The 110,040-nt window shown below is 69.2% G+C and carries 115 protein-coding genes, 2 tRNA genes and 3 pseudogenes (2 of these 120 only partly in view); 59 read left to right on the top strand and 61 right to left on the bottom strand.

Going from position 1 to position 110,040, the window contains the following annotated elements:
* Both LI336_RS01680 and LI336_RS01675 read left to right on the top strand, forming a co-directional pair.
* Positions 1-910: the 3' end of a hypothetical protein gene (locus tag LI336_RS01680; RefSeq protein ID WP_227130886.1), read on the top strand. Its footprint begins 1,292 nt before the window's first position; the window shows 910 of its 2,202 coding nt (coding positions 1,293-2,202); its start codon lies off the left edge, out of view; the stop codon is at positions 908-910.
* Positions 911-990: 80 nt separating this feature from the next.
* Positions 991-2,109, top strand: coding sequence for a hypothetical protein (locus LI336_RS01675; protein ID WP_227130885.1), 1,119 nt, complete (start codon positions 991-993; stop codon positions 2,107-2,109).
* 87 nt (positions 2,110-2,196) lie between these two features.
* On the opposite strand, the gene sucD is transcribed toward LI336_RS01675, so the two are convergent.
* Together sucD and sucC are read right to left on the bottom strand one after the other, a co-directional pair.
* Positions 2,197-3,066 (bottom strand): succinate--CoA ligase subunit alpha, encoded by an 870-nt coding sequence (gene sucD, locus LI336_RS01670; protein WP_227130884.1) that lies wholly within the window; start codon positions 3,064-3,066, stop codon positions 2,197-2,199.
* Positions 3,063-4,217 carry an ADP-forming succinate--CoA ligase subunit beta gene (gene sucC / locus LI336_RS01665; RefSeq protein WP_227131427.1) on the bottom strand — a complete coding sequence of 385 codons (1,155 nt, stop codon included), beginning with the start codon at positions 4,215-4,217 and terminating at the stop codon, positions 3,063-3,065. The genes sucD and sucC overlap by 4 nt, the downstream gene beginning before the upstream one ends.
* Before the next feature lie 233 nt (positions 4,218-4,450).
* On the opposite strand from sucC, the gene LI336_RS01660 reads away from it, so the two are divergent.
* Both LI336_RS01660 and LI336_RS01655 read left to right on the top strand, forming a co-directional pair.
* Positions 4,451-6,508: a histidine kinase N-terminal 7TM domain-containing protein gene (locus LI336_RS01660; RefSeq protein ID WP_227130883.1), complete on the top strand. Its 2,058-nt coding sequence runs from the start codon at positions 4,451-4,453 to the stop codon at positions 6,506-6,508.
* A 217-nt stretch (positions 6,509-6,725) separates the two neighbouring features.
* Positions 6,726-7,310, top strand: a complete 585-nt coding sequence (locus LI336_RS01655; RefSeq protein ID WP_438267258.1) for a DUF7344 domain-containing protein — start codon at positions 6,726-6,728, stop codon at positions 7,308-7,310.
* A 43-nt stretch (positions 7,311-7,353) separates the two neighbouring features.
* On the opposite strand, the gene LI336_RS01650 is transcribed toward LI336_RS01655, so the two are convergent.
* Entirely contained in the window at positions 7,354-7,884 is a 531-nt protein-coding gene (locus tag LI336_RS01650) for a 50S ribosomal protein L16 (protein ID WP_227130881.1), read from the bottom strand.
* A gap of 103 nt (positions 7,885-7,987) precedes the next feature.
* A complete protein-coding gene (locus LI336_RS01645; RefSeq protein WP_227130880.1) occupies positions 7,988-8,962 on the bottom strand; it encodes an ABC transporter permease in 975 nt (324 codons plus the stop codon).
* Between the two features lie 167 nt (positions 8,963-9,129).
* On the opposite strand from LI336_RS01645, the gene LI336_RS01640 reads away from it, so the two are divergent.
* Complete coding sequence (locus tag LI336_RS01640; protein WP_227130879.1) at positions 9,130-10,422, top strand: ABC transporter permease; 1,293 nt, start codon at positions 9,130-9,132, stop codon at positions 10,420-10,422.
* Between the two features lie 42 nt (positions 10,423-10,464).
* Here the strand turns inward: LI336_RS01640 and arcD are convergent, their stop codons facing one another.
* Together arcD and LI336_RS01630 are read right to left on the bottom strand one after the other, a co-directional pair.
* Positions 10,465-11,943, bottom strand: a complete 1,479-nt coding sequence (gene arcD, locus LI336_RS01635; protein ID WP_227130878.1) for an arginine/ornithine antiporter ArcD — start codon at positions 11,941-11,943, stop codon at positions 10,465-10,467.
* 334 nt (positions 11,944-12,277) lie between these two features.
* Positions 12,278-12,352 (bottom strand) — tRNA-Glu (locus LI336_RS01630).
* Positions 12,353-12,461: 109 nt separating this feature from the next.
* On the opposite strand from LI336_RS01630, the gene LI336_RS01625 reads away from it, so the two are divergent.
* The 4 genes from LI336_RS01625 to LI336_RS01610 all read left to right on the top strand — a co-directional run bounded on the left by LI336_RS01625 (position 12,462) and on the right by LI336_RS01610 (position 16,861).
* Positions 12,462-13,760, top strand: coding sequence for a M20 family metallopeptidase (locus tag LI336_RS01625; RefSeq protein WP_227130877.1), 1,299 nt, complete (start codon positions 12,462-12,464; stop codon positions 13,758-13,760).
* A 107-nt stretch (positions 13,761-13,867) separates the two neighbouring features.
* Complete coding sequence (locus tag LI336_RS01620; RefSeq protein ID WP_227130876.1) at positions 13,868-14,608, top strand: fumarylacetoacetate hydrolase family protein; 741 nt, start codon at positions 13,868-13,870, stop codon at positions 14,606-14,608.
* A gap of 88 nt (positions 14,609-14,696) precedes the next feature.
* Positions 14,697-15,233 (top strand): twin-arginine translocation signal domain-containing protein, encoded by a 537-nt coding sequence (locus LI336_RS01615; protein WP_227130875.1) that lies wholly within the window; start codon positions 14,697-14,699, stop codon positions 15,231-15,233.
* A complete protein-coding gene (locus LI336_RS01610; RefSeq protein ID WP_227130874.1) occupies positions 15,230-16,861 on the top strand; it encodes a GMC family oxidoreductase in 1,632 nt (543 codons plus the stop codon). Before LI336_RS01615 ends, LI336_RS01610 begins: the two co-directional genes overlap by 4 nt.
* 9 nt (positions 16,862-16,870) lie before the next feature.
* Here LI336_RS01610 and LI336_RS01605 read toward each other — a convergent pair whose 3' ends face one another.
* Together LI336_RS01605 and LI336_RS01600 are read right to left on the bottom strand one after the other, a co-directional pair.
* Positions 16,871-17,755 (bottom strand): mechanosensitive ion channel family protein, encoded by an 885-nt coding sequence (locus LI336_RS01605; RefSeq protein WP_227130873.1) that lies wholly within the window; start codon positions 17,753-17,755, stop codon positions 16,871-16,873.
* Positions 17,749-18,855, bottom strand: coding sequence for a hypothetical protein (locus LI336_RS01600; RefSeq protein WP_227130872.1), 1,107 nt, complete (start codon positions 18,853-18,855; stop codon positions 17,749-17,751). Before LI336_RS01600 ends, LI336_RS01605 begins: the two co-directional genes overlap by 7 nt.
* A 308-nt stretch (positions 18,856-19,163) precedes the next feature.
* Here LI336_RS01600 and hflX (LI336_RS01595) point away from each other — a divergent pair, with 308 nt between their 5' ends.
* The 4 genes from hflX (LI336_RS01595) (at position 19,164) to LI336_RS01580 (ending at position 23,091) form a co-directional block, all read left to right on the top strand.
* Complete coding sequence (gene hflX, locus LI336_RS01595; protein WP_227130871.1) at positions 19,164-20,462, top strand: GTPase HflX; 1,299 nt, start codon at positions 19,164-19,166, stop codon at positions 20,460-20,462.
* Positions 20,463-20,760: 298 nt separating this feature from the next.
* Positions 20,761-21,879: a histidinol-phosphate transaminase gene (gene hisC / locus LI336_RS01590; RefSeq protein WP_227130870.1), complete on the top strand. Its 1,119-nt coding sequence runs from the start codon at positions 20,761-20,763 to the stop codon at positions 21,877-21,879.
* On the top strand, positions 21,876-22,457 hold the full coding sequence (locus tag LI336_RS01585; protein ID WP_227130869.1) for an adenylate kinase family protein: 582 nt from the start codon (positions 21,876-21,878) through the stop codon (positions 22,455-22,457). The genes hisC and LI336_RS01585 overlap by 4 nt, the downstream gene beginning before the upstream one ends.
* Positions 22,458-22,470: 13 nt before the next feature.
* The gene (locus tag LI336_RS01580; RefSeq protein ID WP_227130868.1) at positions 22,471-23,091 is read left to right on the top strand and encodes a CDP-alcohol phosphatidyltransferase family protein; all 621 of its coding nucleotides are present in this window, start codon (positions 22,471-22,473) and stop codon (positions 23,089-23,091) included.
* Positions 23,092-23,145: 54 nt separating this feature from the next.
* Here the strand turns inward: LI336_RS01580 and LI336_RS20545 are convergent.
* Positions 23,146-23,205, bottom strand: a pseudogene (locus tag LI336_RS20545) (DUF8138 family protein); the annotation flags it as partial.
* On the opposite strand from LI336_RS20545, the gene LI336_RS01575 reads away from it, so the two are divergent.
* From LI336_RS01575 to LI336_RS01565, 3 genes are all read left to right on the top strand, one after another.
* Positions 23,189-23,674, top strand: coding sequence for a multiprotein bridging factor aMBF1 (locus LI336_RS01575; RefSeq protein WP_497007368.1), 486 nt, complete (start codon positions 23,189-23,191; stop codon positions 23,672-23,674). The pseudogene LI336_RS20545 and the gene LI336_RS01575 sit on opposite strands and share 17 nt — an antisense overlap.
* A 94-nt stretch (positions 23,675-23,768) precedes the next feature.
* Entirely contained in the window at positions 23,769-24,728 is a 960-nt protein-coding gene (locus LI336_RS01570) for a cell division protein CdpA domain-containing protein (protein WP_227130866.1), read from the top strand.
* Positions 24,729-24,829: 101 nt separating this feature from the next.
* A complete protein-coding gene (locus LI336_RS01565; RefSeq protein WP_227130865.1) occupies positions 24,830-25,855 on the top strand; it encodes a disk-shape morphogenesis protein volactin in 1,026 nt (341 codons plus the stop codon).
* A 341-nt stretch (positions 25,856-26,196) separates the two neighbouring features.
* Here the strand turns inward: LI336_RS01565 and LI336_RS01560 are convergent, their stop codons facing one another.
* Positions 26,197-26,904: a TFIIB-type zinc ribbon-containing protein gene (locus tag LI336_RS01560; RefSeq protein ID WP_227130864.1), complete on the bottom strand. Its 708-nt coding sequence runs from the start codon at positions 26,902-26,904 to the stop codon at positions 26,197-26,199.
* Between the two features lie 137 nt (positions 26,905-27,041).
* Between LI336_RS01560 and LI336_RS01555 the strand changes: the two genes are divergently transcribed.
* Positions 27,042-27,446 carry a DUF7961 family protein gene (locus tag LI336_RS01555; RefSeq protein WP_227130863.1) on the top strand — a complete coding sequence of 135 codons (405 nt, stop codon included), beginning with the start codon at positions 27,042-27,044 and terminating at the stop codon, positions 27,444-27,446.
* 7 nt (positions 27,447-27,453) lie between these two features.
* Positions 27,454-28,089, top strand: coding sequence for an METTL5 family protein (locus LI336_RS01550; RefSeq protein ID WP_227130862.1), 636 nt, complete (start codon positions 27,454-27,456; stop codon positions 28,087-28,089).
* A 33-nt stretch (positions 28,090-28,122) separates the two neighbouring features.
* Here LI336_RS01550 and LI336_RS01545 read toward each other — a convergent pair whose 3' ends face one another.
* The gene (locus LI336_RS01545; RefSeq protein ID WP_227130861.1) at positions 28,123-29,802 is read right to left on the bottom strand and encodes a rhomboid family intramembrane serine protease; all 1,680 of its coding nucleotides are present in this window, start codon (positions 29,800-29,802) and stop codon (positions 28,123-28,125) included.
* Between the two features lie 157 nt (positions 29,803-29,959).
* On the bottom strand, positions 29,960-30,793 hold the full coding sequence (locus LI336_RS01540) for an MBL fold metallo-hydrolase (RefSeq protein ID WP_227130860.1): 834 nt from the start codon (positions 30,791-30,793) through the stop codon (positions 29,960-29,962).
* Between the two features lie 337 nt (positions 30,794-31,130).
* Between LI336_RS01540 and LI336_RS01535 the strand changes: the two genes are divergently transcribed.
* The 4 genes from LI336_RS01535 to LI336_RS01520 all read left to right on the top strand — a co-directional run bounded on the left by LI336_RS01535 (position 31,131) and on the right by LI336_RS01520 (position 36,652).
* Entirely contained in the window at positions 31,131-32,993 is a 1,863-nt protein-coding gene (locus LI336_RS01535) for a midas domain-containing protein (protein ID WP_227130859.1), read from the top strand.
* Positions 32,994-33,091: 98 nt separating this feature from the next.
* Entirely contained in the window at positions 33,092-33,997 is a 906-nt protein-coding gene (locus LI336_RS01530) for a phosphoribosyltransferase HisG-related protein (RefSeq protein ID WP_227130858.1), read from the top strand.
* A 1,156-nt stretch (positions 33,998-35,153) separates the two neighbouring features.
* Positions 35,154-35,585 (top strand): DUF5805 domain-containing protein, encoded by a 432-nt coding sequence (locus LI336_RS01525; RefSeq protein WP_227130857.1) that lies wholly within the window; start codon positions 35,154-35,156, stop codon positions 35,583-35,585.
* Positions 35,582-36,652: a tyrosine-type recombinase/integrase gene (locus tag LI336_RS01520; protein WP_227130856.1), complete on the top strand. Its 1,071-nt coding sequence runs from the start codon at positions 35,582-35,584 to the stop codon at positions 36,650-36,652. Before LI336_RS01525 ends, LI336_RS01520 begins: the two co-directional genes overlap by 4 nt.
* 206 nt (positions 36,653-36,858) lie before the next feature.
* Here the strand turns inward: LI336_RS01520 and LI336_RS01515 are convergent, their stop codons facing one another.
* From LI336_RS01515 to btuC, 4 genes and pseudogenes are all read right to left on the bottom strand, one after another.
* Positions 36,859-37,824 (bottom strand): DUF7537 family lipoprotein, encoded by a 966-nt coding sequence (locus LI336_RS01515; RefSeq protein ID WP_227130855.1) that lies wholly within the window; start codon positions 37,822-37,824, stop codon positions 36,859-36,861.
* 106 nt (positions 37,825-37,930) lie between these two features.
* Positions 37,931-38,446 (bottom strand): hypothetical protein, encoded by a 516-nt coding sequence (locus LI336_RS20540; RefSeq protein ID WP_497007367.1) that lies wholly within the window; start codon positions 38,444-38,446, stop codon positions 37,931-37,933.
* A 12-nt stretch (positions 38,447-38,458) separates the two neighbouring features.
* A pseudogene (locus LI336_RS20535) lies at positions 38,459-39,205 on the bottom strand (heme ABC transporter ATP-binding protein); the annotation flags it as partial.
* Positions 39,206-39,251: 46 nt separating this feature from the next.
* Positions 39,252-40,346: a vitamin B12 ABC transporter permease BtuC gene (btuC, locus tag LI336_RS01505; protein ID WP_227130853.1), complete on the bottom strand. Its 1,095-nt coding sequence runs from the start codon at positions 40,344-40,346 to the stop codon at positions 39,252-39,254.
* 60 nt (positions 40,347-40,406) lie between these two features.
* Here btuC and LI336_RS01500 point away from each other — a divergent pair, with 60 nt between their 5' ends.
* The 4 genes from LI336_RS01500 (at position 40,407) to LI336_RS01485 (ending at position 43,395) form a co-directional block, all read left to right on the top strand.
* Positions 40,407-41,645 (top strand): PGF-CTERM-anchored ABC transporter substrate-binding protein, encoded by a 1,239-nt coding sequence (locus LI336_RS01500; protein WP_227130852.1) that lies wholly within the window; start codon positions 40,407-40,409, stop codon positions 41,643-41,645.
* 84 nt (positions 41,646-41,729) lie between these two features.
* Positions 41,730-42,011, top strand: a complete 282-nt coding sequence (gene srp19, locus LI336_RS01495) for a signal recognition particle subunit SRP19 (RefSeq protein WP_227130851.1) — start codon at positions 41,730-41,732, stop codon at positions 42,009-42,011.
* Positions 42,012-42,072: 61 nt separating this feature from the next.
* Positions 42,073-42,297 carry an H/ACA ribonucleoprotein complex subunit GAR1 gene (locus tag LI336_RS01490; RefSeq protein ID WP_227130850.1) on the top strand — a complete coding sequence of 75 codons (225 nt, stop codon included), beginning with the start codon at positions 42,073-42,075 and terminating at the stop codon, positions 42,295-42,297.
* Positions 42,298-42,363: 66 nt separating this feature from the next.
* The gene (locus LI336_RS01485; protein WP_227130849.1) at positions 42,364-43,395 is read left to right on the top strand and encodes a presenilin family intramembrane aspartyl protease PSH; all 1,032 of its coding nucleotides are present in this window, start codon (positions 42,364-42,366) and stop codon (positions 43,393-43,395) included.
* A 178-nt stretch (positions 43,396-43,573) separates the two neighbouring features.
* Here LI336_RS01485 and LI336_RS01480 read toward each other — a convergent pair whose 3' ends face one another.
* Both LI336_RS01480 and LI336_RS01475 read right to left on the bottom strand, forming a co-directional pair.
* Positions 43,574-44,575 carry an ornithine cyclodeaminase family protein gene (locus tag LI336_RS01480; RefSeq protein ID WP_227130848.1) on the bottom strand — a complete coding sequence of 334 codons (1,002 nt, stop codon included), beginning with the start codon at positions 44,573-44,575 and terminating at the stop codon, positions 43,574-43,576.
* 87 nt (positions 44,576-44,662) lie between these two features.
* Positions 44,663-44,911, bottom strand: a complete 249-nt coding sequence (locus LI336_RS01475; protein WP_227130847.1) for a DUF8015 family protein — start codon at positions 44,909-44,911, stop codon at positions 44,663-44,665.
* Positions 44,912-45,175: 264 nt separating this feature from the next.
* Here LI336_RS01475 and LI336_RS01470 point away from each other — a divergent pair, with 264 nt between their 5' ends.
* Positions 45,176-46,495: an MFS transporter gene (locus LI336_RS01470; RefSeq protein ID WP_227130846.1), complete on the top strand. Its 1,320-nt coding sequence runs from the start codon at positions 45,176-45,178 to the stop codon at positions 46,493-46,495.
* A 51-nt stretch (positions 46,496-46,546) separates the two neighbouring features.
* Here the strand turns inward: LI336_RS01470 and LI336_RS01465 are convergent, their stop codons facing one another.
* Complete coding sequence (locus tag LI336_RS01465; RefSeq protein ID WP_227130845.1) at positions 46,547-46,975, bottom strand: DUF3054 domain-containing protein; 429 nt, start codon at positions 46,973-46,975, stop codon at positions 46,547-46,549.
* Positions 46,976-47,065: 90 nt separating this feature from the next.
* On the opposite strand from LI336_RS01465, the gene LI336_RS01460 reads away from it, so the two are divergent.
* Both LI336_RS01460 and LI336_RS01455 read left to right on the top strand, forming a co-directional pair.
* Positions 47,066-47,320 (top strand): hypothetical protein, encoded by a 255-nt coding sequence (locus tag LI336_RS01460; protein WP_227130844.1) that lies wholly within the window; start codon positions 47,066-47,068, stop codon positions 47,318-47,320.
* Between the two features lie 63 nt (positions 47,321-47,383).
* Entirely contained in the window at positions 47,384-48,763 is a 1,380-nt protein-coding gene (locus LI336_RS01455) for a type IV pilin N-terminal domain-containing protein (protein ID WP_227130843.1), read from the top strand.
* Between the two features lie 46 nt (positions 48,764-48,809).
* Here LI336_RS01455 and LI336_RS01450 read toward each other — a convergent pair whose 3' ends face one another.
* Complete coding sequence (locus LI336_RS01450) at positions 48,810-50,243, bottom strand: aldehyde dehydrogenase family protein (RefSeq protein WP_227130842.1); 1,434 nt, start codon at positions 50,241-50,243, stop codon at positions 48,810-48,812.
* Positions 50,244-50,565: 322 nt separating this feature from the next.
* On the opposite strand from LI336_RS01450, the gene LI336_RS01445 reads away from it, so the two are divergent.
* Positions 50,566-50,778 carry a DUF8145 family protein gene (locus LI336_RS01445; protein WP_227130841.1) on the top strand — a complete coding sequence of 71 codons (213 nt, stop codon included), beginning with the start codon at positions 50,566-50,568 and terminating at the stop codon, positions 50,776-50,778.
* Positions 50,779-50,806: 28 nt separating this feature from the next.
* Here LI336_RS01445 and LI336_RS01440 read toward each other — a convergent pair whose 3' ends face one another.
* Positions 50,807-51,784, bottom strand: coding sequence for an aldo/keto reductase (locus LI336_RS01440; RefSeq protein ID WP_227130840.1), 978 nt, complete (start codon positions 51,782-51,784; stop codon positions 50,807-50,809).
* A 153-nt stretch (positions 51,785-51,937) separates the two neighbouring features.
* Between LI336_RS01440 and LI336_RS01435 the strand changes: the two genes are divergently transcribed.
* Positions 51,938-52,555, top strand: a complete 618-nt coding sequence (locus LI336_RS01435) for a hypothetical protein (RefSeq protein ID WP_227130839.1) — start codon at positions 51,938-51,940, stop codon at positions 52,553-52,555.
* 123 nt (positions 52,556-52,678) lie between these two features.
* On the opposite strand, the gene LI336_RS01430 is transcribed toward LI336_RS01435, so the two are convergent.
* From LI336_RS01430 to LI336_RS01420, 3 genes are read right to left on the bottom strand one after another with little or no spacing between them, the layout of a single operon-like run.
* Positions 52,679-53,749 carry an ABC transporter permease gene (locus LI336_RS01430; RefSeq protein ID WP_227130838.1) on the bottom strand — a complete coding sequence of 357 codons (1,071 nt, stop codon included), beginning with the start codon at positions 53,747-53,749 and terminating at the stop codon, positions 52,679-52,681.
* A 1-nt stretch (position 53,750) separates the two neighbouring features.
* Entirely contained in the window at positions 53,751-55,574 is a 1,824-nt protein-coding gene (locus LI336_RS01425) for an ABC transporter permease (protein ID WP_227130837.1), read from the bottom strand.
* Positions 55,571-56,497 (bottom strand): ABC transporter ATP-binding protein, encoded by a 927-nt coding sequence (locus LI336_RS01420; RefSeq protein WP_227130836.1) that lies wholly within the window; start codon positions 56,495-56,497, stop codon positions 55,571-55,573. Before LI336_RS01420 ends, LI336_RS01425 begins: the two co-directional genes overlap by 4 nt.
* 176 nt (positions 56,498-56,673) lie before the next feature.
* Between LI336_RS01420 and LI336_RS01415 the strand changes: the two genes are divergently transcribed.
* On the top strand, positions 56,674-57,099 hold the full coding sequence (locus LI336_RS01415; RefSeq protein ID WP_227130835.1) for an SRPBCC family protein: 426 nt from the start codon (positions 56,674-56,676) through the stop codon (positions 57,097-57,099).
* Positions 57,100-57,120: 21 nt separating this feature from the next.
* On the opposite strand, the gene LI336_RS01410 is transcribed toward LI336_RS01415, so the two are convergent.
* Positions 57,121-57,534: a DoxX family membrane protein gene (locus LI336_RS01410; RefSeq protein ID WP_227130834.1), complete on the bottom strand. Its 414-nt coding sequence runs from the start codon at positions 57,532-57,534 to the stop codon at positions 57,121-57,123.
* A gap of 165 nt (positions 57,535-57,699) precedes the next feature.
* On the opposite strand from LI336_RS01410, the gene LI336_RS01405 reads away from it, so the two are divergent.
* The 3 genes from LI336_RS01405 (at position 57,700) to LI336_RS01395 (ending at position 60,152) form a co-directional block, all read left to right on the top strand.
* Positions 57,700-58,056 carry a winged helix-turn-helix transcriptional regulator gene (locus tag LI336_RS01405; protein WP_227130833.1) on the top strand — a complete coding sequence of 119 codons (357 nt, stop codon included), beginning with the start codon at positions 57,700-57,702 and terminating at the stop codon, positions 58,054-58,056.
* A 91-nt stretch (positions 58,057-58,147) separates the two neighbouring features.
* The gene (locus LI336_RS01400; RefSeq protein ID WP_227130832.1) at positions 58,148-59,143 is read left to right on the top strand and encodes a tyrosine--tRNA ligase; all 996 of its coding nucleotides are present in this window, start codon (positions 58,148-58,150) and stop codon (positions 59,141-59,143) included.
* A gap of 67 nt (positions 59,144-59,210) precedes the next feature.
* Entirely contained in the window at positions 59,211-60,152 is a 942-nt protein-coding gene (locus tag LI336_RS01395) for a biotin--[acetyl-CoA-carboxylase] ligase (protein ID WP_227130831.1), read from the top strand.
* A 72-nt stretch (positions 60,153-60,224) separates the two neighbouring features.
* Here the strand turns inward: LI336_RS01395 and LI336_RS01390 are convergent, their stop codons facing one another.
* The 5 genes from LI336_RS01390 to hflX (LI336_RS01370) all read right to left on the bottom strand — a co-directional run bounded on the left by LI336_RS01390 (position 60,225) and on the right by hflX (LI336_RS01370) (position 64,579).
* The gene (locus LI336_RS01390; protein ID WP_227130830.1) at positions 60,225-60,362 is read right to left on the bottom strand and encodes a hypothetical protein; all 138 of its coding nucleotides are present in this window, start codon (positions 60,360-60,362) and stop codon (positions 60,225-60,227) included.
* Positions 60,362-60,802, bottom strand: a complete 441-nt coding sequence (locus tag LI336_RS01385; RefSeq protein ID WP_227130829.1) for a universal stress protein — start codon at positions 60,800-60,802, stop codon at positions 60,362-60,364. The genes LI336_RS01390 and LI336_RS01385 overlap by 1 nt, the downstream gene beginning before the upstream one ends.
* An 84-nt stretch (positions 60,803-60,886) precedes the next feature.
* Positions 60,887-61,936, bottom strand: coding sequence for an amidohydrolase family protein (locus LI336_RS01380; RefSeq protein WP_227130828.1), 1,050 nt, complete (start codon positions 61,934-61,936; stop codon positions 60,887-60,889).
* Positions 61,933-63,171, bottom strand: a complete 1,239-nt coding sequence (locus LI336_RS01375; RefSeq protein WP_227130827.1) for an HD domain-containing protein — start codon at positions 63,169-63,171, stop codon at positions 61,933-61,935. The genes LI336_RS01380 and LI336_RS01375 overlap by 4 nt, the downstream gene beginning before the upstream one ends.
* Before the next feature lie 109 nt (positions 63,172-63,280).
* Positions 63,281-64,579, bottom strand: coding sequence for a GTPase HflX (hflX, locus tag LI336_RS01370; protein ID WP_227131426.1), 1,299 nt, complete (start codon positions 64,577-64,579; stop codon positions 63,281-63,283).
* A gap of 256 nt (positions 64,580-64,835) precedes the next feature.
* Between hflX (LI336_RS01370) and LI336_RS01365 the strand changes: the two genes are divergently transcribed.
* Positions 64,836-65,171 (top strand): FUN14 domain-containing protein, encoded by a 336-nt coding sequence (locus tag LI336_RS01365; protein ID WP_227130826.1) that lies wholly within the window; start codon positions 64,836-64,838, stop codon positions 65,169-65,171.
* A 62-nt stretch (positions 65,172-65,233) separates the two neighbouring features.
* On the opposite strand, the gene LI336_RS01360 is transcribed toward LI336_RS01365, so the two are convergent.
* The 9 genes and pseudogenes from LI336_RS01360 to LI336_RS01320 all read right to left on the bottom strand — a co-directional run bounded on the left by LI336_RS01360 (position 65,234) and on the right by LI336_RS01320 (position 70,983).
* Positions 65,234-65,779 carry a hypothetical protein gene (locus LI336_RS01360; RefSeq protein WP_227130825.1) on the bottom strand — a complete coding sequence of 182 codons (546 nt, stop codon included), beginning with the start codon at positions 65,777-65,779 and terminating at the stop codon, positions 65,234-65,236.
* Between the two features lies 1 nt (position 65,780).
* On the bottom strand, positions 65,781-66,506 hold the full coding sequence (locus tag LI336_RS01355; protein WP_227130824.1) for a ribosome assembly factor SBDS: 726 nt from the start codon (positions 66,504-66,506) through the stop codon (positions 65,781-65,783).
* Between the two features lie 46 nt (positions 66,507-66,552).
* Positions 66,553-67,410, bottom strand: coding sequence for an archaeal proteasome endopeptidase complex subunit alpha (psmA, locus tag LI336_RS01350; protein ID WP_227130823.1), 858 nt, complete (start codon positions 67,408-67,410; stop codon positions 66,553-66,555).
* A 4-nt stretch (positions 67,411-67,414) separates the two neighbouring features.
* On the bottom strand, positions 67,415-67,894 hold the full coding sequence (locus LI336_RS01345; RefSeq protein WP_227130822.1) for an Rpp14/Pop5 family protein: 480 nt from the start codon (positions 67,892-67,894) through the stop codon (positions 67,415-67,417).
* Entirely contained in the window at positions 67,891-68,583 is a 693-nt protein-coding gene (locus LI336_RS01340) for a class I SAM-dependent methyltransferase (RefSeq protein WP_227130821.1), read from the bottom strand. The genes LI336_RS01345 and LI336_RS01340 overlap by 4 nt, the downstream gene beginning before the upstream one ends.
* A 45-nt stretch (positions 68,584-68,628) precedes the next feature.
* Positions 68,629-69,390 carry an RNase P subunit p30 family protein gene (locus LI336_RS01335; protein WP_227130820.1) on the bottom strand — a complete coding sequence of 254 codons (762 nt, stop codon included), beginning with the start codon at positions 69,388-69,390 and terminating at the stop codon, positions 68,629-68,631.
* Between the two features lie 120 nt (positions 69,391-69,510).
* Positions 69,511-69,933 (bottom strand): annotated as a pseudogene (locus LI336_RS01330) (RNA-binding protein); the annotation flags it as partial.
* A gap of 18 nt (positions 69,934-69,951) precedes the next feature.
* Complete coding sequence (locus LI336_RS01325; protein WP_227130819.1) at positions 69,952-70,158, bottom strand: DUF1918 domain-containing protein; 207 nt, start codon at positions 70,156-70,158, stop codon at positions 69,952-69,954.
* 96 nt (positions 70,159-70,254) lie between these two features.
* Positions 70,255-70,983, bottom strand: a complete 729-nt coding sequence (locus LI336_RS01320; RefSeq protein ID WP_227130818.1) for a DJ-1/PfpI family protein — start codon at positions 70,981-70,983, stop codon at positions 70,255-70,257.
* A 228-nt stretch (positions 70,984-71,211) separates the two neighbouring features.
* Between LI336_RS01320 and LI336_RS01315 the strand changes: the two genes are divergently transcribed.
* The gene (locus LI336_RS01315; RefSeq protein ID WP_227130817.1) at positions 71,212-71,772 is read left to right on the top strand and encodes an NUDIX domain-containing protein; all 561 of its coding nucleotides are present in this window, start codon (positions 71,212-71,214) and stop codon (positions 71,770-71,772) included.
* Between the two features lie 130 nt (positions 71,773-71,902).
* On the opposite strand, the gene LI336_RS01310 is transcribed toward LI336_RS01315, so the two are convergent.
* The 3 genes from LI336_RS01310 to pyrB all read right to left on the bottom strand — a co-directional run bounded on the left by LI336_RS01310 (position 71,903) and on the right by pyrB (position 74,420).
* Positions 71,903-72,739 (bottom strand): hypothetical protein, encoded by an 837-nt coding sequence (locus LI336_RS01310; protein WP_227130816.1) that lies wholly within the window; start codon positions 72,737-72,739, stop codon positions 71,903-71,905.
* Between the two features lie 311 nt (positions 72,740-73,050).
* Positions 73,051-73,509: an aspartate carbamoyltransferase regulatory subunit gene (pyrI, locus tag LI336_RS01305; protein ID WP_227130815.1), complete on the bottom strand. Its 459-nt coding sequence runs from the start codon at positions 73,507-73,509 to the stop codon at positions 73,051-73,053.
* Complete coding sequence (gene pyrB / locus LI336_RS01300) at positions 73,506-74,420, bottom strand: aspartate carbamoyltransferase (RefSeq protein ID WP_227130814.1); 915 nt, start codon at positions 74,418-74,420, stop codon at positions 73,506-73,508. Before pyrB ends, pyrI begins: the two co-directional genes overlap by 4 nt.
* Before the next feature lie 116 nt (positions 74,421-74,536).
* Between pyrB and LI336_RS01295 the strand changes: the two genes are divergently transcribed.
* The 3 genes from LI336_RS01295 to LI336_RS01285 all read left to right on the top strand — a co-directional run bounded on the left by LI336_RS01295 (position 74,537) and on the right by LI336_RS01285 (position 77,415).
* Positions 74,537-75,220, top strand: a complete 684-nt coding sequence (locus tag LI336_RS01295) for a MinD/ParA family ATP-binding protein (protein WP_227130813.1) — start codon at positions 74,537-74,539, stop codon at positions 75,218-75,220.
* A gap of 18 nt (positions 75,221-75,238) precedes the next feature.
* A complete protein-coding gene (locus LI336_RS01290; RefSeq protein ID WP_227130812.1) occupies positions 75,239-75,865 on the top strand; it encodes an RAD55 family ATPase in 627 nt (208 codons plus the stop codon).
* Between the two features lie 317 nt (positions 75,866-76,182).
* Complete coding sequence (locus tag LI336_RS01285) at positions 76,183-77,415, top strand: digeranylgeranylglycerophospholipid reductase (protein WP_227130811.1); 1,233 nt, start codon at positions 76,183-76,185, stop codon at positions 77,413-77,415.
* Positions 77,416-77,451: 36 nt separating this feature from the next.
* On the opposite strand, the gene LI336_RS01280 is transcribed toward LI336_RS01285, so the two are convergent.
* Both LI336_RS01280 and LI336_RS01275 read right to left on the bottom strand, forming a co-directional pair.
* On the bottom strand, positions 77,452-77,757 hold the full coding sequence (locus LI336_RS01280) for a MazG nucleotide pyrophosphohydrolase domain-containing protein (RefSeq protein WP_227130810.1): 306 nt from the start codon (positions 77,755-77,757) through the stop codon (positions 77,452-77,454).
* Between the two features lie 98 nt (positions 77,758-77,855).
* Complete coding sequence (locus LI336_RS01275; protein WP_227130809.1) at positions 77,856-78,812, bottom strand: FKBP-type peptidyl-prolyl cis-trans isomerase; 957 nt, start codon at positions 78,810-78,812, stop codon at positions 77,856-77,858.
* A gap of 158 nt (positions 78,813-78,970) precedes the next feature.
* Here LI336_RS01275 and cyaB point away from each other — a divergent pair, with 158 nt between their 5' ends.
* The 6 genes from cyaB to LI336_RS01245 all read left to right on the top strand — a co-directional run bounded on the left by cyaB (position 78,971) and on the right by LI336_RS01245 (position 83,773).
* A complete protein-coding gene (gene cyaB / locus LI336_RS01270; RefSeq protein WP_227130808.1) occupies positions 78,971-79,567 on the top strand; it encodes a class IV adenylate cyclase in 597 nt (198 codons plus the stop codon).
* A 102-nt stretch (positions 79,568-79,669) separates the two neighbouring features.
* Positions 79,670-80,308, top strand: a complete 639-nt coding sequence (locus LI336_RS01265) for a GNAT family N-acetyltransferase (protein ID WP_227130807.1) — start codon at positions 79,670-79,672, stop codon at positions 80,306-80,308.
* 61 nt (positions 80,309-80,369) lie between these two features.
* A complete protein-coding gene (locus LI336_RS01260) occupies positions 80,370-81,062 on the top strand; it encodes a CDP-alcohol phosphatidyltransferase family protein (RefSeq protein WP_227130806.1) in 693 nt (230 codons plus the stop codon).
* The gene (locus LI336_RS01255; RefSeq protein WP_227130805.1) at positions 81,059-81,742 is read left to right on the top strand and encodes a CehA/McbA family metallohydrolase; all 684 of its coding nucleotides are present in this window, start codon (positions 81,059-81,061) and stop codon (positions 81,740-81,742) included. The genes LI336_RS01260 and LI336_RS01255 overlap by 4 nt, the downstream gene beginning before the upstream one ends.
* Positions 81,739-82,464 carry a TVP38/TMEM64 family protein gene (locus LI336_RS01250; RefSeq protein ID WP_227130804.1) on the top strand — a complete coding sequence of 242 codons (726 nt, stop codon included), beginning with the start codon at positions 81,739-81,741 and terminating at the stop codon, positions 82,462-82,464. The genes LI336_RS01255 and LI336_RS01250 overlap by 4 nt, the downstream gene beginning before the upstream one ends.
* Before the next feature lie 88 nt (positions 82,465-82,552).
* Positions 82,553-83,773 carry a methionine adenosyltransferase gene (locus tag LI336_RS01245; protein WP_227130803.1) on the top strand — a complete coding sequence of 407 codons (1,221 nt, stop codon included), beginning with the start codon at positions 82,553-82,555 and terminating at the stop codon, positions 83,771-83,773.
* 30 nt (positions 83,774-83,803) lie between these two features.
* Here the strand turns inward: LI336_RS01245 and LI336_RS01240 are convergent, their stop codons facing one another.
* The 4 genes from LI336_RS01240 to LI336_RS01225 form a co-directional block, all read right to left on the bottom strand.
* Entirely contained in the window at positions 83,804-84,283 is a 480-nt protein-coding gene (locus LI336_RS01240) for a hypothetical protein (protein WP_227130802.1), read from the bottom strand.
* Positions 84,284-84,513: 230 nt separating this feature from the next.
* A complete protein-coding gene (locus LI336_RS01235) occupies positions 84,514-85,053 on the bottom strand; it encodes a hypothetical protein (protein ID WP_227130801.1) in 540 nt (179 codons plus the stop codon).
* A gap of 2 nt (positions 85,054-85,055) precedes the next feature.
* A complete protein-coding gene (locus LI336_RS01230) occupies positions 85,056-85,574 on the bottom strand; it encodes a hypothetical protein (RefSeq protein WP_227130800.1) in 519 nt (172 codons plus the stop codon).
* Positions 85,571-85,828 carry a hypothetical protein gene (locus tag LI336_RS01225; RefSeq protein WP_227130799.1) on the bottom strand — a complete coding sequence of 86 codons (258 nt, stop codon included), beginning with the start codon at positions 85,826-85,828 and terminating at the stop codon, positions 85,571-85,573. The genes LI336_RS01230 and LI336_RS01225 overlap by 4 nt, the downstream gene beginning before the upstream one ends.
* A gap of 123 nt (positions 85,829-85,951) precedes the next feature.
* On the opposite strand from LI336_RS01225, the gene LI336_RS01220 reads away from it, so the two are divergent.
* The 6 genes from LI336_RS01220 (at position 85,952) to LI336_RS01195 (ending at position 93,417) form a co-directional block, all read left to right on the top strand.
* Entirely contained in the window at positions 85,952-87,148 is a 1,197-nt protein-coding gene (locus LI336_RS01220) for a tRNA sulfurtransferase (RefSeq protein WP_227130798.1), read from the top strand.
* Between the two features lie 62 nt (positions 87,149-87,210).
* Complete coding sequence (locus LI336_RS01215; protein ID WP_227130797.1) at positions 87,211-88,584, top strand: aryl-sulfate sulfotransferase; 1,374 nt, start codon at positions 87,211-87,213, stop codon at positions 88,582-88,584.
* 73 nt (positions 88,585-88,657) lie between these two features.
* Complete coding sequence (locus LI336_RS01210; protein WP_227130796.1) at positions 88,658-90,208, top strand: HTTM domain-containing protein; 1,551 nt, start codon at positions 88,658-88,660, stop codon at positions 90,206-90,208.
* Between the two features lie 16 nt (positions 90,209-90,224).
* On the top strand, positions 90,225-91,976 hold the full coding sequence (locus LI336_RS01205) for an HTTM domain-containing protein (RefSeq protein ID WP_227130795.1): 1,752 nt from the start codon (positions 90,225-90,227) through the stop codon (positions 91,974-91,976).
* On the top strand, positions 91,973-92,464 hold the full coding sequence (locus LI336_RS01200; RefSeq protein WP_227130794.1) for a DUF5804 family protein: 492 nt from the start codon (positions 91,973-91,975) through the stop codon (positions 92,462-92,464). Before LI336_RS01205 ends, LI336_RS01200 begins: the two co-directional genes overlap by 4 nt.
* Positions 92,461-93,417: an alpha/beta fold hydrolase gene (locus LI336_RS01195; protein WP_227130793.1), complete on the top strand. Its 957-nt coding sequence runs from the start codon at positions 92,461-92,463 to the stop codon at positions 93,415-93,417. The genes LI336_RS01200 and LI336_RS01195 overlap by 4 nt, the downstream gene beginning before the upstream one ends.
* Before the next feature lie 47 nt (positions 93,418-93,464).
* Here LI336_RS01195 and LI336_RS01190 read toward each other — a convergent pair whose 3' ends face one another.
* Positions 93,465-93,995, bottom strand: a complete 531-nt coding sequence (locus LI336_RS01190) for a hypothetical protein (protein WP_227130792.1) — start codon at positions 93,993-93,995, stop codon at positions 93,465-93,467.
* Between the two features lie 457 nt (positions 93,996-94,452).
* On the opposite strand from LI336_RS01190, the gene LI336_RS01185 reads away from it, so the two are divergent.
* Positions 94,453-95,484: a sensor histidine kinase gene (locus LI336_RS01185; RefSeq protein WP_227130791.1), complete on the top strand. Its 1,032-nt coding sequence runs from the start codon at positions 94,453-94,455 to the stop codon at positions 95,482-95,484.
* A gap of 43 nt (positions 95,485-95,527) precedes the next feature.
* On the opposite strand, the gene LI336_RS01180 is transcribed toward LI336_RS01185, so the two are convergent.
* Positions 95,528-96,553 carry a PLP-dependent cysteine synthase family protein gene (locus LI336_RS01180; protein ID WP_227130790.1) on the bottom strand — a complete coding sequence of 342 codons (1,026 nt, stop codon included), beginning with the start codon at positions 96,551-96,553 and terminating at the stop codon, positions 95,528-95,530.
* A 266-nt stretch (positions 96,554-96,819) separates the two neighbouring features.
* On the opposite strand from LI336_RS01180, the gene LI336_RS01175 reads away from it, so the two are divergent.
* Positions 96,820-97,209 (top strand): TlpA family protein disulfide reductase, encoded by a 390-nt coding sequence (locus LI336_RS01175; RefSeq protein ID WP_227130789.1) that lies wholly within the window; start codon positions 96,820-96,822, stop codon positions 97,207-97,209.
* A gap of 43 nt (positions 97,210-97,252) precedes the next feature.
* On the opposite strand, the gene LI336_RS01170 is transcribed toward LI336_RS01175, so the two are convergent.
* Positions 97,253-97,675 (bottom strand): hypothetical protein, encoded by a 423-nt coding sequence (locus tag LI336_RS01170; RefSeq protein WP_227130788.1) that lies wholly within the window; start codon positions 97,673-97,675, stop codon positions 97,253-97,255.
* 108 nt (positions 97,676-97,783) lie between these two features.
* Positions 97,784-99,937, bottom strand: a complete 2,154-nt coding sequence (locus LI336_RS01165) for a thioredoxin domain-containing protein (RefSeq protein WP_227130787.1) — start codon at positions 99,935-99,937, stop codon at positions 97,784-97,786.
* A gap of 132 nt (positions 99,938-100,069) precedes the next feature.
* Between LI336_RS01165 and purD the strand changes: the two genes are divergently transcribed.
* From purD to LI336_RS01150, 3 genes are all read left to right on the top strand, one after another.
* The gene (purD, locus tag LI336_RS01160) at positions 100,070-101,392 is read left to right on the top strand and encodes a phosphoribosylamine--glycine ligase (RefSeq protein ID WP_227130786.1); all 1,323 of its coding nucleotides are present in this window, start codon (positions 100,070-100,072) and stop codon (positions 101,390-101,392) included.
* Between the two features lie 280 nt (positions 101,393-101,672).
* Entirely contained in the window at positions 101,673-102,056 is a 384-nt protein-coding gene (locus LI336_RS01155; protein ID WP_227130785.1) for a truncated hemoglobin, read from the top strand.
* Between the two features lie 164 nt (positions 102,057-102,220).
* Positions 102,221-102,775 (top strand): acyltransferase, encoded by a 555-nt coding sequence (locus tag LI336_RS01150; RefSeq protein WP_227130784.1) that lies wholly within the window; start codon positions 102,221-102,223, stop codon positions 102,773-102,775.
* A 128-nt stretch (positions 102,776-102,903) separates the two neighbouring features.
* On the opposite strand, the gene LI336_RS01145 is transcribed toward LI336_RS01150, so the two are convergent.
* From LI336_RS01145 to LI336_RS01135, 3 genes are all read right to left on the bottom strand, one after another.
* A complete protein-coding gene (locus LI336_RS01145; RefSeq protein ID WP_227130783.1) occupies positions 102,904-103,692 on the bottom strand; it encodes a mechanosensitive ion channel domain-containing protein in 789 nt (262 codons plus the stop codon).
* A complete protein-coding gene (gene dacZ, locus LI336_RS01140; RefSeq protein WP_227130782.1) occupies positions 103,692-104,504 on the bottom strand; it encodes a diadenylate cyclase DacZ in 813 nt (270 codons plus the stop codon). The genes LI336_RS01145 and dacZ overlap by 1 nt, the downstream gene beginning before the upstream one ends.
* Before the next feature lie 370 nt (positions 104,505-104,874).
* Positions 104,875-104,958: transfer RNA gene (locus LI336_RS01135), tRNA-Leu, on the bottom strand.
* 85 nt (positions 104,959-105,043) lie between these two features.
* Between LI336_RS01135 and LI336_RS01130 the strand changes: the two genes are divergently transcribed.
* Complete coding sequence (locus tag LI336_RS01130; RefSeq protein WP_227130781.1) at positions 105,044-105,352, top strand: transcription initiation factor IIB family protein; 309 nt, start codon at positions 105,044-105,046, stop codon at positions 105,350-105,352.
* A 20-nt stretch (positions 105,353-105,372) separates the two neighbouring features.
* Here LI336_RS01130 and LI336_RS01125 read toward each other — a convergent pair whose 3' ends face one another.
* From LI336_RS01125 to LI336_RS01105, 5 genes are all read right to left on the bottom strand, one after another.
* A complete protein-coding gene (locus LI336_RS01125) occupies positions 105,373-105,861 on the bottom strand; it encodes a phosphopantetheine adenylyltransferase (protein WP_227130780.1) in 489 nt (162 codons plus the stop codon).
* Between the two features lie 85 nt (positions 105,862-105,946).
* Positions 105,947-106,522, bottom strand: coding sequence for a winged helix-turn-helix transcriptional regulator (locus tag LI336_RS01120; RefSeq protein WP_227130779.1), 576 nt, complete (start codon positions 106,520-106,522; stop codon positions 105,947-105,949).
* A 63-nt stretch (positions 106,523-106,585) separates the two neighbouring features.
* Positions 106,586-107,695: a glutamate--cysteine ligase gene (locus LI336_RS01115; protein ID WP_227130778.1), complete on the bottom strand. Its 1,110-nt coding sequence runs from the start codon at positions 107,693-107,695 to the stop codon at positions 106,586-106,588.
* Positions 107,696-107,852: 157 nt separating this feature from the next.
* On the bottom strand, positions 107,853-108,509 hold the full coding sequence (locus tag LI336_RS01110; protein ID WP_227130777.1) for a fibrillarin-like rRNA/tRNA 2'-O-methyltransferase: 657 nt from the start codon (positions 108,507-108,509) through the stop codon (positions 107,853-107,855).
* Positions 108,506-109,384 carry an NOP5/NOP56 family protein gene (locus LI336_RS01105; protein ID WP_227130776.1) on the bottom strand — a complete coding sequence of 293 codons (879 nt, stop codon included), beginning with the start codon at positions 109,382-109,384 and terminating at the stop codon, positions 108,506-108,508. The genes LI336_RS01110 and LI336_RS01105 overlap by 4 nt, the downstream gene beginning before the upstream one ends.
* Before the next feature lie 280 nt (positions 109,385-109,664).
* Here LI336_RS01105 and LI336_RS01100 point away from each other — a divergent pair, with 280 nt between their 5' ends.
* Positions 109,665-109,829, top strand: a complete 165-nt coding sequence (locus tag LI336_RS01100; protein WP_227130775.1) for a DUF7331 family protein — start codon at positions 109,665-109,667, stop codon at positions 109,827-109,829.
* Between the two features lie 43 nt (positions 109,830-109,872).
* Here the strand turns inward: LI336_RS01100 and LI336_RS01095 are convergent, their stop codons facing one another.
* Positions 109,873-110,040 carry the 3' end of a hypothetical protein gene (locus LI336_RS01095; protein ID WP_227130774.1) on the bottom strand. Its footprint extends 648 nt past the window's final position, so the window shows 168 of its 816 coding nt (coding positions 649-816); its start codon lies off the right edge, out of view — the gene reads right to left on this strand; it ends in the stop codon at positions 109,873-109,875.

Below are 110,040 nucleotides of genomic sequence, written 5' to 3'. Positions count from 1 at the left end.
CGAGTCGGTCGAGGCGTCCACGTCGGCAGACGAGATGGTGGATGCGAGTCCGGACGAGGCTCCGAGCGCGGCGGTCGAAGCGGAGGAGTCCGAGCCGGCGGAAGCGGACGTGGAGCCCGCGGAGGCCGTTTCGCCTACGGCGGTCGACGAGAGCGCGGAAGCGAGCGCGGAACCCGAAGCCGAGGCAGAAGCTGCGGAGTCGGAGCCTGCTCCCGCCGAGGCCACGGCGGGCGAGATGGTCGATGCGGAACCCGAACCCCCGGCTGAGGCGGAGCCGGAGGCGGAACCGGCGGTCGATGCGGAGCCGGAGGCGGAACCGGCGGTCGATGCGGAGCCGGAGGCGGAACCGGCGGTCGATGCGGAGCCGGAGGCGGAACCGGCGGTCGATGCGGAGCCGGAGGCGGAACCGGCGGTCGATTCGGAGCCGGAGGCGGAACCGGCGGTCGATTCGGAGCCGGAGGCGGAACCGGCGGTCGATTCGGAGCCGGAGGCGGAGCCGGCGGTCGATGCGGAGCCGGAGGCGGAACCGGCGGTCGATGCGGAGCCGGAGGCGGAGCCGGCGGTCGATGCGGAGCCGGAGCCTGCGAGCGAGCCGGAGCCGGAACCCGTGGAGTCCGAGCCTGCTGACTCCGAGCCGGCGACGGCGGAGACGACGCAGGGCGACCTGTTCGAGGCGGATGCCGCGGACGACGACGCGGCGGCGTCCGTAGAGGCGGAACCATCTGAGGCAGCGACTGCCGAGGACGCACCCGTGACGGAGGCCACCACGGTCGACGCGGAGCCGTCGAGTGAACCGAGCGACGCGGCGTCCTCGGCGCCCGCCGAGTCGGCAGCGAGCGCCGAGAGCGACGACTCCTCGTCGAAAGGCGTCGTCGGTCGGTTCGTCGGCTGGCTGAAGAACCTGTTCTGAGAGGCGAGTCCTCTCGCGGCGGTCGTTTCGATGCGGGCGTGCCAGGAAGTTTCTTGGTGGGGCCCCCGTTCGGTTGACGTATGAGTGACGACGCTGCCGACGATGACGTGGACGCCGATTCGGCATCAGCGGATTCACCGGACGAACAGCCCGTGGACGGGCACGAGGAGGAAGACGAGACCGCAGGGGCCGCGGCGGCGGACGAGGAGGACGTCGACGCGCTCGGGGACGCGGCCGCGGACGTCGCGGCCGCGGACGTCGCGGACGCGGACAGTGTCGACGAGACGTCGGACGTGGACGACCGTGCGGCAGAGATCGGGAAGGCGGCCGGTGACGCGTACCGCGACACCACGGACGCCGGCCCGAAGACGTACGTCTCCGAGCGCTCGGTCGACGACGACGTCGACGCCGCATCGGACGCCGGCGGTGGCGGTCCGCGGACGCACGTGAGCGAGGAGAGCGTCGACGACATGCTCGCCGACATCTTCGCGGACGACGACGCCAGCGACGACGAGACGCCAGCCGCGAGGACGACCGTCTCCGACAGCACCACGACGACGCCCGACGACGACGGTGGCCTCGACGACGACAGTACCATCGAGGGGACCGCGTCGGCCGGCCAAGGAGCCGAGGCGTCCGCAGCGACCGAGGACGAGCAAGCCCCCGGGCCGGACGTGGACGCGCTCGCCGACGCCGCCGCCGACGTCGACGCTGGAACGGCCGGCAGTCCGGGCACGGTCGAGAGCGACGACTCGGAGCCGGCTGGCGTCGACGAAGACGCGGACGCTCCCGGGAGCGACGCTGACGCGGCGTCCGTGGACGCGGACGAGGAGGTCGATGCGGACGCGGACGCCGATGCGGACGACGAGCCGTTGTCCGCGGACGAGGTCGCGCAAGCGCTCGCGGACGCCGAAGCCGACGACGGGAACTCGTTCGGTCGGCCGACGACCGAAGGCGCCGAGGACCGCGAGGAGACGTCTGACATCGGCGACGTGGACCTCGACATCGACGACGTCGAGACGAGCGGGTCGACGGCCGGCTCCTCGAGTACCGCGGGTCCGCTCGCCGACAGCGGAGGTGTCGACGACCCCGAGGCGGCGAGCGTCGCGAGCGAACCAGCCGAAGGCGACGACGACGCTTCCGGCGACGACGAACCCACGGGGCTGTTCGCGCGACTCAAAGCCTGGTTGTTCGGGTAACGCACAGGCTGGTCGGTCTTGGACGGACTCGAAAGAACGAGAACCGCGATTTCGGGCCCGAGACCACCCGGAACCGGCGGGTTCGAGTTACAGGAAGCTCTCGATGTGGTCGGCGACCTCCTCGGGGGTGTCGCCGACGGGAACGCCCGCGTCGTTCAGCGCGTCGATCTTCGACTGCGCGGTCCCGGTGCCGCTCCCGGAGACGATGGCGCCCGCGTGCCCCATCCGCTTGCCCGGCGGTGCCGTGCGGCCGGCGATGAAGCCGGCGACGGGCGTGTCCATGTGCTCGCCGATGTAGCGAGCGGCGGCCTCCTCGTCCTCGCCACCGATCTCGCCGCACATCACGACCGCCTCGGTGTCGGGGTCGTTCTCGAAGTCCTCGAGCGCGTCGACGAAGCTCGTCCCGATGATCTGGTCGCCGCCGATACCGATGGCGGTCGTCTGCCCGATACCGCGGTTCGTCAGGTTCGAGACGACCTGGTACGTGAGCGTCCCCGACCGGGAGACGAGCCCGACGTTCCCGGACTCGAAGATGTTCCCCGGGAGGATACCGAGCTTCGCCTCGCCGGGCGTGATGATGCCCGGACAGTTCGGCCCGATGAGGCGCGTGTCGACCTCGCCGAGGCGCTTGTTGACTCTCGCCATGTCCTGGACGGGAACGCCCTCCGTGATGGCGACCGCCAGGTCGATGGGGGCGTCCAGCGCCTCGAAGATGGCGTCCGCGGCGAACGCCGGCGGCACGAACACGACGCTCGCGTCGGCGTCGTGCTCGCGCGCGGCCTTGTCGACCGTGTCGTAGACCGGGACGCCGTGGACCTCCTGGCCGCCCTTCCCGGGCACCGCGCCCGCGACGACGTTCGTCCCGTACTCGATCATCTGGCCGGCGTGGAACTTGCCCTCGCCGCCCGTGATACCCTGCACGATCACCTTCGTGTCGTCGTCGACTAGCACGCTCATTCCTGGCTCACCTCCTTCGCGTTCGCAACAGCCTGCTGGACCGCGTCCTCGAGGGTCTTCTCGACCTCGACGAGGTCCTCGTTCAGGATCTCCATCCCTTCCTCCCAGTTCGTCCCGGCGAGTCGGACCACGACTGGCTTGGGGATCTCGTCGAACTGCTCCAGGGCCTCGTTGATACCGCGAGCGACCTCGTCGCCGCGCGTGATACCGCCGAAGATGTTGAAGACGACCGAATCGACGTTCTCGTCGCTGAACACCATGTCCAGTGCGTTCGTCACGCGCTCGGCCTTCGCGCCGCCACCGATGTCGAGGAAGTTCGCGGGCTTCCCACCGTAGTGGTCGACGAGGTCGAGCGTCGTCATCACCAGGCCCGCACCGTTCCCGATGATGCCGACGTTCCCGTCGAGACGCACGTAGTCGAACCCGTACTCGTCGGCCTTCCGCTCGAGTTCGTCACCGCCCGCGTTCGCCTCGTCCTCCATCTCGGCGAACTTCGGCTGGCGGAACATCGCGTCCTCGTCGATCTTCATCACCGCGTCCGCGGCGACGACCTCGCGGTCGCTCGTCACCATCACGGGGTTGATCTCGACCTCGCTCGCGTCGCTCTCGTCCCAGAGCTCGTAGACGGTCTGGACGATCTTCGCGACGTCACCAGCGACGTCGCGCTCCACGCCAGCGTCGTAGACGGCCTTCCGCGCCTGGTAGGGATGCATCCCGTAGACGGGGTCGACGTGCTCGCGGACGATCGCGTCCGGTTCCTCCTCGGCGACCTGCTCGATGTCGACACCACCCTTCGTCGACACCATCACCACGGGCTCGCCCTCGCCGCGGTCCATGGTCACGCCGACGTACAGCTCGTTCACGAAGTCGACGGCGCCCTCGACGAGCACGCGCTCGACGGGGATGCCCTTGAGGTCCATCCCGATGATGGCCTCGGCGGCCTCGCGGGCCTCCTCGGCGTCGTCGACGAGCTTGATACCGCCGGCCTTCCCGCGACCACCGACCTGTACCTGGGCCTTGATAGCGACCGGGTACCCGATGTCGTTGGCCGCGTCGACAGCCTCGTCCACTGTCGACGCGAGCTTCGACGGCGGGACCGGGATGCCGGCGTCCGCGAAGACCTGCTTCCCTTGGAATTCCTGAAGCTTCATGAGTTGACTCACCTCGAAGTACCGATAGCCCCGAGTTAGTAGTATCGAAACGAGCGAGATGCACGGCGCCGTCACGGCGTCCTCGTGGTCGTCGAAGCGAACCACGCGACCGTCTCGTTCCAGCGTCGCGGAACGGCGCTCCTCCGCCGCGTCGAACCGAGTAGCCATGTCGTTTATAATCACCGCTGCCGTGATTCGCGTATCGACAATCGCGTCCCGAGTCGGGTGGGTGGATGACATTTCAGCCGACGCCGTACACGGAACTGCTCGTGTTCTCCGCTGTCCTCTCTGGCAGCCTCAGCGTGTACGCCGTCCACCGGCATCGGTCCGCCACCCGGAACCCGGGGTCGCTCCTTTACTTCGCGGTCCTGATGGCAGCCGCCGCATGCTGGTCCGGGACGTACGCCATCGGGATCTCCGAGGTCGAGTACGGCCCGAAGGTGTTCTGGCTCACGGTCACGAACCTCTTCACGGTCGTCGCGCCGACCGCGTGGCTCGCGTTCGCGCTCTCGTACACTGACAACGACCACCAGCTGACGCGACGGGCGTGGTCCGCACTCGCCGTCGAACCCATCGTCGTCGTAACGGTCATACTGACTGCGCAAAACCACGACCTCTACTACCTCAGCGTGGAGCGCGTCAACGACCCCGGGTTCTGGGTGCTGTCGCGCGAACTCGGGCCGATGTTCATCCTGCACGCCGCGTACTCGTACGCGCTCGTCGTCGCCGGCGCGCTCGTCTTCCTCAAGTTCGTCAGGCTCGACGAGGGAACGTACCGCGGGCAGGCGCTGCTTCTCGTCGGCGGGAGCCTCCTCCCGGTCGTCTCGAACGTCGCGTTCGTCCTGGACGTCTTCGGCGACAACGTGAACCTCACGTCGGTCGTCCTCGGGCTCTCCGGGCTCGCGTTCGCGACCGCCATCTCCCGCTACCGGTTCTTCGAGCTCGCGCCGCTCGCGCGCGACACCGTCGTCGAACGGATGCGCGACGGGTACGTCATGGTCGACGAGAACGGCGCCGTCGTCGACAGCAACGAGGCCGCCAGTCAGGTCCTCGGCGTCCCCGACGACCTCGTCGGCATGCACCTCCGCGAGGTCCTCCCCGAGGTAGCTGACGCGGTCGAACGCGGCCAGGCAGCCGAGCACGGCCACGGCGAGGTCACCCGACAGGTGGACGGCGACAGGCGTCACCTGGACGTGAGCACGTCCGAACTCGAGTCCGTGGAGGGGACGCTCGTCGTCCTCCGCGACGTCACCGACGAACGGCGCGCCGAACGACGCTTCCAGACGCTCATCGAGGGGTCGTCCGACATCATCACCGTGTTCGACGCGGACGGCGTCGTCACGTACGTCAGTCCGAGCGTGGAGCGCGTGCTCGGCATCCCGCCCGAGGACATCGTCGGACTCCACGTGTCGGAGACGATTCATCCCGAGGACAGCGAGGCGGTCACGTCGACGTTCGACACGACGCCGCGGGAGTCCGGGTTCGGGAACCGCGTCGAGTACCGCGCCCAGGACGCCGACGGCGACTGGCGGTACCTGGAGGCCGCGGGCCGGAACCTCCTCGACGACGAGAGCGTGTCCGGTATCGTGGTGAACGCCCGCGACGTCACCGAGCGGAAGGAACGCGAGCAGCGCCTGGAGGAGACGATGAGCGACCTGGAGCGGACGAACGAGCGCCTGGAGCGGTTCGCGAGCGTCGTCAGTCACGACCTCCGGAATCCACTGAACGTCGCGGACGGCTACGCGGAACTGCTCGAGGAACGCGTCGACGACCCCGCTGTCGGCGAGATACGGACGTCGCACGACCGGATGCGTCGCATCATCGACGACGTGCTCGCGCTCGCGCAGGACGACGACGTCACCGAGCGGTCGGCGGTGTCGCTCGAGGCGCTCGCCGAGGAAGCGTGGGAGGCCGTCGACACGAAGGACGCGACGCTCGCCGTCGACGAGGGAACCGTCGTCGCGGACCGGACGCGACTTGCGCGCGTCTTCGAGAACCTGTTCCGGAACAGCATCGAGCACGGTGGTGCGTCGGTGTCGGTCACCGTCGGGCCGCTCTCGGACGTCGACGGGTTCTACGTCGCGGACGACGGCCCCGGCATCCCCGGAGACGTCGCCGGGTCGCTGTTCGAGGAGGGCGTCTCCGGGGACGGCGGCACCGGACTCGGGCTCGCCATCGTCGCTGACATCGTGAACGCGCACGGCTGGACCGTCGAGGCGGTCGCGGACGGGGACGGAGCGCGCTTCGAGGTACGATCCGACGACCAGCCGGTCCTCTCGACCCGCGAGTGACCCCCCTGGCCGACCGACCACGACGACGTTCGACCGCGACGGCGTTCGGTAATCGCCGTCTGCTACCGGTAAGAGACCGTTACTTCCCGTACGAGAACCTTTAATATTCAGCCAGTCGACTAGACAGTGAGTAGCGAGCCAACCCTCCCAGTCGCAGGACTGAGACGTCCAACGCGGTCGTTTTGGGTGATACCTACCCACCGCCCAGAAGTGACCAATGAAACTCGACCAGGACACGATATTCCACACACTCAGCAACGAACGCCGGCGCTCAGTCATCCGTGTGCTCCGCGGACGGGACACGATGACCGTACGCGACCTCACCGGCGCCGTCGCCGGCATCGAGTACGGACTCGACCCGGACCAGCTCGACTACCGGCAGCGCAAGCGCGTGTACACGTCGCTCGTCCAGACGCACCTGCCGTCGATGGCGAGCTACGGCCTCGTCGAGTACGACAAGGACCGTGGCGTCGTCACCGCCGAGCGCAGTCTTGACACGTTCGAACCGTACCTCGACGACGGTGCGAGCGTCGCACGCTCCAACGCCGGGACCCTCCTGTCACTCGCCGGAACGTTCGCCGTGCTGACCGTGCTTTTGGCCGTCGACGCGCCCGTCCTCGGCGGGCTTCCCGCGGTCGCCGTGGCGCTCGCCGCGACGCTCGGCGTCGGCGCACTCGCCGTGCTGACGCTTCGAGACGGTCGCAGTGCGACCGACGACCCGGAGGCTCGCGAGGGAAATGAGCGCGGGCGCCTCGGCGCCGTCGTGGACCTCTCCAGAAGCATCCTCTTCTTCCGGCGATAGGCACCGCTTCCGGCGTCGAAAGACAGCGAACGACCGCGTTCGCTCAGGAGATGAGGAGCTCTTCGCCGCGTTCGACGTCGATGCGACACGGCGGGCTGATCTTGTTGTACGCGCGCCGGAACGCCTCCTTGCCGGCGTCGGCCTGGTCCACGTCGCAGTACAGCGTGAACAGCCGCTCGCCCTTCTGGATGCGGGCGGCCGTCCCGACGACCTTCCCGAACGCCTGACGCATCCCGTCGGAGACGCGGTCCGCACCCGCGCCCGTCGCCTGCTTGTTCTCCCGGATGACGTGATGCGGGAACTTCCGCAGGATCATCTTGTAGTTCCCCTCGCCCTGCGTCTTGATCATGTGGCGGTTCGCCGAGAGGCGCGCGGCCTCCAGGCTCCCGTGGCGGATCTGGAGTTCCTCGTCGACGCGGAGACTGATCTGGACGGGGTAGTCCTCGGGGTCGCTCCCCGCGTCACCCATCTTGTGCTGTGCGATCTTCGACCCAGGGATGCCCGTGATGTACTCGCGCCGCGTGTACGGCGGCTTCGAGATCTCCCGGTACATCGACGCCGGCTTGTCGCTCATGGTTCGAAGGAACGTCAGCGCGAGGAAAACGATTTCGCTTCGCGGGTCGACGACAGCGTTGCCGGCGAGACCGAGCCGTCGCGCGGCGACGGTGGCTGCCTCGTCACTCCACGTCCGTTCGCGGGTCGACGTACCCGAGGCCGACGTCCTGGACGAAGTTCGCGAACACGCCGACGGCGGCGACCGTCATCGTGATACCGACGACGAACGGGAGGTTCCGCTGCTTGACCGCCTGGATACCCATCTGGCCGATGCCGGGGACGTTGAACACGAACTCGAGCACGAACACGTGCACGACGAGGACCGTGACGAGGTCAGCGAGGAACATCGCGAGCAGCGGGAGCGCGGCGTTCCGGAGGACGTGCGCCATCACGCGGAGCTCGCTCGCGCCCTTCGCTCGCGCGAGCTTCACGAAGTCCGCGCTGACGTACTCCAGGCACTCCGAGCGCGCGTACCGGAGCTGGCCGGCGACCAGCGACAGCGCGAGGATGGCCGCGATGACGCCGAACTCCATGAGGTGGCGGGGCTGCCAGATGTCGACGGCCTCGCCGACGACGTAGAACTTCGGGTTGATGCGGCCGAGCGTGAACTCGATGAGGCCGAGTTCGGTCTCGAGGACGAACAGCGCGACCTCGGCGAAGAAGAAGTTCGGGATGCCGAACGCGAAGTAGCCGACGGACTGCACCGCGCGGTCGACGTACCCGCCGTGGTTGACCGCGGCGAACACGCCGAGGCCGATGCCGCCTGTGACGCCGACGACGACCGCCGGAATCGCGTACGTGAGCGTGTACGGGAGGTGCTTCGCGAGCAACGCGGTGACCGCTGGCCCCTGCTCGAATCCGGCCGTCGACCGCCCCCAGTTCAGGGTGGTGACGTCCCAGAGGAATCCCGCGTACCGCGAGAGGAACGACCGACCGCCGTCGCTCGCCGACAGGAGCGTCTGGAGGTCGCCGCTGGCGACGCGGAGTGTCCCCGTCGGGTCCGGGCCGAGGGCGAGCACGAGGAACACGAGCGTCACGACGCCGTAGAACGAGAGCACGGCGAACAGCGCTCGTCGCGCGACGAACCGGTGGTTCACGGCGCTCGCCTCCGTTCGCGTGCTCGAAGCGCGTGGTCGTCGAACGCGCGCTGCATCGACCAGTGATGCGGTCCATGATGTCATATACCGTCCGGAACGTCAAACGAGCGTTTGACACTCTGAATCCTTTTTGAGCCCTCGCCCCGACGGTCGTGACAACCACTGCCATGACCGGAAGGGAGACGGACGGTGCAGCCGCGCGGACGGGCGACACGAACCAGGCCGCGACGACGACGGCGACCGACGGCGGCAATGCAGAGGTCGCCGCGTTCCAGACCGTCGACTGGGACGCGCTCGAGCCGAGGCGACGCGGCCTCCGGGCGCGGACCGTCGCGTTCCTCCTCGGCCTGACCGCGCTCGCCGCCGGCGTGCTCTACGACTACTTCGAGGTCGCGACCCAGCAACCCACGTTCGAGGGCATCGGCCCGAACGTCTCCCTGTTCGGCCAGCAGCTCCTCCCCCTGTACTGGGACGTCACCGGCATCGAGTGGCTGTTCATGACCGCCGTCCTCGCCGCGACGTGCTTCGTCGCCGTCCCGCTCGTCGAACGACGGAAACTCACGCGGTTGTACTGGCGGCGACTGCGACGCGACCGGCTCGCGACCGCGTCACTCCTGTTCCTCGCCGTCGTGTTCCTCGCGGGCGTCGTCGGTCCAGTCCTCTACCCGCCCGATATAAATACCGCCGCACAGAGCCAGCCGCCAGCGTTCACGAGCACGCCCGTGAACTACTACGTCTCCGACTGCGTCGGCACCGTCGCGAACGAGCGCTGCCACGGCACCCTCCGGTACCCGCTCGGGACGAACGCGCTCGGGAAACCCCTGACCGCGCTCGTCGTCTCCGGGATGCGCGTCGTCGTCGAACTCGCGTTCGTCATCTCGCTGTTCGTCGTCCCGCTCGCGACCGTCGTCGGGGTGCTCGCGGGCTACTACGGCGGCCGGACCGACACCACCCTCATGGGGTACGTCGACGCCCAGCAAGCCGTGCCCGCGTTCGTCGTCTACCTCGTCCTCGCGTTCTGGGGACGTACGCTCTTCCTGTTCGTCCTCGTGTTCGGGTTGTTCTCGTGGGGCGGCATCGCTCGCCTCGTCCGTAGCGAGACCGCCCAACGCACCGAGGACCAGTACGTGCTCGCCGCGAAGAACGCCGGCGCGAGCGACCGGCACGTCATCCGCGAGCACGTCCTCCCGAACGTCTCCAGCACCGTCATCACCGCGCTGACGCGGATGATCCCGCTCCTCGTCCTCCTCCACACCGCCGTCGCCTACATGGGCATGAACAACATCATGAACGAATCCTGGGGCGAGACCATCGCGAACGGCTTCAACGGCCTCCAGGCCGCGTTCCCACAGGTCTGGTGGACGCCCGTCTTCCCCACGGTCGCCCTCGCCCTCACCGTCATGGCGTTCGGCGCGCTCGGCGACGGCCTCCGCGACGCCCTCGACCCACGGGACGTGTGACGGCGTCGCCGACGGACGGGTCTCGAGCGCGCGTGGTCGTCCTCAGTCGTCAGCGGGCGTCGCGTCCGTCGACCGCCCGTCGACGTTCGCGCTCGTGACGAACCCGCGGTCGAGGAGCGTGCTGGCGAACAGCACGAGCGGGGAGAGGAACGCGAAGAAGTAGTACGGCGCGAACCCGGCGAGCCCGAACGCGCCGGCCCAGGGGGCGACGCCGAGGACGCCCGCCATGTAGACGCTCCCGGCGTGCCATGGGATGAGCGCGCCGGTGGGCGTGCCCGCCGATTCGATGGCGCGGGAGAGGTCCGCGGAGTCGAGGTCGTACTCGTCGTAGAGGTTCCGGAGCGTCATCCCGGGGACGACGATGCTCATGTACTGCTGTGCGGAGAACACGTTCACGACGATGGCGGAGACGCCGGTGCTCGCGACGAGGCTCCGCCGGTTCGTGACGGCTTCGGCGACCTCGTGGGCGAGGACGGCGAGGACGCCGGTACGTTCGAGTGCGCCGCCCAGCGAGAGTGCGAGCACGACGACCGAGATCGTCCACGCCGACCCGGCGAGGCCGCCGCTCGCGAGGAGTCCATCGACGACGTCGAGTCCGGTTTCGGGGTTCGTGCCGTTCAGGAAGACCGTCCACGCGGCGGTGAACGCGGCGCCCTGGACGAGGACGGTGGTGGCGACGGCGGTGAACACGCCGGCGACGAGGGTCGGGAGTGCGGGGTAGCCGGCGAGTGCCAGGCCGAACGTGACGACGAGCGGGACGAACACGAGCGGGGTGAGCTCGTAGGTACTGGCGAGCGCGGTCTGGATGTCGGCGATGCGGCCGGCGGGGATGGTGCCGCCGGCGCGCAATCCGAGGGCGGCGTAGAGGGCGATGGCGAGCGCGAACGCGAGCACGGTACCGTTTCGCATCCCGTGGATGTGGTCGTAGAGGTCGGTGTCGGTGACGGCTGCGGCGAGGTTCGTGGTGTCCGAGAGCGGTGATTGCTTGTCGCCGGCATAGGCGCCGGAGAGGATGGCGCCGGCGGTCATCGGGACGGGGATGCCGAGGCCGGAGCCGATGCCGACGAACGCGACGCCGAGCGTACCGGCTGTCGTCCACGACGAGCCGATGGCGAACGCGACGACGCCGGCGAGGAGCGCGGTGACGGGGAGGAACACGGTGGGGGTCAGGAGCGAGAGACCGTACCGCATGAGGCCGGGGATGGTGCCGGCCGAGATCCAGGTCGCGATGAGTGCGTAGATGACGAACAGCAGGAGGATGGATTGGAGACCGGTGAGCAGGGACTGTGCGATGCCGTCGTAGACGTCGTCCCACGAGTAGCCGAGCCAGTACGTGCCGACGGCCGCCGTGAGGACGATGCTCCAGAGGAGCGGGGCGTGGGGTGCGAGCTTGAGGTACCCGGACGCGATGCCGAGCGAGAGGACGATACCGAGGACGGGGACGAGCGCCTGCCGGAGGGTCGGCCGGCGTTCGGGGTCGAGGTCGTCGTACGTCGCCGGTTCGAACGAGAGGGAAGCCATACCGGAGTCGAATAACTTGAGGTAATTAAAAGTCTCGGAATTATGCGTGAAGAGAATGCTACGTGGTGTCGGTACACACGTTCACGCCCAACACGCCCCCTGCTCCTCGTCGACCGAACACGATACAGACCAAGGAGCGAACGGGACACCGCGCACGTCGACTCGCGGTGCTCGTCGAGTTGTGAGCGCGAGAAGACTCCGTCTGAGATGTGAACCGGAACCAGACGTCCTCGCTCACGTCGTTCGCTGCGCGCGACTGGTCGGGTTCGAATCCAGTTACAGAGATTCGCGGTCACGACGGCTCGTTTCGCTCGTCGAGTTGTGAGCGCGAAAATGCTCCGTCTGGGATTTGAACCCAGGTCATCGGCTCGAAAGGCCGAAATGATTGGCCGGACTACACCAACGGAGCGCGTACCAGTTCATTCCGGGTGGTAAAATTAAAGGGTTTCGTTATCGCCGCCCCGACCCCCGCGTCGTCCCCGAGAACCATTATCACGCTCCGCGGCGAAGTATTCGACATGACCGACGAGTCCAGCGACCTAGGGGCGCGAACGCGCGCGGCGGTCGAGCACGTCACGGCGACGACCGACGAACTCGTCGAGCTCGCGACCGAACTGCTCGCCGCCGACTCGCAGAACCCGCCCGGCGACACCACAGCAGCAGCGGCGGTCGTTCGCGACGCCATGGAGGCTGCCGGCGTCACGGTCCGCGAGTCGTCGGTCGACCCTGCGAAACCGAACCTCCTGTTCGAGGTTCCCGGCGACAGCGACCTGACGTTGCTCTACAACGGCCACCTCGACACCGTCGGGTACGACGCGAGCGAGTGGACGCGAGACCCGCTCGGCGAGCGTGCGACCGTCGACGGCGACGACCGACTCTACGGGCGCGGTGCGACCGACATGAAGGGCCCGCTGGCAGCGATGCTGCACGCGGCGCGCTCCTATCAGGCGGTCGACGAACGTCCACCGGTGACGCTCGCGTACGCCGTCGTCAGCGACGAGGAGACGGGAGGGGACGCCGGCCTCCCTGCGGTGGTCGACGACCTCGAAGCCGACGGCTGCGTCATCGGCGAGACGACGTGCGAGCGCGGCCGGCACTCGGTCACCGTCGCCGACCGCGGGAGCATCTGGCTCACGCTCGACGCCACCGGCGAGGGCGCGCACGGCTCCCGGCCGACGCTCGGCGTGAACGCCATCGACGAACTCTGGGCGGCCGTCACGCACCTCCGCGAGTCGCTCACCGACCGACCGCTCGACGTGCCCGCCGATGTCGACGCCATCGTCGAGCAGTCCGTCGAGTACTACGCGCCCATCATGGGCGAACGAGCCGCCAGGGACACGTTCCGGTATCCGACCGCGAACCTCGGCGAGTTCCACGGCGGCGACACCATCAACGCCGTCCCCGAGCACGCTCGTGCGCGCCTCGACGTCCGCGTCGTCGCCGGCGTCGACACGAAGACCGTGCTCGCGGACATCCGCGAGTGCCTGCGCGAGCACGACCGCGTCGAACTCACGGACGTCTCCTGGAGCCGGGGCACGTACGTCCCCGTCGACGGCCCCATCGCGACCGCGACCGCCGAGACCGCAGCGGCCGTCGTCGGCGACCGCGTGCACCGACGGAGCGCGACCGGCGGCGGCGACACGAAGACCCTGCGGAACGCCGGCATTCCGACCGTCGAGTTCGCGCTCGGCACCGACACCGTCCACGCCAGCGACGAGTACACCACGGTCGACGCGCTCGCAGCGAACGCAGAGATCTACGCTCGCCTCCCCGGGGCGTTCGCTCGCGCACACGACGCCTGGCACGCTGACGACTGAGCGGGCGACGCCTGACAGGCCGACGACTGGGGACGCGCCCGCGGCCGTGAGCCGATCCGCTCGCCGCTTCCGGAACGCCTACGCCGGAGAGGGGCGACGCCCCGGGTATGAAGCACGTTCGATTCCGGGACCCCGCGGGCGCGGTCCGCCGCGGCGAGTACCGCGACGACGCAACCGTGGCGTTCGGCGGCGAGACGTACGACGTGGACGCGGTGGACGTGCTCGCGCCGTGCGAGCCGTCGAAGGTCGTGTGCGTCGGCCGGAACTACGTCGAGCACGCCGACGAGATGGACAACGACGTCCCCGACCGGCCGCTCCTGTTCCTCAAGCCACCGAACGCGGTCGCGAGTCACGGGAGCGACGTCACGCTCCCCGCGGGGAAGGACCGACTGGACTTCGAGGCCGAGCTCGGCGTCGTCGTCGGCGAGCAAGCCAAGCACCTGAGCGAAGCGGACGCCATGGACGCCGTCGCGGGATACACGTGCGTGAACGACGTGTCGAACCGCGACGACCAGCGCCAGGAGACGAACTGGGTGCGCGGGAAGGCGTTCGACGGCGCCGCCCCCATCGGGCCGGTCGTCGCGACGCCGGACGAGGTCCCCGAGGACGCCCACGTCCGGTCGTACCTGAACGGCGAACGCAAGCAGGACGGGTCGCTCGACCAGATGGTGTTCTCGGTGCCCGAATTGCTCGCGGAGATCACGACGTACGTGACGCTCGAACCGGGTGACGTCGTCGCGACCGGGACGCCCGCTGGCGTCGGCCGCCTCAGCGACGGCGACGACGTCCGCGTCGAGGTCGAGGGCGTCGGCGCGCTCGAACACACCGTCTCGATACCGGACGTCTGAGGCGGGTTCGAGAGCCGGTTGTCCTCTCGGCCGGTGGCGGTCGCGAGTGACAAGACTCAAGTTTTAGGTTTGCCTAAGACGCGTGAACATGGAGTTGACGCGCCGGGACGCGATGGGGGCACTCGCGGCCGCTGGCGTCGCCGTCGGTGCCGGCGTCGTCGCGGACCGCTTCGCCGGGACCGAGGAGACCGTCGAGTTCGACGAGCACGCGCTCGCGACGACCGTCGCCGTCGGTCGCGCCGTCTACCCGAGCGAGGTCGAGAACGTCGAGTCGTTCGTCCGCACGTACGCGCTGTCGCGGAGCGAGGGCGACGAGGACTACCGCACGGGGATGGCGGACGCGGTCGCCGCGCTCGACGAGTACACGCAGGAATGGTACGACAGCGACTACGTCGACCTGGGGTCCGAGGCGGCCGAGACCGCCCTCTACGAGATGGGCGTGGACGTCGAAGAGCCCGACCCCGAGGGCGTCGAGGCCGAGCGCGTCCGGTTCTACCTCGTGAACGAACTGCTGTACGCGCTCTACACGACCGAGACCGGCGGGCGACTCGTTGGCCTGGAGAACCCACAGGGGTTCCCCGGCGGCACCGACAGCTACCAGCGCGCTCCAGGCACGAACCGATGACCGCGAACCAGTCCGACGGTGGCGTGGGCGACGGCCGCGACCGGTCGGCGAGCGACCGCGTCGACGTCTGCGTCGTCGGCGCCGGGCCCGCGGGCGGCCTCGTCGCGGACCGCCTCGCGAGCGCCGGCCAGGACGTCGTCGTCCTCGAGGCCGGGCCGCGGTTCGACCGCGCGGACCGCATCGAGCGCGTCGAGCGCGACGTCCGCCCGAGCTATCACCCGCACGAGGTCTGGGACATGGGCGGCGAGCGCGACGCGTACACGTCCAGTGGCGACCGCGGGTACCCGCTGAACGCGGCGCGCGTGAAGGGCGTCGGTGGTACCACGCTGCACTGGCAGGGGATGGTGTTCCGCCTGCACGAGGGCGACTTCGACGAGCACGCGCGCGCCGCCGGCGTCGACCCGTGGCCCATCGCGTACGACGACCTCCGGCCGTACTACGCGAGCGCGGAGGACGAGTTCGGCGTCGCCGGCACCGCCGGCGACAATCCCTTCGCGCCACCGCGCGAGGAACCGTACCCGATGCCGGGGTTCCCGCCGAGCTACTCGGACTCGCTGTTCGCCGAGGCCTGCGACGCGCTCGACGTCACGATGCACACCGTCCCGAACGCGCGGAACTCCGAACGTCGCGACGGCCGCTCGGCCTGCCAGGGCTGGGGGACGTGCAAGCCCGTGTGTCCGAGCGGCGCGAAGTACGACGCGACCGTGCACGTCGGGCGCGCCGAAGCGGAGGGGGCGCGCGTCGTCGACCACGCGCCCGTCCAGCGGCTCGAACACGACCGCGCCGGCGACGCCGTCACGGCCGCCGTGTACGCGACGCCCGACGGCGAGGAGCACCGACAGGAAGCCCGCGAGTTCGTGCTCGCCGCCGGCGGCGTCGAGATACCCCGGCTCCTCCTGCTCTCGGCGACCGAAACGTACCCGCGGGGGCTCGCGAACTCCTCGAACCTCGTCGGGAAGTACTTCCACGACCACCTGTTCGCCGGCATGGGCGGCCGATTCGACGAACCCACCAGGCAGAACCACGTCGGGTTCCTGACGAGCGAATCCCACCAGTTCTACGACGACGTCACCGACGAACGCGGGCCGTTCAAACTCGAGTTCCTGAACTACGCCGGCCCCAGTCCCGTCGAACTCGCACTCGGCGCGGACAGCTTCGGCGACGACCTCCTCGACGAACTCCGCGGCGCGTACGGGAACGCCATCGCGATGGGTGGCCTCGCCGCTCAGGCCCCACGGAAGGAGAACTACGTCTCGCTCGACTCCTCGACGACCGACGACCACGGCAACCCCGTCCCCGACGTCCACTGGTCGCTCGACGACCGGACGCGAGCGACGCTGCGCGCCGCCAACGACCGCCAGCGCGAGATACTGGCCGAACTCGGCGTCGACATCCAGTGGACCGTCGGCCCCGAGAACACCGGCCCCGCCTTCCACCACATGGGCACCACGAAGATGAGCGCCGACCCCGAGAACGGCGTCGTCGACCCGCAACTCCGCACGCACGACCTCTCGAACCTCTCCATCGCCTCCTCCTCGACGTTCACGTACGGCGGCGCGCTCAACCCGACGCTCACCATCGCCGCACTCGCACTCAAGTGCGCCGACCACGTCCACGAACGCCTCTGAACAGTCGATTCAGTCGACGCCAGGATGATCTATCTCGCCGGCGACGCCCGAAGGCACCTTCGGGGATTCGATGCCCTCGCGGTCGAACGCGGCGAGTGCGCGCTTCGTGACGTCGGTCCTGAACGGGAACTCGTTCCGGAGGTCGTTCACGTACGCCTTCCCCGTTATCTTCCGGTAGTGGACGTCGTCGTCGAGGAGGACCTCGTGGGGGAGGTCGTCGGTGACGTACACGTACTGGCTCGTGAGCATCGCCTCCTCGACGAGTTCCCTGGCTCGCGCCGCGTCCGACTCGGGGTCGACGTAGAACTCGACGGTGACGAGCATCTCCGCCGCGCCCGCGTTCCCGTTCGCGATGGACTCGTTGAAGAACAGGTAGTTCGGGACCGTCACGAGGTTGTCGTTCGGCGTGACGAGACTCGTCGACCGCAGGCCGATGTCGACGACCTCGCCGTAGTACTCGCCGATGGCGACCTTGTCCCCGATCTGGTACGGTTGCTCGGCGACGAGGACGAGGCCGCCGACGAGGTCCGCGAGCAGGTCCTTCAGGCCGAAGCCGACCGCGGCACCCATGACGCCCGAGAGCGCCAGCAGTTGGTTCTCGGTGAGGTCGAACAGCAGCGAGAACGCGAAGTACACCGCCGTCCCGTATATCGCGAGCTTGAAGACCGGGATGAGGACGGTGACGCGGAAGCGCGCGGCGACGAACCGGTCGGCGACGCCCGAGAGGAGCGTGCTCGTGAGCTTCGCGAGCAGGTACGCGAACACGAGGATGGGGACGGCCTCCAGGAGGAGATTCCAGTTGATGGCTTCGAAGACGTTCGGGTCCGACGAGGGCGTCGTCTGCGCGACCGCGCCCAGAACGCTCGTCGCGAGGCCTCGGGCCGGTGCTACCACAGCAACCGCCTCCCTTCGAGGTGCTCGACCGCGGCGTGGAAGCGCTCGGGTGCGACCGACACCACGTCCACGCGCTCGCTCGACGAACCCGCGCCGTCGCCGTCCGCGACCGTACGCTCGCCATCGACTTCCGCGTCGTCGGTGTCGTCGCGGGAACGCGGACGCGCGTCGCGTTCCAGTTCGACGAGTCCCTGATGTTCGAGCGCCTGCACGGCCTGTGGGACGTTCACGTCCGGGAGTATCTCGCCCAGCGTCGGCATCGCGAGCCGTTCGTTCGACAGCACGCTCGTGAGCGTCATCGCCTCGTCGTCGTCCAGGTTCAGCGGCGCGTCGCGGCCGTCGAGGAACGCGGGCGACATCTCACCGTCCCGCACGGCGCGATCCCAGAGCGCGAGCGCGACGCCCGGATTCCCCTCCGCGAGCCGTGCGAGCTTCTCGTAGACGACGCGCTCCGTCTCGCCGTACTCCTCGCCCATGTCCCGCGCGGTCAGGTACTCGACGTTCAGCGTCGGCACCGGCACCGACACCTCGCGGCCCGCGACGTCGACGCTCGCCCGGTCGAAGTCGACGGTCTTCACGCGACCGTGGCCGTCGCTCTCGACGAACGTCGGCGGGTCGTCGACGTGCTCGCGAACGAGCGCCGAGATGGCCTCCGGTTCGAGCCGCGGCACGTCCACCTGCACGGGGAACGCGCGGTCGACGTCCCTGACCGCGGCGAGGTAATCCCACGCCCACCGGTTCCACGCCGTCACGAACAACGCGTCGGCGTTCGCGATGCGGTCGAGGAACGCGTCGAGGACGTCGAACCCACCGATGCGGCGCGAGTACAGGTAGTGACAGCCCGCCACGACCACGACCTCCCGGTTCGGGAACTCGAGCGCCGCCGGGTCGGTCACGAGCGACTCGAACGAGACGTGTCCCGCCGCGGCCCCGAACTGGTCCTCCGCGTACTCCAGGAGGACGTCCCGGCCGGCGTATGGCTCCGCGATGACGGCGACGTTCGCGACCGACCCCTCCAGGTGACTCGCGACCGCGTCCTCGATGGTCGCGAGCTGGCTCCCCAACCCCGCGGCCGCCAGGTCCGCAACGGTCAGCGCCACGTACTCACCCTCATTCGAGCGAGACCAACGCACCACCGTGCCAAGTCCCTTTCGTCCGACACGACCCGTCGCGGAAACGACCACCCACCGTCGCCATGGACGACAACCACCCACACAGCAGCCCAAGGACTATACCCGCTCGTCTCCGAGATTATCGTATGGAGACCCTTTCTCGTCCCCGCTGACCGGGGACCGAGCGCGGGCTCGTTCCCGGTGGCTTCGCGTCGGTACCGCCACTGGACCGCCCGACCCGACCGAACGCAGTCGCCGCGACCCGCCCGTGGCGTCACGTCGGTCGACCACACCACATGCAGGATTCACAGTCACGACTCGCCGGCGGTAGCGCCATCGTCGTCGCGCGCGCCGCCGACGAACGACCGGACACGACGGAGATCGAACGTCTCGCCGACGCCGCTGGCTACGCGGTCGTCGACGCAGTAACCCAGCAGCGACGCGAGGACCCAGGCACCTGGGTCGGCCGTGGGAAGGCCGCGGAACTCGCCGAGCGCGCTCGCGAACTCGACGTCGACGTCGTCGTCTTCGACGGCGGCCTCGACCCCGGCCAGTACGCGGACCTCGTCGACCTCCTCCCGGACGGCGTCGAGCCCGTGGACCGCTATCGGCTCGTGCTCGACGTGTTCGCCGAGGGAACCGGGGACAAGCGCGCCGCACTGCAGGTGGAGGCGGCGCGGCTCGCGTACATGCTCCCGCGACTCCGCCGGATCACGAAGGTCTCCCAGCTCTCGAAGGCCGTCGAGAAGGGGAACCCGATACTGGACGTCGAGGACCGCATCGACCGCATCGAGAACGAGCTCGCGGCAATCGCGGAGACCGCCGCCGAACGACGGGAGGGGCGCCGCGAGGCCGGTCAGGGGCTCGTCGCCATCGCGGGCTACACGAACGCGGGGAAGACGACGCTCCTCCACCGGCTCGCCGACGACATGAGCGTCAACGACGCTGACCCCGACCACGCCGACCTCACCGATTCGACGCCCATCGAGGACCGGTTGTTCGCGACGCTCGAGACGGTCACGCGCCGCGGGACCCTCGACGGGTTCGGCGTCTGCTACACGGACACCGTCGGGTTCGTGGACGCGCTCCCGCACGACCTCGTCGAGTCGTTCAGCGCGACCATCGACGAGGCCGCGGCCGCGGACGTCACGCTCCTCGTCGTCGACGCGACCGACGACCCCGAGCGCCTCGGGGAGAAGGTCCGGACGTCCGTCGACGCCATCGGCGAGACCGAGGGCCCGGTCGTCGGCGTCCTGAACAAGGTCGACGCGGTCGTGGGTGACGGGGATGCCGACGACGACGGCCTCCGCGAGCGACGGGACGTGCTCGCGGAGGTCGTGGACGACGTCGTCGCAGTCAGTGCGCTCGCCGACGACGGCATCGACACTCTCCGCGACCGCGTCCGCGAGGCGCTGCCGACGGAGACCGCGACCCTCTCCCTCCCGAACGACGGCGACGGGCAACGCACGCTCTCGTGGCTCTACGACCACGCCAGCGTCGACGACGTCGCGTACGGCGAGGACGTCACCGTGACGGTGACCGCGCGACCGTCGGTCCTGGAGCGGGCCCGCGCGAAGATCGCGGACGGCCGCTAGTTCGCCGTACGCGGCGCTTCTAGCAGGCCGTCGCTGAGTTTTTCGGGTGAAACGCTCGACGACGACTCGGGTGCAAATCCCTCGATTCTGTATAGCGATATGTGGTTTGTGCGGTCCGTCTCGACCGCGTCCGTACGTCAGCTAGTTGACCAGAAAGCACGTGTCGAAGGGCCGAAACCCGGGTCGAGCCCCCGGGGAGGCGGATCGAACCCTCGGGAAGCCGGGCCGAGCCGGCCGGTGTCCAGCGCGAGCCGTCGCTTTGACAACGCTCAAGGGCCGCGGGGACGCGGTTTCGAGCATGCAACCACGGGACCTCTCCACTCACGTCCCCTACGAGGCCGGACGCGGCATCGAGGAGGTCGCCCGGGAACTCGGCATGAACCCCGGCGATCTCGTCAAGCTCGCGTCGAACGAGAACCCATTCGGACCACCCGACGCGGCCGTCGACGCCATCCAGCACGCCGCCGAGAACGCGTCGTCGTACCCGAAGGCAGCACACACCGACCTCACCGACGCGCTCGCGGACCGACACGGCGTGGACCCGGCGCAGGTCTGGCTCGCGAACGGCGGCGACGGCGCGCTCGACTACCTCGCGCGAGCGGCGCTCGAACCCGACGACGAGGTGCTCGTCCCCGACCCCGGGTTCGCGTACTACGAGATGAGTGCGCGCTTCCACCACGGGGCCGTGAACCGCTACGACCTGTCGCGTCCCGAGTTCGCGCAGGACGCCGACGTCGTTTGCAGCCAGTACGACGGCGAACGCGTCGTCTACCTCACGAGCCCCCACAATCCGACGGGGAGCGTGTTCTCGCTCGACGACGTCGTCGAGATCGCCGACCGCACCGACGAGGAGACGCTCGTCGTCGTCGACGAGGCGTACGCGGAGTACGCGGACGTCCAGTCGGGCGTCTCGCTGCTCGGTGGTGACGGCGCGGACGACCACGCGTTCGCGGAGCGCGACGACGTCGCCCTCCTCCGGACGTTCTCGAAGGCGTTCGGGCTCGCCGGCGTCCGCCTCGGTTACGCGGTCGTCCCCGAGGCGTGGGCCGACGCGTACGCGAGGGTGAACACGCCGTTCGCCGCGAGCGAACTGGCGTGTCGCGCTGGACTCGCCGCGCTCGACGCGGACGACCACGTCGAGAAGAGCGTCGAGACGGCGCGCTGGGCGCGCGAGTACCTCCGCGACGAACTCGACGCACCGGTCTGGGCGAGCCAGGGGAACTTCGTGCTCGTCGACGTCAGCGACGCGCGCGGCGCAGAGAGCGCCGACGCAGTGGCGAGCGACCTCCAGGAGCGTGGCGTCATCGTCCGTGACTGTACGAGCTTCGGACTCCCCGGTTGCATCCGCGTCACGTGCGGCACGGAAGCGGGGACCGAGCGCGCCGTCGACGCCATCAACGAGGTGCTCGCCGCGTGACCACCAACGGTCCGCTCCGCGTCGCCGTCACCGGAACGCCCGGCACCGGGAAGACGACCGCGACCGACCGGCTCCGCGACCGCTTCGACGCGGGCGGATTCAGCGAGCTGGGGGTCGATTCCGTGGACGTCGTCCACCTGAACGACGTCGTCCAGGACGAGGAGCTGTACGACGACGTCGACGAGGCTCGCGACAGCGTCGTCGTCGACCTCGACGCGCTCGGCGCGTGGGTCGACGAGTACGTCGCCGAAGCCGACGCGAGCGTCGTCGTGCTCGACTCGCACCTCGCGCACCACCTGGCCGCCGACCGCGTCGTCGTCCTGCGATGTCACCCCGAGACGCTCGAAGCCCGCCTCACCGACCGCGGAGAACCCGCCGCGAAGGCCGCGGAGAACGCGGAGAGCGAGGCGCTCGACGTCGTCCTCGGCGAGAGCGTCGACGCGCACGGGACCGAGGCCGTGTACGAGGTCGCGACGACCGACCGCGACCCCGACGCCGTCGCCGACGCCATCGCGGCCGTCCTCGCGGGCAACCGCGAACCGAGCGCGGGCACGGTCGACTACATCGAGTACCTATGACCCACGCCCATCCATGACCCTCGACCAGCTCCGTCCCCGGATCTCGGGGTTGCTCGACCCGTGGGTTCGCGCCGCGAACGCGCTCGGGATGAGTCCCGACGGCGTCAGCGTCGTCGCGTTCGCGCTCGCGCTCGCCGCAGGCGGTCTCTACGCGTACGCCGGCCCCGCCGTCGGCGACGTCAGCATCCTGTACGCCGTCGGCGCGGTCTGCGTCGCGTTCAACGGCTGGCTCGACATCGTCGACGGCGCACTCGCCCGCGAACAGGACGTCGCCAGCGAGGGCGGCGACCTGCTCGACCACGTCCTCGACCGGTACGCGGACGTCGCCATCATCGTCGGCCTCGCCGCCGGCATCGGCCGGTACGACCTCGGCCTCGCCGCCGTCACCGGCGTCCTCCTCACGTCGTACCTCGGGACGCAAGCGCAAGCCGTCGGTCTCGACCGCGTGTACGCCGGCGTCCTCGGTCGCGCCGACCGCCTCGCGCTCGCCGGCGCCGTCGGCGTCGCCGTCGTCATCTACCCGACGGAACTCCTCGGGCTGACGCTCGTCGGATGGCTGCTCGTCGTCTTCGCCGTCGTCGGTCACGTCACCGCCGTCCAGCGGTTCTGGGGCGCCTGGTCGCGGCTGGACTGAGGACGCGGGGGGCACATGTTTTATACGCGGCCGGGAGAAAGGCTAGGTTATGGTTCAGTGCGAGATGTGTGGTGCCGAAACGTCGGACCCGAAGACGGTGAAGGTCGAAGGCGCCGAACTCGACGTGTGTTCGGAGTGCGCCGACTTCGGAACGGAAGTGAAGAGTCAGAAGCAATCGAGCACGTCCACGAAGTACTCCACGAGCTCCTCGTCCTCGAGCTCGTCCTCGTCGAGCGGTCGGTCGTCGGGGAGTTCCTCGTCGTCGGGCGGGAGTACGCGACGTCGGGACATGTTCGACGACATGGGCGAGCTCGCCCAGGACTACGACGAACGGATACGTCAAGCCCGCGAGAAGAAAGGGATGAGTCAGGCCGATCTCGCGAACGAGCTCAACGAGAAGGCGAGTCTCATCCGGAAGTTAGAGCGCGGTGACACGCTCCCGAGCGACAAGGTCCAGTCGAAGCTCGAGCGCGAACTCGGCATCGACCTCGACGCCGGCGGGTCTTCCGGTGACGACGAGGACTGGAGCGGCGGGTCGTCCACGAAGACGACGCTCGGCGACGTCGTGAAACGCAAGGACTGAAACTCGGCGACAGCGAGACGTCTGACGCCGTCTTTTTTCAAGTAACAAACTGTTAACCAAACAATCATGGCAGTGGGGGGTTTAGGCATAGGCAATGCCTACCGAGGACCCAGCGGAGGGCGAGTCCGGTGTCGAAGTCCCGGACAACGTCCTCTACGACCTCTACGAGAAATACATCGGCGAACCGGAGGAGGACACGGACGTCTACCTCGGGTTCGGCCTATTCTTCACCGGCGTCGGGATGGCCGCCCTCGCACTCCTGTTGAGCGTGGTTACGTTCGGCGTACTCGAGTACAATACCGCTCCGTTCTGGCAGTGGTCTGAAGCGGCCTACGCCGTGGGGATGCTCGCGCTGCCGACGCTGATAACTGGCGTCGTCGTTCTCCTGCCAGTCGAGGAGCGGGCCGTGTACGCCGCTGGTGGCGGTGCGGCGATCAACGTCCTCGCTGTCGCACTGTTCGTCTCCGCCTACCCGGGGTCCTGGAACGAAGGCGGGCTGGGAACCACGCTCGGCGTCATCGGCCTGTACGCCGTCGGGTTGGTGCTCGTCGTCGGGTCGACGGGGGCGGCGCTCGTCGCGGACCAACTGGAGCGCTACCAGCAGCCGGGGCCGGCGGACATCCAGCCGATGGAGGAGGACGAGGACGAGGGCGAGTCCATCTCGGATGCGGAGATCGAGGCGGACATCGAGGACGCGATGTCCGGCGTCGACCTGTCCTGGGGTGGTGTCGAGCGCTCGCAGAACCGCAACCTGAGCTTCAGCGAGGACGCGGACATGGAGGGAACGACGCTCGCGGGAGGGGCAGCGAAGACGACGCGGTCGTCGGGCGTCGACTCGCAACTCAACTCGCTGAAGGCGATGAAGGGCGGGGAGAAGAAGACGGCGCGGTCGGAGTCGACGGTCGACGACCAGACGGCGAAGCTCAAGGAGTTGCGCGAGCGCCGGGAGCGCGAACAGGCCGAGAAGGACGCGACGGCCGGTAGCTCGAGGTCGCTCGGTGGCCGACGTGACGGTCTGTGGACGCGTTTGAAGCGCGCGCTCGGCCTCGGTTGAGCGCCCGCTCGCACTTCAATTAGGAACCCGTTAATACTAACACGTTACGTGATGAAATAATTTCACATAGTTTTATTATCCGATGGGGTACATGGGCAAATATGGCTAAAGGCCTAGACGTCGGCACGATGAACATCCTGTCCGCACAACAGGATGGTAGCGATACCGTATTCGTCCAGCAGCGGAACTCCTTCGTGGAAATCGAGTACTCCGATATGGCCGAGCAGATGCTCAGTCGCTCGGAAGTCCTCCACATCCGCAAGGACGACAAGGTGTACGTCGTGGGTGACGACGCACTGAACTTTGCAAATATCTTCAACAAGAACACCCGACGCCCGATGAAGCACGGGATCCTCTCCAGCCAGGAGAAGTCCGCGATCCCGATGATGAAGCTCATCATCGAGCAGGTCGTCGGCGAACCGAGCTATCCCGACGAGAAGCTGTACTTCTCCGTCCCGGCGGACCCGATCGACTCCGAGCTCTCGACGCTCTACCACCAGAAGACCATCGAGAGCTTCCTCGACAACATGGGGTACGACGCCGAACCCATCAACGAGGGGATGGCCGTCATCTACAGCGAGCTCGCTGACAACAACTTCACTGGCCTCGGCATCAGCTTCGGCGCGGGCATGACGAACGTCTGTCTCGCGTACTACGCGGTCCCGGTCATGAAGTTCTCCGTCGCTCGCGGTGGCGACTGGGTCGACGAGCAGGCCGCGCAGGCGACCGGCACGCCCGTGGACAAGGTCACGAGCGTCAAGGAGAGCGACTTCGAGCTCGACTTCACCACCGACGTCGGTGGCGTCGAGGGCGCACTCAGTATCTACTACGAGAACCTGCTCGACTACGTCATCCAGAACGTCGTCAAGGAGGTCGACGAGGAGGACATCGAGGAGGGTCTCGACGTTCCGGTCGTCGTCACGGGTGGCACGTCGAGCCCGAACGGGTTCGAGGCGCTGTTCCGCGACCACCTCGAGGACGCGAACATCCCGTTCTCGATCAGTGGCGTCCATCACGCGAGCGAGCCCCTGTACTCGGTCGCCCGTGGTGGCCTCGTCGCTGCACGCTCCGACGAGGACGTCGACGAGCCCGAGGAAGAGGCGGAAGCGGCTGCAGCGGACGAGTAACGTCACGACACCCGGCTTCGTGTCCGACGACTCGGTCGGTCGTGACGCTCCAGTTGACGCGGTGTCGCCGTCGGTCACCTCGTTTTTTCGCGTGCTCGACGCTGGACGGGGGAGCGACGCGTGCGGTCGCCGGTTCCGTGACGAACGTAAACTGGCTGGCGTCTGGTCGCGTTGCTGTTTGGTGCGTGCCGAGAGGCGTGGCCGACTCGGTGAGCAGGTGCAGGGCTCGGTGAGCAGGTGCAGGGCTCGGTGAACAGGTGCGGGATTCGCCTGGCTGGTGGCGTCGAGCAGTTGCGGCTGTCGGGGACGATGCGGTCGCGAGAAGGGTGCTCGGGGACGGGTCAGGCGGCTTCCGCGGTGGCGTCCTCGTCGACGCTGTCGGTGTCGGGGTCCGTGTCGTCGTCGTCGGTCGTCCTCGGTTCGGTGTCGTCCGTGGGTCGGTCGTCGCCGTCGTCCGCGTTCTCGTCCTCGACGTCGGCGGAGTCCTCGGCGTACGCCTCGCCGGCGTCCTCGTCGATGGACGCGGACTCGACCTCGTCGTCGTCGGCTGCGGTGCTTTCGGCCTCGTCCGATTCCTCGGCTTGGTCCGCGCCGGAGGGGTCGCTCGTCGGTGAAGCGTCGTCCTCGCTGGTGTCGGCCGCGTCCTTCGTCTCGTCCTCGGCGGCCTCGTCGCTCTGGCGTTCCGTTTCGGGGTCGCCGGCCTCGTCTTCGGCGTGCGCGTCGGGGTCAGCGTGGTCGGCGTCCGTGTCTGCTGGGGTGTCGCCGGGGACGCGTTCCACGTGCGGTTTCGGGTCTGATTCGGGCGCGTCGTCCGGGATGGATACGTTGTCCCGTATGCGTTCGAGGTTCCGGACGGCGTTCTCGGAGCCGTCGCGTGCGAACTTCGATTCGAACCGAGAGATGGCGTCGTGCCAGGATTCGAGTGTCGCGGGTTTGCTTCGGTGCTCGACGTCGACGCCGACCCACCCGCAGGCGTCGCAGCCGTAGGCCTCCCCGTCCGCGAGGGCGTAGTGGCTCAGCGACGAGCCACAGCGTGGGCAATCTTTCATACAGGAACTGCTTAACCCGCAATAATAAGTGTGTTCCATTCTCTCATGGGTCGGTAATCCGTAACTGACCCGTCCGCTGTATTACTACTGGACATAAACAAAAGCTTTTGTATTCCCAGTATGTATTCGTTGGTACGATGAGCGCGACTCCCTCGCCGAACGTCGAACGGACCATCGAACGCTGCCGACCGGAGGACGTCACCCCGATCCAGGTCGACGCCGACACGCTCGAATCGACGGCTCCGGAGTACCTCCGGGACCTCAAGCGCGAACTCGCCACCGAAGGCTACTCGCCGTCGACGCTGGCCGTCCGCGCACGGTTCGAGGACGACTGCTCGCTCGCCACCCAGGAGGAGGCCGACCGCATCCGCGGGCACGTCCGCGCCGCCGCGTTCCTCGGCGCCGCGAGCGTCCGCGTCACGTGCGAGTCCGTCCCGAACGAGGAGAAGGTCCGCCCCGCACTCGCGGCGTGCGCCGAACGCGCCCGCCGCGAAGGCCTGGCGTTCGAACTCGACGCACCCATCACGCTCGACGCCGAATAGGCACCCGATGCCAACACGTCGCGCGCTCGCCCGCCGCCTCGGCGTCGTCGAGGACTTCCAGAACCCGAGTCCGGCGCTCGAACAGTACGCGACCTCGGCGGAGGTCGCCGCGTCCCTCGTGCACGTCGCCGACCAGCGCGGCGACCTCGTCGACGACGACGGGGGCGCGACGGTCCTCGACCTCGGCACCGGGACCGGGATGCTCGCGCTCGCCGCCGCACTCCGCGGTCCCCGTCGCGTCGTCGGCGTCGACGTCGACCCTGCCCCGCTCCGGACCGCTCGCGAGAACGCCGCCCGCGTCGGCGCGACCACGGACGTCGAGTGGGTCGTCGGCGACGCCACCGACCTCCCGCTCGCGTTCGACGACCGCGTCGTCGTCCTCTCGAACCCACCGTTCGGCGCGCAGGACGGGAACGAGCACGCCGACCGCGCGTTCCTCGACCAGGTCCGCGACGTCGCGAACGTCTCATACACCGTCCACAACGCCGGCAGCGAGGAGTTCGTTCGCGCGTACGCCGCGGACGCCGACGCGACCGTCACCGACGCGTTCGCCGTCGAGCTCGACGTCGACAACCAGTTCGACTTCCACGACCACGACACCGCAGCCATCGACGCCGAAGCCTACCGCATCGAGTGGACGTGACCCGTCGCCGCGGGCGTTCGGCACCCGTGACCGCTACCGGTTCCGGCCGTACTTCTCCTTCGTGAACACCTTCACGCGCGTCTCGTTGACGACCGCGTAGACGTGCCGGCCTTCGCGCTCGAACGAGATGCCCGCGACGGTCGCGTTCCCGCCCTCGGACGGCATCGTCGTGCGAGCGAGCGTCGCGTTGTTCCGCGAGACGACGATGGCGAACCCGGTCTCGGTGGCGGCGACGCTCACGTTCTTCCCGTCGAGGACCGGGTCTGCGGTCGCCGCGTCGGCGGTGAACGCGAGGTTCGCGGACTCGTTCGGGCGCTGCAGCCACACCTTGTACGTCGTCGGCCCGCCATTGGCGGACCAGCCGCGTCGGATCGCCCACACCGAGTCGCGCCAGCTGACGCCACCGACGTCGACCTGTCGCGACCCGCCGAACGCGAGCTGGCCCTTCGAGACGGCGGGATACCAGACGCTGCGGCGTTCGCTCACGACGATGACGCCGGACGCGGTCACGTTCTCCGTCGGCAGTTCGACGAACGGAACGTCGACCGCGGAGACGAGCGTGTACTCGGTGCCTTCGGCGTACGTCACCGTGTAGTCCCGGACCTCCACGGGGTTCTCGCCGGGGATGCTCGACGCCTGCGTGGTGTTCAGTTTCGTCGGGAGTGCCATCCCGGCGACCACCGCGAACGTGACGACGAGCGCGGCGAGCGCGACGGTCCGCCACGCCGACCCGGTGCCTTCGAGGAGCCGAAGCGGGTTCGCGCTCCCGTCGCCGCGGCTGGCGACCGCGCCCGCGACGAGCACCGCGAGCACGAACACGGCGACGAGCCCGGGGGCGCGGAACAACACGAAGCGGTCGCTGCTCTCGATGAAGTAGATCGCCCACAGCGACTTCGAGACGCCGAAGAACAGCACTGCGACGTAGAGCCGGAGCGCGCTCGGGCCTTCGCTGCGGCGACTGAACACGACCGCGGCGGCGACGATACCGAGCAGGAGGCCGAGCGCGTGCCCCTGGATGGCGATGCCAGCCCACCACGGTGGCGAGGGCGGCGACGGCGTGACCTGCGCGGTGACGATGGGGTTCTGGAGCGCGCTGTAGAACACGCTCGCGACGCTCTGCCCGCCGAGCGCGAGCACGATGGTCGTCATCGGGTAGCGGACGAGCGCGAACCCGGCGAGCGCGAACACGACCCCCGAGAACCCGATGACGGGGCCGAGCCCGAACGCGGCGAGCGCGACGCCGCCGACGAGCGCCGCGGCCGGAACGAACAGGAACGCCCGCACGAACGGGTTCGTGGTGAGTGACGTGAACGACTGCGACCCGCGTTTGTCGGGGAAGTGCCCGTACGCGTACTCGGCGACGGACCCGAACAGGAGCGTTCCGATGAGGTTCCCGACCAGATGCCCGGGGCCGACGTGCGTGAACGACGCGAACGCGACGCCCGTCGGGTAGAACCACGACCACGACCGGAACGGGATGGTGACGGGGTCACGCCACTGCGCGAACCCGTCCTGGACGACGAGGTACGCGAGCAGCACGAGGGTCGCCGTGACGAGCGTCCCCCACGGAACGCCCATGACGAGTCGCGAGCGAAGCGCGTGCCCCCACGCGCCGTCGGGGTCGTCGATGCGCGCGATGGCGTACAGCGACCCCGCGAGCGTGAGGACGACGGCGACGACGAATGCTGGCCCGAGCCAGGCGGCCGAGAGCATACCGGAGCCGTAGGCGTCGAAGGCTAAAAGTACTGCCCGCGGCGCCGCCGACGGGACCCACTCGTCCTCGATCGTCCGGGCTCGCGCTGGCGCGAGAAACGGTCGACTAGACCCGCCGTGTGGCTCTCAGAGGTCGATTATACCCGCCGTGAAGCGCTTAGAGGTCGATGCGGTCGCCGATCTCGACGATCTCGAGTCGCTCGGGGTGCTCGAAGGAGTTCGCGTGCTTGTGGAGGACCGTCGGGTCGCCGGTGAGTCCCTTCCACATGTCCCAGTGACTGGGGAGGAGTCGGTCGAACTGGAGGTCGTTCGCCGCTTCTATCACCTGGTTCTCGTCGTTGTACCAGCGCGTGCGCTTCGGTTCGCGCGTCTCCTTGTCCGGGACGTTCCCGACGGTCCCGAACGCCAGGACGCCGAGGTCGATGTCGTACTCGCGGCCGATGCGCGCGAACTCGTCGCTGGGTTTGGTGTCGCCGCCGTGGAAGAACGTGCCGGCGTCGTGCTCGAACACGTAACTCACGGGCTGGGTCGCGTCGGGGTCGTACGCGGCCTCGACGTGCACGGTGAACTCGCCGACGTCGAACGAATCGCCGACGGCGACCTCCTCGAACTGGTCGTCGTCGACGTCGTAGTTCGCGGGCCAGTCCTCGTCCTCGCGGGCGACCGCGAGGCTGTCGGCGGGCGCGTGCAGGCTCGCGCCGGTGTTCGCGAGGATCGGTGCCTGCGAGGGGCCGTGGACGTGGTCGGTGTGTTCGTGGGTCGCCAGGACGGCGTCGGCCGCGTCGACGTCCTCGGGGTCGAACGGCACTGGAATCATCCGTATCGTCCGCGGCGGGTCGCCGAGGCCGACGTACGGGTCGACGAAGACCGTCGTCCCCTCGCTGCCCTTGATGACGAAGCCGTTACAGCCGAGGTACCACACTGCGACGCCGTCGGGGTCCGCGGCCGCGACCGCTCGCGGCAGCCAGTCACCCCAGTCGCTTTCGCTCATACACGCTGGTGTGCGTGGCCACGGCAAGAGCGTTGGGACTCCCGCACGACGCGAGCCGTCCGAAAGAACTCGGGGGTGGGAAGGCTGCGGGAAGGTGACCAGGCGACCCGTCGAGTAGTGGGTGGATGGTTGGGGTCGTCGACGAGTCGCCGGACTCGGCATCGGCTCGCGCTCGATGCGTCCGTCGGCTCGTACGCATTGACCACGTGCAGCACGCTACTGCATCCGCGAATCGTGTCCGTATTCGGATAAAAGAGCGGCCTGGCAGGACAGGTGTGCGCGAACAGTCGACGGAACCCCCGTTTCCTTTATGGTCGTGCTGTGGATACGGAGGGGTATGAGTAGTCAGGTCGACCCGGACGACACGGTGGCGGTGTCCGCTGATGGCATTGCCGTCGAGAAGTCGTTCGCGGCAGACGAGTTCCCCGTCCCCGCGATCCGGTTCGCTATCACGTCGAATCGCGACGAGGCGGTCACAGTACGCTTGCACGAGGACATCCCCGCGGACTTCCCGATGGACGGCGTCGGGTTCCACCCGGATTACGACAGCGACAACTGGACCGCGTTCCAGGACCACCACGTCGAGTACGAGCGAACGCTCGACCCGGGCGAGGAGGTCGTCACCGTCTACGGCATCCGTATCGAGTCCCAGAGCGACGTCCCGCAGTTCCTCACCGAACCACAGGTCACCGAGGTCGATACCGACGGTGACGCCGACGGCGAGGAAACCGGTGCCGACGACAACACCATCGACGACATCGTGAACGACGACTCGAACCAGGTCGTCAAGGACATGATCTCGGGGAAGAGCGATGGCGTCCCCGGACTCGACGACGAGGACGCGGCGGAGGACGACGCCGACGACGACGGGTCCGCGATCGACCTCGACCTCGGGAGCGCGGAGGCGGAACTCGGCGCGGACGACGCGGCCGACAGCGACGACGAGGACGACGAGACGGACGCCGACGACGGGCCGGAGATCGAGCTGAACATCGACGAGCCGGACGCAGCGACCGAGGACGAGAGCGAGGACGAACCAGCGGCCGAACCCGTCGACGCGGACGTCGAGACGGACGAGGACGCGGTCGACGCCGACGACGACGCTACCGGTGACACCGACGAACAGGTCGACGCCGGCGCAGCCGAAGACGATGATACCGACGAACAGGTCGACGCCGGCGCAGCCGAAGACGGCGACGACGAGGCCATCGCCGAGGCCGAAGCGTCGGACGCGGGGTCCGACGTGGACGCGGCACCAGACGTCGACGCGACCGACGCGAGCGATCAGGACGAGGAACCGACCGACGTCGACGAGGATGGGGCCGATATCGACGAGGCTGCGACCGACGTCGACGAATCCGACGTGGTCGCGGCGCTTGCCGCTGCGGTCCGCGACGACGACGTCGACGACGAGGACCTCGCCGTCATCCAGGACGCCATCGCACCCGCCACGGACGACGGCTCTGACGCAGAGGCGGCGGACGCTGGTATCGACGCGGACGACGTGGTCGCATCGGGGAACGTCGCCGCGGCACTCGCGGACGAACTCGACGACGGAACCGCCGAAGCCGACACCCGCAACCGCCTGCAGGACGCGCTCGACGTGGAGCCGCCGGCGACCGACGTCGCGAAGGTCGAGCACCTCCAGTCGCGCGTGGAGGAACTCGCGGCGTACACGACCGCACTCGAGGAGTTCCTCGACGAGGAAGGCACCGCCAACCAGCTTCTCGAGGAGTACAACGAGGAGGTGTCCGCGCTCCGCGACGACCTCCAGTCCGTGCAGTCCGCGGTCGGCGAGCACGACGAGGTCATCGAGGGTATCGAGGCGGACGTCGACGAACTCGGCGACGAGAGCGCCGAAGCGCACGACCGCATCAACGCACTCGAGACGGACGTCACCGCACTCGAGGACGACCTCGAGAGCACCGCCAGCGACCTCGAGTCGACGGCCGAGGCCCTGGAAGCGACCACGGACGACCTCGAAGCGGACGTCGACTCGGTCGCCGACGACGTGGAGACGCTGGAGACGACCGTCGACGAGCACGTCGAGCAGTTCACGACGCGCGTCGACGACGTGGAGGCTGACGTCACCGACCTCGACGAGGACGTGACCGAACTCCGCGACGACGTCGACGCCATCGAGGAGGACGTCACGGAGATCCAGGAGTGGCGCGACCAGCTCGGCGAGATGTTCTCCTGAGTACCGGGCCCTCTCACACGGGACCGGCTCGTCCCGGGCGTTCGGCGTGCGCGCTGGAAACGCAATCTGTTTACAATGGAGACGAGAGTTTTCGAGTGATGACAGCGACCGTCTCCGTCGCGGTTCCGCGCAAAGGCCGGCCACTGGAGGCCGTCCTGGAGCGGCTCGCGGCCCGCACCGGCGATACGGACCTCGCCGACGACGTGATCTCGACGCTTCGCTACGAGAAAGCGATCACGAAGGGCTCGAAGCGAGAGCATCGGGACGTGTACCAGCGGTTGCGTGCGTACAGCGACATCGACGACGCGAGTGCGCCGGAGTACACGCTCCTCCGGGACGACCGCGAGGGGTTCCCGCGGCGCGTCGTGTTCGACAGCGTCACGTTCGCAAGCGAGGACGTCGACATCCATCTCGTCGGTCGCGAGGAGCCGTTCCGCGCGCTCCGGACGCACTCGTTCGCGCTCGGGTTCGATAGCGCGGACCTCGTCCTGGAGGAGGTCGTCGGCCTCACGCCGGACCCGCTCGAGGATCTGGCGGGCGTGAACGAGCGCATCGATCCGCACGACACGGACGTCCGGGTCGTCACGGGTCTCGGCGACACCGTCTACCACACGTTGATGGCGACGCAGGAGGCGATCGAGGCGTCGCCGCGGTCGACGCTCGACCGCGAGTTCGTCGCGGCCCACGAGGGCGAGCTCTGCATCTCGCCGCGCTACGAGCGCCTCGTCGAGGCGGTGCTCGGGACGGACGCGGTCGAGGACGTCGCGTTCACGTACGCGGAGGACGGTCGCGAGGAGGAGGCTGCGATCGCGGACTCGGGCGTCGGCGTCTACCTGACGATGAGCGGGTCGACGGCGCGGGACCACGGACTGGAGCTCGGTGAGCGGTTGTTCCCGAGCGAGACGGTGCTGATGTCGAACACCGCGGAGATCGACGACGCGGCAGAACGCGCCATCTCGCTGTTCGAATCGGCGGAGCTGGACTCCGAGCTCGTCGTTCAGTAGGCTCGTTTCTCCGTCGGTCCTCGTTCGCCACGACCACCGCGTTCAGTATAGCGACATGGGATTCATGAGTTCGTTCTCGGACGTCTCGAGGTCGAGCTGGGCCAGCGCCAGACTACCTGCCACCGCCAGGAACGCCTGAGCGGCCGCTGAGGCGCGTTCGGCAGCGAAGAAGGGAGATGGCGGCGAATGGTGGCCAGATGCCGTCCACGAACGCATACCGGGCGCGCTGCTGGGGAGAGAGGACGAAAGCGCGGCCAGGTTCGATAGCAGCCCCGTACGGTAGACGAGGCGTGCGACAGGTATGGCCGCGACATGGCGAGCCGACCGTTCGAGGCGGCAGGCCCTGTGGCCCAGGTACCGCCACTGCTTCGACCAGCCAGCCTCTTGTGCTCGCTCGAACCAGCGGAGAACCGGCGTCCAGACAGCACGCCTGACGACGCCAGCGAGACCGTCCGGCTGACGGCACTCCATCGTCGTCGTCCGATGGCCGACCGATCGCGCGGGAGCGCTCTGCCAGCAGCTAGCCCGGGCGGGCTACCAGCACCCACCGCCGACGACCCTCAGCGACCGCGAGGTCGACGCGACCCTGGACCGCGTCCCTCGCGAGTGACCCGCCTGCGACAGCACAATATGGCAGGATACGTAACAGAGCGGAGGCTGCGTTCGGTGAACCGTAGCGACAGTCCCCACCAGAAACTGTTTCCGTAGGAACGACAGGATGAGATATATGCATCCGAACCAATAGCACCACATTGCGAAAATTGCAGTACTATAAAAGCGGATATACGGTCTGAGTGTGCAAGTGAGAAGTCCTATCGCGTTGGATAAGGTCTTTTATCTTCTCCTGTGGGATTAGATACTTGTGGGTGGGGCGAGAGCGTTCGAGCGTGACCGAATGCGACGACGTTCACCGGTGGTGGGTAGAAATACCAGAAAACGAACATACGTCGAGGAGGGTGTTGTCGGCGGTCCACGACCGGGTTCGACGGGGCGATTTGACGTTCGAGGGTCGGCTCCGTCTCGGAGGCGTCGAGAGCGGGGATCTCGGGGGTCGAAAGGGTCGCTCGAGCCCGGGGTCGTGGAGCCCCGTCTTCGGGGTCCGAACCCCAGGGGTTGCGGGCTCGAAACCGGGTTCGATTCTGGGGGGTGTGCGACGGTGAGCGAACCCGACGTCGAGCGTGCGGTGGTGAAGACGTACGTCCCGGCCTACCAGAAGGACGCCTGGGTCGAGCACGCCGACCGACTCGACATGAGCCAGAGCGAGTTCGTCCGGACGATGGTGCAGGCTGGCCGCCGCGACTTCACCGTCGATGGCTCCCCGGCGGCAGCCGACCACCCGTCGACTCCTGGCCCGGACCGCACTGGCTCGGGGAACGATGCCGAGGACGATGCGAGCGACGCCCGCAGCGAGTTCGAGGACCGCGTGTACGCACTCCTTCAAGAGGAGACGCGGTCCTGGGACGACCTCCTGGAGGCAGTGACCGACGACGTCGAGGGCCGACTCGAGGACGCCCTCCAGTCGCTGCAAGCAGCCAACAAGGTGGTGTACAGCGGCCGTAACGGCGGGTACGAGGCAATCGGGGAATGAACGAGACCGGTACCGGCCCCGACGGGCACAGCAGCGGCGAGGACCTCGTCGACCGCTACCTGGAGGACCAGCGCTTCCACGGGAAGGCCGAACGGACGCGAGCGTCCTACGAGCGCGTGCTCAGGGCGTTCGAATCGTTCCTCGCGGACCCGAACCGGGGTCCTGGCGGGCAGTCGACGACGCCGGACACGGTGGATCGCCGCGAGTGCATGGCGTGGGTGCACGCACTCCGAGATACCCACGCGCCGAGCACGGTGGCGTCGTACGCCTCCTACGTCCATCGGTTCTACGCGTACATGACGCAGGTCGGCGAGCTCGACGAGAACCCGATGGCGCTCGTCGTCGAGGAGATGGACGAGGCGATCGACCCGGACCCGACCCGACGGGACGTCTCCCTCGACGAGATGCGGGCGTTCGTCGCGACCGTCACGCATCCGCTCGAACGTGCGGTAATCGTGACGCTGCTGAAGACGGGGATGCGTGTCGGCGAGTGCTGTAACCTCGACCTCCGGGACCTCCAGCTCCCGGATTCACGGGCGAGGGCAGCGTTCGACGTCGATTCGCGCGTTCACCTGGACGGTCGTGGGCCGTCGCTGTACGTCTCCGCTGAGCCGTCGCGGGGCGCGGTCGTGAACGGCGAGGAGCGATACGAATCGAACAAGCGCAAGCGCGACACGGTCGTGCCGGTTGACGACGAACTTCGGACGGTCCTCGAGGCGTGGCTCGCGGTTCGCCCGGACGCCCGGTCGGACGCCGAACCGTTGTTCGTGGACACGAGCGAGGAGTGGGGCGAGCGACTGCGTGCGAGTGGCGTCCGGTCGTTCGTCACCCGGCATGCTCGCGACGCCGGCTGGTATCGGACGGGCGGCGGGGCGAGCGAGAACGTCACCCCGCACTACTTCCGGCACTTCTTCACGACGCACCTCCGGGACCGGACGGGCGACCGCGGGGTCGTCAAGTACCTCCGTGGGGACGTCGCGAGCGACGTCATCGACACCTACACGCACGACTGGGGTTCGCGCATCGCGGACGTCTACGACCACCACATTTACTCGATGTTAGAGTAATCTGGGCGGCTGAGGTACCCCACGTAAATCACATCCCGCTATACGAAACCAGTGAGTTCTGGTGCGGAGCGTGAATGCGTGATTTCGAACGACTGAGCCGGTCCAGAGCCCGGTTCCGCGATGGGTCGAGCGGGGAGGACGCTCGAAGGAAGATGTATGGGGACCACGTGGACGCCATCAGGCGAGCGTGGAGTTCCCGGAGTGCGTCAGGCCGAACGTGCGACCCGTGCTGCCGTTTCCGCCACACCGCCGGATTCGGTGGGCATCGTCGCGGTGGTGTGCTGGAGGTGTGAGGTCGTCGGTCCGGCCTGGGCCTGCTGCGTGCGTTCGGACTCGTTACCCTGGGCTCCCGGTACCCAATCGGGTCGGTCGACCGTGGCGCGGCCGACGCCGTGGAACTGGACGCGCGTCGTCGACTGCAGCTCTCGGCCGTCCTCGACGAACGTCCGTTCGAGACTGTACTCGATGATGCGGCCTTCCTCGGTGACGATGAGCGTGAGCGACACGTCGACGGTCCTGTCACCGAACGCGTTCGGAGTCGCCGTCTCGTTCGCCACGACCCTGAAAACGGGTTCGTTGACCCCGCTCGGGACGGTATCGAGCGCGGTCACGTCCGTGACGTTCGTCGCGACGAGGCCGGCCTCGATGAGGCCGGGGGCGGCGCGAACCGACACCTCGGTCGGCGGCACGGGGTCGCCTGTCGGCGAACGCAGGAGGCGGACCGTCGGGTCGTCGCGGTCGTCGAGCGCCTGGCGCTGCCAGACCGCGGACCCGTTCGCGTACAGTTCTCGATGCGCGGTCCGATTCCGGAGCGTCGACCGTCTGTCCTGGACGTACGTCGTCCGATTCGGGCCGAACGTCGTCGTCCACCGGTCGCTCGTGAGCACCGTGCCGTTCGCGTACCGTTGGACGTGATCGTACTGGACGGTGTACGAGAGGCCTTCGAGCGTCCGGTAGTGTGCCTCGACGAGGTCGAACGCTCCGGGCGCGGTGTTGCCCACGGGGTCGAACGCGATGACCGGTGGTCGGTCGGCCGACGACTTGGTGGTCGTCGTTCCCGTCGGTTCGTCGACGTCGAAGGGGTCGCGCGTCGTCGCGACGTCGCCGAACGACGAGCAGCCGGCGAGGACGACGACCGCGAGCACGGCGAGGACCACTGTCGTCCGAGTCACATCACGTACTCCGGCGTCCACGTAAATCACGTTTCGGTGTATGGAACTCGAGGATGCACTCGCGGTCGGTCGACGAGTCCGCGGGCGTCGGGACGGCGACGGCCGCTCAGTCGTCGGTCGTCCGCGGGTCGGAGACGTCCCGTCGGTCGACGGGTGGGTCTTCGGGACCGAAGGAGAGTGACCTCGGAACGCCCTCGTCCGCGGTGGCGTTCCCCCGGACGCCGTCGGCGACGAGACCGGGGACATCTTCGAGCGCGACGCGGTCCCCGGGGTCGACCGCGTCAGGGAGCGTCGCGTCGCGCGTCGCGTAGGTGGGCATCGAGTCGGGGAGGGCGTGGAGGGCGGCGGCGGGAACGGTTCCGGCGGCGACGGCGACCGCGGCTGGCCCGGCGAGGTCCCCGACGGCGCGGGCGGTCTCGTCGTCGACGCCCTGGAACGCGGGGACGGTGACGGCGTCGGCGTCGACGCCACTCGCGGCGGTCGCGACCGCGTCACCCTCCGGGACCGGGCCGGCGGTGACGGTCCCGCCCGCGGCCGCGAGCGTGGTGACGACGCGGCCGGCTTGCGCGCCGGTGCCGACGACGTGGACGTGCGCGTCGAGCGACCACGCGGGCGCCGACAGCGGCGTGACGGCGGGCGTGCCCGTGACGGGGTCGTCGACGACCGCCGCGTCCGCGTCGAACGCGTCCGCGACCGTCGCACGCTCCAGGACGCGCTCGGGTGGGCCGGCGGCGACGACGCCGCCGTCGGCGAGCAGGACGAGGCGGTCGCAGTACCGGGCGGCGAGACTCAGGTCGTGGATGGCGGCGACCGCCGTGCGACCGTCCTCGACGAGGTCGGCGACGAGGTCGAGCGTCCGAACCTGATGGTTGACGTCGAGGCTCGCCGTCGGTTCGTCGAGCAGGAGCACGGGCGCCTCCTGGGCGAGTGCGCGAGCGAGCACGACGCGCTGGCGTTCGCCACCACTCACTGCGGTGATGGCCTTCTCGGCGAACTGGGCGACCTCGGTGCGGTCCATCGCGCGGTCGACGACGTCGTGGTCCTCGCTCGACGCGCGGTCGAACCGTCCGCGGTGTGGCGTGCGTCCCATCGCGACGACGTCGCGCACCGAGAAGTCGAACGCGAGCTGGGTGTCCTGTGGGACGACCGCGATGCGGCGACTGGCCTCGCGTGCTCCGAGACTCCCGACCGCGTCGCCGTCGACGGTGACGACGCCGTCGTCCGGGGAGAGGACGCCCGAGAGGCACCTGAGGAGCGTCGTCTTCCCGGCGCCGTTCGGGCCGACGAGCCCGACGAACTCGCCGTCGTCGACCGCCATCGAGACGTCGTCGAGGACGTGCGTGCCGCCGAGGGAGACGGTGAGGTCTTCGACCCGGATCATCGTGGTTGGCTCCCGCGCGAGTCGTGCGTTCGCTGCGTGCGTGCGGTCATAGTTCGTGTACCTCGCGGCGACGCAGGAGGAAGAGGAAGAACGGTGCGCCGACGGCGGCGGTGACGACGCCGACGGGGAGGGTCGCGGCGGTCGAGCGCGCGAGCGTGTCGGTGGCGACGAGGAAGATGCCGCCGGCGAGCGCGCTCGTCGGGAGGAGGACGCGGTGGTCGGGGCCGACGACGAGCCGGAGGACGTGCGGGACGACGAGGCCGACGAACCCGATGACGCCCGCGACGGCGACGGCGGCGGCGGTGACGACGCTCCCGACCGCGAGCAGGACGCGCTTGGTGCGTTCGACCTCGATGCCGAGGGTGCGGGCGTCCTCCTCGCCTAGGAGGAGGACGTTCAGGTCGCGCGTGAACGGGAGGAGCGCGGCGAAGAGGACGAGGACGACGGGCGTGGCGACGGCGACGTCGCCCCAGGCGGCGTTGTTGAGGTCGCCCATGAGCCAGTAGATTGCCCGGCGGATGCTCTCGCCGCTGTGGACGAGGAGGAAGGAGACGACGGCGCCGAGGAACGTCTGGACGGCGACGCCCGCGAGCAGGAGCGTGGCGACGGGCGTCCGGCCGCCTTCGGTCGCGATGGCGTACACGAGGAACGCGGCGACGATGGCGCCGACGAACGCGGCGGTCTGGATGCCGACGCCCTTCGGGACGCCGAGCGGGCCGGTGACGGCGACGACGACGCCGGGGGCGGTGATGGCGGCGACGGCGCCGAGCGCGGCGCCCGAGGAGACGCCGACGATGCTCGGGTCCGCCATGGGGTTCCGGAAGAACCCCTGCATGACGGTGCCGGCGGCGGCGAGCGCGAATCCGACGACGGCGGCGAGAACGATGCGGGGTGCGCGGACGCCGACGACGATGAGCTGGTGGGTCTGGGCGACGTCGAAGCTGAACGGGTTCGCGAGTTCGAGGCCGAGGCCGCCCTGGACGGTGACGCCGACCGGGACGGGCGTGGCGTTGAGGAGGGCCTTCGCGACGGTCGCGTACGGTATCGAGACCGGGCCGACGGTCGCGGCGCCGGCGATGGTCGCGAGGAGTGCGACCAGGAGTGCGGTCGAGTACGCGGTGGCTGTCGTCCCTGCTCGCATCGATACCAAGTCCACTTGCTTTAGATAAATACTTGTTGCATAAGCCGGGAGGTGTCCACGATGACACGAACGAACGCAATCGCCGCAGTGCTGTTCGCGCTCGCGCTCGTCGCCACGCCCGCCGCCGCCGCAGTCGGCCAGGGTGCGACGACGACCGAGAGCCCGACAGCGTCGCTCGCCGACCCGAGCGCCACGCACGCGTCGGTCGACGCCAGTACCACAGCAGGCCCCTGCGACTACCCGCTCACGCTCCGCGACGCCTCCGGGGAACGCGTCGAGATCGCCGAGGAACCGGAGCGCGTCGTCACGCTCGGACCCGCGAGCGCCCAGACGATGTGGGAGTTCGACGCACAGGACAAGGTCGTCGGCGTGACGCAGTTCGCCGCGTACCTCGACGGCGCCACCGCGAAGGCGAACGTCTCCGGCGCCGGCCGCGCGCGCATCAGCGTCGAGCGCGTCGTCGCCCAGCAGCCCGACGTCGTCCTCGCCGAGAACGTCACGAGCCCCGAGACCGTCTCGAAGCTCCGCGACGCCGGCATCACCGTCTACTACTTCAACAACTCCGAGAGCGTCGACGACGTCTACGGGAAGGTCGCCACCACCGGCCGAGTCGTCGGCGAGTGCGACGCCGCCGTCGACTCCGTCCGGTCGATGAAGGAGGAGATGGCGATCGTCGAGAACGCGACCGCCGGCGAGGAACCGCGTGACTTCCTCTACGCGCTCTTCGGGTACACCGCCGGCGAGAAGACGTTCATCAACTCGGGACTCGAGGCGGCGGGCGGGAACAACCTCGCCATCGGCGTCGTCGAGTTCCAGCCGAACGGGTACGCGGTCATCAACCCGGAGACCGTCGCGAACCTCAGCGTCGACTGGATCGTCTACCCCGGGACGCCCGCCGCCATCCCCAAGAACGCCGCGTGGAACCAGACGACGGCCGTGCAGGAAGGGAACCTCGTCGCCGTGGATCGTAACCACATCAGTCAGCCCGCGCCGCGCGTCGCCCTCGCGGTCCGTAGCCTCGCGATGACGTGGTATCCCGACGCGTACGCGAGCGCGAACGAGAGCCTCCGCGGGAACGTCCAGGTGAACGCCGACGTCTACGCGAGCGTCGACGCCGAGACGACGACCACCGGCGGAGACGACGCGAGCACGACCAGCGCGGACGACGACTCGATGACGACCGCGACCGGCGAGACGACGACCGACCCCGCCGGCGAGGACGGCTCGCCCGGGTTCGGGCCGGTCGCGCTACTCGCTGCCGCTGCCCTCGTCGTCGGCGCGCTCGCCCGCCGAGACTGACGAACGACGACGGCGACCGCGATTCCGTCTCTCTCGACCCGCGATTCCGGAAAGGTTGTAAGTCCCACGACCGGACCGATGGGTATGGTCGAGAACGTCCTCTATCCCGCGTACTTCGACGCGACGCTCTCCCGCGCCGACGGTCGACGCGTCCCGGAAGCCCTCGCCGTCGACGACCCCGACGTCGACGAGGTCGCGAAGGCCGTCCAGCAGGTCGGGTACGACGTCATCGTCGAACGCGACAAACAGTACAGCCGCGAAGGCCACCGCGACCGCGGCCGCGTCCTCGTGAAGAACCCCGATGGCGACGCGAAGAACGACATCGTCCAGGCAGCCGCGGCCTACGTGAACGCGCTCCGCGAATGACGCCCGGTGCCGTTCCCGGGGGCGAGTCGGGACCGACGACCGCTCTTGAGGGGCAGTCAGTATGAAGCGCGTTGGCGAGGTCGTCCGCGTCGCACAGGGGCTCGCGATCGCTCGCGTGAGCGACGACGACCCGCCGCGTATCGGTGCGGGCGTGGTCGACGAGAACCTCGACGACGTCGGGCGCGTCGTCGACGTCTTCGGGCCTGTCACGCGCCCGTACGTCGCCGTGTCCGCCGACGGCATCGAGCCGGCGCTCCTCCTCGGCGAGAAGCTGTACGCGCGCTGACTCGGTCTTCTTGCGGCACCGTCGCGGAGCGAAACCTACTCCCGGCACGGGCGGGTACTCGCGTGCATGGAAGACCGCACCCGCATCTACGCCGCGGTCGCGTTCACGATGGCGTTGTTCCTCGGCGTCCAGCTCGGCGGGCTGATGCTCGTCGAGCCGCTGGAGGCCGCGGACAAGGCGTTCACGCAGAACCCCGACGACCCGACGAACTCCATCCTCTACGTCGGCGCCATCCTCGTGATGACGGCGTTGATGCTCGCCGCGTTCAAGTACGACCTCGACTGGATCGTCCGCGGGTTCGTCGTGCTCGCGAGCGCCGGCCTCGCCTGGCAGGTGTTCGACGTCCTCGTCCCGTCGCCGTTCTCGCTCGGCCTCGCCGCACTCGTCGGAATCGCGCTCGTCGCGTACCCGGAGTGGTACGTCATCGATAGCGCGGGCGTCCTCATGGGTGGCGCCGCCGCCGGCCTGTTCGGCATCAGTTTCGGGCTCCTCCCGACGCTCGTCCTCCTCGTCGTACTCGCCGTCTACGACGCCATCAGCGTGTACGGCACCGAGCACATGCTCGACCTCGCCGACGGCGTCATGGACATGAAGGTCCCCGTCATCCTCGTCATCCCGACGACGCTCGGGTTCTCGTTCCTCGACATGCAATCACCGGACAACGTCGACACCAGCGACGAGGACGAGGTCACCGCCGACGGTGGCGCCGACGCCGTCGCCGACGACGAACCCGCTAGCGAGGAGACCGCCGACACCACCACCGAGAACGACGACGACGACGTGCTCGAACGCGACGCGTTCTTCGTCGGCCTGGGCGACGCCGTCATGCCCACCATCCTGGTCGCGAGCGCCGCGCACTTCCACACCGCCGTCCCGAACGGTTCGCTCCCCGACCTCGGCCTCCCGCTCGTCACGATGAACCTCCCCGCACTCGGCGCAATCGTCGGCACCCAGCTCGGGCTCGTCGTCCTCCTCTGGATGGTCCTCAAAGGCCGCGCGCACGCCGGCCTCCCACTCCTGAACGGCGGCGCCATCGCCGGCTACCTCGTCTGCGCGCTCGCGTCCGGCCTCTCACTCACCGCCGCGCTCGGCCTCTGAACCGACACCACAGACAGCACTGCGATACCGCGACCCAGAACCGGCGGCCCGGAGGCCGCCGGACGCTCATTGACCGGTAAGCGCCTCGCTCACCTCCGCACTCGGGCTCTGAACCGACACCCGCGATAAGAGCGCGATACCGCGACCCCGAACCGGCGGCCCGGAGGCCGCCGGACGCTCATTGACCGGTAAGCGCCTCACTCGCTGGCAGCCACTCGACCTCGGTGCCGAGGTCCTCGTCCGCCGCCATCGCGCGCTCGTAGAGGAGGTACGCGCCGGCGACCGTCTCGATGCCGGTGCCGCCCGAGTCGAAGATCGTGATCTCGTCGCGACTCGTGCGCCCCTCCGCTGCACCGGCGACTATCTCGCCGAGTTCCGCGTGCACATCGCCCTCGTCGACCACGCCCGCGTCCTTCGCGGCGATGAACGACCCGGCGTCCTGCGGGACGCGCTCGCGGAGGTCCGGCACGTACGTCCCGCGCTCGAGGGTCGTCTCGTCGAGCTCGCGCTTCTCGGGGTGATACTGACCCATCGCGGTGACGTGCGCGCCGTCCGCGAGGTCCTCGCCGTCGAACACAGGGTCGCTCGCGGTCGTCGCCGTGACGACGACGTCCGCGTCCTCCACCGCCGCCGCGGCCGACGGCACCGCCGCGACCGCCGGATCGAGCCGGTCGTTCATCTCGGCCGCGAATCCCTCGCGGTTGGCCTTCGTCGGCGAGTACACGTCCACGGTCTCGAAGTCGCGAACCTCGACCGTCGCACGCAACTGCCCCTTCGCCTGCGCGCCCGAGCCGATGACCGCGAGACTGCTCGCGTCCCGGCGCGCGAGCGCGTCCACGCCGACCGCGCCAGCCGCACCGGTCTTGAACGGGTTCATGCTCGCGCCGTCGACGACCGCGAGCGGCTCGCCGGACTCGGCGTCGAACAGCGGCGTCGCGAACCACGCGTCGCGCTCAGCGAACCCAGCCGAGTACATGTACCCACCCATCGCGCCCGTGTCCGGGAGGACGGCCGCGTACGAGAACAACATCCCGGGCGGGTCCGCGTTCCGGAGCGTCGTCCGCGGTTTCGCGGACGCACCCTCGCCTCGCTGCCGGTAGCCGTCGCGGACCGCGTTCACGAACGCCGCGGGGTCTGCGAGCCCGCTCACGTCGTCGCTCGAGAGGAACAGCGCTGTCATGACCCTAGTTCGGAGCGCGAATCGCAAAAAGGGGCCGGGTAGGCCAGTTGGCTGGGTCGCAGTCGCTCGAGGTCGATGGGGAGTCGATTACTCGGCGTCCGGGACCGGGGTCGCCGCGGGCGAGTCCGCGCCGTTCGCGGGCGAGTCCTGGCGGAGGCTGGGTGCGTCGACGGGCCCGTTCACGAACATCGCGTGCCCGATGAGGGCGACGGCGACGAGTGCGCCGAGCGTGACGGCGGTGCTGAGCGCGAGGTCGGTTGCGAAGGTGAGCGAGCCGGAGATGCCGAGGAGCGAGAGCGGAATCGCCCCGAGCACGATGTCGTAGTACCCAGTCATAATATACTCAAACAAATGCGACCCGGGTACTTGTATCTTGGGGTAGAATGGGTTCAGTATTTCACGCGTCGATGATTCGTATTTGCTCCAGCATGACTGTGTTACATACTCATAACTTATGAGGATACAACCGGTAAGAAAACGCACGACTGCAGCGTATTTACCTGAGGTAAATTACTCAGTGGTGGGAACGGTCCCCGATCGACAACCGGGGAATCTACCCCGACCGGTGGGCTCTTGTCGGAGAACGCCCTCGCCGGGCACGTGGACCGGAACGACCGCGCCGTCGTCGGCCTCGCGACAGTCGGACACGCCAGCGTGCACACGTTCGAACTCGCGATTCCCCTGTTCATCCCGCTCTGGCTCGCCGAGTTCGAGACCCTGGACCTGCTCGTCGCGAGCGTCCCGTTCGACGCCGCGGCCGCCGGCGTCCTCGTCACCATCGGGTACGGGCTGTTCGGGCTCGGCGCACTCCCCGGCGGCGTGCTCGCCGACCGCGTCGGTTCGAAGCGCCTCATCGTCGCGTGCCTGTTCGGGATGAGCGGCGCGTTCGTCGTGCTCGCACTCGCCCCGTCCGCGCTCGCGGTCGGCCTCGCGCTCGCGCTCTGGGGCGCCGCCGCCAGCGTCTATCACCCCGCGGGCCTCTCGATGCTCTCGCGTGGCGCGAGCGAACGCGGGAAAGCGTTCGCGTACCACGGCATGGCCGGGAACCTCGGCATCGCACTCGGCCCGTTCGTCGTCGCGGTCGCGCTCGTCGTCGCCGAATGGCAGACCGTCGCCCTCGCACTCGCCGTGCCAGTCATCGGCGTCGCCGCGCTCGCCACGCGCATCGACGTCGACGAACGCGCCGCCGTCGACTCTCAGGACGAAGCCGGCGAGGACGAGCAGAGAGCGGCGAGCGACGGCGGCGAGGACCGGACGACTGATACGAGCGGCGGCGGTGACGACCGAACCAGCTCCGTCGACTCGCTCGCCGACTTCACGCTCGGATCGAAGGAACTGTTCCTCGGCGGGTTCGCACTCATCTTCCCGGTCGTCGTCGCCTCCGGGCTCTACTACCGCGGTATCCTCACGTTCCTCCCCGAGGTGCTGTCGACGTACGACGCGTTCGCGGCGGTCGCCCTCGGCGACCTCTCGCTGGAGACGTACCGGTACGCGTACGCGGGGCTGCTCGCGGTCGGCATCCTCGGCCAGTACGCCGGCGGCCGCGTCAGCGACCTCGTGCGTCCGGAGCGTGCGCTCGCGCCTGCCTTCGTCGCGCTCGCGGTCCTCGCCGCGTTCGTCCTCCCGGCGGCGAACGCCGGCCTCGTCCCGTTCCTCGCGCTCGGCGTCGTCCTCGGCACGATGCTGTTCTTCGTCCAGCCGCTCTACCAGGCCGCCGTCGCCGACCACACGCCCGCCGGGACGCGCGGACTGTCATACGGTTACACGTACCTGGGCGTGTTCGGCGTCGGCGCGCTCGGTGGCGCGCTCGCCGGCACGATCCTCGAGTTCGCCGACGCGGCCGCGCTGTTCGCGACCCTCGGCGGGATCGCCCTCCTCGGTGCCGGTGCGGCGCTCGCGCTCGCTCGGCGCGGCGCGTGAGCGACGGACCGACTGCGGCAGCGTGAGTCAGAGAACGACAGCGGAGCGCGCTCAGGCGCGCGCGCTCAGCCGGGAGACGACGAGCGGTCGGACGACGCCGAGCGCGAGCGCCCCGAGCCCGGCCATGACGAGCGCGAACGAGAGCGGGGAGTCCCCGGCGAGATAGCTGGTGCCCCGGAGCGTAAGGCCGACGCCGGCGCCGCCGAGCCACGCGCCGACGGTGAGCTTCACGGTGTCGACGCCGCCGGCGAACGCGCGGTCGCCGTACGCGCCGACGAGTGCGCCGACGACGACCCACCCGAGGAGGAACGGCGCGGCGGTCACGAGCACCTGACCGGGGTTCCCGACGACGTCGATACCGTGCCGGATCTCGCCGACGGTCACGAGCGCGAGCAACGTCACGACGTCCGCCACCGCGAGCTTGCCGACGGCCGATAACCCCACCGACCTCGCGTCGAGCGTCCGAGCGAGCACGTTCATGCCTGGCGCTGAGGGCGGCACGCAGTTCACTCTCCCGGTTCCGACTGCGCCGGCCGGAATACCTTTCAAACGACGTGGCGACTCGCCGCTATGAAGCGGTTCGACCGACGCACCGTGCTCGGGCTCGCGTCGACCGCCGGCGTCGCCGCGCTCGCCGGCTGTCAGGCGCTCGAGGACGTCGCGTCGAACGACGACGAGGGGAACGAGGGACGTCCGGGGGGTGGAACTGGCGGCGTGACCGCGGACCCCGCGTTCGCCATCGGGGAGACGGTCTTCGTCACGTGGGTCGGTCCCGACGGCGAGGCCGCGCACGTGCTGGCGAGCGACAACGTCACCACGCGCTGACGCGCTGGCGTCCTCGGTCCCATCGCCCAAGACATTTGTCCGTGGAGACAAGTCGACCCGAGTATGAGTCCCCCGCGTAGACGCGACCTCCTGGCGTTCGCAGGTGCGACAGCGACGACGCTCGCGGCCGGCTGTCTCTCCACCGGCGAGGGCGAGCTCTCGACGACATCGACGGACGACGAGCAGTCGACGACGACGAACGGTCCCGCGGACACGACCACGGGCGGCGGCGCCACGGCCACCATCGACGGCGAGTTCTCGGCACCCGCGTGGCTCCCCGGGGAGAGCACCCTCGACGCCGAACCGTTGTTCGTGTTCGCCGGCGACCTGGACGCACCCCGCGACGCCGGCGTCGACGGTCAGGTGCTCGCGCGCATGTACGAGACGACGCTCGCTGTCCCCGGTGACATCCTCGCGGGCGACGACGTCGTCGAATTCGCGTCGTTACAGGGCTACGCGACCGCGTGCACGTTCGACCTCCCGGCGAGCGAGGTCCGCGACCGCCTCGCCCACGCCGCCGCCGCGACCGCGACCGCGGGCGAAGGGACCGCGGTCGGCACGGCTGCCGACGGCGACGACACCGAGACCGCGGGCGACGCCGAACCACCGGAACCGACCGGCGACGCACCCGACGGCTACGAGGAGTACGTGACAACCGACGGCGTCTGCTGGCTCGGCGCGGACCACCTCCTGTTCGGCGAGACGCGAGCGCTCGTCGACGCGATGTTCGACGCTCGTGCCGGCGACGTCGACCGGTACGCGTCGAATCCCGACTTCGAGGCCGTCCTCGACGCCGCGGACGACGTCGACCTGCTCGGCGGCACCGCGCATAGCCAGCAGGTCGTCTCCTCGGCGTCAGCGTACGCGTACGCGTGGCGGTTCGGCGACCGCGTCGACCTCGTCGCGCCGTTCGCGTTCGACGACGCCGCGTCGATCGACGCGGACGCGGTCGCGTCGCTCGGCGACTGGGCCGGGTTCGCGGAGTACGAGCAGACCGACGTGACGACCGACGGGCGCGTCGTCACGTTCACCGGCGAGCTCCCGGTCGGCGAGTTCGACCTCCTGGAGCGAGACGACGGCGGCCGCGACCCGTCCGGTGGCGACGACGCCACTCCGCAGGTGTCGTTCGCGTTCGAGTACGACCAGGGCGGCGACGGCGAGTGGGACGGCGACGCCGCCGAGCGGGTCGTCCTCACGCATCAGGGCGGCGACAACGTCGACCTGGCGAACGTCGCCGTCCACTACGACGGGACCGACGTGGCGACGTCCGACGCAATCGAGTCGACGCGTCCGAACGGCGACACGTGGGCCGCGGGCGGGCAGTGGACGCTCCAGGCGGCGACCGCGGACGCCACCTTCGAGTCCGGCGCGACCCTCCAGGTGGTCTGGACGGCGGACGACGGCGGTCGCTCGGCGGTCATCGCACAGGCGCAGCTGGTTTGAGGTTCGAGAAGCAGGAGTCGCGAACGAAGCGGGCGTCGAACGCGCTCTAGAGGATGATGCTCTTCTTGCGGACGAACGCGTGGATGCTGGCGTCGATGCCCTCGCGGCCGATACCGGAGTCCTTGTTCCCGCCGAAGGGGATGTCGCCGAGGCCGTGACTCGGGGCGCCGTTGATGCGGACGCCGCCGGCGTCGATGGCGTTCGCCATCCGCATCGCGCGGTCGTGGTCAGCGGTGAAGACCGCGGCGTCGAGCGCGAGGTCGTTCCCGTTCGCGAGGTCGAGCGCGTCCGCCTCGCTCTCGAACTTCGTGACGGCCGCGACCGGCCCGAACTGCTCCTCGTGGACGATGCGCGCGTCGTGCGGGACGTCTGCGAGGAGCGTCGGTTCGTAGAAGTTCCCGTCGCGCTCGCCGCCGCGGACGAGCGTCGCGCCCTTCTCGACGGCGTCCTGGACGAGCTCGTCGACCCACTCCGCCTGGTCCTCGCTGATGAGCGGCCCGAGCGCGGTGTCCTCGTCGAAGAGGTCGCCGATCGGCCACTCGTCCATCTGGCCCTCGATGTTCGCGACGACCTCGTCGTGGACGTCCTCGTGCGCGAGGACCCGGGAGACGGCCGAGCAGCGCTGGCCGGCGTACTTCAGCGAGCCCTTCGTCGCCGCGGCCGCGGCGGCGTCGAGGTCGGCGTCCGGGAAGACGATCTCGGGGGCGTTCCCGCCGAGTTCCATGTGGAGGTTCACCATCCCGGACTCCTTCGCGACGTGCTTGCCCGCTCCCGAGGAGCCCGTCATCGCGATGGCGTTGATGCGGTCGTCGCCGGCGAGCACGTCGCCGATGTCGCTCGCGGACCCGGCGACGTAGTTGAACGCGCCCTCGTGGGGGAGGTCGACCTCGCTGACGACCTCCGCGAGGATGGCCGCCGAGACGGGGGTCTTGCTCGCGGGCTTCAGGACGACCGCGTTCCCGGCAGCGAGCGCGGGCGCGACCTGAAGCGCGGTCGTCGCCAGGGGGTAGTTGTACGGCGTGATGCAGAGCACGGCACCGATGGGTTCGTGCTTCACGATGGCCTCCCAGCCCTCGTGCCCGGCGGTGGTGCCCTCGCGGTACTCGCCTTTCATGTGGCGGATCTCCTCGGCGGCGCGACGGAACCGCGTCGCCGCGGAGTCGACCTCGCCGCGGGCGCTCGAGATCGGCTTCCCGGCCTCGCGGACGATGACCTCCGCGAGCTCCTCCTTCCGGGCTTCGAGGCCGTCGGCGATCTCGTGCATCCACTCGGCACGCTCGACGATGGTGGTCTCGCGCATCGCTGGCTTGGCCGCCTGGGCGGCTGCGAGCGCGTCGCGGGCCTGTGCGGGCGTGGCCGAGGTGACCTCGGCGAACGTGCCACCGTCGGCGAGGTCGGTGACGCTGAGGCGTTTCTCGCCGCCGAGCCATTCGCCGTCGACGTACACGCGTTCACGTCGCTGTGCTGCGGTGGTTTCCATGATAGAACACTGCACCCCCAGATTCAAAAGATTTACTCAAGGTCGAAATAACGAGGCTCGAACCGGGAGTAAATGCAGGTAGCAGCCCCAGGACCACGCCTCACGGGGAATACCGAGTGCGCGAACGAGCTACCGCGCCGGTCTCGACGGCGCACAGACGGCGAACCACCGCACGAAAGCAGGTCTCGGGGAGCGACCGCCAGTAAACGACACCCCGTGCCGACGAGGCGACCTACCGAATCCCGCCGCCTTGCTCGGGACCGGCCGGGTGTCGCCGCCGGGCTAGCGACTAACTATCTGCCCGCCCAAGCGTCGAGTACCCATGGAGGTGCCTGACGACGCGCCCGAGGAGTGTCCCGTCTGCGACCGCGCGTACGACTCCGTGAGCGAGCACGACGCCGGCGTCATGGTGAACCTCCTCGACAACGAGCGCTACCAGCGCGTGTGCTTCGAGCCGCGCTCGGGCGGCCGACTCTGGTTCTTCCATCACACGCACGCCCAGACCGCGACGGCCAGGGACGCCTACTCGGACTGACCGAAGGCAATCCGGGTCGCGGTCGCCGTCACTCGTGTCCGGACACCCGCACCGGCTCGTACGGCTCCTCCAGGTACGCGACGTCGCTCGCCGAGAGGCTCACCGACTCGAGCGCCTCCACGGCGTCCTCGAGGTGCTCGACGCTCGTCGTCCCGACGATGGGCGCGTCCACGTGGTCCTTCTCGAACAGCCACGCGAGCGCGACCTGGGCCATCTTCACGCCCTTCTCGGCGGCGAGCTCCTGGACGCGCTCGTTCACCTCGATACCACCGCCTTCGTCGTACGGATGCCGACGCGCGTGCTCCTCGTTCTCCCCACGAGTCGTCGTCTCGAACTCCTCGTGGGGACGCGTGAGCCACCCGCGCGCGAGCGGACTCCACGGCATGACGCCCACGCCCTGCTTCTCGCAGAACGGGAGCATCTCGCGTTCCTCCTCGCGATACGAGAGGTTGTAGTGGTTCTGCATCGTCGCGAACGACTCCAGCCCCAGCGAGTCGCTCGCGTGCAGCGCCTCGGCGAACTGGTGGGTCCACATCGAGGACGCGCCGACATTCCGGACCTTCCCGCGTCGGACGGCGTCGTCGAGCGCGCGCAACGTCTCCTCGATAGGCGTGTCGTAATCCCAGCGGTGGATCTGGTAGAGGTCGATGGTGTCCATGCCGAGTCGGTCCAGGCTGTGCTCGAGCTCCTGCTCGATGGCCTTCCGCGACAGTCCGCCCGAGTTCGGGTCGTCCTCGTCCATCTGGAAGTAGCACTTCGTCGCCACCACCGCCTCCTCGCGGCGGCCCTCGAGTGCCTCGCCGAGGACGCGTTCGCTCTCGCCCGCCGAGTACATGTTCGCGGTGTCGAAGAAGTTGATACCGAGGTCGAGCGCGCGGTCGACGAGCTCCTTCCCGTCCTCGGGGTCGAGGACCCACGGCCGCCAGTCGCTGGACCCGAAGCTCATACAGCCGAGGCAGATGCGGGACACCTCGACGCCGGTGCTACCGAGTGTGGTGTACTCCATGCCGGACGCGACGACGCCCGCCCACTAAGACCTACGCCCCTCGGCGAACCGACCGCGCACTGTCCGTGACTCGACGAGCGCCGGCCGTCGCGCCCGGTCCCCGCACCCCTTCGTGTCGATAGTTTGAAGACACGGACGGCGGGATACGGGAGTATGCGCACCCCGACCGCCCTCCTGGTCGTCGTCGCGCTCGCCGTCGCCGTCGCCGGCGCCGGAACCGCCGGTGCAGCGACCGGCAGCGCGCTCGCTGACGACGCCAACGCGATCCACTCGACCGACGACGCGACCACCCTCCAGTCCGCGGGCGACCCGACCATCCATCGGTCCGTGGCGGCCCGGACGCCGGAGAACCTCAGCGTCCGCGTGAAGACGCCCCGCACCATCGCGAAGAACGCCACGCAGAACTACTCCGTCGTCGTCTCCGGCGCCGACGGGAACGTCACCGCCACGTGGACGTTCGACGGCCCATCCGCGAACGACACCGACGGCGTGACGAGGAACGGCACGACCGTCCAGTACACGTGGGACGACGGCGGGAACGCGACCATCACCGTGACCGTCGTCGACGAATCCGGTGCATCGGTCACGACGGAACGCACCGTCACGGTCGTCGAGTACGGGAGCGCCGACGACGACCCCGCCGGGTCCACGCCGTTCCGCTTCCTCGGGTCGATCGTCATCATCATCCTCGCGATGGCCATCTTCCCCGCGCTCCTCTACCTGTTCGTGCTCCCGACCGTGATGGCGTACTTCACCGACGAGTTCTCGTAACGAGCCGACGACGACCGACGGGAAGATGCGCTCGAAGTCGATTCGGTCGACGTAGGCAGATGCGCTCGGAGTCGATTCTGGCGACGCGGTCAGATGCGCCTGGAGTCGATTCGGTCGACGCGGTCAGATGCGCTCCGGGTCCATCCGGTCGACGAGCAGTCGCACGACGATGTACGCCGCCAGTCCGAGGAGCACGTACAGTATCGCGAGCGCGATCGTCGTTCGACTCGTCGTGCCGATGGCGAGACGAGCGACCGTGTTCGCCGGATGCTCGGGGAGCAACCCAATGAGGGTCGCCGCGCCGATGATGCCCGTCGAGTACAGGAACTGCGCCTGCCGTCGGTCCGACGACCAGAGCGCGATGCCGACGCCGAACGCGACCACAGCGAGCGACAGTCCCGTGACGAGGAGGACGAGCAGCGAGACGTTCCGGACCGTCGTCCCGTTGACGCCGAGGAGGACGAGCCAAGCGAGCGCCTGCACGGGCGCGAGACTCGCGGTCGCGAACAGCTTCGAATCGACGATGTCGCCCATGGAGACCGGCGCGACCCGGAGGAGTTCGAGCGTCCCGCGCTGGGACTCCTCCGTGAGCGAGTCCACCGCGATGGAGCCACTGATGAACACCGGGAGGAACATCAGGAGCGGGACGAGGACGGTGTACGTGAACCCGTAGTACGGACTCCCGCCCGAACGCACCGGTACGTGCAGCGGCGGTGCGGCGAGGTCGTCGCGGTACTCGAGGCGCAGCCGATGCTCGAGTTCCTCCATCCCTTCGCGTATCTGCACGACCGCTATCGTCGTCCGGATGTTCTCCTCCGGCACCATCGCTCGCACCCTGAGTGTCCCGTTCACCGTCTCGTTCGAGACCAGGACTGCGTCCACCTCCCGGTCCTGGAACCCGTCCAGTGCGGTGGCGGTGTCCGGGTACCGGCGGACGACGACGCCCTCGTCGTCACCGAGGACGGCGCCGATCTCGTCGCTACCGTCGCCCGTCAGTCCGACGCCGAGCTGATAGGTCTGTCCGGCGCCCGGGTCGTACAGCGAGACGAGGCCGACGACGAGGAACGACGAGAACGACGCGACGAACAGCTGGATGAGGAGCGCGAGGACGATGGTCTTCTCCGAGCGGAGGGCGGCGAGTTCGCGCTTGGCGATGGCGAGTCGCGCGCCCGAGGACCCCGAGTCGTCGCTCATCTCAGGCCACCCCCGAGCGGAGCCCGATGACGAGCGCGTTGTACCCGAGGTGGACGAACACCGCGGTGAGGAACGCGAGCGCGTACGTCGTCCGGCCCTTCTGTGCGCCGACCGCGGAGATGGTGGCGGTGAGGACGTGCAACCCCAGCGGGAGGAAGAGGAGTGCGAGCACGAGCAGCGGCGACGCGTCGGTCGGCACGGTCGCGAACGCGGCGCGCCCGTACTCGACGTTCCCCATCCCGACGAGCTGGACGACGAGCGTCGCCTTCTCCGCGAGGAAGAACCCGACGCCGGCGGCGACGCCGACGCCGACCGCGGCGGTCGTCGAGTTCTCGAAGCGGTCGTGCGTGAACCCCGCGTAGCCCGCGAGGCTCTTCGCGAGCTCCTCGACGACCGCGATGGCGGCGAGGAGCACCGGTAGCGCGACGACGCTCGGGATGGGGAACACGACGGCGATGACGAGGAGTTCCGCGACGAACACGAACGGGAGCGCGGCCATGGTGACGAACGCGACGGACTTCTTCGAGTGCACGAACGACGCGACCGCGTCCAGGGCCTTCGCGCCGAGGCGCTTCTGCGTGAACATGTCCTCCTCGCGGTAGACGCTCGCACCGACCGCGAACAGCACGAGCGCTGCGAGGTAGAACGGACCCGTCGAGTACAGGTACTCGACCGCGGTGAACCCGACGTCGCGGAGGTGGCGGACGACGAGCGTGAGCGGACTGATGAGCGCGATGGGCGTGATGTCCGAGAAGATGGCGGGGACGAACACGTACGCGGTGAGGAACACGGAGACGGCGATGGTGACGAACGTGAGTTCCTTGAACGACCGCGCGAACATCCCGCCGACGAACGTCGCGGCGAGGAACAGGAGCGCGATCGGCGTCACCGCGGCGAGGATGGGTGGGACCGCGGCGAGACTGTAGGGGTCGCCGCCGACGACGACCGCGATGCCCGCGCACACCGCGAGGAGCGCGGTGAAGTACGGGAGGGTCTTCCCGGCGATGATGTCGCCCCTGGTGACGGGCGAGACGAGCATGAGTTCCCCGCGGCGGTTCACGCGCTCGTTGATGATGGTGCTCCCGTACGCCTGCACGACGAAGTTCATCGGGACGATGAACAGGAACGCGAGGACGAGCGACTGGAACGGGAACGGCGGGGAGAGCGCCCCGGGCGTCCCCGTCGTCTCCGACCCGCCGCCGCCGCCGCCGACGCTCGGTGCACGGACCTGCCCGTCGTCGCCGCCGCCGAGGCCGCCCCCGACGCCACCGCCGGAACCGTCCCCGCCCGAACCGCCTCCATCGCCGCCGCCAGCACCGCTCCCACCACCAGCACCGTCGGCGTCGCGGCCGTCCACTCCCGGGAGCGGCTCGGCGACGCGCTCGACGTACCGGAGGGTCACGATGACCGGGAACGCCGCGTGCTCCTCGGCGTCACCGCGGTCGACCTGCGCCGCGAGACTGCGGTCGTTGTACTGGCGTATCGCGGTCCGCAACTCGTCGTACGCCGCCGCGCCCTTCCGCGTATCGGCCTGCCGGAACTGGCCGTTCCGGACGACGACCGAGACGTCCTCGCCGAGCTCGCCGTTCGGCGACCCGGCGACCAGTCGCTCGTTCTGCTGGACGACGTCGTAGTACGGGCTCGATTCGTCGACGCCGACGCGATAGATGCCCTCGTCGAGACTCACGTCCGAGACGAGCGCCGGCCCCACCGCGATCCCGACGGCGAGCAGGACGACAGCGAACGCGATCGTCGTGCGGTCGAGCGTCCCGGCGCTCTTCGTGACCTCCCAGCGCGCGATGCGGAGCGTCTTCCGTAGCTTCACGTCTCGACCTCTTGGGTCGGGCGTTCCGCCTCGGGTTCGCGCGCGGACTCGACGCGCTCGCCGGCGATGTCGAGGAAGATGTCCTCCAGGCTCGGGTCCTCGGTCTGGATGTCGACGACGCGCCCGCCGTCGGCTTGCGCTTCGCGACGCACGCGCTCGACGGCGTCCATGTCCTCGACGACGACCTGGTAGTGGTCCTCGTCGTCGTCGTGCGCGGCGTCGCGCACCGGGACGTCGGTGTAGACGTGGTAGGCGGTCTGGCCGTGTTCGTCCCGAATCTCCTCGAGCGTGCCGCGTGCGATGATGTCGCCGTGGTTCATCACGATGAGGCGGTCGCAGATGGATTCGACGTGATAGAGGTTGTGCGCGCTGAACACGATCGTCTTCCCGTCGTCGGCGAGTTCGCGCGTGAACTCGATGATGTAGTTCGTCGTGAGCGGGTCCAGGCCGGACGCCGGCTCGTCGTAGATGAGGACGTCGGGGTCGTTGACGAGCGACCGCGCGATGGCGACCTTCCGTTTCATGCCCTTGCTCATGTCGCCGATGCGTCGTTCGCGGTGCTCGAGGTCGAGGCGGTCGAGCGCCTCGTCGATGCGCTCGCGGGCGACGTCGGTCGGGACGTCGTAGAGGTCCGCGAAGAACTCGAGGTAGCCGTTCGCGGTCATCTCCTCGTAGAGCGGCGATTCCTCCGGGAGGAATCCGAGGTTCCGGCGCATGTCGAGGCTCCCGGCGGACGCGCCGGCGATCTCGACGTCCCCACCCGTCGGTTCGACGAGCCCGGCGAGCATCTTGAGCGTGGTCGTCTTCCCGGCGCCGTTCGGGCCCACCACCCCGAACACCTCGCCGGTGTCGACCTCGAACGTGCTGCCGTCGACGGCGACGAAACCGTCGTACGCCTTCCGCAGGTCGTCCACCCGAATCATTCGTTAGCTCGTGTCTGGGGTCGAATGCAGGTTAAGCTTCTGGGCACCTCACCGTTCGATTCGACGGTCGACACTGGCACGTCTCGTGATTTTCCGCCGACAGCTACGGTGTCTGTTCGACGACAGGTCGCGCCGAGACCCGGACCGTCTTGGGCGTCGCGCCCGAGGACTCGGGCATGGTGAGTCGAGTGCGCGTCGAGCGCGGCGAGTCCGGCCGACGGTACGCGGTGAGTCGCGAGTACGCGATACCGCCCGAGCGAGCGTGGACCGTCCTCGCAGACACCGAGCACTGGCCGACGTGGGGGCCGACCGTCTCGGCGGTTCGCCCCGCGGACGCGACCGTCCGCGAGGGCCTGACCGGCGAGGTACAGGTGCTCGGCGGACCCTGGGTGCCCTTCGAGGTGACCGCGGTCGAAGGGGACGCCGACGAGGACGTTCGTCGGTGGACGTGGTCGGTCGCCCGGATCCCGGCGACCGGCCATCGCGTCGAGCGAACCCCCGATGGGTGTCGCGTCGTCTTCGAGGTGCCGTTGCTCGCCGGGGGCTACGTCCCGGTATGTCAACGAGCACTCGACGTGCTCGCGGCCGAACTCGAAGGATAGTCGCAGGTCTTCCGGCCGCGTTCAGAGCCCGATGCCGGCCGCGTACGCCCACTCCTGGCCGGCGAGCGCGAGCACGAACAGGGACGCGCCGAGGAGGCCGACGTTCTTGAGGAAGCCCGTCATCTCGTCCTGGACCTGGTCGTCGGGGACCGCCCAGAAGTCGTGCATCATCGGGGTGACGACGACGAAGAACGACGCGAGCGCACCAGCCGCGAGCACCGGGTACGCACCCACGGCGAGGAGGACGCCGCCGAACGCGAGCTGGCCGCCCGAGAAGAGGACGGCGGCGCGCGGGAACGGGACGCCCTTCGCCGCCGCGTACCCCGCCATGCCGTCGGTCTGCAGGAAGTGGTTGAGGCCCATGAACGCGAGGACGCCGCCGAGGAGGACGCGCCCGAGGAGGAGCGCGACGCCCTCGATGCCGGTGACCGCCATCAGTCCGTCACCTCCGCGAGCGGGCTCGTGCGCTGGGGGAGCACTGCGTCGGTCGACCGGCTCGCGTACAGGGTCGTCGGGATCGTCTGTGGTTTCATCACGTCACCTGGTTCGTCAGCGAACCATTTAAGCGGACGCGGACGCAAGCGTAATCAGGTAACATCGATGTCCTCAGACTCACAGGCCACCGTCGCCGCCGACGCCGAGGACGACGCGGGCGCGTGCCCGGTCGTCGAGACCATCCAGCAGATCGGGTCGGAGTGGCGGCTCGTCGTCCTCCACGACCTCCAGGGCGGCGAGAAGCGGTTCAACGAGCTCAAGCGCTCGACGGACGCGAGCTCGCGGACGCTCAGTCGCGTCCTCGACGACCTCGCGGACCTCGACCTCGTCGAACGTCGCGTCGAGAGCGACGCCCCCATCGCGACGTACTACAGCCTCACGCCGAAGGGCGGCGCGCTCTGCCCGGTCTTCGACGAGATAGAGACGTGGGCGAACGAGCACGTCGAGAGCTGCCAGGAGTGACGGACGCCGACGCCGCGAGCGCACCGGGAGACGGCTGAAGCGCTAGCACAGGTTGGGAAGGTTCAAAACGCCCGCGCGAGTTCTCGTCGGTATGGACACCTACGACCTGATCACGCGGAACGCAGCGGAGGTCGTGACCGAGGAGGAGCTCCGAGCGCTCGCCGACGCCCCCGACGGGAAGCGCGTCTACGTCGGCTACGAGCCAAGCGGCGTCCTCCACCTCGGCCACCTGCTGACCGCGAACATGCTCATCGACCTCCAGGACGTCGGGTTCGAGGTCGTCATCCTGCTGGCGGACGTCCACGCGTACCTGAACGACAAGGGGACGTTCGACGAGATCCAGGCGACCGCCGAGGTCATGCAGGAGCAGTTCCTCGCGTACGGCCTCGACCCCGAGCGGACCGAGTTCGTGTTCGGCTCCACGTACCAGCTGGACGAGGACTACCTGCTGGACCTCCACGAGATGGCGCGGTCGACGACGCTGAACCGCGCGCAGCGCGCGATGGCGGAGATACAGGGCGGCGAGACGGCGAAGGTCAGTCACGTCGTCTACCCGCTCATGCAGGCGCTGGACATCGAGTACCTCGACCTCGACCTCGCCGTCGGCGGCCTCGACCAGCGGAAGGTCCACATGCTCGCTCGCGAGGAGCTGCCGAACGTCGGGTACGAGAGCCGGCCCGCGATCCACACGCCCATCCTCGCGGACCTGACGACCGGCGTCGGGAAGATGTCCTCGAGCACGGGCGTCACCATCAGCATGGAGGACGACGCGGAAGCGCTCGAGGAGAAGGTCAACAGCGCGTACTGTCCGCCGACGCGCGACCCCGACCCGACCGACGACGGCGAGGAACGCAAGAACCCCGTCCTGGAGCTCTTCCAGTACCACGTGTTCCCGCGGTTCGAGTCGGTGGTCGTCGAACGCCCCGAGGAGTACGGCGGCGACCTGACCTACGAGGACTACGAGTCCCTCGCGGACGACCTGGACTCGGGCGAACTTCATCCGGCGGACGCGAAGGGGACGCTCGCGTCGTACCTCGACGAACTCATCGCGCCCGGCCGCGAGCGCCTGCAGGAACTCCGGGACTGACCGGGCGTCGGGCTGGACGACGAACGCATCGCGCGCCTTTTTGTCGACCCGTTTCGAAGCGCAGGGCATGAACGACACGCGACTGCGGGTGCTGGACGCGCTCGCGGACGGTCCAGTCACCGGGCCGGCGCTCGCGGACGCACTCGACGTCTCTCGTGCGGCGGTCTGGAAGCACGTCGAGACGCTCCGGGACGCCGGGTTCGAGGTGTCGAGTACGGACGACGGGTATCGGCTCGACGCCACCCCCGAGTACGGCGGGCTGGCGGTCGCGCACGAACTGGCCGCACCGTACGCGGTCGACTACCACGACTCGGTCGGGTCGACGAACGACCGGGCGCGCGAGCTCGCGGCGGACGGCGAACGCGACGTCGCCGTCGTCGCCGCGGAACAGACCGGGAGCCGCGGCCGCCTGGACCGGGAGTGGACCGCGCCCCGTGGCGGCGTGTGGACGAGCATCCTCGTGAGACCGGACGTCCCGCCCGCGCAGGTGCCGGTGTTCACGCTCGCTGCCGCGGTCGCGACCGCGAACGCGGCACGCGAAGCCGGCGTCGACGCCGGCATCAAGTGGCCGAACGACGTCCTCGTCCCCGACGGCGACGGTGGCACGCGCAAGCTCTCGGGCATCCTCACGGAGATGGAGGGGGAAGCCGACCGCGTGTCCTGGCTCGTCGTCGGCATCGGCGCGAACGTGGATATCCCCGAGCGCGAGCTACCTGCGGGTGCGACGAGCGTCGCGATGGAGGGCGGCGTCGCGGACCGCCGCGCGTTCGTCCAGCGGGTCCTCGAAGGGTTCCACGACCTCGTCTCGGGCGACCTCGACGCCGTCCTGCCCGCGTGGCGCGAGCGCTCGCTCACGCTCGGCCAGCGGGTGCGCGTGGAGACGCCCGGTGGCGTCGTCGAGGGCGTCGCTCGCGACGTCGAGTTCCCGGGTGCGCTCCTCGTCGAGACCGACGACGGCGTCGAGCGCGTGACCGCGGGCGACTGCGAGCACCTGCGGGCCGCGGACTGAGTGTCCAAGCATACGGCCGCCCCCAGGCGGTCGTTTCGGCGTGACAGCGCGGTCGGACGACGCCTGCCTGCGCTACTGTCTGAGGACGCCGACGAGGAACGGGAGCGTCGCGATGCCCGCGAACACGGCGAGGGTCTCGTCGAAGTACGCGAACGCGAGCACCATCGCGAGCAGCGTGAACGTCGCGAGCGCCTTCTGCCGGAGGTCCATCACGCGTCGTCACCGACGCGAACCGTGAGCACCGGGACCTTGCACGCGCGGACGACGCGCTCGGCGACGCTCCCGAGCAGCAGCCTGTCGATACCGCCGCGACCGTGGGTGCCCATCACGACGAGGTCGCAGCCCTCCTCTTCGGCGTACCCGACGATCTCGCGGCTCGGCGACCCGTCGACGACGACGCTCTCGACGGGCACGTCAGCGTCGGCGGCGAGTTCCCCGACGCGTTCGAGCGCGCGTTGGCCCTCCTCGCCGAGCATGTCGCGGATGTGCTCCCAGGAGGTCTCCATCGGCATGCTCGAGTAACTCGCCGTGTTCACGACGTAGAGCGCGTGCAGGGTCGCGTCGTGCGTCGCGGCCAGCTCGACCGCGTGCTCGACCGCGCGCTCCACGCCGACGGACCCGTCCGTCGGCACCAGGATGTGATCGTACATCGCCCCGTGGATAGTGATACGATACCATCTAACATGAATCCTCGCCGTATTCGACGTCGTCGACCGGTCCTCGGTACCACCCCCTCAGAGCACGACGCGGTCGACGTCGTCGACCGTCGCGCGCCGTACGACGCCGCGGACGACGTCGCGGACGCCGTCGAGGTTGTCGGAGTCGCCGTCGAGCGCGAGGAGCTTCGCGTCCCGGCCCGGTTCGACGACGCCACAGTTCAGGCCCGCGATGTCGGCACCGTTCACCGTCGCCATCGCCAGCACCTCCCGCGCGGGCAGCGTGGAGAGCTTCGCCGCCCACTCCATCTCGCGGAACATCGACGGGCCGTTCACCATCGCGTTGTCCGTGCCGAGCGCGAGCGTCGTCCGCTCGCTGAGCGCGTCGATGTCGGGAAGCCCGACGTTCAACGCGGCGTTCGACCGGGGACACACCACCACGGGAACGCCCTTGTCCGCCACACGGTCCAGGTGGAGGGCCTCGGCGTGCACCATGTGCACGAGGAAGTCGGGGTCCAGGTCGAGCGCCGGGTGGACGTCCGACGCGTCCACCTCGCCCGCGTGGATCCCGAACAACTTCCCTTCGCGTCGCGTCGCGTTCCGCTCCCGGTCGAAGTCCGCGTCGTTCGCGCCGCTCGCCCCGAACCCGTCCGCGCGCTCCATCGCCGCGGTCTCCTCGCGCCCGAGCACCACCGACTCGACCGCCGAGTCCGCGCCAGCGCGCTCGATGGCCTCGACGCCGTCGACGCCACCCTCGCGGAACTCGACGTGCGCCGCGGTCCCCGCCCGCTCCATGTACGCGAGCGTCCGCTGCATCGCGTCGACCAGCTCGTCTCGGCTCGCCTCGCGGAGCAACCGATGCTTCAGGCCGTCCGGGGGCGCGACCAGCTCCTCAAGGGTCAGGCCTTCGCCGGCCTCCTTCGCGATGGAATCCCCGATGTGCGTGTGCGCGTTCACGAACGCGGGCAGGACGAGCCGATCGCTCTCGACAGACGCCTCCTCGATGGCCGTGATCGTGCCGTCCTCGAAGACGACCCGTCCCTCCACGGGCTCGAACGCTCGCCCACGGAGAACGAGGCCTTCGAGCGTCCCCGAGACACCACCGTTCTCGTCCGCATCTGAGGTCACGCGTCCTCACCGGCGAACGACCCGAGCGTCTCCTGGAGACCAGAGCGGACCTCGGAGACGAGCGCGCCATCGAGATCGAGACCGAGCACGTTCGCGGCGGCCGTCCCGACCGCCTCCGTGTCCTCCTCGGGTGCGTACACGCCGAGGCGCCACTGCGCGCGGTTCGCCGCACGGAGCGCGTCCACGAGCGGCGACTGCTCGTGCAGCACCCTCGCGTCGCCGTTCACCAGCACGCGCGTCGACGACTCCGTCATCTCGGGCTCCCCGGGGACGTCGAGCACCACGTCCGCCTCCGGGACGCCCGCGCGCTCCGCGATCTCGAGCTCGTATCCGCGGACGTCCTCGTGCGCCAGGTCCAGCAGGCCATCGGGGGTGTCGTCCAGTTCCGCCCAGAGCGCGCGCTTGGGGAGGTCGCGTTCGTCGAAGCGACGCGCGAACGACTCGGTCTCGGGCGTCTCACGGAGCGCGACGAGGAACCCCGGGTCGTCCATCCGTCGGAGTTCCTCCGCGTCCACGTCCGTCGACTCGAGCAGTCGCTCTGCCGCGCGCCGCAGCATCGTCTTCGAGATGCGCGTGACGTGATGATTGTACACCGTCGGAATCATGAGTGCACGCGCCACCAGGAGGCTCTCCGCAGTCTGGACGTTCCCCTCGTCGAGCACGAGGTCGTCGTCCTGGTCGAACGTCAGCTCGCGGACGAGCCGCCCGTGGTCGATGGTCCCGTACGGAACGCCCGTGTGGTGCGCGTCACGGACCAGGTAGTCCATCCGGTCGACGTCCAGCTCCCCGGAGACGACCTGTCCGTACTTCCCGTCGCCAGCGACGAGGTCCGCGACCCGCGCCGGCGACAGGTCGTGCTCCTTGAGGACCGCGCCGACCGCCCCACGCTCGAACAGCTCGTGGACGTCGTCGTGGTACTTCCCCGTCCGCCGATGCGTGAGCGGTTCGAGGTTGTGACTGAACGGCCCGTGGCCGACGTCGTGCAGGAGCGCAGCGGCCTTCACGCGCTTCGCGTTCCGCCCCGCCACCCCCAGGTGGTCGAGCGCCTCGCACGCCAGGTGGTAGACGCCGAGACTGTGCTCGAAGCGCGTGTGGTTCGCGCTCGGATACACCAGCGAGGACGTCCCGAGCTGGACGATGTGGCGGAGTCGCTGCACCGCCGGCGTATCCAGGAGGTCGCGTGCCACGCCACCCACCTCGATGTGGTCGTGGACGCTGTCCTTGATGGTCTTCATGCCCGTCGATTGCGCGGCCTCGTACAAAAAGCAGTAGAATCGTTCGGGCGAGCCCTGAACCGAGCGGCGCGTGCACCGCCTCGAGCCCTCGACAGCGACCGCGGCGCGGTCAGACCGCGCCCTCGACGGCGCGGAGGTCCTCGGCGCGGGACCGCGCCTGCTCGACGATAGCTGGCCGCGCCTCGAAGTCCACGAGGACGTCGTCGTCGCCGTACTCGACGTGGTCGACGTTCGCCTCGTCGTGCAGCCACGACACGACGCTCATCGTGTCCTCCGTCATCGGGAGGACGAGGCGCTCGCGCTCCCAGTCCGGGAGCTCCGCGACGATGCGCTCGCGGAGCGCGTCCACGTTCAGGTCCGCGAGCCCGGACACCGCCACCGGGTTCGGCGCGAGCGCACTGATCGCGTCGCGCTTGCGCTCCAGCTCGCGGTCGTCGACCTCGTCGATCTTGTTCAGGACCGTCACGATAGGCGCCTCGTTGCGCTCGTAGAGCGTGTCGTGACACGTCACGAGCTTCTCGCGTATCTCCTCGACGTCCTCGCTCACGTCCACCACGAGGAGCACGAGGTCCGCGCGATAGACGGAGTCGAGCGTCGACTTGAACGACTCCACGAGCCAGTGAGGCAGGTCCGAGATGAACCCGACCGTGTCCGTCAGGAGGACGTCGCGGTCCTCGACGTCCGCCCGCCGCGTCGTCGTCCCGAGCGTCGTGAACAACCGGTTCTCGGACTCCGCGGTCGTGTCCAGATCCGGATGGAGGCCCTCGTTCTCGTCGACGTCCATGTCCGCCGCGAGCCGCCGCAGCAGCGTCGACTTCCCCGCGTTCGTGTAGCCCGCGAGCGCCACGAGGTCGAACCCGCCCTCGCGGCGGCGCTCGCGCCTGGACTGCTCGGTCTGCTCGATGCGCTCCAGTTCGTCCCGGATGCGACTGATCTGGTTCTTTATGTCCTGCTCGCGGGACTCGTCGTACTCCCCGAGCCCCATGAACCCCGGGTGCTCGTCGCGCTTCGCGAGACTCGCCTTCGCCTCCGCACGCGGCAGCTCGTATCGTAGTTCCGCGAGCTCGACCTGCAACTGGGCCTTCCGGGTCTCCGCGCGCTGCCCGAATATCTCCAGGATGAGCGTGAACCGGTCGAGTATCTCGACTCCCTCCGGGAGCTTCGCGCCGAGGTTGAACGTCTGGTACGGCCCGAGGCTGTTGTCGAACACCACGACCTCCGCACCGGTCGCTCTAACCTCGGCCGCGAGCTCGTCCGCCTTCCCCTCCCCGAAGTGCAGCGCCGGGTCCTCCTTGCGCGTCTGCGTCACCGACCCGACCACCTCGTAGTCCGCCGCACGAGCCAGGTCGAGGATCTCCTCGAGGTCGGCCTCGCCTTCGTCCGCTCGCTTCGCGACAACCGCTTTCATCATCGACCCACCCCGACCTCGTGACGCGACGTCGGCCGTGTCGCGTCGGCAGTCGCTCCTCGCATCTCAAGCAGGGCCGGCCGCCACCTCGATTGTCCGAGTCATACCCGACCGTTGGTCGCCCGCATCCTTGAATCTCTCCCCACGCGAACCCGACCGACGACCGTGGGTCGCGAACCCGCCGGAATCACGAGCCGTCGGACGCACATCATCTCACGCCACAAACGCCTTATGGCGGCGGCGAGGAATGGGGGGTATGGACCCATTCGCACTGCAACTGGGCGTCGATCCCCAGCAACTGGGTATCGAGTTCGGGACCGGTGGTGTCATCGGTGGCATCATCGGGTTCGCGGCGAAGAAGATCGCGAAGGTCATCGCCGTCATCATCGGCCTCGAGCTCGCGCTGTTCAAGTTCCTCGAGTCCCGCGGCATCCTCACCGTCGACTGGGACAAGCTCACCTCGGGGTTCATCGAAGCGGGCCAGGACGCCGCGTCCGGTGCGCCACCGTCGTGGATACAGACCATCCTCTCGACGCTCTCCGTCGGCGCCGGCTTCACGGGCGGCTTCCTCATCGGATTCAAGAAGGGATAATCCGCTGCCGTTCGGTCCAGTCGCGAACGACCGACGTTTCTCCCGCTCGTTCTCCGCACTCGTCAGCGGTCGCGCTCGCCATCGACGTCCGCCGTCGTCGCGGTGCCCTCGACGAGTTCGAACAGTCGGTCCGCTCGCTCGCGGTCGATGTCAGCTTCGACGACCCGCGGAAGCAGTGGTTCGTCGTCCGCGACGTACGCGAACGCCGCCACGGCGCCCGCACCGAGTACCGACAGCAAGAGGCTCCCCTGGAGGACGCCCCAGCCGGCGACCACGACGACGACGACCGCGACGAGGAACGTCCGCATCTGGTCGCGCTTGCGCGCTTCCGTCTCGTGCGCTCGAACGATGGCCGCACCGCGGCCCGCGTCGACCGCGCGGTACGTCGTCCCGATCGGGCGTTCGTCCCGGAAGAGGAACCGGTGCACGACGAGGACGCCGACCGCGCCGAGCACGCCGAGGAGGAGCATCCCCTGCACGAGCGCACCGCCGAGCACGACCGCGACGACGACGTACGTCGCGAGCGCAACGACCTGCTCGTGCTTGCGTTCGGCGTCCGACAGCGCCTCGCGTTCGTCGAACGCGACCACGTCGACCCGCGACGCCATGCTAGCGGGTCTTGATGTCGTCCTCGTCCTTCACGATCCGAGTCTCGGCCTGCCCGCTGGTCATGTCGTTGACCATGTCGTAGAAGTCGTTCTGCATCCCCGCCGGGAACGTCAGCACGCCGATCCAGCCACCGTCGTTCGTCCACTCCTCGCTCTCCAGGTCGCCGTACTGTCGGATCTTCGCCTGCGCCGACCCCGCGTAGTCCGCTGGCACCCGGACCGCGACCGTCACCTCGTCGAACCGGATCGGGATGACCGGACGGAGCGCGTCCAGCGCGTCGTCGACCTGCTCCTCAACCGGCTCCATCGGGTCGACCTGGAACCCGGCCTGCTCGAGCGCGCTCGCGATGCGGTCGGGCGGATGCGGCGCGTCGTCCATCTGCGGGTTCACCGCGTTGCGCGCGATCTTGTTCACGAGCTGCTTGTGCTTCTGCTCCTGCATCTCCCGGCGCTGCTCGGCCGTGATCTGGATCTCGCCGCGCTTGATGACCTCGGGGATGATCTCCATCGGGTCGGTCGTCCCGAAGACGTCCTCGAGGTCGCTCTCGGCGGGCCGGTCGCCGCGACTCGCGTTCTCGTAGACGTCCTCCGCGGCGATGACGTCCTCGAGGTCGCCGTCGAACTCGCCGCGCTTGATGGAGAGCGCCGCGTCCGGGTCGACGAGGACCTCGAAGCGCGTGCCGTGGGATTCGAGCCGCGCCGTCACCGCTTCGTCCAGTGAAATCATACGCTGAACTTACGCGGTCGGGCTTAAAAAGGTGTGTCCCCGTTGCTCACTCCGCGCCGGGGTCGCCAGCCGCGTCGTCGCCGTCGCTTCCCTCGCTCGAACCCGAGCCGCCGCCAGCCGCGTCGTCGCCGTCGCTTCCCTCGCGCGAACCCGAGCCGTCGCCACCGTCGTCCTCGTCGACCGGTGGCAGCGCGTCGAGGTGCGAGGCGAGCGCGTCGTCGTCGAGGACGTCGACGGTTCGCGTCTCGACGTCGACCGTCGCGACCGCGACCTGGTCGACGTCCGGGCGTTCGTCGTCGGGAACGGAGATGGCGCGGAGCGCGAGCGCCGTCGCGTCCGCGAGGTCGAGTTCGGGGTCGTACTCGGTCTCGAGGAACGCCTGTATCTCGCCGCGGTCCGCACCGACCGCGACCGCCTGCCAGCCGTCGACGGTCCCGGACGGGTCGGTCTCGTAGAGCCGAGCGGTGCCGTCCGAGTCCACGCCCGCGACGAGGAGCGCCGCACCGAACGGTCGCGCCCCACCGACCTGCGTGTACGCCTGCACGAGGTCCGAGACGTGCCGCGTCGCCGTCTTCACGCCGATGGGCTCGCCGTACCGGAGGCGATTGATCTGTGCGTCCCGTCGGAGTTCGTCGACGAGTCGACGCCCGTCCGCGACGTGGCCCGCGCTCGCCGCCGCCAGGTGGTCGTCGACCACGTGGAGTTTCTCGATGCTCTCGCCCTCCATCAACGACGACCCGACGCGCTTGTCCACCGCGAGCACCACGCCCGCCGACGTCTTCACGCCGACCGTCGAGGACCCGCGCTTGACCGCTTCGCGCGCGTACTCGACCTGGTACAGCCGGCCGTCCGGCGAGAAGATGCTCGTGCCGCGGTCGTACGCCATCTGATCGTGTCCGTCCATCGTGTCACTCCACGTCCTCGCTGGTCGCGTACGCGCGCTCGCCGTCGACGTCCACCGCGACGCGGTCACCGCGCACGATAGCGCGACGACGACCGTTCGCGAACGCGACCTCGCGTCGGTCCGGACGTTCCGTCCCAGCAGGTATGAACTTTTCCTCGCACGCACGGATGGTCCCGGAGACGCCACGGACGGTCACGGCGACGGTGGCGTCGTCGACGGTCTCGATGCACGCGAGCGCCGCTCTGAGGTCCTCGACGTGCCCGCGCCGGGCGCGGACGACCGCGCTCCCGTCGCCGTTCCCGAACTGGAATCGGACGACGGTGCCGTCTGCGTCCGCACTCACGGCGTCTCCGAGGAGGTTCTGGGCCGCGTACCAGAGTTCGCGCTGGAACGCGCCCCGGGACAGCGAGACCTCCGGGTCGGTCTCCAGCGCGACCGCGACGTACCGCCACTTCGGCCGCAGGTGCTTGGGGAGGTGCTTCATCGCGGCCCGTCGCCGACCGCGTCGGTGTCCGCTCGGGCGAACGCGCGGTGGTCGCCGGCCGCGAGCTCGTCGACGTCGTCACCGACGAGGACGCCGACCTGGTCGTGGACGCTCGTCGCGTCGGTGAGTGCGAACCCCGCGTCGGTGAACGCCTCCGCGAGGGCGCCGACGGTCGCCGGGTCGTCGACCTCGGGCGAGTAGAACGGCTCCTCGGGGTCCGGGAGCCCGAAGAACATCACGTCGCCGAGCACGAACCGGTCGGGGTCGAGCGCGGCGACCGCCGCGAGGGCCTCGCGCTTCTCGTCGTCCGCGAGGTGATGCATCGCGAAGTTCGACACCACGACGTCCACGTCGACGTCCTCCGGGACGTTCGGCTCGCGGAACCGCCCCTCGTCGAACGAGACGTTCTCGAACCCGGCGTCCGCTGCCTTCTCGCGGCCCTGCGCGAGCATCCCGTCGCTGATGTCCCGGCCGAGGACGCGGCCCGCGTCCTCGGCGAGCGACAGCCCGATGGCACCGGTTCCACAGCCGAGGTCGAGCACCGTCGACTCCGCGTCGATCGCGTCGCGCGCCGCGTCGACGACGAGCGAGACGCACGCGCGGTACTCGTCGGTGTCGTTCTCCTGGTCGTCGTACGTCGCCGCCATCTCGTCGAACCGCGCCGCGTGCTCCTCGATCGGTCGCTTCATGCCTCCGGGTTGGCGACCCCGCGTCAAGAACGCCGCGGGTTCGCGCTACGCCCCGGAGTCGTCGCCGTCGGTCACTGATCGGTTGCCGTCAGTGTCCGGACGGTCGCGGTACCGACCGCGACGCACGCCCGGCTCGACGTAGTCCGGGGACGTGACCTCGCGGTTGCGAGCGACGAGGTGCCCCCACTCGCGGAGGCCGTCCTCGACCTGCTCGCGCGAGAACCCGATGCGTTCGCCGACCGCCGCGAGCGCGCGCGGCCCGCGGAGGTGCCGGTGACTCGTCCCGTCCACGCTCACGACGTAAGGCACGTCGTAGTACTCGACGAGTTCGCGGAGCTTCCGGAGGTCGCCGAGCGCCTGGACGCGCCGGCCGCCGGTCGCGCGCAGCACGCCCGAGAGGTCGAACTCGACGCGGACGCCGTGCTCGGCCGCGGCCTTCGCGAGCACGTGATTGAAGTCGCCGTCGCCGCGCATCGGGTGCGCGAGCACGTCCACGCGGTCCTGCTCGACCGCGAACCGGTTCATCTCGTTCGTGCCACCGTGCACGAGCAAGACGGTGTACTTCGGCCGGTAGTTCCCGACGTACCCGCTGGCCTGCTCGGGCGAGTTCGCCCGCACCTCCAGGCCGTCGACGACGTCGATACCGACCGCGTCCGCCACAGCGTCCACGTCCACGTCGGCGCGCGCGTCCCCGTGGTTCCGGACGACGACGCCCTCGTAGCCGAGGCTCGCCGCGTGCTCGACGCATCGACGCACCGTCGACTCGCCGTCCGGTCGCGCGTGAACGGCCTCGTAGAACCCCGTCATCCCACGGCGACCCCCGTCATCGCGCTAGGCGTCGCCGTTGGTCGCGTCGGCGTCGTCGCCGGCCGCGCCGCCCTCGGTGTCGTTCTCGCCGTCGTCGGGGACGCGAACCTCGTGCTCCTCGAGTTCCTCGATGGTCCGGCGCGCGTTCTCGATGGCCTTCTCGCGCTTGGCCGGATACGCCTCGACCTTCGCGCGGAACGTGATACCGTCGCCGCGCGCGGACTCGCCACCGAAGGCGGCCTGCTTGTCGAGATGCAGGAAGAACTCGCAGTGCTCTGTCACGCGCTCCTCTATCTCGTCCAGCAGCGACTCGGTGTCGTCGAGGTTCGCGACGCGACTCAGCGCGTACCGCAGGTCGTCGGCGTTCTCGATGCGTGCCGAGAGGATGTCGATGCGGTCCCCGTGATGGCCCTCGGACGACGTTCGCTCTATCTCGACGTCCTCGGGCAGGAAGTGACGGAGCGCCTGCTCGACGCGTTTCTCGTCCTCGGTCGCGTACGCGAACGTCCGGACGTCCACGTAGTGAAAGGGAACACTCGCCATAGGCGCTCCAGAACCGCGTTATTCCTCGTCGTCCTCGACCTCGTCCTCGTCGACGAGTTCGAGGGAGTCCTCGGGGACGCCGGACTCCTGGCCGTCCTCGAAGCTGATTGTGTAGTTCGCGTCGCCGAACATGGACTCCATGACCTGCGTGATGGTGCCGGTCTGGCCGTCGTACTCGCTGTGCTCGTCGTGGAGGACCACGGTGTCGTCTTCCTCGAAGCTCATACCACCGCGTTCCCCCGGCGCGAGTAAAAAGGACTCGATACGAACGGGCCGACGGTCGCGTTCGTCGACGGGACTGTGCGCGCTCGCGAGGTGGCGTCAGTGCCCGAGTTCGTCGAGCAGGACGTCGGCTGCTGCTGCGGAGGACCCGGGGCCGCGTGCGGTGACGAGGTCGCCGTCGACCGTGACGCTCGTGTCGGCGTCGAGTTCGGCGTCCCAGTTCCCGCCGGCCGCGACGACCTCGTCCTCGACGTAGTACGGGAGCTTCCGGCCGTCGAGGCGGTCGTGTTCGTCGACGATGCCGTCCTCCCACGCGTTCGGGAAGCCGGTGACGTCGCGGCCGTCGACGAGGAACTCGCCGTCGTCGGTTCGCGCTCGCGGCTCGTCGCCGCTCGCGCTGTCGGCGGCGCGTGGCGCCGCCCTGGTGAACGCGAGGAGGCCGGCGGCGTGACAGACGACGAGCGCGACGCCGTCGTCGCCGGCGACTGCGGTCCGGAGCGCGGTCCGGGCGTGGACGTCCTGGTTGACGTCCCAGACGGTGCCGTGGCCGCCCGGGAAGACGACGGCGTCGTACTCGCTCGCGTCCACCGCGGCGAACGGCTCGGGGTCGTTCAGGTCCGGGTCGTTCTCGTGGACGTCGAGGACGAACTCCGAGGTCTCCTCGCCGACCTCGTCGGGGTCGACCGAGCGGTCGTCGACAACCGGCGGGTTCCCCGCTGGCGTGGTGACGTCGACGTCGACGCCGGCGTCCTTCAGGGTAGTCAGGGGTTCGATGCACTCCTCGCCCCAGTAGCCGTCCTCGCTGACGAAGAACAGTGCTCGTGTCATCACCCCCGGGTACGAGCGGGGCCCGAAAGGCACGTGAGGAACCGGCGGCCAGTGCCGATACCGACACCGTTGGGCAACGCGACCGAGCGGTCCTGCGCGGCGAGCGGATAGCGAAGCGCCTTTGGGTCGCGTTCGCATACGCGCTGGTATGACCCAGTCCTTCGCTCGTCCCCACCTCCACGGTCCGGTTCGACGGTCGACCGCCGGCAGCGCTCGAGGCACGCGGCGATGCCGGTAGACGACCTCTGGTTCCTCGCCGATCGCGCCACGCAGGTCGGCGAGCGCGCGTACCACCGACTCGACGACGGTCACGACGAGTACCTCGCGTGCGACCAGACCCGCGACGTGTGTCGCGAGCAGTTCGAGCGCGTCGCCGAGCGCGTCGCCCAGTCCGGCGCCCCCTTCGGCGCGCACACGGTCGTCTATCGAGACGGCGGCGACCTCCTGCTCGTGTACCACGAGGGCGTCGACAAGTGGGTCGTGCCCGGTGGCGGCGTCCACCCGGAGGAGTCGTTCCGCGAGGCCGCCGAGCGCGAACTCGCGGAGGAGGCCGGGGTCGCCGCGGACTACGACGGACTCGCGCTGCTGGGCCGCATCGACGTCCGGCACGGCTCGTACGCGGTCACCGGCGCACTCCCGGTGTTCGCGGCGGAAGCGCGGACGCACGAGCCCGCGGTCGAGGACCCGGACGGCGAGATAACGGCCGCGGAGTGGTTCGACGTCCTCCCCGAGGACACCCGCGACCGCGAGGACCTCCGGCAGTGGCGCGACCGCGCACTCCCCGTCTGACCGACCCCCCACCACCGCTGCAAGTGAAGGGTCGGGGACGGGGCGGGGCTCACTCGGTAGGACGCCCGAGCCGACCCCACGTCCCCGCCCCCACGGCGCCCGCTGGCGCGTCGTCGCCGCACGACATCGGTCACTCGGGCGCGCCGTGACTCTCGCCGTCGCGCGCGTCCGCCTTCATCCGGCGGAGCGCCGCCTGCGCCTGGCTCGCGTCGTACCCGAAGTAGACGCCGTCCGCGTACGCGTCCGCGACCTCCGTCGCGTGGATGAGGTTATCCACCTCCACCTCGACCGCGTACAGTTCGATGCCGAGGTCGACGCCGTCCGGGATGCGCGACCGGAAACCCTTCGCGATGGTCTCCAGCCAGTACGTCGTCCCGTACGCCGTATCGTACAGCGGCACGACGAACTCGTCGACGTACTCCGCGAGCGCGTCGACGTTCAGGCCAGCGCGCTCCTCCAGATGCCCCGGGTACGGGTCCGGGTAGAGCGTGAAGTACACCTTCCCCGGGATGCGGTCCGTGGCCTCGGCGACGAAGTCGGTGATGGTCGCCTCGCGCCACGCCCACCAGTCCTCGAACTCGCTGTCGGCGAACGCGTCCTCGCAGTGCTCGCAGTGACAGTACTCGGCGCGCGGGAACCCGACGTCGTCGAGTCGCACGTCCGGGTTCGCCGCGGCCGCATCCTCGATCATCTCCAGGAGCCCCTCGCGGTAGCGCTCGCGGCTCGGACAGACGTACCCCCAGTCGAAGTACGGTTGTTCGCGCGTCGCTCGCTCACCGTCCTCGCTCACGGGGACGAGGTCCGGCTTCGCCTCGCCCGCGGCCGTGTCACCGAAGCACGAGATCATGTTCACGCCCTCGGGCTCGGGTTCGACCGCTCGCCCGGTGACGTCCTTGACCTCGTAGAACGCACGGTCGAACGACGGCCAATCGAGCTCCGGCTCGTTCCGCGTGACGACGCCGTACATACCACTCGGTGGGGGGTGGATACACGAAAACCGTTCGGAAGCGGGCGACGCGGCCGGCGGCGGCGCCCGGAGCGCTGGAGGACGTTACTCGGCGTCGTACTCGACTTCGACGGTCTCGTCACCGCCGGAGAACGTCTTGTAGAGGAGGGCGATTGCGACCACCGCGATCAGGAGTTTGACCTTCTTGGACATACGGATACGTTCGAGCTTTGACTATTTATGACTTACTGAACCGGGGGCCGTCGAACGCGACGAGGGTCCCCGACGCGAGGGGACGACTCGCCCGTCACCCGCCGTCGCGCGGCTTCGTGTCAACCGTCGATGAGCGCTGCGATGTCCTCGCGAACGATCGTGTCGCAGTACTCGCAGCGCACGCCGTCACGGAGGACCGCGAACGCCGACTCGACGGGTTCGTCCGCGGTCGTGATACAGTTCCGGTTCGGGCACGCGAGCACGCCAGTCACCCGGTCCGGGCGCTCCACGCGATTCTTCTCGACGACGTCGTAGTCGCGAACGATGTTCACGGTCGCGTCCGGCGCGATGACCGAGAGCACGTCGAGCTCGTCCTGACTGAGCTCGCGACCCTCGACCTTCACGACGTCCTTCCGCGCGAGCGCCTCCGAGGGAACGTTCATCCCGACGGAGATCTCCTCGCCGCTCGACCCGTCGATGCCGAGCATCGAGAGGACGTTCAGCGCCTGCCCGGCGCGAACGTGGTCGATGACGGTCCCACTGCGGATCTTCGAGACGCGGAGCTCTTTCTCCGTCATTGGTCGTCCTCCATAAGCAGGTCGAGCAACGCCATCCGCACCGGGACGCCGTTGTGCGCTTGCTCGAAGTAGTTCGCGTACGCGGTGTCGTCTATCTCGGGCGCGATCTCGTCGACGCGCGGGAGCGGATGCATGACCGTCAGGTCGTCGCTCGCCGCCTCGAGCGTCTCGGCATCGATCTGGTACTGGCCCGCGACCTTGTGGTACTCGTTCTCGTCGGGGAAGCGCTCGCGCTGGATGCGCGTGACGTACAGGACGTCCAGGCTCGGGAGCACCTCCTCGAGGTCCGTGTGCTCGCGGACGTTCGCGCCGGCTTCGTGGAGGTCGTAGCGGACCGACCGCGGGAGCTTCAGGGACTCCGGCGAGACGAAGTGCTGGTGCGCGTCGAAGTTCGTGAGCGCGGTCGCGAGCGAGTGCACGGTCCGCCCGTACTTCAGGTCGCCCATGATACCGATAGTGAGGTCGTCGAGCCCGGCGGTCTCCCGGATCGTGTAGAGGTCCAGGAGCGTCTGCGTCGGATGGTGGCCGGCGCCGTCGCCGGCGTTCAGGAGCGGGACGTCGACGTACTCGCTCGCCATCTTCGCGGAGCCCTCCAGTGGGTGTCGGAGCACGAGCGCGTCCGCGTACCCCTCGATGACGCGGACGGTGTCCGCGAGGCTCTCGCCTTTCTTGACCGATGAGGAGTCGACGCTCCCCATGTCGACGACGTCGCCGCCGAGGCGCTTGATCGCGGCCTCGAAGCTCATCTTCGTTCGCGTGCTCGGTTCGAAGAAACACAACCCGAGGAGCGTGCCCGCGTTCCGTTCGCGGGCGGCCGACGGGTCGGCGTCGAGCTCCGCGGCCCGGTCGAGGACCTCCTCGATGTCCTCGCGCGAGAGCTGTCGCGCCGTGAGCAGGTGGTCGTGACGCATCACGTGACACCACCCGCCCCCGGCCCTTGAATCAATCCGTTCGGGTCGCACCACGGCCGTGATTCGGGCCGTGGCCTGGCCGCGAGTTCAAGGGCGATGCGGCGGCGACCGCTGGTATGCTCGCGTTCGCCGGTGGGAAGGGTGGGACGGGGAAGACGACGACTGCACTCGCGTTCGCGCGCGAACTCTCGGCCGCACGAACGCACGACGGACGGAGACGGACGGTGACGGTCGTGGACGCGGACGTAGACATGCCGGACGTGCACGCGATGGTCGGCGTCGACCGGACGCCGACGGTCCTCGAGTGTCCGCGCGGGCGGCCCGCCCCGTCGCTCTCGGGGGTCCGCGTCGCCCCGGCACCGCCAGCCGACGCGACCGACGCGTTCGAGCGAGCGCTCTCCGAGCTACGAGCGCCCGACGGCACGAGCGGCGACCGGAACGCGACCGGGGGTCGCTCCCGCCGCTGCGTCGTCGTCGACGCACCCTGTGGCGGTGGACCCGACGCAGCGCGCCCGCTCGCCGCCGCGGACGGCGTCGTCCTCGTGACGCGCCCGACGCCCGCCGCGGTCCGCGACACCGCCAAGACCGCGGCGATGGCTCGCGCACTCGAGACGCCCGTCGTCGCCGCCGTCGTCGTCGGCGACCGCCCACCGCGCGCACTCGAGGACGTCCTCGGCGCACCACGCGTCGTCACCGTCCCGGTCGTCGACGACGACCCGTTGACCGCCCCAGCGCATCGGGCCGCCGTGGGGCGGCTCTGTAAGGCACTTCGACGCGGCAGACACCTTTTTACGGAGTGAAGGCCAACCCAGAGGCACATGGCGGGGCGTCTGGAGACGGGCATAGAGGTTCTCGACCGGAAGCTCGACGGGGGGCTACCGCCGGGTACCATCGTCGCGCTCACGGCGGAGCCGGCGAGTCAGTCCGAACTCATCCTCTACGAGCTCACGGCGGCCCGCGGCAGCCTCTACCTGACGACCGAGCGCTCCGACCAGGCGGTCCGGGACGCCATCGAGAAGACGAACGCGCCCGTCGGCTCGCCGACGGTCCGGGACATCTCCGGGAGCGAACCGCTCGACCAGGCGAACCGCCTCATCCGCGCGCTCCCCGAGGGCGCGAACCTCATCATCGACACCGCGAACGTCCTGGAGCGCGGCGACCGGAACCGCTTCCGGAACTTCATGACCGAACTCCAGACGCACATGGTGAACACGGGCTCGATCGCCATCATGCACTGCATGAAAGAGCAGACGCCACCCCAGAACCGGTCGTCGACGAAGCACATGGCGGACGTCGTCTTCGACCTGGAGACCCAGGTACGTGGGAGCGAACTCGAGAACCGTCTGACCGTCCCGAAGTTCCGGGGCGGCACCGCGCTCAAGGAATCCATCAAACTCGAGCTATCCGACGAGGTCGCCATCGACACCAGCCGCGACATCGCGTGACGACCACCACAGTCGCGTGACGACCGCCCCAGGTACGATCACTTCACGTCCGACCGTATCACGCCCGAGCACACCAGATACGAGGACGTTCCCAGTCTCGGCGGGCACCCCTCGCTCCGAGCCCGACGCTCGCGCCGAGCGTAACACACGCTCGAACCGCCGCATCACCCCGTAGAACCACCACAGACCGAAGATATCGACAGAGTCAGCCGCGAGAAACCTGAGCGTTCGAAACCAGCACAAATTACAAGGACCGGTCAGTACGGATGCACAAGGACGACGAACATCGACTCTATAGCGATGATTCCTACCCTACCATGACAGACACACACGACGTGGTTATCGCCGGTGCGGGCCCCGCAGGTGGACAGGCGGCGCGAGACCTCGCGTCGCGCGGGTACGACGTGGTCGTACTCGAGACCGAGACCGAGGACGAGTTCCCGAGCAGGAGCAACAAGTCGACCGCGGGGACGTTCCCGTCGACGATGGCGTCGTTCGGAATCCCCGACGAGGTCGTGATGAACTTCACGGACGACGTCATCCTCGAATCGCCGAACCATCACTATCGTCGCCATCAGCCGGGCGCCGTGCTGGAGTTCGCGGACTTCAAGAACTGGCTCGTCGACGAGGCCGTCGCCGACGGCGCGGAGTACCGGTTCGACGCGCGCGTCTCGAAACCCATCATGGACGGTGACGAGATAGTCGGCGTGAAGTACAACGGCGACGAGGAGATCTACGCCGACATCGTCATCGACGCGACCGGGCCGGCGGCGCCGCTCGCGAAGGCGCTCGACGTCTGCGGCCTGAAACGCGAGAAGCAAGCGATCGGTATCGAGTTCGAGTACGAGAACGTCGACGTCGACGCCGGGGGATACGCTGACCTGACGGACTCGATGATGCTCCGACTCGACCACGACATCGCGCCTGGCGGGTACTCGTGGATCTTCCATACTGGCGAGGATACGGCGAAGGTCGGCGTCTGCTACCTCCAGAACGAGAGTCATCGCAAGAACTCGAAGTCCGGGTACACGATCGACGACTACCTCCAGTACTGGGTGGACACCGACCCGCGCTTCGAGGACGCGGTGAAGCTCGAAGGGAAACAGCACCGTGGGTCCGCGCACGTCCAGCTCCCGGATAGCATGAGCACGGACAACTTCATGGCGATCGGCGACACGGTGCCGACCGTGGACCCGCTCTGGGGCGAAGGCATCGACAAGTGCATGCGTTCCGGCCGGGTCGCAGCGGCGACCGCGGACCGGTCGCTGACGGACAGCGACCGTGACACGTCGGCGCGGGAACTCGCGGTCTACGACCAGCTCTGGCAGGACCGCGTCGCGCCGAAGGTCAAGAAGCGGTTGTTCATGACGGAGATGCTGTACCGTGCGTCGAACGAACGATACGACGCCCTCGTCGACGACCTCCACAAGCACTCCAAGGACAAACTCGACTCCGTCAACGCAGGCAACCTCCGCGACATGCTCGGGATGCTGAAGTTCGAGGACATCTCCATCCTCGCGAAGACGGCGCGCGACTGGGTTCGGAACTGACGGCGGCGAGTTCGTTCTCTCGACTCGCGTTCTCCGTCAGCTGTCGCTCCCGGGGTCGCCGGTCTCGGCGATGCGTCGTTCGTACTTTTCTAGGGCTTCGTCGAGCGCCGCGTCGGCGTCGACGTCGAGCGAGTTCGCGAACGAGAGGAGACTGAATAACGCGTCCCCGATCTCGTCGCGCTCGACCTGGAGGTCGCCGTCGCCGACGCCGTACTCGGTCGACGAGCACGCGTCCGCCGCGAGTTCGCCGACCTCGCTCGCGAGGTCGAGCAGCTGGTACTCGGGTTCGCCCTGCATCTCGTGTTCGTCGTGGAACTCGCGCACGCGGTCCTGAGCGTCCATATCGAGCGCGTCGGAATCGTCTCCCAAGGGCGTTCTGGAATCCGTCGACGAGCGTCGCCACTACGCGGCGTGAGAACGAGAGAATCGGCGCTGCTGGGTTACTCTTCGTCGAGTTCCGCGGCGATCTCGTCGGCGTCCACGTCGGCCTCCTCGAGTGCTTCCTCGACGGCCTCGGCGTCGGCGCCCTCGCCACCCATACCGCCCATCATACCGCCCATGCCACCCATCATGCCGCCCATGCCGCCGCCGTCGATGATCTCCTGGACGACCACGCGGTCGACGTCGACGTGACTCATGATCTGCTGGGCGACCTGCTGCTTGCCGAACATCCACTGCTGGTTCATCTGGAGCTGCGGGACGCTCTCGACGTAGAGCGAGCGCTTCTCGACGACCTCGGTCTCGAACTCGGGCTCGGCGTCCTCGTCGGCGTCCTCGTCCGGCTCGACCATCGTCTCCTCCTCGACCTCGTCGGTCTCGATGTGCATCTCGGGCGCGATGTCGAAGAACATCTCGAAGAGCCCGGACGCCTTCTCGACCTCGTCCGTGACGACGTCGACGATCTCGTAGTCGTACTCGACGTCGTCGCCGGCGAGCGGGTGGTTGAAGTCCACGCGAGCGCGGCCGCCGATGATGGTGTTCACGAAGCCTTCCTCGCCGTCGATCTGGACCTGCGCGCCGGGATGACGGTCGTCCTCGGGGATCTTCTCGGCGGAGAGGGTGCGGACGTCGTCCTCGTCGTACTCGCCGAACGCTTCGGCGGCGGGGACGACGACGGTCCCGGTGTCGCCGACCTCCTTGCCGCGGACGTCGTCCTCGACGCTGTCGAAGATGTGGCCCTCACCGAGGACGATGGTTCGCGGGGCGAACTCCTGGCCTTCCTGGTCGATGCCCTCCTCTTCGGCGACCTCGGGGTCGGTCGTGTCGACGAGCTGGTCGTTCTCGACGGTGCGGGCGGTGTACGCGAGCTTCACGAAGTCTCCGTCCTGCACGCCCTCGGTCTCGTCTGCCTCTGTCTCGGCTGCTGCGTCCTCAGTCTCGGCTTCTTCGTCGGTCATGTCGTATACGTCTCCCAGCCCGCATTTAAGAACCACGTTTTCGACCCGCGAGCGTGCGCTTCGCGCGAACGGATTCGACCGTGTCGCACGAGCGGACTCGTCGGACGATTGCGCCGGGAACGACCACGTTTTTCCCGGTTCCACGACGTGCTCGTTGTATGTACGAGGTCGAGATGAAGGTGCGAGCGGGCGGCGACGACGTGCGGGCGCGACTCCGCGACGCTGGGGCGTCGCGGTCGCGCGTGGTGTTCCAGGAGGACACGTACTACGACGCGCCCCATCGCGAGTTCGCGGAGACCGACGAGGCGCTGCGCGTTCGCCGAGAGACCGAACTCGGCGAGGACGCGCCACCGGGGGTGGAGGCGGTGGCGGACGCGCTCGACGACGGCGCGTTCGACACTCGCGTGACGTACAAGGGCCCCCTCGTGGACGACGAGTCGAAGACCAGAGAGGAGTTCGAGACGGGCGTCGCGGACGGGGCGACGATGGCGCGCGTGTTCGCCGAGCTCGGGTTCTCGCCGGCGGCGACGGTCGCGAAGCGCCGCGAGTTCTGGAGGCTCGACGGCGTGACCGTGACGGTCGACGACGTCGCAGGGCTCGGGACGTTCGTCGAGGCGGAGACGGAGACGGACGAGGCCGGCGTCGAGGGCGCACGCGACCGGGTCGCGGACGCGCTCCGCGCGCTCAACCTCGACCCGGACGACCAGATCAGGACGTCGTACCTCGGCCTGCTGCTCGGCGTCGAGGAGAAATAGCGGGAGTCCCCCGACCACCCACCCGGAATATGTATTCTCGTGCATATCTCGGTAGCTCACCGGAATACTGATTGTGACGGCCGTTCCGACTAGGGACGAACGATGGTCGACTTCGGCGTTCATCGGGTGACGCGGACGTGGCTCGGCCGGGCGCTCTACGACGCGCTGGACACGCTCGGCGTCACCGGGACGTCGATGTACGTGTACGCCGTGGCGCTCTCGGATGCGTCGGTGGACCGGTCGCCACCCGACGACGTCGCCCTGGACATCGTTCGGGCGAGCGAACTGTCCGTGCAGCCCGACGAGGACTTCGAGGACCTCGCGCCCGCCGATTTCGTGGCGATCGCTCGCGACGCCGGGGCGCGACCGGCGGCCGAGTTGTGCGAGGGTGACGTCGACGCCGTCCGTGGATGGGCGTTCCTCACGCTCGAGCGCCCGGTGGAGGTGGGTGAGCTCGCGGCGACGGTGCGGTTCGACGGGGCGTACCTCTGGCATCTCTACGTCGACCCCGAAGACAGGGGTCGTGGCGTCGGGTCCGCGTTGCTGGCGAGGGCGCTCTCGTTCGCGGCCGAGGACCGCGTCGACGCGGCGTACGCGTTGGTCGCGAAGGACAACGTGCCGTCCCAGCGGGCGTTCGAGGCACGCGGGTTCGACGTGGTGGACGAAGTGGCCTACTATCGCGCCTTCGCCTGGGAGCGCCGCCACGGTCCACTCCACAGAGACAGAGAATATAGTCTATAGCCTCTATATTTATTCTATACGAAGATATTATAGTCCAAGCGTCCGCGCGTTCACGCGTACGATGTCAACGGGCCCCGACGGTGCACTGGCGGCGGCGTATCGAACGCTCGGCGAGGGCGCGCGACGGACCGGCTTCCGGTACGACTCCGGGAACATCCTCCACCGCCTCACCCCGGCGGACTACGTCTCGCTCGTCGCGCTCTTCTGGGCGTGGACCGCCGCACTCGCGCTCCTCGATGGCGCGACGCGGCTCGGGGTGACACTCGCCTTCGTCGCGTTCGCGTTCGACAAGCTCGACGGGTGGCTCGCGCGACGCCTCGACGTCGACTCCAAGCTCGGCCGACAGGTCGACTCGTTCATCGACATCTTCGTCTACCTCGTCACCGGCGCGCTCCTGTTCCACTACGCGCTCGCCCCGAACGTCCTCGCCAGCGCGGTCGTCGGCTTCCTCGTCATCGGGTTCGGCGGCTTGCGGCTCATCCGCCACAACGAGGAGGGGTTCGTGGACGTGGACGGGACGAGTCACTACCACGGGACGACCGTCGTCCACACGCACCTCGTCGTCGTCGCAAACGTCGTGCTCGCGACCCACGTCGGGGCGTGGAACGGCTGGCTGGCCGCCGGGACGGTCGCCGCTGCCTGCCCGCTGATGGTGTCCGACTACCGCGCGCCGAAGACCGAGCGCGTGCACTACCTCCTGGGCGTGGTCTGCCTGCTCGTCCTCGCGGCGCTCTACGCGCCGGTCCTCCCATGAGGACGCTCGCTTTCGACCCGCACGTCCACACGGAGGGGTCCTGGGACTCGAACGCGGCCGTCGAAGATGTGCTCGCGGCGGCGGCGGATGCGGGCTTGGACGGGCTCGCGGTGACGGACCACGACGCGGTCGATCACTCGCTGTACGCGGTCGAGCGAGCGCCGGAGTTCGGGCTGTTCGCGATTCCGGGCGTGGAGGTATCGACGCTCGGTGGCCACCTGCTCGCGCTCGGCGTGGAGACGACCCCGCCCGAGGGGCGCTCGTTCGCGTGGACGGTCGACTGGGTGCACGACCGCGGCGGTGTCGCGGTCGCACCGCATCCGTTCCGGCGGTCGAGTCACGGCGTCGGCCGCGAGGTCCTGCGGGACGCGGACGCGCTCGACGCGGTGGAGACGTTCAACGCCTGTACGGTCCTCGGGTACCGGAATCGGCAGGCGCGGACGTTCGCGAGCCGACACGACCGGACTCGCCTCGGCGGGAGCGACGCGCACCGGCCGGCTCGCGTCGGCGACGGCTACACGCGAGTCCACGTTCGCCCGGCGGCGGACCCGGTTGCGGACTACCAGCCGATACTGGACGCGATACGCGAGGGCCGGACGAGCGCGCACGGGCGGACGGCGAGCGTGCGGTCGTACGTCGCGAAGTTCGCGGTGAACGCGAAGACGCGGACGACGCGATGACGATGCTCGGCGACGAGCGGTTCTTCGAGTCCGACCGGGCACGGCGGCGGGCGCTCGTCGCGACGGTCGCGACGGTCGTCGCGTTCGCCGCGAGCGCGTGGGTGGTTCACGAGTACGCGAGCGTCCTGCTCTCGCCAGCGTGGGCGCGCGAGACGGTTCGGGAGTTCGGGCCGTGGGCGCCCGTCGCGTACACGACGCTACAGGCCGTACAGGTCGTGCTCGCACCGGTTCCGGGGCAGACGCTCGGGTTCCTCGCTGGCTACCTGTTCGGCGCGATTGCGGGGACGACCTACAGCATGGTGGGCGTGGTCGCCGGGAGCTGGATCGTGTTCCGGCTGGCGCGAGCGTACGGTCGCAGCGCGGTCGAGTCCTGGGTGACCGACGACGTCCTCGAGGGATTCGACGGGTTCGTCGACGAGCAGGGCGAGGCGGCACTGTTCGTCGTGTTCCTCCTGCCGGCGTTCCCGGACGACGCGATCTGCTTCCTCGCGGGCCTCTCGGAGCTACGCGAGCGACGGTTCCTCGGGCTCCTCGTCGTCGGTCGGTTTCCGTCGTTCGCGGCGGTCGCGCTCGCGGGCGACCAGTTCGCTCGCGAGCAGGTGCTGCCGTTCGTCGCGCTCGCGACGGCGCTGGTGCTCGTCACCGTCGTCGGGTACCTGAGGCGGGACCTCCTGGAGCGTGTGGACGAACGCGCCGCAGCCTGGCGGACGACAGGGACGTGAACGACCACCAGAAATAACCTGGAGTAATCTTCTTGGCGCTGTTCGTTTCCGCAAGTTATAGAAACCGCGCCAGGGTAGGAATTGGACAATGACTGACCGCAATATTCGCGTGGAGCCCATCGACCGACTGGCCGTCGAGGACCAGGAGGTCGAGATCGTCGAGCGGAAGGGCCTCGGGCACCCCGATTCCATCTGCGACGGCATCGCCGAGAGCGTCTCGCAGGCGCTCGCGCAGACGTACCTGGACCGCGTCGGGAAGGTCCTGCACTACAACACCGACGAGACGCAGCTCGTCGCGGGGAACGCCGCGCCCGCGTTCGGTGGCGGCGAGGTCATCGAACCCATCTACCTCCTCATCGTCGGTCGCGCGACACAGGAGTACGAGACCGACGACGGCGTCGTCCACCACATCCCCACGGGTCGCGTCGCGCTCGAAGCCGCCCGGGACTACATCGACGCGAACTTCCCGGAACTCGAGTTCGGGACCGACATCGTCGTCGACGTCAAACTCGGTGAGGGCTCCGGCGACCTCCAGGAGGTCTTCGGCGAGGACGGCGCGACGGTGCCGATGGCGAACGACACGAGCTTCGGCGTCGGGCACGCGCCGCTGACGCAGACGGAGACCATCGTGTACGAGGCCGAACGCCGCCTCAACGGCGAGTACCACGAGACGAACCCCGAACTCGGTCAGGACGTGAAGATCATGGGGAAGCGCGAGGGCGACGAGATCGACATCACGGTCGCCGCGGCGATGGTCGACTCCTACGTCGGCGGTCTCGAGGAGTACACCGAGGCCGTCGAGGGCGTCCGCGAGTTCGTCACCGACGTCGCGCACGAGCACACCGACCGCGAGGTGAACGTCCACGTGAACACCGCCGACGACCTCGAGGAGGGCTCCATCTACCTCACCACCACCGGGACGAGCGCGGAGCAGGGCGACGACGGCTCCGTCGGCCGTGGGAACCGCGCGAACGGCCTCATCACGCCGAACCGCTCGATGAGCATGGAGGCGACGTCCGGGAAGAACCCCGTGAACCACATCGGGAAGATCTACAACCTCCTGTCGACGCGCATCGCCGAGGCGGTCGTCGCCGAGGTCGACGGCATCCGCGACCTCCGCATCCGCCTCCTCAGCCAGATCGGACGCCCGATCGACCAGCCGCACGTCGCGGACGCGCACGTCATCACCGAGGACGGCGTCGCCATCAGCGACGTCCGCCCCGAGGTCGAGGGCATCGTCGACCGCGAACTCGCGGACGTCACGGACGTCACGCGCAGCGTCATCGAGGGCGAACTCACGACGTTCTAGCGACGGCGTCGCTCGACGCGTGACTCCTTCTCAGCAGGTGTCGACGGTCGCGGTGACGTCCCCGTCGGCGGTGACGGTGAGCGTCGCGTCGCCGTAGCACTGGTTCGTCCAGAGGACCGTCGACGCCGTCTCGTCGTCGACCTCGATTCGAACCTCGTAGGACTGGATGCCCGTGGGGTCGGCGTGCTCGACGTCGTAGACGGCGTCGTCGAACCCGGGTTCGTACGTCGACTGCAGCAGGTACGCCTGCACACCTCGGCGTCTGTCGAAGACGGTCAATCGGACCTCGCGAGGACTTTCGGCCTGGTTCTTGAGGACGACGAGGTGCTCGTGGTCGACCTGCTCGGGCTGACTTCGCTCGCGGTCCGAAGCGTCTGCGGTCGAGAACACCGGTGTTGCGGGGTCGTTCGTCGTCTCGCCGGTCTCGTTCCCGTCGAGGAATCCGGAGCAGCCCGCGACGGCGGTCGTTCCGACCGTTGCGACCGATGTGACGAGGGTGCGACGGTTCACACTCGGTGATTTGACAGCACTGGATTAAGTTTTTATGTTAACATCTTTGCGGGCGGTTCCTATCCATCCCTCCGAGAGATATCCTTCGGGTTTCGTCCCGATAGCCAACGATGGCCTGTGGCTGTGCTCGGTCCCTGCGTTCGGTTCGTCGTCGGACTCGACACGTCCCGCGAGCGAGAGCGAAATCACCGTCGTTCGCCCGCCAGCGAGGAGCCTTCGCCGGTTCGTGCTCAGCAGATCGTGTAGGTCCCGTCGAGTTCGTCGTCGGCCGTGACGACGAACTCGGCCCAGCCGTAGCACTCGCTCGTCTCGATGGTCACGGTCTCGGTCTGGTCCTCGAACGTGCACGTGATGCGGAACGCCTCGACGCCGTCCGGGTTCGCGTCCGCGGTGTCGTACGCGACCAGCTCGGAGCCAGCGGGAACCTCGTGGCGCTCGTCGTGGACGACCGTCCCGGTCGCCTCGCGATACACCTCCAGACCGACGGAGTGTGCGACGCCGTCCTCGCCGTCGTTCCCGATTCGAACCTCCTTCGAGGGGTCTGGCTCGTTCGCCGCCTCCGACCACCACGTCGAGTCGTCGTCGGTCGTCTCCGTGGGCGTCGACGATCCGCTGGGCTCCGACCCCGAGCGTTCCGTCTCGGTGCCGTCGTGGGGCGTCGTGGAGCGCTCGCTCGTGGACGCGCCGGGTTCGTCGTCGGTCAGACACCCTGCGAGCACGACGCTTGAGAGGGCGCTCGTCGCCGTCGCGAGGAGGGTTCGTCGGTTCATGCTCAACAGATGGGGCGTTCGACGACGAGTTCGCCGCGCTCTCTGAGGACGATACCGCAGTCGGTGTAGCACTTGCTGGTCGCCATGAACCGCGAGGCGGTCTGCTCGCCCGTTTCTCCGGTGATTTTGAACCGCTCGACCCCGTCCGGATTCGCCTCATTGAGGTTGTAGACGTACTCCGACCCCTTCGGCTGGAGTTCGTGCGTGGACTCGTGGACGACCTCGTCCGGGCCGTCGTCGACGTGCTGCGTGACGGTCACGGCAATCTGGTGGGTGGTGGCCGCCTCGTTCTCCACCCAGATGGCGTGGTCCGGGTCGGGAGCGTCCATCGCGTGGACCGTCGTCGAGTCGTCGGTCGTGCCCATTTCTGTCGTCGAGTCGTCGGTCGTGCCCATTTCCGTCGTCCCGGAGTCGTCGGTCGTGCCCATTTCCGTCGTCCCCGAGTCTTTCGCGGATTCGAGGCAGCCTGCGGTGCTCGAGACCACTGCGAGCGTGCCGAGGAGGAGGGTTCGTCGGTTCATGCGTGGTGGAGGGTGTGGACGACCTCGCTGCGGTCGCTGCGCGTGACGGTGACGGCGACCGAGCGCGTCCCGTCGGTGTCGTTCTCGACGACGGCGTGATGCGGTCCCGGTGACCGTATCGGGGTGAGAGCGTCCGCGTCTGCGGTCGCGTTCGCGTCTTCGTTCGCGAATGCGTCGTCGCGCCCGTCGACTGACGGCGAGTCGGTCGCGGGGAGCGGGCTGCTGAGGGTGGAGGGGAGAGGGCGGCGGCTCATACACCGAGCGTGACCGCGTTCCTGTAAGTGCCTTTGGGCAGGCCACCGCCGCGGCTGGGACCGGCGTTCGGGTCGACGCGCGGACCGACACGCGTTTTGCTGGGCGTGGGATACGGATGGGTGATGCAGCCTCCCGGCGCGGACGTGGTGCTGGTACGGCACGGCGACATGGGGTCGAAGTCCCGTGGCGTGAAGCGCGACATGGAGCACCGCCTGGGGGAGAACCTGCGCGCCATCCTCGCCGACCGCGGGCTCGACGGCGACGTCGAGTTGACGTGGTCGCGGCCGCGCGTCCACACCACGGAGGACGACGTCACGGCGGTCGCGGAGGCGGCGGCGGACACGTTCGGCGTGGTGTCTGCGAGCCCCGCGCTGTCTGTCGACTCCGACCTCGACGGTATCTGCGACGTGCTCGCGGAGACCGCGCAAGTGGTCTACGACGACGGGGCGTTCGCGGTCGACGCGCGGCGGAGCGACCGCTCGCTCCCGTTCGACAGCGAGGACGTCCAGCGCGAGGGCGGCCAGGCGATATGGGACGCCGCCGAAGCGGCGGGCGTCGACCCCGCGGTCGACCTCGAGGACCCGGACGTGACCTTCGGCGTGGAGGTCCGCGAGGAGGCGACGTTCGTCTACACCGACACCGTCGACGGCGTCGGCGGCCTCCCGCTGGGCACGCAGTCGCCGCTCGTCGTCCTCGTCTCCGGCGGTATCGACTCGCCGGTCGCCGCGTTCGAGGTGATGAAACGCGGCAGTCCGATCGTCCCGGTGTACGTCGACCTCGGGGACTACGGCGGCCCGGACCATCGCGCTCGCGCCGTCCAGACGGTCCGTGACCTCGCGCGGTTCGCGCCGAACCACGTCGAGTCCGCGTGGGTCGTCCCGGGCGGCGACGCTGTCGCGCACCTCGTCGAGACGATGGACCGGGGGCGGATGCTCGCACACCGACGATTCCTCCTGCTCGTCGGCGAAGCCGTCGCCGAGATGGTGGGAGCGACCGGCGTCGTCACGGGCGAGGCGATCGGCCAGAAGTCCAGTCAGACGACGAGCAACCTCGCCGTGACCGACGCCGCGACGACACTACCCGTGCATCGGCCGCTGTTGACGTGGGACAAGCACGACATCACCGCGCTCGCTCGCGAGATCGGGACGTTCGCGGACTCCACCATCGACGCCGGCTGTAACCGTATCGTGCCAGACGAACCGGCCGTCGACGGGAGTCTCGACCAGATCCGAGCGCTCGAACCCGACGACCTCTGGGAGCGAGCGCGAGACGCGGTCGACCGCGCCGAACGCGTCGTCGTCGAGCGGACGGGACCGTAGCACGCCGCCGGTCTGGCTACCGAATCGTAAGTTTAGAGACGTGTCGCATCCGCCAGTGGACTGTGAGTGCCCTCCACGCAGTCCCACGTCCTTCCAGACGAACGTTCCGCGTCCTCGCGCTCGCGCTCGTCCTCGTGAGTGCGTCGCCCGCGATGGCGACCGTCCTCGGCGTCGCCACCGGGAGCGCGGGGTACGACGGCGGCGTCCCCGAGTCGGTCCCGCCCGCGGACGGCCACACGGTCGTCACCGTCGACGGCATCGGCCCCGGCCTCATCGCCGCGTACGCGCCGAACGGCTCGAAGGTGTACGAGGCCGACGAACACCGGTTCTATCACGACGTCGACCCCGCACCGCGGTTCGGGAAGGCGTCGGTGACGTACGTCGCGAGTCACGGCGCCGCCGCCAGGCACTGTGCGAGCGAGGACCGCTGCCGGAAGTCCCAGGTGATGCGGCTCAACGTGACGACCGGCGAACGCGAGGAGTTGTGGGCGCGATACGCGACGCCCTCCGGGTCGAACAACATCCACGACGTCGACTTCGTGAACGACACGCACCTCGTCGTCGCGGAGATCTCGCATCCGGACGGCGTCTACGTCGTGAACGTCTCCGCGGACGAGGAGGTGTGGCGGTGGAACGCGAGCGAGCACTACGACCCGAACGCCTCGGGCGGCCAGTACCCCGGTGACTGGACACACATGAACGACGTCGAGTACCTCCACGACCGCGGGCTGGTGATGGCGAGCCCACGGAACATGGACTCCGTCATCTTCATCGAGCCCGGCGAGGGCGTCGTGGAGGACATGACGCTCGGGAGCGACGGCGACCACCGGACGCTCTACGAGGCCCACAACCCGGACTACATCCCCGAGGAGCGCGGTGGGCCGGCGGTCGTGGTCGCGGACAGCGAGAACGACCGGATCGTCGAGTACCAGCGCGTCGAGGACTCGTGGGAGCGCTCGTGGCTGTGGCGCGATGGAAGCGTGCAGTGGCCGCGGGACGCGGACCGGTTCCCGAACGGGCACACGCTCGTGACGGACACGCACAGCGACCGCGTCGTCGAGGTCGACGCAGACGGCGACGTCGTCTGGCAGATGCGGTTCCCGGGGCCGTACGAGGCCGAGCGGCTCGGAACGGGCGCGGAGAGCGCGGGTGGGCCGGCGGCCGCCGAGGCCGGACTCGACTCGCGGCGCGCGAGCGGCGGCGTCGTCGCTGGCGTCGTGCTCGCCGCGGAGGACGTCCTCCCGAGCCTGCTCGTGAACGGGATGCTGTTCACGCTCCCGCGGTGGATGACGCCCGTTGACGCCGTCGGGATGGTGTTCGCGGCGCTGTTCGCGCTCGCCTGGGCGACCGGCGAACTGGGTCTGGTCGTGCACCGACGCCGGAGCGGCGGTGTCGAGGGCGCGAACGCCGAGTCGAGCGCGCCCGGCGACGACTGAGGCGGTTCGGGCATCGCGCGGACGGTACACAAGACATTTCTCCGTCGTGGTGGTCGATACGGCCCGAAGCGACATGTCTCTCGTCTCGCGCGTGCTCGACGCCGTCCGCGACCGGTTCGCCGTCGACCGGCGGGCGCTCGGCGCCGTCCGCGTCGCGCTCGCCGCGCTCGTCCTCCTCGACCTCGCGCTCCGGCTCCAGGACGTCCGCGCGTTCTACACCGACGCCGGCGTCCTCCCTCGGGCGCTCCTCCTCGAGACGTTCCCGACGCTCGGGCGGCTCTCGCTACACACGCTCTCGGGCGCACTCTGGTGGCAACTCGTCCTGTTCGCGGCGATCGCGGTCGCCGCGGTCGCGATGGGCGTCGGCTACCGGACGCGGCTCGCGACCCTGGTCACGTTCGTGCTCGTGCTCTCGCTCCAGCTTCGCAACCCCGTCATCCTGAACTCGGGCGACTCGCTGCTCCGCCGGCTCCTCCTCTGGGGGGTCCTCCTCCCGCTCGGAGCGCGCTGGAGCGTCGACGCCCGACGACGCGCCGCGACGAGTGGTCGCGGCGACCGCGAGGACGCCAGCCTGCTGTCGGTCGCGACGGTCGGGCTGCTCGTCCAGGTCGTCGCCGTGTACGTCGTGAACTTCGTCGTGAAGGCCCGCGGCCGCGCCTGGACCGAGGGCGTCGCGGCCCGGCTCGTGTACGGGATGGACGGCCTCACGGTCATGTTCGGCGACGTCGTCGCGGAGTTCCCGCTGCTGCTGACCGTGGGGACGCACGCGTGGACGGCGCTCCTGGTGACGTCGCCGCTGCTCGTGCTCGCCCGCGGTCGCGCCCGGACCGCGCTCGTCGCCGCGTTCGCGGCCGGTCACCTCGCGCTCGCGCTCACGCTCCGCCTCGGGCCGTTCCCGCTGGTGTCGCTCGTCGCCCTGCTGCCCTTCCTCCCGACGTCGGTCTGGACCCGGTTCGAGGGCGTCGTCGACGACCACCTCGCCCCGCGCGCCGACGCGCTCCGGGAGCGACTCGGTCCCGTCTCCGGACTCGCTCCCTCGAGTCCGCCGCTCCCGGCGGCGGTTCGGGGCCTCGGCGCGTGGTCGGCGCGGTCGGTCGCCGTCGCACTGCTCGTGTTCGTCCTCGTCTGGAACGCCGCGGCCCTCGGACTTCTCGCACTTCCCGCGAGCGTCACCGACACCGTCGACCCCGAGGAGCGGCGCTGGGACATGTTCGCACCCGAACCCCGCTCGACGGACGGCTGGTACGTCACCGTCGGCACGACCACCGCCGGCGACCGCGTCGACGCGTACGCCGGCACCGTGAGCACCGCGGCGCCCGGCGACGTCGACGCGACGTACCCGAGTCACCGCTGGTACATCTACCTCACGACGCTCAGGGAACGACCGCCGCCCGGCCTCCGCGACCGATTCGCGCACTACCTCTGCGAGCGGTGGACGCGCCGGCACGCGTCGACGCTCGGCTCGGTGAACGTCACGTTCGTCGCCCGCAGCGTCGTCCTCGACGCCCCCGACCGGGTCGAGGTCAGACCGTTCGGCGTCACCGAGTGCGCGAATGGCGGACGCGGGAACGACCCCGGGAACGTCGAGCGCACAAGATACTTGCCGGCACTGGAACTGGACTGAACCGACCTCGCAACCGATGCTCTCACTCCAGCAGTTCCGTGCGGCCCTGCGCGCTCGACTGGGCGTCGACGAGCGCGCGCTCGCCGCCGTCCGCGTCCTGCTCGCGACCGTCGTCCTCGTGGACGTCGTGCTCGCCGCCGCGGACGCGAGAGCGTTCTACACCGACGCCGGCGTCCTCCCGCGTGACCTGCTGTTGGTGGAGTTCCCCGTCCGCGGCCAGTTCACCCTGCACGCGCTCTCGGGCGCGCCCTGGTGGCAGTACGTCGCGTTCGCGCTCGTCGCGCTCGCCGCGGTCGCGATGCTCGTCGGGTACCGGAGTCGCCTCGCGACCGCGGTGACGCTCGGCCTCGTGCTCTCGATGCAGTTCCGGAACCCGTTCGTCCTGAACTCCGGGCACTCGCTCCTCCGCCGCCTCCTCCTCTGGAGCGTCCTGCTCCCCGTCGGCGCGCGCTGGAGCGTGGACGCGAAGCGGCGCGCGTCCGCGGACCGAGATGGGGCGGACGGTGACGCCGGGAGTGTCGCCCCCGACCTGGTGACGTCGGTCGCGACCGTCGGCGTGTTCGTGCAGGTCCTCGTCGTGTACGGGATGAACGCGGTCCTGAAGTCCCGCGGTCGAGCGTGGCAGTCAGGCGAGGCCGCGGAGCTCGTGTTCGGGATGGACGCCATCACCGTCTTCCTCGGGGACGCCCTCGCCGGCCAGTCGGTCCTCCTCGAACTCGGCACGCACGCCTGGGTCCTCCTCCTGTACGCCACGCCGCTGCTCGTGCTCGCCACCGGACGCCTCCGCGCGCTCGTCGCCGGAGCGTTCGTCGCCGCGCACCTCTCGATGGCCGCGACGCTCTCCCTCGGCGTCTTCCCGTTCGTCTCCATCGCCGGCCTCCTCGTCTTCCTCCCGCCGTTCGTCTGGGACCGCCTCGAACGCGTCGTCGACCCCCACGTCACAGCGCGGGTCGAGGGCGCGGTGACCGTGCTGGAGCGTGCGACTCCGAGCGACGACGACCCCAGCGACCACACGTTTGGCGGCGACGACCCCAGCGACCACACGTTTGGCGGCGACGGCCCCAGCGACGACGCCCTCAGCGGCGACGCGGCGAGCGCCCCTCTGGCTCGCCTGCGGTCCGCTGGCCGGACCGCGTACCGCGTCCTCCCCGTCGTCGTCCTCGCGGCCGTCCTCGTCTGGAACGCCGCCGGGTTCGGGCTGCTCGCGCTCCCCGCCGCGGCGACCGAGACTGTCGACCCGACCGAGCACCGCTGGGACATGTTCGCGCCGAACCCGCTCTCGACGGACGCGTGGTACGCGACCGTCGGCACGACCACCGGGGGCGACCGCGTCGACCTCTACGCCGGGACCGCCAGCCGCGGCCCGCCAGCGGACGTCGACGCGACGTACCCGAGCCAGAAGTGGTACCTCTACCTGCGGAACCTCCGCGGCGGCGACGTCGACGAGCGGCGCGACCGGTTCGCGCAGTACCTCTGCGACCGCTGGAACCGCCGGCACGCGTCGACGCTCGCCACGGTGAACGTCACGCTCGTCACCGAGGACGTCCGTCTCGACGACGACGGCGAGATCGCACGCGAGTCCTTCGGCGGGCGGTGCACGGACCTGATGACGGCCACCACGAGGACCGCGCTGGCGCGACCATCGTCCCTGGAAGCGCTGACGCGACCGTCGTCCCTGGAAGCGCTGACGCGACCGTCGTCGACGAGCGCGGCGCGGGCGCGCGAGCCGAAACCGATTAGCCCCGTCGTCCCCGAGAGGCTGGCGTGACAGAGGTCTGCTTCGTCGGGGACGCTGACTGCGACCTCCAGTACGAGTTGCTCTCCCGGGAGACCGCGCGCGAGGCGCTGTCGACGTACGACCTGCGGCGGCCGTTCGAAAACGCCATCGCGCTGTCGACGGTGAGCCTCGGCGCCGCCGTCTCGCTTTGCAACGACCTGAACTGGTACATCGTGCGGTTCGTCGACGACGTCCTCGTGCGCGAACCGAGCGTCGACGACGACGAATGGCTCTCCCGCGAGCTCGCGACCGCGGTCCGCGACGGCGACGTCCACGGCCCGGACACCGGCGAGTACCTGAAGGTGTACGGACTCGAGGAACCGGAGCCGACGCCGGAGGACCCGAACCCGAAGGGACCGCCGGCGCTCGTCGAACCGCTGTACGTCTCGCGTCAGGACGGCGAAGTCCCCGAGTACGACCTCCGGGACGTCGACGAGACGGTCGTCGTCCGACTCACGGAGGGCGAGTTCACCGTATGATTCCAGAAGACGAACGCGAACCGGTCGACGTCGGCGAGGCGAGCGTCCCTGCCGCCGGCGTTGCCGAGGGCGACGCGGACGGCGTCGAGTCGCCGGTCGACGGCCCGGCGAGCGTCGGCACGGGAGCGGCCGTCGTGGACGGCCGACGCGTCGCGTACCGTCGCGCCGGGACCGAGGGCCCACCGCTCGTACTCCTGCACGGCGCCGGCGTGGACGACGGCGCGCTCTCCTGGGAGCACGTCCTCCCGGAACTCGGGCGGACGCACCGCGTGTACGCGCTCGACTGGCCGGGGCACGGCGAGAGCGACGACGCGCCCGAGCACTCCGTGGCGGCGTACCGCGACGTCCTCGTCGGCGTGCTCGACGAACTCGGCCTCGCGTCGGCCGCAATCGCCGGTATCTCGATGGGCGCCGGCGTCGCGCTCTCGTTCGCGCTCGCGAACCCCGAGCGCGTCGACCGGCTCGCGCTCGTCTCCAGCTACGGCCTCGGGCGGTCGGTCCCCGCCGGCTCGCTCTGGTACGCGCTCGCGAACGTCCCCGGCGCGAACCAGGCGGGCTACGCCGCGATGGGGTCGTCGACGACCGCTGCACGCACCGGGCTCTCGCAGGTCGTGTACGACGCGTCCGCGCTGAACGCCGGGTTCGTCGAGGCGTTCCGGGAGCGCGCGAGTCGCGCCGGTGCTGGCGCGGCGTTCGCCGCGTTCCAACGGAACGAGATCGGGCCCTCGGGTCGCGTGAAGACGAACCTCGCCGGACGACTCGACGACCTCGCGGTCGAGACGCTGTTCGTGCACGGCACCCAGGACCCCCTGTTCCCCGTGGCGTGGGCGCGCCGCGGCGCCGAGCGTGCCCCCGACGCGTCCCTCGTCGAGATCCCCGAGTGCGGGCACTGGCCGACCCAGGAACATCCGGCCGTGATAGTGGACGCGTTCCGGTCGTTCTTCGCGACCTGAGTCCACGCACTCGGTCGGTTCTCCGCGACGTGAATCGACGCACTCGGTCAGTTCTCCGCGAGGAAGGAGAGCCAGCCGGCGAGCGACCAGCCCGTGAGCGCGCCGACGACGACCGGCAGGCCGAACGTCGAGAGGTGCGCTTGCAGGCCGAGGACGCCCGCCGCGACGACGGCACCGAGGACGTCGAGGAGGAGGTTCGGCGTGGACCCGTACACGCTCGGATTGAACGCGAACGCGAGCGTCGGTGCGAGGAGCCCGACGCTGGCGCCGACGGCCGCGCTCCGGCGGCGCGTGCGGACGCGAGGGCGTTCGGCGGCGCGCCACCAGAGCACGCTCCCCGCGGTGAGCGTCCCCGCGGCGGCCGAGAGAACGAAGTCCAGGCCGGGCGCGAACGTCGGGTTCGACAGGTCGACGACGAGGACGAGCGCGACGGCGACGACGGCGTAGCTCGCGCCGACCACGACCGACAGGCCGACCGTCCGCTCGTCGTCCTCGTTCACGCTCGTGGCGTTCCCGTGCCCGCCAGAGAAGCGTTCTGGTTCGCGAGCGACGACCGCGGTCGCTGCTCGCACCCTCACGCCGCTTGGCTGGCCCTGACAGGTCGTCGTATGACAGCAGCCGAATCCGTCCTCCGGGACTCGCCCGTCGACTACGAGACCGCCGTCGCGTCCGCACTCCCGCCCGACGTGCGCCGACCCATCATCGTCTACCTACTCGGTGGCGTCCTCACGACGTTCGGGCTCTCGCTGTCCGTCGAACCCGGGTTCGGCGGGCACCCGTCGAGCTCGTCGCCAGCATCATCGGCCTGGTCGTCGCTGTCGTCGGCGCCGCGATGCTCTTCGTCGGCCTCATCGACGCCGCGATGCTCTTCGTCGGCCTCATCGACGCCGCGTTCACGCTCGTCATCGACGCGAACCGCCTCGCGACCGCCGAGTGATCACCGAGTGAGCGTCGACTACCGATCGAGTCAGCCGACTGGTGCTCGGTCGCGCCGGCGCCACAATAGTTATCTCTCGAATGCGCGTCCGTCCTGCCGTGAACGAGACCTCGCCGCGCGGAGCTGATGGCTCTCGCGGTCGACCGAACGCGCTCGTCGCGCTCGGTGCGACGCTCCTCGCGGTGGTCGTCGCCCTCACCGTCCTCGCGTCGAACCCGCTCGAAGCCCGGTTCCTCCAGGCGTCGCTCCCGACCGTGCTCTCGCTCGGCATCGTCGCGTACGGTCGACGCCACGACCACACGCTCCACGTTACCTCGACCCGACCGCTCGTCGAGTGGCTGCTCGCGACGCTCCTGTACTTCGTGTTCGTCGGAACGTGGTTCTTCGTGCTGTCCGTGACGTTCGAGACGAGCATCGAACTCGCGATACTGACGTCGATGACCGCCGGGACCGCGCTCGGCGCCGTCATCGGCGTGTACGCCGTCCGGTTGCACGCCGCGAACGACGAACTCGTCGCGGCCAACGACGAGCTGTCGGCGTTCGCGAGCATCGTCAGTCACGACGTCCGGAACCCCGTCCAGGTCGCGTCAGGCTCCCTCCAGTTGCTCGCCGCGGACCGCCCGGACGACGACGAGAACGTCGAACGCATCGAGCACTCGCTCGACCGCATCGACACCATCATCGAGAACGTCCTCGTGCTCACGCGCGGCGTCGAGGACGTCTCGCACTCGCGTCCGGTCGCAATCGCTGCCGCCGCCCGCGACGCCTGGGAGACGACGGACGCACCCGACGCCTCGCTCTCGCTCGCCGACCCGCCGTCGGTGACGGCGACCGAGAACCTGCTCGCGACGCTCCTCGAGAACCTGTTCCGGAACGCGAACGACCACTCGCCGGGCGCGGTGACGGTGACCGTCGGCGCACTCCCGGACGACGACGGGTTCTACGTCGAAGACGACGGCCCCGGCATCCCCGAGGACGAGCGCGCGGACATCTTCGGGATGGGCGAATCCGGCGGTGGCGGCACCGGTATCGGACTGTTCGTCGTCGGCCGCGTCGCGGACGTCCACGGCTGGGCGTACCGCGTCACGTCGGGCCCCGCGGGCGGTGCACGCTTCGAGTTCCGGACGTGAGGAACGAACGGAGTCGCGAGCGAGTCCGCGCCGATGCGATCGGTCACTCGACGTCGTCGAACAGTCCCGTCGACAGGTACCGTTCGCCGGAATCCCAGAACACCGTCACGACGAGCGGGCAGTCCGCGCCCGCGTCCCGTCCGGCACCCACCGTCGAACCACCTGCGTCCGCCCGGTCCTCGTCGCGCGCACCGACCGGCGTCCGCGGTTCGCCCGTGCCCGCCGGCGGACACTCCACGTCCGGGTTCGCGATGCGTTCCGCGACCCGCTTCGCGGCGACGTTCGACGCACCAGAGGACTGCCCGACGAGGATGCCCTCCTCGCGAGCGAGCCGCCGGCACTCCGCCTCCGCAGTCCCCACGTCCACCGTCTCGACCTCGTCGATGAGGTCCCGGTCGAGGTTCGGACTGACGAACCCGGGCCCCATCCCCTGGAAGTCGTCGTCGCCGCTCTCGCCCGTCGACAGCACCGCGTTCTCCTCTGGCTCGACCGCCACGACCGTCATCTCAGGGAACTCCTCCCGGAGCCGCCGCGCGTTCCCCGAAAGCGTCCCCCCAGTGCCGACGCCAGCGACGAACGCGTCGATCTCCCGGCCCTCCACCTGCTCGAGTATCTCCTCCGCAGTCGTCCGATAGTGCGCCCGCGGATTCGCCTCGTTCTCGAACTGCCGTAACTGCACCGCGCCAGTCTCCCGCTCGATCTCGTCCGCGCGCTCCTTCGCCGCCTCGATCTCGCCGTCGACGAGCTCCAGATCAGCGCCGTACGCACCCATCACCTGCCGTCGCTCCGGACTCTTCGACGCCGGCATCACGATCGTACACTCGTACCCGCGCGCCGCACACACCATCGCCACACCGATCCCCGTGTTCCCACTCGTCGGCTCCACCACCCGATCACCGGCCGTCAACTCACCAGCGCGCTCCGCCGCCCGGATCATCTCCAACGCCGGCCGATCCTTCGCCGACCCAGCCGGATTGAACGACTCGATCTTCGCCGCCACCGTCGCCCCCGGCGGCCCGTCGACCGCAACCAGCGGCGACCCGATAGTCCCGAGGATACTCCGCTTCATACCACGCCGTTCGCCCCCAGCAGTTTTACCGTGTCGGACACCGGCAGCCACTGACGCTACCAGAGCCATCACGCGCACCACCCCACCCACGCCACTCACGCGGCCGCCGGGCGCTCGCGCGAGCCGCAACGCAGAAACGCCGACCTGGCGGTCGGCGTATGCTCGTGCGAGCCCCAACGCGGAAACGCCGGTCTGGAGACCGGCGTATGCTCGTGCGAGCCGTCGTCGCCGCAACGGTCAAATCCCTCGCGTCGGTACGGGTTGCTATGAGCGAATCATTGAAGCTGGAGACGATGCGGCCGAACCCGGCGTTCTCGCCGGGTGCGTACGAGGACACCGTCGCGACGTGGGAGGCGCTCGCGGACCGCGTGGTGGTGAAGGTGTGGGGCGGGGACTGGTGCGTCGACTGCCGCCAGCAACTCCCGGACTTCGGCGCGCTCCTCGACGCGGCCGGCGTGGACGCCGTCGAGCACTATCCCGTCGAGCGCGAGGACGGCGGGAAGGTCGGGCCGGGCGTCGACGAGTACGGGATCGAGTTCATCCCGACGGTCGTCGTCGAGGACCGTGAGACCGGCGAGGAACTCGCTCGGTTCGTCGAAGACGCCGCGGTCCCGGTCGGCGTCGTCCTCGCCGAAGACCTGGAAGCACACGTCTGAACGCACAGTTCCGGGACGACAGCCGCGAGTCTCTCGGTATCGGTCAGGGTTGCACGCAGTGTCCTGGTTCCTCGTCGGTCGAGAGGTAGACGTCGTCGGACTCGACGGAGAACCGGAGGTTGATGTCGCCCGAACAGTCGCGGTAGTGCTCGGGGCGGTCGACGGTCACGGTCGTCGAATCGCCAGCCGTGGAGACGACGAGCGTGAACTCGCCGGTTCCCTGGAGGCGGAGGACGCGCTCGAAGGACTCGTTCGCGGCGAGCGACCGCTCCATGACCGTGCGGTCGTTCCGGAGGAGCGTCACGGAGACGGGCGTCGTGTCCTCGCCGAGCGCACGCACCTGGACGTCGTGCGTGCGCGGCGGCTCGTCGGTGGGCGTCGGCGTCAGGTCGACGGCGGCGCCCGAGAGGAAGACGTACCCGAGGAGGCAGCCGACGAGGACGGCTCCGAGGAACGTTCGCTTCACTGGCACGAGATGGGTCGTGTCGACCCAAAACCGTTGTGGCTGAATCGAGCGTCGAATCCCGAGTCGGCGTCGTGAACGCCACCGTCACGGTGTCGGCGAGCGCGTCGTTCAGTCGTCGAAGAACGCGATGGCGTCGGCGAGCGCGTCCGCGGGCGGCGAGCACGCGAACGACCGGCACGCGTACGCGGTCGGGCCGTCGCGAGCGTCGCGACCCGCCCAGATTGGCGGGGTGTCCTCGAGCCCGAGTTCGTCGAGCCACGCGTCGAGGGCGTCTGTGGTCGCGGGTCGCTGTGCGACGACCCGGCGCGGGAGGTACGTCGCGGCGAGCGTCTCGCGGAACTCCGCGGGGCGGTCCTCGCACGCCAGGGTGAGTTCCGCGTCACCGCGCCGGTAGCGGTCGGCGACGAGCGCGAGCGTCGGGTGCTCGACGGGACTGGCTTCGATGCGGGAACCGTGGCGTTCCAGGACGGTCTCGACGACGGCCTCGTAGCGGTCGTCGGTCGTGAAGTGGTCGAGACTCAGGAGGACGTCGCACGCCACGCCGAGGCTGGAGGGCGTGGACTGGTCGCGGACCTCCTGCGGGCGGACGACGAGCGCCTCGCCGGAGGCGGGCGTGAAGAAGACGCTCCCGGCGTCGGCGTCGTAGAACTCGTCGACGACGACGTCCGCGAGGTCGAGCGCGAACGAGAGGGACTCGACGGCACCGGTCGCCTGGTAGTGGTCGAACGCGCCGCGAGCGAGGAACGCGTAGTCCTCCAGGTAGCCCTCGCCCTGGACGTCGAGGCCTTCGGGGGCGTCGTCGACGGGGACGGCACGACGCGAGAGTCGCCGCTCGGCGTCGTCCCAGAGGTGTTCGCGGACGAACGCGAGCGCGTCACCCGCGAGGGCCGCGTGTGCCTCGTCCTCGAGGACGATGGCGGCCTCCGCGAGCGCGCTGACCGCGAGGCCGTTCCAGCCGGCGAGCACCTTCTCGTCGCGCCGGGGTCGCGGGCGTTCCTCGCGCGCCGCGAAGACGGCTTCGCGGGCCCGTTCGAGACGCTCCCGGACCGCCTCGGCGTCTACGTCGTGCTCGTCGGCGAGGTCGTGGACGGACGCCGAGATGGTGAGGACGGTGTCGCCCTCGAAGTTCCCCGAGTCGGTGACGCCGAAGCGCTCGCAGAACAGGTCCGCGTCCCCGGGCTCGCAGGCGTCGCTCGCCGCGACCGCGTCGCGGACGCCGTCGGGCGTCCAAACGTAGAACGCGCCCTCCTCGTGCTCGCCGTCGGCGGTCTCGCTCTGCGCGTCGAGCGTCGCGTACAGCCCGCCCGCTGGGTGACGGAGTTCGCGCTCGAGGAAGTCGATGGTCTCGCGGACGACGTCGGCGTACCGCTGGTCGCCCGTGACCTGATAGCCAGCGAGGAACGCGCGTGGGAGTTCGCCGTTGTCGTACAGCATCTTCTCGAAGTGCGGGACCGTCCAGTCGCGGTCCGTACAGTAGCGATGGAAGCCGCCGCCGACGTGGTCGTAGAGGCCGCCGTCGGCCATCGCGTCGAGCGTCTCCGTGACGACGTCGCGGGACGCGTTCCGACCGCTCTCGGCGTGCTCGCGCAGCAGGACGTGGAGGCGCGCCTCCTGCGGGAACTTCGGGCCCTGGTTCCCGAACCCGCCGTACTCGCGGTCCGCGCCGCGTTCGATGGCCGCGGCAGCGTCCGCGAGCACGTCGTCGTCGGGAGCGTCAGCGCCCGCCGAGGGCACGTCCTCGAGGCGGTCCTTCGCGGCGGCCGTCCACTGGTCCGCGCGATTCTCCATCTCCCGACGGTCGTCGTCGTTCCGCCATGAGTCGGCGATCCGCCCGAGCAGGTTCTCGAACCCCGGCATGTTCCGGCTGGGTTCCTTCGGGAAGTACGTCCCGACGTAGAACGGCTTGCCGTCGGGCGTGAGCCACGCCGACAGCGGCCAGCCGCCCCGTCCCGTGACGGTCTGGCAGACGGTCATGTAGATGGAGTCGACGTCCGGGCGTTCCTCGCGGTCGACCTTGATCGGGACGAAGTGCTCGTTCAGGAGGTCGGCGACGTCGTCGTCCTGGAAGCTCTCGTCCTCCATGACGTGACACCAGTGACATGCCGAGTACCCGACCGAGAGGAAGATGGGTTTGTCCCCTTCGCGCGCCGCGTCGAGCGCGGCGTCGTCCCACGGCTGCCAGTGTACGGGGTTGTCGGCGTGCTGTCGAAGGTACGGCGACGCCTCCTCGTCGAGGCGGTTCCGGTCCGTCGGGTCGGTCATACCCGCAGGTTGGAGTCGACGGCGGGTAAAGGCGTCCGTCGCGGTCCCACACCCACCTGGTGCGCACGTCCGTGGATACTATCGGCGCGTGGAAGGGCAAACTTTACAGCGTCGTGCGTACCGGTTTCGCGTATGTCAGAGACCGTCCTGCTCGTCGGCGGCGGTGGCCGAGAGCACGCCATCGCCCGCGCCGTCGACGAGGCAGAGGAGCCCGCGACACTGTACGCCTGCGCGAGCAACCGCAACCCCGGTATCGCGCGCCTCGCCGAGGACTTCGAGACGCTCGACGAGAACGACCCGGACGCCGTCGTCGACTACGCGCTCGAGGTCGGCGCGACGCTCGCCGCCATCGGCCCGGAGTCCCCGCTCCAGGCCGGCGTCGTGGACGCGCTCGAGGACGCCGACGTGTACGCGTTCGCGCCGCGCGAGGACGACGCGCGCATCGAGACGGACAAAGCGTTCCAGCGCGAGTTCATGGAGGCGAACGAGATACCGGGCCGCATCGACTACGCGACGTTCGAGGACGTCGACGCGGCGTGCGCGTACGTCGAGGAGTACGACGGCGACGTCGCCGTGAAACCCGTCGGACTCACCGGTGGGAAGGGCGTCCGCGTCACCGGCGACCAGGTCACGACCGAGGAAGCCGTCGAGTACATGCGCGACAGCGACTGGGACGACTGGGTCGTCGAGGAGCGCCTCGTCGGCGAGGAGTTCACCATCCAGGCGTTCGTCGCCGGCGACGACGTCCTCGTCACGCCCGCCGTCCAGGACCACAAGCGCGCCTACGAGGGCGACGAGGGCCCGAACACGGGCGGGATGGGGAGCTACACCGACGCGTCGTTCCAGTTGCCGTTCATGACCGAAGCGGACAGCTTCGAGGCGCTCCAGATACTCGAAGCGACCGTGGACGCGCTCGAGGACTACCGGGGCATCCTCTACGGCCAGTTCATGTTGACCGCGGACGGCATCAAGGTCGTCGAGTTCAACGCGCGCTTCGGCGACCCGGAGGCGATGAACACGCTCCCCGTCCTGGAGACGGACTACGTCGAGGTCATGCAGGCCGCGCGCGACGGCCGCCCGCTCCCCGAGCTCGAGTTCGCGAACGAGGCGACGGTCTGCAAGTACGCCGCCCCCGAGGGGTACCCCGTCGACCCGGAGGCCGGGACGAAGGTCACCGTCGACGAAGCCGGTGCGCGCGAGGTCGCCGAAGGCTACGACGGCGACGCGCTCCTGTTCTACGCGAGCGTCGACGAGCGCGACGACGGCATCTACACGACCACGAGCCGCGCGTTCGCCGTCGTCGGCATCGCCGACACCATCGCCGACGCCGAGGCCGTCGCCGAAGCCGTCCTCGACGAAGCCGGCGACGAAGGCCTGCACGTGCGCCACGACGTCGGGAAGGCCGACCTCGTCCAGTCGCGCATCGACCACGTCGAGGACCTCCGCGGCGACTGACGCGACGAGCGCAGTCGACTCGGAGTGACCAGCGACACTCGCGAAGCCCGCTGTTAGATCGACCTCGATTCACGCCTCTCGTCTCCGGGCTGACAGGGGAACCGACGCACCGTCGTCGACGTTGGAGCCGTCGTACCCGCCGTGGAGGATGGAGCGCGTCGATGGGTTCGGTCGGACGAGAACGGATACAGGTTGACGAATCGGAACAGGTTCCGGATTTCGGAGCCCGAATGCCAGCGTATACGCAAGATATTTCGTCTTTCGTTCGTATCTTGCCGCCATGACGGAGGACACCTTGTACGACAGGCTCGGAGAGGAGACGGGCATTCGGTCCGTCGTCGACGACTTCTACGACCGGCTTCTCGCGGACGACGAGTTGGGTCCGTTCTTCGAAGGTGCGGATATGGAGAAACTCCGCCGGACGCAGACGGACTTCCTCTGCGAAGCGGCGGGTGGGCCCCAAACCTATGACGCGGAACCGGTCCGCGAGGCGCACCTCCACGTGCCGTTCACTCCCGACCTCGTCCAGCGAGCGCTCGCGTTACTACAGGAGAGTCTAGACGCGTTCGACGTGCCCGAATCCGACGCGGACGCTGTCGTGGAGGCGGTCGCTGCATACGAAGCGGACCTACTAGCGAGCCCCGAGGACACCACGGCGGACTGACTCGGAGAACCGCAACGAGCACGCCCGGCAGGTCGCCCGAGAGACCACCGTGCGCCGAAAGCCCGCGTATCGAAAGGAGAGGGAGCGCGTCCGTCGGTCGAAACTCGCTCCAGACGGGGACGTTGCGGGATGGATTCAAGACCCAGTGGCGGCTACGGGGTAGCGTGAGCGACGACGAGTCCGTCGGCGACGACCGAACGAGAGAGGACGACACCCCCAGGCACGACCGCGTGCGGAGCTATCCGACGCAGGGCCCATTGAACTCGCTCCAGCACTGGACGGACGCGAAGTCACCGCTTCGCGTCGCGCTGAACTACGTCGTCGTCTGGCTCGTCCGTATCTCGCCGAGCCTGAAACTGAAGACGTGGCTGCTGCGACGCATCGGCGTCACCGTCGGCGACGGCGTCTCGTGGGGGCTGGAGGCGACGCCGGACGTGTTCTGGCCCGAGCACATCACGATACGCGACCACGCGATCATCGGGTACGACGCGACGCTGCTCTGTCACGAGTTCCTCCAGGAGGAGTACCGCGTCGGCGACGTCGTCGTCGGCGAACGCGCGATGATTGGCGCCGGCGCGGTCGTCCTCCCCGGCGTCGAGATCGGTGACGGGGCGCAGGTCGCCGCGAACTCCCTCGTCACGCGCGACGTCCCCCCGGGCGCGACCGTCGCAGGCGTTCCAGCCCAACCGATGAGCGAAGAAGACGTTCAGGAGAACTGACTGCCCGCACCAGCATACGGCCGCCGCCAGGCGGCCGTTTCCACTACCGACTCCGCGAGCATACGCCCGCCGCCAGGTGGCCGTGTCTACTTGGCCTGCGCTGGGGTGTGCGTGAACGAGAGCGGTGGTCAGCGTTCGCGGGCGACGCCCTCGCGGAGTACCTTCCGGTTCGGGACGACGTACTCCATGTCGTCGTCCTCGACGCGCGTGACGAAGAGGTCGACCTCTTGGACGACGCCCTCGCTGTCGCCGATGCGGACGCGGTCGCCGATACTGTACGGTTGCTCCAGGAGGAGGTAGACGCCTGCGGCGCCCGACGGGAGGAAGTCCCAGAGTGCTATGACGCTGAACACGACGATACCGAAGAAGTACACGAACAGGAGTACGATGAGTGCCGCCGTCGCGACGCCGAGTTGACTGAGCGAGATGAGTGCCGCGATGTAGAGCACGCTGTACTTCACGACGCGTGGGATGAACGAGACCTCGGGGAGTTTCACGCCCCGGAGGCGTTCGCTGACGACGAGTTCGGCCTTGTCCGCGACGACGAACCCGACGACGAGCACGAGCACCGCGACGAACAACTGCGGTACCATCTCGACGATGACAGCCCAGAACAGCGCCGCGTTCAGTCCGGCGACGTACACCGCGACGAGTATCGCGAACCCGTACACGAACCACGAGCTCAGCCGCGAGATGATGTCGACGGTCGACGTTCCGAGGCTCTGTGCGGTCCGCTCGAAGGACGTTCCCTCGACGGCGTCGTCGACGTCGGCCGCGTTGAGGGCTCGACGGCTGAGTTTCCCGATGAGGAACCCGACGGCGAACCCGATGGCGACGACGACGCTCGCGAGCACGAACCGGTTCGAGATCGCGTTCTCGACCCACCGGACCGCGTCACCGAGCTGTAGGAGTACCATCAGTAGTCCTCCGGATCGATCTCCAGGACGAGTTCACCACCCTTGAACGCGCGAACGAGGCCGTCGCTCTCCGAGAGGACGATGGCGGTCGCGTTCGTGTCTCGCGTCACCGCGCCCGCCGCCATGTGTCGCGTCCCCAGGCCCTTCGGGATGTCCACGCCCTCCGCGGACGGCTCCAGGTACCGGTACGCGCTCACGATCTTCCCGGAGTCCGAGATGACGAACGCACCGTCGAGTCGCGAGAACTCCTTGAGCATCACGTTCACGATGGGGTCGCCGACGTGCACGTGACTCTTCTCGAAGGGATTGTACGAGAGCGGCCGGGACTTGTTCATGACCTTCCCGGCGTCGCCGACGACGAACAGCGCGCCGACGGGCTCGCCCTTCTGGCCTTTCTTCCCGAGTTCCACGACGAGCTCGAGGACGTTCTTGATGACCGCCGCTTCGGCGCGCGAGTTCGCGAACAGGTCGTAGACGCCCGACCGAACGTCCTCGTCGGCGCGGACTCGCGAGACGGTGTCTGCGGTCCCGTCGAACACGCTGGTCGCGCACACGACCACGTCACCGCCGTCGATGAATCCCTGTTCGAGCGCGCCTTCGAGCCCGAACTTCACGCGCTGGGAGACCTCGTCGAAGTCCAATGGCAGTTCGACGAACGCGTCCGCGTCGACCGAGTTCTCGGTGGCGACGACGACGACGTCGGTCTCCTCGAGGTCGTCGAACCGCTCGAAGTACGAGCCGCTCGGCGAGAACAACACTACGGCGTCGACGTCAGCGAACAACCCGTCGAACAACTCGCCGATATCCTCCATGACGCAGACAGAATCGCCGGTGCGTCAAAAAGCCTTGTGCAGCGTCCGACGCGAGTCAGACGACTGTCACCCGCCTCCTGTCAGAACGGAAGACGTTTCGACCGACGAGCGCCTCGCGGTCAGTCGATAGCGTACACCGTCGTGGCGGAGTGGAACTGGAGCCACACCGCCCAGTAGAGCTGGCTGCCTTCGGCGGCCGACGCCAACCGCTGACCGGCGAACGGGCCGACGACGCCCACACGAGGACACGCTGGACCGGATTCGAACCGTCTGAATACGGTCGACCTCGCTTCCCCCGGTCGCTGCGACTTCCAGGGTTCAATCCGGTCGATTCGATGCCCACGGCTCACGATGTGTTCGCCGCGAGAAGTGCGCGGGACCGGATTTGAACCGGCGGACTCCTACGAGACAGCGTCCTAAGCGCTGCGCCGTTTCCTGGCTTGGCTACCCGCGCGCGGCCCGAACGTACGCCCCGAGTCGTTCAAGAACCTGTCGTCTCGGACGCGAGATTGAAGGTTGAGGCCGCCCCAGGAGGAGGTGTGTATCGAGCGAGCGACCGCGTGGACAACGAGGCGTGGATCGAGGAGCTACAGGCGGTCTGTGAGCGACTGGAGCTCGATTCGCCGGCGCGGACGACCGCCACTGACCTGTTCCTCTCCACGGCGCCCGAGTCCGACCGGTCCAAGCCCGCGGCGATCGCGGCGAGCGTGTACGCGGCGGCGCTCCTGGAGAGCGACGAGCGCTCGCAGACCGCGGTCGCGGAAGCGGCGGACGTCTCACGGTTGAGCGTCCAGCAGCGCTGGAAGGACGTCCTCGAAGAGGCAGGGTTCGAACCACCGTCCTGGTAGTTCGCTGGAGAATCGGGGGGTCAGCGTGTCGCGTCCCGGCCGTCGCGGTCGGGCGTCACGGTCCCGTGCTCGTCGATCTCGCCGTTCACGATGCGGGTCGACGAGATGACGTCACCGTCCTCGGCGATGACGTGGTCGACGACGACGATCTCGAGCGGGTCGACGCCGGCCTCCTCGCGGAGGTCGTTGATGCGTTCACCGGTATCCACGGTCTCCGGCGAGACGACGAGCGCGTCGAACCGTGGCTCGGTCGCGATGCCGGTCGGCTCGGTGAGCTCGTGGACCGTGAACTCGCGGTCGTACTCGGCCGCGAGCGGCTCGAGTTCCCGTTCCAGGTCGCGTCTCCGGTCGGCGAACGACCGGACGTACCGGTCGACGTGCCGCGTCTTCGGTGCGAGCTCGTCGCTCGTCAACCCCACCGTCACGTCCCCGAGTTCGAACGCGCGCTCGAACAGCGCACGATGCCCGTCGTGAACTGGGTCGAACGTCCCACCCAGCGCAACATTCATGCCCGAACGGTCGACCGGACGCGGCATAAAAGGATTGAATCCGGGGACCCCTGCGTCCCGCGGCGCTCGCGGCCCGCCGGACGCGTCACTCGTCGGTCGACGTCGTCGCGTCGTCGTCCGCGTCCGCCTCGTCCGCGTCCGCGTCCGCCTCGTCCGCGCCCGCATCCGGGTCGGCGTCCACGGCGTTGGACTGCACGGTGATGGTCACCGGCTCGTCCTCGGCATCGACGGGTTCGAGCGCCTCCTCCTCCTCCTCCTCCTCGTCGAGGAGCGAATCGAGGTTGAACACGGTGTTCAGTTCGTCCTGTACCTGCCCGACGACGCCCGAGACGAGTTCGCTCGGTGCGATAGCCGTGTACTCGTAGGGGTTGTTCCCGGCGCCCGAAGCGGCGCGTTTCTCGCGGTGAACCTTCTCCTCGTCGTGCAGTTCGGCCAGGGCCTCGCGGACGGTACTCGGGTACAGGCCCGTCCCTTGCGCGATCTCCTCGCTCGTGGACGCGGGATTGGCCTGCAGGAAGATGTAGATCTTCGCTCGCGTCTCCGTGTCGAGCACCCACGAGAGGAGGTCGACGATGCCGGAGTCGAAGCCGTCGACGGCCTGCTGGCGTCGCGTGGATGGTTCGTCGTCCTCAGCCGGTGTCTCCGCCTCGTCCCTGGTCATGTCCTTTCACTGAGGACACAAGCCGTGTGGGGGTAAAAACCCATTGCTCGGGGGTGTTCGCGCTCACCGACCGAGGACGAGGGACTCGCAGAGCGCGTCGAACCCTTCGGCCTCCAGGATGCGTCGTTGGCGTTCGGCGCCGCTGTCCGCGTCGAGGACGTCGCGGATGCCGGTGACGCCGAGGCGGTCGCATTCGCCGTCCACGACCTCGGCGAGCGAGACCGTACCGTCGCCATCGAGTGCGACGAACTCGGCGTCGTGGCCGTACCGGAGCGCCCGCCACTTGTTCTCGTCCAGGAGTTCGCGCCGATGCTGGTGGGGGTACCCGTCGCTGCGGTCGTCCCACGGGTCCGCGAGGTCCGCGTAGCGCTCGCGGAGGTCCACGACGAGCGCATGCACGTACTCGACGAACGCGAACACGACCGCGGGGTCAGCTTGGCCGTCGGGCGCTCGAATCTCGACGGTCCCGTGCCCGGAGTGCGGGCGGACGTCGTACCAGAGCTCTCCGCGGTCGCGGATGCTCTCGGTGTCTATCATCCGGTTCTCGAACGCGGCGAAGTCGTCGTAGCCGTCGAACGCGGTCGGCATCCCCGTGTTCGGGAGGCCCTCGAATATCTTCGCGCGAGCCGACGCCAGTCCGGTGTCGTAGCCGTCCCAGAACGGCGAGTTCGCGGCGAGTGCGAGCATCGGCGGGAGGTACCAGCGGAGTTCGTTCGCGATCCACGTCGCCGCGTCCGCGTCGTCGACGCCCACGTGCACGTGCAGTCCCGCGGTCGTGTTCCGATGCTGGGGGTACTGGATGCGGTCGAGCTGGCTGCGGTACCGGGGTTTCTCGGCGTGCTCGAGCTCCCGCCAGCGCGCACCCGGGTGGAGGCCGGCGCCCGCGACCCGGAAGCCCTGGCTCGCCGCGAACTCGACGAGCGCGTCCCGGACCGCGTGGAGGTTCTCGCGGGCGTCCCCGAGGTCCTCGCATTTCGGAGTTTGGGTCTCGATGACGGTCTTGAACAGCTCGTGGTCGAGCCGACCGGCGAGCAACTCGGGCGGGTCGCCGTCGTACACGAGGGCGTCGCTCCCCGAGACCGGACGGCCGGCCTCGTCGACGACGAAGAACTCCTCCTCGATACCGAGTGTCCCCGCGTCCTCGAACGCCTCGCGCGACCCGCGCTTGTCCATCGACGCCACGTTTGCTCGCACGTGATAAAAGGAGTACGGAGTCGGCAGGTCGCCGTGCACGACCGCGAGCCCTTTCGTGGAACTGGCCACCGGCGCGAGGCGTTCGTGCGTCGCACGGTGCCGTCAGCGCGAGGCTGCCGTGCGTCGACCGTTGCCGTCAGTGCGGTCGGGCGACGACTGCGAGGTGGTCGTCGTGGTACGGTTCGAGGCTCGCGGTCTCGAGGACCTCGTAGCCCTCGCGGAGGTCCGCGAGGACGGCGTCGAAGACGTCGCTCGGGTCGTCGGTGACGTCCTCGCTCCGGGCCTTGATGGCGAGCGCGAGCCGGCCGTCGTCGGCGAGGAATCGGCGGTTCCGGAGCGCCACGTCGGCCTGGCCGCGCGTCGCGACGTCCTGCACGAGGAGGTCGCAGTCGGCCTCGACGACGTGCGCGTACGACTCGGGTTTGCGGGCGTCGGCGAGCAGCGGGAACAACCGGTCGCGGTCGTCGGCGACCCGACAGAGGTCGCGTACTGGTCGCGGCGCGAACTCGACGGCGTACGTCGCCCCGGCGACGTCCGCGACGTGGCTCGCGGTGGTGCCGGCGGCCGCGCCGAGGTAGAGCACCGTCGCGTCCGCCGTCAGGCCAGGGTCGAGTCCGACCGCGTACGTCGCGGCGAGCTTCGAGCGCGAGGCGTCCCACGCGCGCCAGTCGCCGTCGGTCGCTTCCGGCCCGACGGGCGATCCCTGGGTGGCGAGGGTCTCGCCGTCACCGAAGTCCCGACGCGCCAGTCCCTCGGGGAGCGTCGCGTCCTCGGGCGCGGGTGCGTCCGTCATTCGCCCGCACCTCCGTCGTCACCGCCGGCGTCGTCGGGCAGTTCGTCGCCGGTGCGAGCGCGGATGGTGGCGATGCGGTCGTCGAGCTCCGCCTCGATCTCGGGTTTGGGTTCGCCGCTGTAGTGGTCGATGCGCGCCGCGATGGAGAGCTTCCCGGCGAGTGCGCGAGCCGCGGACCCGCGGTGCTCGGGGTGCGTGCCGCGGACGTACTCGTGCGTGTAGATGATGCCGTGCTTCGGCGAGGACGCGCGACCGCGGAGGTGCGCGAACAGTGCGTCCTCCGCGCCGAGCACCTGGACGGTCCCGCTCGGTTTCTTCGCGAGCGTCTCCAGGCTCCCCGCGAGCGAGACGAGTCGCGCGGCGAGCACCGGTCCGGCCATCGACGCGAGGTTCGGCGCGACCGTCGGCGCCTGCTGTTCGATGAACCCACGCAGGTCCTCGGCCTCCGCGTCCAGCTCGACGACGCGTTCGGCGAGCGAGATGGCGCGTTCCTCCGCTGGCGTCTCCGCGTCGCGCTCGGCGACCCGAGCGGCGAGGTCGACGCCGCCGCCGGAGACGTCGAAGAGCGCGCCAGCCCACTCCGCGGCGCGCTCGGCGAGTTCGTTCGCAGTGCGCGCGCAGTCGTCCATCGCACGGACCGCGTGCACGAGCTGCTGGTCGTCCGCACGCTCCCGTTCGACGGCCTCGGCGCGCGCCGCCGCGACCGTCGCCTCGTGGAGCGCGTCGTAGTACGCGTCCTCGTCGGGCGCGAACCCGGCGTCGACCGCGCGAGCCGGCCAATCAGCGGGCTCGCTCGCGGACCCGTCGCGGACCGCCACAGCCGCCCCGTCGACGTCACCGGGCTCGCAGTTCGCGAACCAGCCGTCGTCTGTCATGGCACCCACTCCTCGGGCCATCGGGTTAACGCCCCCGACTCGTCGCGCACCCGCACCGACGACCACGAGGAACCCCCGCCGCCGAGTTGCTGCATCACCAGCCGGCAGCCCCCTGCACGCGCCCGGTTCCGCCGACGCCACGCACCACGTCCTAGAACCTCCTAGAGGAGTCAAGACCCCTCGAAGGACGTTCCACACACACCCCCGGAAGGCTTATGTTCATCACCCCCTCGGGAATAGTTAGCATCGCGCGGGCTACAGCCCGCACGACTCTCCCCCCATGGACAGCACGAACGACGGAGCGACGAACGCCGACCCGCCCGAGATAGCGAACAGATTCTGCGCACGCGACGCCGACGACGGCAGCGTAGAAATCTACGACGAGGAGAACGCCGACGCGTGGATCCGCTCCGACTACACACTCGAACTCGGGCGACCCTCGTAGCCACGAACCGACGCGGGCCGCTGGGTGGCGACCCGTCTCGTTCTCACCACGACGCCGGCAACAGCACGTAGCGGAGCGTGAACAGCGAACCTGACTGCACGACGACCAGCGGCTCGCCCGCCCCCGTCTGCACGACCACGTCGCCGTCGAGCGCCCGTGCAAGTGCCGCCAGTTCCGCGCTATACCGGTTCGCGACGTCCGGCCCGGAGAC

This window comes from Halorubellus salinus (assembly GCF_020567525.1).
Lineage (GTDB): Archaea > Halobacteriota > Halobacteria > Halobacteriales > Natrialbaceae > Halorubellus > Halorubellus salinus.
The sequence above is the reverse complement of the archived record's forward strand: the minus strand, read 5'-3'. Positions and strand labels throughout refer to the sequence as shown.

Excerpts from the sequence above, each read along its gene's own strand:
- LI336_RS01675 (WP_227130885.1), top strand. The coding sequence starts at position 991 with ATGAGTGACGACGCTGCCGACGATGACGTGGACGCCGATTCGGCATCA.
- sucD (WP_227130884.1), bottom strand. The coding sequence starts at position 3,066 with ATGAGCGTGCTAGTCGACGACGACACGAAGGTGATCGTGCAGGGTATC.
- sucC (WP_227131427.1), bottom strand. The coding sequence starts at position 4,217 with ATGAAGCTTCAGGAATTCCAAGGGAAGCAGGTCTTCGCGGACGCCGGC.
- LI336_RS01660 (WP_227130883.1), top strand. The coding sequence starts at position 4,451 with ATGACATTTCAGCCGACGCCGTACACGGAACTGCTCGTGTTCTCCGCT.
- LI336_RS01655 (WP_438267258.1), top strand. The coding sequence starts at position 6,726 with ATGAAACTCGACCAGGACACGATATTCCACACACTCAGCAACGAACGC.
- LI336_RS01650 (WP_227130881.1), bottom strand. The coding sequence starts at position 7,884 with ATGAGCGACAAGCCGGCGTCGATGTACCGGGAGATCTCGAAGCCGCCG.
- LI336_RS01640 (WP_227130879.1), top strand. The coding sequence starts at position 9,130 with ATGACCGGAAGGGAGACGGACGGTGCAGCCGCGCGGACGGGCGACACG.
- arcD (WP_227130878.1), bottom strand. The coding sequence starts at position 11,943 with ATGGCTTCCCTCTCGTTCGAACCGGCGACGTACGACGACCTCGACCCC.
- LI336_RS01625 (WP_227130877.1), top strand. The coding sequence starts at position 12,462 with ATGACCGACGAGTCCAGCGACCTAGGGGCGCGAACGCGCGCGGCGGTC.
- LI336_RS01620 (WP_227130876.1), top strand. The coding sequence starts at position 13,868 with ATGAAGCACGTTCGATTCCGGGACCCCGCGGGCGCGGTCCGCCGCGGC.
- LI336_RS01615 (WP_227130875.1), top strand. The coding sequence starts at position 14,697 with ATGGAGTTGACGCGCCGGGACGCGATGGGGGCACTCGCGGCCGCTGGC.
- LI336_RS01610 (WP_227130874.1), top strand. The coding sequence starts at position 15,230 with ATGACCGCGAACCAGTCCGACGGTGGCGTGGGCGACGGCCGCGACCGG.
- hflX (WP_227130871.1), top strand. The coding sequence starts at position 19,164 with ATGCAGGATTCACAGTCACGACTCGCCGGCGGTAGCGCCATCGTCGTC.
- hisC (WP_227130870.1), top strand. The coding sequence starts at position 20,761 with ATGCAACCACGGGACCTCTCCACTCACGTCCCCTACGAGGCCGGACGC.
- LI336_RS01580 (WP_227130868.1), top strand. The coding sequence starts at position 22,471 with ATGACCCTCGACCAGCTCCGTCCCCGGATCTCGGGGTTGCTCGACCCG.
- LI336_RS01570 (WP_227130866.1), top strand. The coding sequence starts at position 23,769 with ATGCCTACCGAGGACCCAGCGGAGGGCGAGTCCGGTGTCGAAGTCCCG.
- LI336_RS01565 (WP_227130865.1), top strand. The coding sequence starts at position 24,830 with ATGGCTAAAGGCCTAGACGTCGGCACGATGAACATCCTGTCCGCACAA.
- LI336_RS01560 (WP_227130864.1), bottom strand. The coding sequence starts at position 26,904 with ATGAAAGATTGCCCACGCTGTGGCTCGTCGCTGAGCCACTACGCCCTC.
- LI336_RS01555 (WP_227130863.1), top strand. The coding sequence starts at position 27,042 with ATGAGCGCGACTCCCTCGCCGAACGTCGAACGGACCATCGAACGCTGC.
- LI336_RS01550 (WP_227130862.1), top strand. The coding sequence starts at position 27,454 with ATGCCAACACGTCGCGCGCTCGCCCGCCGCCTCGGCGTCGTCGAGGAC.
- LI336_RS01545 (WP_227130861.1), bottom strand. The coding sequence starts at position 29,802 with ATGCTCTCGGCCGCCTGGCTCGGGCCAGCATTCGTCGTCGCCGTCGTC.
- LI336_RS01540 (WP_227130860.1), bottom strand. The coding sequence starts at position 30,793 with ATGAGCGAAAGCGACTGGGGTGACTGGCTGCCGCGAGCGGTCGCGGCC.
- LI336_RS01535 (WP_227130859.1), top strand. The coding sequence starts at position 31,131 with ATGAGTAGTCAGGTCGACCCGGACGACACGGTGGCGGTGTCCGCTGAT.
- LI336_RS01530 (WP_227130858.1), top strand. The coding sequence starts at position 33,092 with ATGACAGCGACCGTCTCCGTCGCGGTTCCGCGCAAAGGCCGGCCACTG.
- LI336_RS01520 (WP_227130856.1), top strand. The coding sequence starts at position 35,582 with ATGAACGAGACCGGTACCGGCCCCGACGGGCACAGCAGCGGCGAGGAC.
- btuC (WP_227130853.1), bottom strand. The coding sequence starts at position 40,346 with ATGCGAGCAGGGACGACAGCCACCGCGTACTCGACCGCACTCCTGGTC.
- LI336_RS01500 (WP_227130852.1), top strand. The coding sequence starts at position 40,407 with ATGACACGAACGAACGCAATCGCCGCAGTGCTGTTCGCGCTCGCGCTC.
- srp19 (WP_227130851.1), top strand. The coding sequence starts at position 41,730 with ATGGTCGAGAACGTCCTCTATCCCGCGTACTTCGACGCGACGCTCTCC.
- LI336_RS01490 (WP_227130850.1), top strand. The coding sequence starts at position 42,073 with ATGAAGCGCGTTGGCGAGGTCGTCCGCGTCGCACAGGGGCTCGCGATC.
- LI336_RS01485 (WP_227130849.1), top strand. The coding sequence starts at position 42,364 with ATGGAAGACCGCACCCGCATCTACGCCGCGGTCGCGTTCACGATGGCG.
- LI336_RS01480 (WP_227130848.1), bottom strand. The coding sequence starts at position 44,575 with ATGACAGCGCTGTTCCTCTCGAGCGACGACGTGAGCGGGCTCGCAGAC.
- LI336_RS01475 (WP_227130847.1), bottom strand. The coding sequence starts at position 44,911 with ATGACTGGGTACTACGACATCGTGCTCGGGGCGATTCCGCTCTCGCTC.
- LI336_RS01465 (WP_227130845.1), bottom strand. The coding sequence starts at position 46,975 with ATGAACGTGCTCGCTCGGACGCTCGACGCGAGGTCGGTGGGGTTATCG.
- LI336_RS01460 (WP_227130844.1), top strand. The coding sequence starts at position 47,066 with ATGAAGCGGTTCGACCGACGCACCGTGCTCGGGCTCGCGTCGACCGCC.
- LI336_RS01455 (WP_227130843.1), top strand. The coding sequence starts at position 47,384 with ATGAGTCCCCCGCGTAGACGCGACCTCCTGGCGTTCGCAGGTGCGACA.
- LI336_RS01450 (WP_227130842.1), bottom strand. The coding sequence starts at position 50,243 with ATGGAAACCACCGCAGCACAGCGACGTGAACGCGTGTACGTCGACGGC.
- LI336_RS01445 (WP_227130841.1), top strand. The coding sequence starts at position 50,566 with ATGGAGGTGCCTGACGACGCGCCCGAGGAGTGTCCCGTCTGCGACCGC.
- LI336_RS01440 (WP_227130840.1), bottom strand. The coding sequence starts at position 51,784 with ATGGAGTACACCACACTCGGTAGCACCGGCGTCGAGGTGTCCCGCATC.
- LI336_RS01435 (WP_227130839.1), top strand. The coding sequence starts at position 51,938 with ATGCGCACCCCGACCGCCCTCCTGGTCGTCGTCGCGCTCGCCGTCGCC.
- LI336_RS01430 (WP_227130838.1), bottom strand. The coding sequence starts at position 53,749 with ATGAGCGACGACTCGGGGTCCTCGGGCGCGCGACTCGCCATCGCCAAG.
- LI336_RS01420 (WP_227130836.1), bottom strand. The coding sequence starts at position 56,497 with ATGATTCGGGTGGACGACCTGCGGAAGGCGTACGACGGTTTCGTCGCC.
- LI336_RS01415 (WP_227130835.1), top strand. The coding sequence starts at position 56,674 with ATGGTGAGTCGAGTGCGCGTCGAGCGCGGCGAGTCCGGCCGACGGTAC.
- LI336_RS01410 (WP_227130834.1), bottom strand. The coding sequence starts at position 57,534 with ATGGCGGTCACCGGCATCGAGGGCGTCGCGCTCCTCCTCGGGCGCGTC.
- LI336_RS01405 (WP_227130833.1), top strand. The coding sequence starts at position 57,700 with ATGTCCTCAGACTCACAGGCCACCGTCGCCGCCGACGCCGAGGACGAC.
- LI336_RS01400 (WP_227130832.1), top strand. The coding sequence starts at position 58,148 with ATGGACACCTACGACCTGATCACGCGGAACGCAGCGGAGGTCGTGACC.
- LI336_RS01395 (WP_227130831.1), top strand. The coding sequence starts at position 59,211 with ATGAACGACACGCGACTGCGGGTGCTGGACGCGCTCGCGGACGGTCCA.
- LI336_RS01390 (WP_227130830.1), bottom strand. The coding sequence starts at position 60,362 with ATGGACCTCCGGCAGAAGGCGCTCGCGACGTTCACGCTGCTCGCGATG.
- LI336_RS01385 (WP_227130829.1), bottom strand. The coding sequence starts at position 60,802 with ATGTACGATCACATCCTGGTGCCGACGGACGGGTCCGTCGGCGTGGAG.
- LI336_RS01375 (WP_227130827.1), bottom strand. The coding sequence starts at position 63,171 with ATGAAGACCATCAAGGACAGCGTCCACGACCACATCGAGGTGGGTGGC.
- hflX (WP_227131426.1), bottom strand. The coding sequence starts at position 64,579 with ATGAAAGCGGTTGTCGCGAAGCGAGCGGACGAAGGCGAGGCCGACCTC.
- LI336_RS01365 (WP_227130826.1), top strand. The coding sequence starts at position 64,836 with ATGGACCCATTCGCACTGCAACTGGGCGTCGATCCCCAGCAACTGGGT.
- LI336_RS01360 (WP_227130825.1), bottom strand. The coding sequence starts at position 65,779 with ATGGCGTCGCGGGTCGACGTGGTCGCGTTCGACGAACGCGAGGCGCTG.
- LI336_RS01355 (WP_227130824.1), bottom strand. The coding sequence starts at position 66,506 with ATGATTTCACTGGACGAAGCGGTGACGGCGCGGCTCGAATCCCACGGC.
- psmA (WP_227130823.1), bottom strand. The coding sequence starts at position 67,410 with ATGGACGGACACGATCAGATGGCGTACGACCGCGGCACGAGCATCTTC.
- LI336_RS01345 (WP_227130822.1), bottom strand. The coding sequence starts at position 67,894 with ATGAAGCACCTCCCCAAGCACCTGCGGCCGAAGTGGCGGTACGTCGCG.
- LI336_RS01340 (WP_227130821.1), bottom strand. The coding sequence starts at position 68,583 with ATGAAGCGACCGATCGAGGAGCACGCGGCGCGGTTCGACGAGATGGCG.
- LI336_RS01335 (WP_227130820.1), bottom strand. The coding sequence starts at position 69,390 with ATGACGGGGTTCTACGAGGCCGTTCACGCGCGACCGGACGGCGAGTCG.
- LI336_RS01325 (WP_227130819.1), bottom strand. The coding sequence starts at position 70,158 with ATGAGCTTCGAGGAAGACGACACCGTGGTCCTCCACGACGAGCACAGC.
- LI336_RS01320 (WP_227130818.1), bottom strand. The coding sequence starts at position 70,983 with ATGACACGAGCACTGTTCTTCGTCAGCGAGGACGGCTACTGGGGCGAG.
- LI336_RS01315 (WP_227130817.1), top strand. The coding sequence starts at position 71,212 with ATGCCGGTAGACGACCTCTGGTTCCTCGCCGATCGCGCCACGCAGGTC.
- LI336_RS01310 (WP_227130816.1), bottom strand. The coding sequence starts at position 72,739 with ATGTACGGCGTCGTCACGCGGAACGAGCCGGAGCTCGATTGGCCGTCG.
- pyrI (WP_227130815.1), bottom strand. The coding sequence starts at position 73,509 with ATGACGGAGAAAGAGCTCCGCGTCTCGAAGATCCGCAGTGGGACCGTC.
- pyrB (WP_227130814.1), bottom strand. The coding sequence starts at position 74,420 with ATGCGTCACGACCACCTGCTCACGGCGCGACAGCTCTCGCGCGAGGAC.
- LI336_RS01295 (WP_227130813.1), top strand. The coding sequence starts at position 74,537 with ATGCTCGCGTTCGCCGGTGGGAAGGGTGGGACGGGGAAGACGACGACT.
- LI336_RS01290 (WP_227130812.1), top strand. The coding sequence starts at position 75,239 with ATGGCGGGGCGTCTGGAGACGGGCATAGAGGTTCTCGACCGGAAGCTC.
- LI336_RS01285 (WP_227130811.1), top strand. The coding sequence starts at position 76,183 with ATGACAGACACACACGACGTGGTTATCGCCGGTGCGGGCCCCGCAGGT.
- LI336_RS01280 (WP_227130810.1), bottom strand. The coding sequence starts at position 77,757 with ATGGACGCTCAGGACCGCGTGCGCGAGTTCCACGACGAACACGAGATG.
- LI336_RS01275 (WP_227130809.1), bottom strand. The coding sequence starts at position 78,812 with ATGACCGACGAAGAAGCCGAGACTGAGGACGCAGCAGCCGAGACAGAG.
- cyaB (WP_227130808.1), top strand. The coding sequence starts at position 78,971 with ATGTACGAGGTCGAGATGAAGGTGCGAGCGGGCGGCGACGACGTGCGG.
- LI336_RS01265 (WP_227130807.1), top strand. The coding sequence starts at position 79,670 with ATGGTCGACTTCGGCGTTCATCGGGTGACGCGGACGTGGCTCGGCCGG.
- LI336_RS01260 (WP_227130806.1), top strand. The coding sequence starts at position 80,370 with ATGTCAACGGGCCCCGACGGTGCACTGGCGGCGGCGTATCGAACGCTC.
- LI336_RS01255 (WP_227130805.1), top strand. The coding sequence starts at position 81,059 with ATGAGGACGCTCGCTTTCGACCCGCACGTCCACACGGAGGGGTCCTGG.
- LI336_RS01250 (WP_227130804.1), top strand. The coding sequence starts at position 81,739 with ATGACGATGCTCGGCGACGAGCGGTTCTTCGAGTCCGACCGGGCACGG.
- LI336_RS01245 (WP_227130803.1), top strand. The coding sequence starts at position 82,553 with ATGACTGACCGCAATATTCGCGTGGAGCCCATCGACCGACTGGCCGTC.
- LI336_RS01235 (WP_227130801.1), bottom strand. The coding sequence starts at position 85,053 with ATGAACCGACGAACCCTCCTCGCGACGGCGACGAGCGCCCTCTCAAGC.
- LI336_RS01230 (WP_227130800.1), bottom strand. The coding sequence starts at position 85,574 with ATGAACCGACGAACCCTCCTCCTCGGCACGCTCGCAGTGGTCTCGAGC.
- LI336_RS01225 (WP_227130799.1), bottom strand. The coding sequence starts at position 85,828 with ATGAGCCGCCGCCCTCTCCCCTCCACCCTCAGCAGCCCGCTCCCCGCG.
- LI336_RS01220 (WP_227130798.1), top strand. The coding sequence starts at position 85,952 with ATGCAGCCTCCCGGCGCGGACGTGGTGCTGGTACGGCACGGCGACATG.
- LI336_RS01210 (WP_227130796.1), top strand. The coding sequence starts at position 88,658 with ATGTCTCTCGTCTCGCGCGTGCTCGACGCCGTCCGCGACCGGTTCGCC.
- LI336_RS01205 (WP_227130795.1), top strand. The coding sequence starts at position 90,225 with ATGCTCTCACTCCAGCAGTTCCGTGCGGCCCTGCGCGCTCGACTGGGC.
- LI336_RS01195 (WP_227130793.1), top strand. The coding sequence starts at position 92,461 with ATGATTCCAGAAGACGAACGCGAACCGGTCGACGTCGGCGAGGCGAGC.
- LI336_RS01180 (WP_227130790.1), bottom strand. The coding sequence starts at position 96,553 with ATGAAGCGGAGTATCCTCGGGACTATCGGGTCGCCGCTGGTTGCGGTC.
- LI336_RS01175 (WP_227130789.1), top strand. The coding sequence starts at position 96,820 with ATGAGCGAATCATTGAAGCTGGAGACGATGCGGCCGAACCCGGCGTTC.
- LI336_RS01165 (WP_227130787.1), bottom strand. The coding sequence starts at position 99,937 with ATGACCGACCCGACGGACCGGAACCGCCTCGACGAGGAGGCGTCGCCG.
- purD (WP_227130786.1), top strand. The coding sequence starts at position 100,070 with ATGTCAGAGACCGTCCTGCTCGTCGGCGGCGGTGGCCGAGAGCACGCC.
- LI336_RS01155 (WP_227130785.1), top strand. The coding sequence starts at position 101,673 with ATGACGGAGGACACCTTGTACGACAGGCTCGGAGAGGAGACGGGCATT.
- LI336_RS01145 (WP_227130783.1), bottom strand. The coding sequence starts at position 103,692 with ATGGTACTCCTACAGCTCGGTGACGCGGTCCGGTGGGTCGAGAACGCG.
- dacZ (WP_227130782.1), bottom strand. The coding sequence starts at position 104,504 with ATGGAGGATATCGGCGAGTTGTTCGACGGGTTGTTCGCTGACGTCGAC.
- LI336_RS01125 (WP_227130780.1), bottom strand. The coding sequence starts at position 105,861 with ATGAATGTTGCGCTGGGTGGGACGTTCGACCCAGTTCACGACGGGCAT.
- LI336_RS01120 (WP_227130779.1), bottom strand. The coding sequence starts at position 106,522 with ATGACCAGGGACGAGGCGGAGACACCGGCTGAGGACGACGAACCATCC.
- LI336_RS01115 (WP_227130778.1), bottom strand. The coding sequence starts at position 107,695 with ATGGACAAGCGCGGGTCGCGCGAGGCGTTCGAGGACGCGGGGACACTC.
- LI336_RS01110 (WP_227130777.1), bottom strand. The coding sequence starts at position 108,509 with ATGACGGACGCACCCGCGCCCGAGGACGCGACGCTCCCCGAGGGACTG.
- LI336_RS01105 (WP_227130776.1), bottom strand. The coding sequence starts at position 109,384 with ATGACAGACGACGGCTGGTTCGCGAACTGCGAGCCCGGTGACGTCGAC.
- LI336_RS01100 (WP_227130775.1), top strand. The coding sequence starts at position 109,665 with ATGGACAGCACGAACGACGGAGCGACGAACGCCGACCCGCCCGAGATA.